This window comes from Saccharopolyspora antiqui (assembly GCF_052246905.1).
GTDB lineage: Bacteria > Actinomycetota > Actinomycetes > Mycobacteriales > Pseudonocardiaceae > Saccharopolyspora.
Window position 1 is genome coordinate 1 of the sequence record NZ_JBQQBO010000012.1, and the last position, 115343, is coordinate 115343.

General features: G+C 69.5%; 103 protein-coding genes, 1 pseudogene and 1 riboswitch (1 of these 105 running past the window's edge). Of the genes and pseudogenes, 37 read left to right on the forward strand and 67 right to left on the reverse strand.

Annotated features, from left to right (window positions below; translation table 11 throughout):
* Positions 1-52 precede the first annotated feature (52 nt).
* Positions 53-730 (reverse strand): DUF2848 domain-containing protein, encoded by a 678-nt coding sequence (locus ACTWQN_RS19535; protein WP_443204946.1) that lies wholly within the window; start codon positions 728-730, stop codon positions 53-55.
* Positions 731-844: 114 nt separating this feature from the next.
* On the opposite strand from ACTWQN_RS19535, the gene ACTWQN_RS19540 reads away from it, so the two are divergent.
* Positions 845-2134: an MFS transporter gene (locus ACTWQN_RS19540; protein ID WP_443204947.1), complete on the forward strand. Its 1290-nt coding sequence runs from the start codon at positions 845-847 to the stop codon at positions 2132-2134.
* Between the two features lie 29 nt (positions 2135-2163).
* Here the strand turns inward: ACTWQN_RS19540 and ACTWQN_RS19545 are convergent, their stop codons facing one another.
* Complete coding sequence (locus ACTWQN_RS19545) at positions 2164-2790, reverse strand: GntR family transcriptional regulator (protein ID WP_443204948.1); 627 nt, start codon at positions 2788-2790, stop codon at positions 2164-2166.
* Positions 2791-2925: 135 nt separating this feature from the next.
* Between ACTWQN_RS19545 and ACTWQN_RS19550 the strand changes: the two genes are divergently transcribed.
* The gene (locus ACTWQN_RS19550; RefSeq protein ID WP_443204949.1) at positions 2926-3717 is read left to right on the forward strand and encodes a carbon-nitrogen hydrolase family protein; all 792 of its coding nucleotides are present in this window, start codon (positions 2926-2928) and stop codon (positions 3715-3717) included.
* Between the two features lie 81 nt (positions 3718-3798).
* The gene (locus ACTWQN_RS19555) at positions 3799-4086 is read left to right on the forward strand and encodes an antibiotic biosynthesis monooxygenase (protein WP_443204950.1); all 288 of its coding nucleotides are present in this window, start codon (positions 3799-3801) and stop codon (positions 4084-4086) included.
* Between the two features lie 71 nt (positions 4087-4157).
* Here the strand turns inward: ACTWQN_RS19555 and ACTWQN_RS19560 are convergent, their stop codons facing one another.
* The 4 genes from ACTWQN_RS19560 to nadA form a co-directional block, all read right to left on the reverse strand.
* Positions 4158-5084, reverse strand: coding sequence for a CPBP family intramembrane glutamic endopeptidase (locus ACTWQN_RS19560; protein WP_443204951.1), 927 nt, complete (start codon positions 5082-5084; stop codon positions 4158-4160).
* A gap of 154 nt (positions 5085-5238) precedes the next feature.
* The gene (gene nadC / locus ACTWQN_RS19565; RefSeq protein ID WP_443204952.1) at positions 5239-6087 is read right to left on the reverse strand and encodes a carboxylating nicotinate-nucleotide diphosphorylase; all 849 of its coding nucleotides are present in this window, start codon (positions 6085-6087) and stop codon (positions 5239-5241) included.
* Positions 6084-7688: an L-aspartate oxidase gene (locus ACTWQN_RS19570; RefSeq protein WP_443204953.1), complete on the reverse strand. Its 1605-nt coding sequence runs from the start codon at positions 7686-7688 to the stop codon at positions 6084-6086. Before ACTWQN_RS19570 ends, nadC begins: the two co-directional genes overlap by 4 nt.
* Positions 7685-8701 carry a quinolinate synthase NadA gene (gene nadA / locus ACTWQN_RS19575; RefSeq protein ID WP_443205140.1) on the reverse strand — a complete coding sequence of 339 codons (1017 nt, stop codon included), beginning with the start codon at positions 8699-8701 and terminating at the stop codon, positions 7685-7687. The genes ACTWQN_RS19570 and nadA overlap by 4 nt, the downstream gene beginning before the upstream one ends.
* Positions 8702-8853: 152 nt before the next feature.
* Here nadA and ACTWQN_RS19580 point away from each other — a divergent pair, with 152 nt between their 5' ends.
* From ACTWQN_RS19580 to ACTWQN_RS19590, 3 genes are all read left to right on the forward strand, one after another.
* Complete coding sequence (locus ACTWQN_RS19580) at positions 8854-9504, forward strand: NUDIX hydrolase (RefSeq protein WP_443205141.1); 651 nt, start codon at positions 8854-8856, stop codon at positions 9502-9504.
* 63 nt (positions 9505-9567) lie between these two features.
* Positions 9568-10245 (forward strand): LON peptidase substrate-binding domain-containing protein, encoded by a 678-nt coding sequence (locus tag ACTWQN_RS19585; protein WP_443205142.1) that lies wholly within the window; start codon positions 9568-9570, stop codon positions 10243-10245.
* 226 nt (positions 10246-10471) lie between these two features.
* Entirely contained in the window at positions 10472-11437 is a 966-nt protein-coding gene (locus tag ACTWQN_RS19590) for a DUF8017 domain-containing protein (protein WP_443204954.1), read from the forward strand.
* A gap of 177 nt (positions 11438-11614) precedes the next feature.
* Here the strand turns inward: ACTWQN_RS19590 and ACTWQN_RS19595 are convergent, their stop codons facing one another.
* Positions 11615-12229, reverse strand: coding sequence for a DUF2567 domain-containing protein (locus tag ACTWQN_RS19595; RefSeq protein ID WP_443204955.1), 615 nt, complete (start codon positions 12227-12229; stop codon positions 11615-11617).
* A 153-nt stretch (positions 12230-12382) separates the two neighbouring features.
* On the opposite strand from ACTWQN_RS19595, the gene ACTWQN_RS19600 reads away from it, so the two are divergent.
* Positions 12383-14374 (forward strand): arabinofuranosyltransferase, encoded by a 1992-nt coding sequence (locus tag ACTWQN_RS19600; RefSeq protein WP_443204956.1) that lies wholly within the window; start codon positions 12383-12385, stop codon positions 14372-14374.
* A gap of 85 nt (positions 14375-14459) precedes the next feature.
* Here the strand turns inward: ACTWQN_RS19600 and ACTWQN_RS19605 are convergent, their stop codons facing one another.
* Together ACTWQN_RS19605 and dnaE are read right to left on the reverse strand one after the other, a co-directional pair.
* Positions 14460-15686 (reverse strand): cytochrome P450 family protein, encoded by a 1227-nt coding sequence (locus ACTWQN_RS19605; RefSeq protein ID WP_443204957.1) that lies wholly within the window; start codon positions 15684-15686, stop codon positions 14460-14462.
* A gap of 271 nt (positions 15687-15957) precedes the next feature.
* Positions 15958-19542, reverse strand: a complete 3585-nt coding sequence (gene dnaE, locus ACTWQN_RS19610; protein WP_443204958.1) for a DNA polymerase III subunit alpha — start codon at positions 19540-19542, stop codon at positions 15958-15960.
* A gap of 289 nt (positions 19543-19831) precedes the next feature.
* Between dnaE and ACTWQN_RS19615 the strand changes: the two genes are divergently transcribed.
* The 4 genes from ACTWQN_RS19615 (at position 19832) to ACTWQN_RS19630 (ending at position 23781) form a co-directional block, all read left to right on the forward strand.
* Positions 19832-20812: an Lrp/AsnC family transcriptional regulator gene (locus tag ACTWQN_RS19615; RefSeq protein ID WP_443204959.1), complete on the forward strand. Its 981-nt coding sequence runs from the start codon at positions 19832-19834 to the stop codon at positions 20810-20812.
* 102 nt (positions 20813-20914) lie between these two features.
* Positions 20915-22045, forward strand: a complete 1131-nt coding sequence (locus ACTWQN_RS19620) for an NAD(P) transhydrogenase subunit alpha (protein ID WP_443204960.1) — start codon at positions 20915-20917, stop codon at positions 22043-22045.
* Between the two features lie 63 nt (positions 22046-22108).
* Positions 22109-22405: an NAD(P) transhydrogenase subunit alpha part 2 gene (locus tag ACTWQN_RS19625; protein ID WP_443204961.1), complete on the forward strand. Its 297-nt coding sequence runs from the start codon at positions 22109-22111 to the stop codon at positions 22403-22405.
* Positions 22402-23781, forward strand: coding sequence for an NAD(P)(+) transhydrogenase (Re/Si-specific) subunit beta (locus ACTWQN_RS19630; RefSeq protein WP_443204962.1), 1380 nt, complete (start codon positions 22402-22404; stop codon positions 23779-23781). The genes ACTWQN_RS19625 and ACTWQN_RS19630 overlap by 4 nt, the downstream gene beginning before the upstream one ends.
* 279 nt (positions 23782-24060) lie before the next feature.
* Here ACTWQN_RS19630 and ACTWQN_RS19635 read toward each other — a convergent pair whose 3' ends face one another.
* From ACTWQN_RS19635 to ftsZ, 12 genes are all read right to left on the reverse strand, one after another.
* Positions 24061-24357 (reverse strand): hypothetical protein, encoded by a 297-nt coding sequence (locus ACTWQN_RS19635; protein WP_443204963.1) that lies wholly within the window; start codon positions 24355-24357, stop codon positions 24061-24063.
* Positions 24358-24402: 45 nt separating this feature from the next.
* Entirely contained in the window at positions 24403-25287 is an 885-nt protein-coding gene (locus tag ACTWQN_RS19640) for an RluA family pseudouridine synthase (protein ID WP_443205143.1), read from the reverse strand.
* Between the two features lie 41 nt (positions 25288-25328).
* Positions 25329-25985: a signal peptidase II gene (gene lspA / locus ACTWQN_RS19645; protein WP_443204964.1), complete on the reverse strand. Its 657-nt coding sequence runs from the start codon at positions 25983-25985 to the stop codon at positions 25329-25331.
* A 216-nt stretch (positions 25986-26201) separates the two neighbouring features.
* On the reverse strand, positions 26202-27539 hold the full coding sequence (locus ACTWQN_RS19650; protein ID WP_443204965.1) for an aminotransferase class V-fold PLP-dependent enzyme: 1338 nt from the start codon (positions 27537-27539) through the stop codon (positions 26202-26204).
* Between the two features lie 38 nt (positions 27540-27577).
* Positions 27578-27693: riboswitch (SAM riboswitch) on the reverse strand.
* Positions 27694-27838: 145 nt separating this feature from the next.
* Positions 27839-30991, reverse strand: coding sequence for an isoleucine--tRNA ligase (ileS, locus tag ACTWQN_RS19655; RefSeq protein WP_443204966.1), 3153 nt, complete (start codon positions 30989-30991; stop codon positions 27839-27841).
* A 326-nt stretch (positions 30992-31317) separates the two neighbouring features.
* Positions 31318-31746, reverse strand: coding sequence for a hypothetical protein (locus ACTWQN_RS19660; RefSeq protein WP_443204967.1), 429 nt, complete (start codon positions 31744-31746; stop codon positions 31318-31320).
* A gap of 92 nt (positions 31747-31838) precedes the next feature.
* Positions 31839-32669 (reverse strand): DivIVA-like cell division protein Wag31, encoded by an 831-nt coding sequence (gene wag31 / locus ACTWQN_RS19665; protein ID WP_443204968.1) that lies wholly within the window; start codon positions 32667-32669, stop codon positions 31839-31841.
* A gap of 47 nt (positions 32670-32716) precedes the next feature.
* Positions 32717-33001 carry a YggT family protein gene (locus tag ACTWQN_RS19670; RefSeq protein ID WP_093160639.1) on the reverse strand — a complete coding sequence of 95 codons (285 nt, stop codon included), beginning with the start codon at positions 32999-33001 and terminating at the stop codon, positions 32717-32719.
* A 19-nt stretch (positions 33002-33020) separates the two neighbouring features.
* Positions 33021-33656: a cell division protein SepF gene (locus tag ACTWQN_RS19675; protein ID WP_443204969.1), complete on the reverse strand. Its 636-nt coding sequence runs from the start codon at positions 33654-33656 to the stop codon at positions 33021-33023.
* A gap of 72 nt (positions 33657-33728) precedes the next feature.
* Positions 33729-34559: a YggS family pyridoxal phosphate-dependent enzyme gene (locus tag ACTWQN_RS19680; protein WP_443204970.1), complete on the reverse strand. Its 831-nt coding sequence runs from the start codon at positions 34557-34559 to the stop codon at positions 33729-33731.
* Positions 34556-35275: a peptidoglycan editing factor PgeF gene (gene pgeF / locus ACTWQN_RS19685; protein ID WP_443204971.1), complete on the reverse strand. Its 720-nt coding sequence runs from the start codon at positions 35273-35275 to the stop codon at positions 34556-34558. Before pgeF ends, ACTWQN_RS19680 begins: the two co-directional genes overlap by 4 nt.
* 117 nt (positions 35276-35392) lie before the next feature.
* Entirely contained in the window at positions 35393-36772 is a 1380-nt protein-coding gene (ftsZ, locus tag ACTWQN_RS19690) for a cell division protein FtsZ (RefSeq protein WP_443204972.1), read from the reverse strand.
* A gap of 452 nt (positions 36773-37224) precedes the next feature.
* Here ftsZ and ACTWQN_RS19695 point away from each other — a divergent pair, with 452 nt between their 5' ends.
* Positions 37225-38142, forward strand: coding sequence for an SDR family oxidoreductase (locus ACTWQN_RS19695; protein WP_443204973.1), 918 nt, complete (start codon positions 37225-37227; stop codon positions 38140-38142).
* Positions 38143-38198: 56 nt separating this feature from the next.
* Here the strand turns inward: ACTWQN_RS19695 and ACTWQN_RS19700 are convergent, their stop codons facing one another.
* From ACTWQN_RS19700 to ACTWQN_RS19745, 10 genes are all read right to left on the reverse strand, one after another.
* Positions 38199-39191 (reverse strand): helix-turn-helix transcriptional regulator, encoded by a 993-nt coding sequence (locus tag ACTWQN_RS19700; RefSeq protein WP_443204974.1) that lies wholly within the window; start codon positions 39189-39191, stop codon positions 38199-38201.
* A 283-nt stretch (positions 39192-39474) separates the two neighbouring features.
* Positions 39475-40707 carry a nitric oxide synthase oxygenase gene (locus tag ACTWQN_RS19705; RefSeq protein WP_443204975.1) on the reverse strand — a complete coding sequence of 411 codons (1233 nt, stop codon included), beginning with the start codon at positions 40705-40707 and terminating at the stop codon, positions 39475-39477.
* 98 nt (positions 40708-40805) lie between these two features.
* The gene (locus tag ACTWQN_RS19710) at positions 40806-41552 is read right to left on the reverse strand and encodes a cell division protein FtsQ/DivIB (protein WP_443204976.1); all 747 of its coding nucleotides are present in this window, start codon (positions 41550-41552) and stop codon (positions 40806-40808) included.
* Positions 41549-42994, reverse strand: a complete 1446-nt coding sequence (gene murC / locus ACTWQN_RS19715; RefSeq protein ID WP_443204977.1) for a UDP-N-acetylmuramate--L-alanine ligase — start codon at positions 42992-42994, stop codon at positions 41549-41551. Before murC ends, ACTWQN_RS19710 begins: the two co-directional genes overlap by 4 nt.
* The gene (gene murG / locus ACTWQN_RS19720; protein WP_443205144.1) at positions 42991-44106 is read right to left on the reverse strand and encodes an undecaprenyldiphospho-muramoylpentapeptide beta-N-acetylglucosaminyltransferase; all 1116 of its coding nucleotides are present in this window, start codon (positions 44104-44106) and stop codon (positions 42991-42993) included. Before murG ends, murC begins: the two co-directional genes overlap by 4 nt.
* A gap of 35 nt (positions 44107-44141) precedes the next feature.
* Complete coding sequence (gene ftsW / locus ACTWQN_RS19725) at positions 44142-45560, reverse strand: putative lipid II flippase FtsW (RefSeq protein WP_443204978.1); 1419 nt, start codon at positions 45558-45560, stop codon at positions 44142-44144.
* Between the two features lie 6 nt (positions 45561-45566).
* A complete protein-coding gene (gene murD / locus ACTWQN_RS19730; protein ID WP_443204979.1) occupies positions 45567-46970 on the reverse strand; it encodes a UDP-N-acetylmuramoyl-L-alanine--D-glutamate ligase in 1404 nt (467 codons plus the stop codon).
* 170 nt (positions 46971-47140) lie between these two features.
* Complete coding sequence (gene mraY / locus ACTWQN_RS19735) at positions 47141-48220, reverse strand: phospho-N-acetylmuramoyl-pentapeptide-transferase (protein ID WP_443205145.1); 1080 nt, start codon at positions 48218-48220, stop codon at positions 47141-47143.
* Entirely contained in the window at positions 48217-49686 is a 1470-nt protein-coding gene (locus tag ACTWQN_RS19740; RefSeq protein ID WP_443204980.1) for a UDP-N-acetylmuramoyl-tripeptide--D-alanyl-D-alanine ligase, read from the reverse strand. Before ACTWQN_RS19740 ends, mraY begins: the two co-directional genes overlap by 4 nt.
* Positions 49683-51338 carry a UDP-N-acetylmuramoyl-L-alanyl-D-glutamate--2,6-diaminopimelate ligase gene (locus ACTWQN_RS19745; protein WP_443205146.1) on the reverse strand — a complete coding sequence of 552 codons (1656 nt, stop codon included), beginning with the start codon at positions 51336-51338 and terminating at the stop codon, positions 49683-49685. The genes ACTWQN_RS19740 and ACTWQN_RS19745 overlap by 4 nt, the downstream gene beginning before the upstream one ends.
* A 133-nt stretch (positions 51339-51471) precedes the next feature.
* Here ACTWQN_RS19745 and ACTWQN_RS19750 point away from each other — a divergent pair, with 133 nt between their 5' ends.
* The 3 genes and pseudogenes from ACTWQN_RS19750 to ACTWQN_RS19760 all read left to right on the forward strand — a co-directional run.
* Positions 51472-51819 (forward strand): hypothetical protein, encoded by a 348-nt coding sequence (locus ACTWQN_RS19750; RefSeq protein ID WP_443204981.1) that lies wholly within the window; start codon positions 51472-51474, stop codon positions 51817-51819.
* Complete coding sequence (locus tag ACTWQN_RS19755) at positions 51770-52222, forward strand: hypothetical protein (RefSeq protein ID WP_443204982.1); 453 nt, start codon at positions 51770-51772, stop codon at positions 52220-52222. The genes ACTWQN_RS19750 and ACTWQN_RS19755 overlap by 50 nt, the downstream gene beginning before the upstream one ends.
* A 156-nt stretch (positions 52223-52378) precedes the next feature.
* Positions 52379-52693 (forward strand): annotated as a pseudogene (locus tag ACTWQN_RS19760) (pentapeptide repeat-containing protein); the annotation flags it as partial.
* Between the two features lie 144 nt (positions 52694-52837).
* Here ACTWQN_RS19760 and ACTWQN_RS19765 read toward each other — a convergent pair.
* Positions 52838-53458, reverse strand: coding sequence for a TIGR03086 family metal-binding protein (locus ACTWQN_RS19765; RefSeq protein ID WP_443204983.1), 621 nt, complete (start codon positions 53456-53458; stop codon positions 52838-52840).
* A gap of 203 nt (positions 53459-53661) precedes the next feature.
* Between ACTWQN_RS19765 and pdxR the strand changes: the two genes are divergently transcribed.
* Positions 53662-55071: a MocR-like pyridoxine biosynthesis transcription factor PdxR gene (gene pdxR / locus ACTWQN_RS19770; protein WP_443204984.1), complete on the forward strand. Its 1410-nt coding sequence runs from the start codon at positions 53662-53664 to the stop codon at positions 55069-55071.
* A 119-nt stretch (positions 55072-55190) separates the two neighbouring features.
* Complete coding sequence (locus ACTWQN_RS19775) at positions 55191-55679, forward strand: CHAP domain-containing protein (RefSeq protein WP_443204985.1); 489 nt, start codon at positions 55191-55193, stop codon at positions 55677-55679.
* 24 nt (positions 55680-55703) lie between these two features.
* Here the strand turns inward: ACTWQN_RS19775 and ACTWQN_RS19780 are convergent, their stop codons facing one another.
* Entirely contained in the window at positions 55704-57422 is a 1719-nt protein-coding gene (locus ACTWQN_RS19780) for an IlvD/Edd family dehydratase (protein ID WP_443204986.1), read from the reverse strand.
* A gap of 226 nt (positions 57423-57648) precedes the next feature.
* Here ACTWQN_RS19780 and ACTWQN_RS19785 point away from each other — a divergent pair, with 226 nt between their 5' ends.
* On the forward strand, positions 57649-58989 hold the full coding sequence (locus tag ACTWQN_RS19785; RefSeq protein ID WP_443204987.1) for an MFS transporter: 1341 nt from the start codon (positions 57649-57651) through the stop codon (positions 58987-58989).
* A 107-nt stretch (positions 58990-59096) separates the two neighbouring features.
* Here ACTWQN_RS19785 and ACTWQN_RS19790 read toward each other — a convergent pair whose 3' ends face one another.
* The 4 genes from ACTWQN_RS19790 to mraZ form a co-directional block, all read right to left on the reverse strand.
* Positions 59097-60947 (reverse strand): peptidoglycan D,D-transpeptidase FtsI family protein, encoded by a 1851-nt coding sequence (locus ACTWQN_RS19790; RefSeq protein WP_443204988.1) that lies wholly within the window; start codon positions 60945-60947, stop codon positions 59097-59099.
* Positions 60947-61687, reverse strand: a complete 741-nt coding sequence (gene ftsL, locus ACTWQN_RS19795) for a cell division protein FtsL (RefSeq protein WP_443204989.1) — start codon at positions 61685-61687, stop codon at positions 60947-60949. Before ftsL ends, ACTWQN_RS19790 begins: the two co-directional genes overlap by 1 nt.
* 22 nt (positions 61688-61709) lie before the next feature.
* Positions 61710-62696, reverse strand: a complete 987-nt coding sequence (gene rsmH / locus ACTWQN_RS19800) for a 16S rRNA (cytosine(1402)-N(4))-methyltransferase RsmH (RefSeq protein ID WP_443204990.1) — start codon at positions 62694-62696, stop codon at positions 61710-61712.
* 246 nt (positions 62697-62942) lie between these two features.
* Positions 62943-63374: a division/cell wall cluster transcriptional repressor MraZ gene (mraZ, locus tag ACTWQN_RS19805; RefSeq protein ID WP_443204991.1), complete on the reverse strand. Its 432-nt coding sequence runs from the start codon at positions 63372-63374 to the stop codon at positions 62943-62945.
* A gap of 670 nt (positions 63375-64044) precedes the next feature.
* On the opposite strand from mraZ, the gene ACTWQN_RS19810 reads away from it, so the two are divergent.
* From ACTWQN_RS19810 to ACTWQN_RS19820, 3 genes are read left to right on the forward strand one after another with little or no spacing between them, the layout of a single operon-like run.
* Positions 64045-65019 (forward strand): AAA family ATPase, encoded by a 975-nt coding sequence (locus ACTWQN_RS19810; RefSeq protein WP_443205147.1) that lies wholly within the window; start codon positions 64045-64047, stop codon positions 65017-65019.
* A 2-nt stretch (positions 65020-65021) separates the two neighbouring features.
* Positions 65022-66275, forward strand: coding sequence for a DUF58 domain-containing protein (locus ACTWQN_RS19815; RefSeq protein WP_443204992.1), 1254 nt, complete (start codon positions 65022-65024; stop codon positions 66273-66275).
* On the forward strand, positions 66272-68524 hold the full coding sequence (locus ACTWQN_RS19820; RefSeq protein WP_443204993.1) for a transglutaminase TgpA family protein: 2253 nt from the start codon (positions 66272-66274) through the stop codon (positions 68522-68524). The genes ACTWQN_RS19815 and ACTWQN_RS19820 overlap by 4 nt, the downstream gene beginning before the upstream one ends.
* A 131-nt stretch (positions 68525-68655) precedes the next feature.
* Here ACTWQN_RS19820 and ACTWQN_RS19825 read toward each other — a convergent pair whose 3' ends face one another.
* Positions 68656-69072, reverse strand: coding sequence for an SCO2097 family morphological protein (locus tag ACTWQN_RS19825; protein WP_443204994.1), 417 nt, complete (start codon positions 69070-69072; stop codon positions 68656-68658).
* A gap of 374 nt (positions 69073-69446) precedes the next feature.
* The gene (locus ACTWQN_RS19830) at positions 69447-70178 is read right to left on the reverse strand and encodes a class I SAM-dependent methyltransferase (RefSeq protein ID WP_443204995.1); all 732 of its coding nucleotides are present in this window, start codon (positions 70176-70178) and stop codon (positions 69447-69449) included.
* 408 nt (positions 70179-70586) lie between these two features.
* On the opposite strand from ACTWQN_RS19830, the gene ACTWQN_RS19835 reads away from it, so the two are divergent.
* Genes ACTWQN_RS19835 through ACTWQN_RS19845 form a run of 3 tightly spaced genes read left to right on the forward strand, consistent with a single transcriptional unit; the run spans position 70587 to position 72845 of the window.
* Positions 70587-71423: a ParA family protein gene (locus ACTWQN_RS19835; protein WP_443204996.1), complete on the forward strand. Its 837-nt coding sequence runs from the start codon at positions 70587-70589 to the stop codon at positions 71421-71423.
* Positions 71420-72058: a LysE family translocator gene (locus ACTWQN_RS19840; protein ID WP_443204997.1), complete on the forward strand. Its 639-nt coding sequence runs from the start codon at positions 71420-71422 to the stop codon at positions 72056-72058. The genes ACTWQN_RS19835 and ACTWQN_RS19840 overlap by 4 nt, the downstream gene beginning before the upstream one ends.
* 7 nt (positions 72059-72065) lie before the next feature.
* A complete protein-coding gene (locus ACTWQN_RS19845; RefSeq protein WP_443205148.1) occupies positions 72066-72845 on the forward strand; it encodes a DNA-formamidopyrimidine glycosylase family protein in 780 nt (259 codons plus the stop codon).
* Positions 72846-73004: 159 nt separating this feature from the next.
* Here ACTWQN_RS19845 and ACTWQN_RS19850 read toward each other — a convergent pair whose 3' ends face one another.
* The 7 genes from ACTWQN_RS19850 to rimO all read right to left on the reverse strand — a co-directional run bounded on the left by ACTWQN_RS19850 (position 73005) and on the right by rimO (position 79721).
* Complete coding sequence (locus ACTWQN_RS19850) at positions 73005-74282, reverse strand: uracil-xanthine permease family protein (RefSeq protein ID WP_443204998.1); 1278 nt, start codon at positions 74280-74282, stop codon at positions 73005-73007.
* 157 nt (positions 74283-74439) lie between these two features.
* Positions 74440-75297 (reverse strand): phage shock envelope stress response protein PspM, encoded by an 858-nt coding sequence (gene pspM / locus ACTWQN_RS19855; protein ID WP_443204999.1) that lies wholly within the window; start codon positions 75295-75297, stop codon positions 74440-74442.
* An 11-nt stretch (positions 75298-75308) separates the two neighbouring features.
* Positions 75309-76142: a PspA/IM30 family protein gene (locus tag ACTWQN_RS19860; RefSeq protein ID WP_443205000.1), complete on the reverse strand. Its 834-nt coding sequence runs from the start codon at positions 76140-76142 to the stop codon at positions 75309-75311.
* A gap of 381 nt (positions 76143-76523) precedes the next feature.
* A complete protein-coding gene (locus ACTWQN_RS19865) occupies positions 76524-76997 on the reverse strand; it encodes a helix-turn-helix domain-containing protein (protein WP_443205001.1) in 474 nt (157 codons plus the stop codon).
* A 182-nt stretch (positions 76998-77179) separates the two neighbouring features.
* Positions 77180-77671, reverse strand: a complete 492-nt coding sequence (locus tag ACTWQN_RS19870) for a CinA family protein (RefSeq protein WP_443205002.1) — start codon at positions 77669-77671, stop codon at positions 77180-77182.
* Positions 77668-78288 carry a CDP-diacylglycerol--glycerol-3-phosphate 3-phosphatidyltransferase gene (pgsA, locus tag ACTWQN_RS19875; RefSeq protein ID WP_443205003.1) on the reverse strand — a complete coding sequence of 207 codons (621 nt, stop codon included), beginning with the start codon at positions 78286-78288 and terminating at the stop codon, positions 77668-77670. Before pgsA ends, ACTWQN_RS19870 begins: the two co-directional genes overlap by 4 nt.
* The gene (gene rimO / locus ACTWQN_RS19880) at positions 78285-79721 is read right to left on the reverse strand and encodes a 30S ribosomal protein S12 methylthiotransferase RimO (protein WP_443205004.1); all 1437 of its coding nucleotides are present in this window, start codon (positions 79719-79721) and stop codon (positions 78285-78287) included. The genes pgsA and rimO overlap by 4 nt, the downstream gene beginning before the upstream one ends.
* A 128-nt stretch (positions 79722-79849) precedes the next feature.
* On the opposite strand from rimO, the gene ACTWQN_RS19885 reads away from it, so the two are divergent.
* The 3 genes from ACTWQN_RS19885 (at position 79850) to ACTWQN_RS19895 (ending at position 81655) form a co-directional block, all read left to right on the forward strand.
* Positions 79850-80356 (forward strand): amino-acid N-acetyltransferase, encoded by a 507-nt coding sequence (locus ACTWQN_RS19885; RefSeq protein WP_443205005.1) that lies wholly within the window; start codon positions 79850-79852, stop codon positions 80354-80356.
* A gap of 80 nt (positions 80357-80436) precedes the next feature.
* Positions 80437-80940 (forward strand): amino-acid N-acetyltransferase, encoded by a 504-nt coding sequence (locus tag ACTWQN_RS19890; protein ID WP_443205149.1) that lies wholly within the window; start codon positions 80437-80439, stop codon positions 80938-80940.
* A gap of 145 nt (positions 80941-81085) precedes the next feature.
* Complete coding sequence (locus ACTWQN_RS19895) at positions 81086-81655, forward strand: phospholipase (RefSeq protein ID WP_443205006.1); 570 nt, start codon at positions 81086-81088, stop codon at positions 81653-81655.
* Positions 81656-81731: 76 nt separating this feature from the next.
* Here ACTWQN_RS19895 and ACTWQN_RS19900 read toward each other — a convergent pair whose 3' ends face one another.
* Positions 81732-82961 (reverse strand): sialidase family protein, encoded by a 1230-nt coding sequence (locus tag ACTWQN_RS19900; protein WP_443205150.1) that lies wholly within the window; start codon positions 82959-82961, stop codon positions 81732-81734.
* A gap of 268 nt (positions 82962-83229) precedes the next feature.
* Entirely contained in the window at positions 83230-85704 is a 2475-nt protein-coding gene (locus ACTWQN_RS19905) for an FtsK/SpoIIIE family DNA translocase (RefSeq protein ID WP_443205007.1), read from the reverse strand.
* A 213-nt stretch (positions 85705-85917) separates the two neighbouring features.
* Here ACTWQN_RS19905 and ACTWQN_RS19910 point away from each other — a divergent pair, with 213 nt between their 5' ends.
* Positions 85918-86661, forward strand: a complete 744-nt coding sequence (locus tag ACTWQN_RS19910) for a lysophospholipid acyltransferase family protein (protein WP_443205151.1) — start codon at positions 85918-85920, stop codon at positions 86659-86661.
* 213 nt (positions 86662-86874) lie between these two features.
* On the opposite strand, the gene ACTWQN_RS19915 is transcribed toward ACTWQN_RS19910, so the two are convergent.
* The gene (locus tag ACTWQN_RS19915) at positions 86875-87117 is read right to left on the reverse strand and encodes a hypothetical protein (RefSeq protein WP_443205008.1); all 243 of its coding nucleotides are present in this window, start codon (positions 87115-87117) and stop codon (positions 86875-86877) included.
* A 359-nt stretch (positions 87118-87476) separates the two neighbouring features.
* Here ACTWQN_RS19915 and ACTWQN_RS19920 point away from each other — a divergent pair, with 359 nt between their 5' ends.
* From ACTWQN_RS19920 to ACTWQN_RS19935, 4 genes are all read left to right on the forward strand, one after another.
* A complete protein-coding gene (locus ACTWQN_RS19920) occupies positions 87477-88337 on the forward strand; it encodes a helix-turn-helix domain-containing protein (protein WP_443205009.1) in 861 nt (286 codons plus the stop codon).
* 15 nt (positions 88338-88352) lie between these two features.
* Positions 88353-88547 (forward strand): DUF397 domain-containing protein, encoded by a 195-nt coding sequence (locus ACTWQN_RS19925; protein ID WP_443205010.1) that lies wholly within the window; start codon positions 88353-88355, stop codon positions 88545-88547.
* A gap of 266 nt (positions 88548-88813) precedes the next feature.
* Positions 88814-89071, forward strand: coding sequence for a hypothetical protein (locus ACTWQN_RS19930; RefSeq protein WP_443205011.1), 258 nt, complete (start codon positions 88814-88816; stop codon positions 89069-89071).
* A 252-nt stretch (positions 89072-89323) separates the two neighbouring features.
* Positions 89324-90904, forward strand: coding sequence for an alpha/beta hydrolase (locus tag ACTWQN_RS19935; RefSeq protein ID WP_443205012.1), 1581 nt, complete (start codon positions 89324-89326; stop codon positions 90902-90904).
* 72 nt (positions 90905-90976) lie between these two features.
* Here ACTWQN_RS19935 and ACTWQN_RS19940 read toward each other — a convergent pair whose 3' ends face one another.
* From ACTWQN_RS19940 to thyX, 6 genes are all read right to left on the reverse strand, one after another.
* The gene (locus tag ACTWQN_RS19940; protein ID WP_443205013.1) at positions 90977-91216 is read right to left on the reverse strand and encodes a hypothetical protein; all 240 of its coding nucleotides are present in this window, start codon (positions 91214-91216) and stop codon (positions 90977-90979) included.
* A 225-nt stretch (positions 91217-91441) separates the two neighbouring features.
* Positions 91442-93166, reverse strand: coding sequence for a ribonuclease J (locus tag ACTWQN_RS19945; RefSeq protein WP_443205014.1), 1725 nt, complete (start codon positions 93164-93166; stop codon positions 91442-91444).
* 7 nt (positions 93167-93173) lie between these two features.
* Positions 93174-94106, reverse strand: a complete 933-nt coding sequence (gene dapA / locus ACTWQN_RS19950) for a 4-hydroxy-tetrahydrodipicolinate synthase (protein ID WP_443205015.1) — start codon at positions 94104-94106, stop codon at positions 93174-93176.
* 195 nt (positions 94107-94301) lie between these two features.
* Positions 94302-94928: a TIGR03085 family metal-binding protein gene (locus ACTWQN_RS19955; RefSeq protein ID WP_443205016.1), complete on the reverse strand. Its 627-nt coding sequence runs from the start codon at positions 94926-94928 to the stop codon at positions 94302-94304.
* A 44-nt stretch (positions 94929-94972) separates the two neighbouring features.
* The gene (locus ACTWQN_RS19960; RefSeq protein ID WP_443205017.1) at positions 94973-96463 is read right to left on the reverse strand and encodes a serine/threonine-protein kinase; all 1491 of its coding nucleotides are present in this window, start codon (positions 96461-96463) and stop codon (positions 94973-94975) included.
* A 186-nt stretch (positions 96464-96649) separates the two neighbouring features.
* Complete coding sequence (thyX, locus tag ACTWQN_RS19965) at positions 96650-97402, reverse strand: FAD-dependent thymidylate synthase (protein WP_443205018.1); 753 nt, start codon at positions 97400-97402, stop codon at positions 96650-96652.
* A 165-nt stretch (positions 97403-97567) separates the two neighbouring features.
* Between thyX and ACTWQN_RS19970 the strand changes: the two genes are divergently transcribed.
* Positions 97568-98131 (forward strand): toxin-antitoxin system HicB family antitoxin, encoded by a 564-nt coding sequence (locus ACTWQN_RS19970; RefSeq protein ID WP_443205019.1) that lies wholly within the window; start codon positions 97568-97570, stop codon positions 98129-98131.
* Positions 98132-98373: 242 nt separating this feature from the next.
* Positions 98374-99357 carry a DUF4097 family beta strand repeat-containing protein gene (locus ACTWQN_RS19975; protein WP_443205020.1) on the forward strand — a complete coding sequence of 328 codons (984 nt, stop codon included), beginning with the start codon at positions 98374-98376 and terminating at the stop codon, positions 99355-99357.
* An 85-nt stretch (positions 99358-99442) separates the two neighbouring features.
* On the opposite strand, the gene ACTWQN_RS19980 is transcribed toward ACTWQN_RS19975, so the two are convergent.
* Complete coding sequence (locus ACTWQN_RS19980) at positions 99443-100099, reverse strand: NADPH-dependent F420 reductase (RefSeq protein ID WP_443205021.1); 657 nt, start codon at positions 100097-100099, stop codon at positions 99443-99445.
* A gap of 373 nt (positions 100100-100472) precedes the next feature.
* On the opposite strand from ACTWQN_RS19980, the gene ACTWQN_RS19985 reads away from it, so the two are divergent.
* Positions 100473-100847: a winged helix-turn-helix transcriptional regulator gene (locus ACTWQN_RS19985; RefSeq protein ID WP_443205022.1), complete on the forward strand. Its 375-nt coding sequence runs from the start codon at positions 100473-100475 to the stop codon at positions 100845-100847.
* A 57-nt stretch (positions 100848-100904) separates the two neighbouring features.
* On the opposite strand, the gene ACTWQN_RS19990 is transcribed toward ACTWQN_RS19985, so the two are convergent.
* Entirely contained in the window at positions 100905-102116 is a 1212-nt protein-coding gene (locus ACTWQN_RS19990; RefSeq protein ID WP_443205023.1) for a winged helix-turn-helix domain-containing protein, read from the reverse strand.
* 167 nt (positions 102117-102283) lie between these two features.
* Here ACTWQN_RS19990 and ACTWQN_RS19995 point away from each other — a divergent pair, with 167 nt between their 5' ends.
* On the forward strand, positions 102284-102844 hold the full coding sequence (locus ACTWQN_RS19995) for a GNAT family N-acetyltransferase (protein ID WP_443205024.1): 561 nt from the start codon (positions 102284-102286) through the stop codon (positions 102842-102844).
* An 83-nt stretch (positions 102845-102927) separates the two neighbouring features.
* Complete coding sequence (locus tag ACTWQN_RS20000; protein ID WP_443205025.1) at positions 102928-103416, forward strand: VTT domain-containing protein; 489 nt, start codon at positions 102928-102930, stop codon at positions 103414-103416.
* Positions 103417-103857: 441 nt separating this feature from the next.
* Here the strand turns inward: ACTWQN_RS20000 and ACTWQN_RS20005 are convergent, their stop codons facing one another.
* The 10 genes from ACTWQN_RS20005 to rpsO form a co-directional block, all read right to left on the reverse strand.
* Positions 103858-104091 carry a hypothetical protein gene (locus ACTWQN_RS20005; RefSeq protein ID WP_443205026.1) on the reverse strand — a complete coding sequence of 78 codons (234 nt, stop codon included), beginning with the start codon at positions 104089-104091 and terminating at the stop codon, positions 103858-103860.
* Positions 104092-104174: 83 nt separating this feature from the next.
* Positions 104175-104366 carry a hypothetical protein gene (locus tag ACTWQN_RS20010; protein ID WP_443205027.1) on the reverse strand — a complete coding sequence of 64 codons (192 nt, stop codon included), beginning with the start codon at positions 104364-104366 and terminating at the stop codon, positions 104175-104177.
* 46 nt (positions 104367-104412) lie between these two features.
* On the reverse strand, positions 104413-105648 hold the full coding sequence (locus tag ACTWQN_RS20015) for a YeeE/YedE family protein (protein ID WP_443205028.1): 1236 nt from the start codon (positions 105646-105648) through the stop codon (positions 104413-104415).
* A 37-nt stretch (positions 105649-105685) separates the two neighbouring features.
* Positions 105686-107374: a hypothetical protein gene (locus ACTWQN_RS20020; protein ID WP_443205029.1), complete on the reverse strand. Its 1689-nt coding sequence runs from the start codon at positions 107372-107374 to the stop codon at positions 105686-105688.
* Positions 107375-107469: 95 nt separating this feature from the next.
* The gene (locus ACTWQN_RS20025; RefSeq protein ID WP_443205030.1) at positions 107470-109290 is read right to left on the reverse strand and encodes a hypothetical protein; all 1821 of its coding nucleotides are present in this window, start codon (positions 109288-109290) and stop codon (positions 107470-107472) included.
* Positions 109291-109739: 449 nt separating this feature from the next.
* Entirely contained in the window at positions 109740-110213 is a 474-nt protein-coding gene (locus ACTWQN_RS20030; RefSeq protein ID WP_443205031.1) for a hypothetical protein, read from the reverse strand.
* On the reverse strand, positions 110214-110966 hold the full coding sequence (dapB, locus tag ACTWQN_RS20035; RefSeq protein ID WP_443205032.1) for a 4-hydroxy-tetrahydrodipicolinate reductase: 753 nt from the start codon (positions 110964-110966) through the stop codon (positions 110214-110216). It abuts the gene before it with no gap.
* A gap of 139 nt (positions 110967-111105) precedes the next feature.
* Positions 111106-112455 carry a M16 family metallopeptidase gene (locus tag ACTWQN_RS20040; RefSeq protein ID WP_443205033.1) on the reverse strand — a complete coding sequence of 450 codons (1350 nt, stop codon included), beginning with the start codon at positions 112453-112455 and terminating at the stop codon, positions 111106-111108.
* Between the two features lie 327 nt (positions 112456-112782).
* Positions 112783-115047: a polyribonucleotide nucleotidyltransferase gene (locus ACTWQN_RS20045; RefSeq protein ID WP_443205034.1), complete on the reverse strand. Its 2265-nt coding sequence runs from the start codon at positions 115045-115047 to the stop codon at positions 112783-112785.
* 252 nt (positions 115048-115299) lie between these two features.
* Positions 115300-115343, reverse strand: partial view of a 30S ribosomal protein S15 gene (gene rpsO, locus ACTWQN_RS20050; protein ID WP_443205035.1) — the end only. Its footprint extends 226 nt past the window's final position; the window shows 44 of its 270 coding nt (coding positions 227-270); its start codon lies beyond the right edge, outside the window — the gene reads right to left on this strand; the stop codon is at positions 115300-115302.

The window sequence follows — 115343 nt, forward strand, 5'->3', positions numbered from 1 at the left end:
AACAGCTCCGCCAGCTGGAAGCCGTTCGGACCCCCCCCCCCCCCACCCCGCATCACTCCACGGGTTCGGGCATGCGGTGGACCTGGTACTCGCAGGCGATGACATCGCCGGTCTTCGGGTCGCCGAGCTCGACCCGCCAGGAGTCGGCGAACTGGTCGACCGCGGCGTCCATCGGGATCGTCCCGGAAAGCAGCACGGTGCCCGGCTGCAGCAGGCCGCGTTCGCGCAGGTCGTCGAGCCAGTACCGCGGGGCGAGCAGCTCACCGAGGGTGCCCTGCTGGATCTGCTTGCCACCGGCCCAGGCGGTCAGGGTCAGCTCGTCGAGGCGGTCGGCGACGTCGACCAGCCGCCAGGCCTTGCGACCCAGCACATCCGGCCCGGCCTGCTTGCTCCACGCCACGCCGTGCACCTCCAGGGCCCGGTCGGTGTGGTCGCAGGCCACCGTCAGCAGCACGTCCCGCTCGTCCGGCCCGGCGACGATCAGCGCCCACTCCGCCTCGCCGGAGGTGCGCCCGTGCTGCACCTGGACCTCGTCGGGCTGCATCGCCAGGTACGGGGCGACCGGGTAGAGGCACGGTGTCTTGGTCGGCGCGGGCACCCCGAGTTCGGCGAGCTCGGCGACGTGCGCGGCGACGTCCTGCTGGCTGCGACCGGCGTAACCGCCGTTGAGCAGCGTCGTCACGCGCACCTCGACGACCTCCCCGTTGACATCGAAACGCAGTGGAAACACAATGCCCTCCCATATCCGCATACGTGTTGTATACATTTGGTATCACAGTAACCTGGGTTCGGCATCCACGGCCGACCCCGCCCGGGAACCAGAATCCGGAGACAAGGACCCCCGATGACCCACGCGCCCCCGACCACCACCCGCCCGGACCGCAAGGCCCTGGTGAAGGCCTTCGTCGCAAGCCTCAGCGGCACCTCCCTGGAGTGGTACGACTTCGCCGCGTACTCGGTGGCGTCGGCCCTGGTGTTCGGCCAGCTGTTCTTCCCCAGCCACGATCCGCTGTCCGGCACGCTGCTGGCGTTCTCCACCTACGCCGTCGGCTACGTCTCCCGACCGCTGGGCGGCTTCGTGTTCGGCCGCCTCGGCGATGTGCTGGGCCGCAAGAAGGTCCTGGTCATCACGCTGCTGGTCACCGGTATCGCCACCGTCCTCATCGGCCTGCTGCCGACGCACAGCCAGGTCGGCTCGCTCGGCGCGGTGCTGCTGGTGATCCTGCGGTTCGCGCAGGGCGTCGGCATCGGCGGCGAGTGGGGCGGCGCGGTCCTGCTGTCCAGCGAGTTCGGCAGCGACAAGCACCGCGGCTTCTGGGCCTCGGCGGCCCAGGTCGGCCCGCCCGCGGGCAACCTGCTGGCCAACGGTGTGCTGGCGGTGCTGGCCGCGGCGCTCACCCAGGAGCAGTTCATGTCCTGGGGATGGCGGGTCGCGTTCCTGCTCTCCGCCGTGCTGGTGCTCTTCGGCCTGTGGATCCGGGTGAAGCTGGAGGAGACCCCGGTCTTCAAGGAGTTGCAGGAAAAGGGTGAGCGGGCCGGTGCGCCGGTGCGCGAGGTCTTCACCCGCGAGCCGCGCGCCCTGGTGTCGGGCATCCTCTCGCGCGTCGGCCCGGACGTGCTCTACGCGCTGTTCACGGTCTTCGTGCTCACCTACGCCACCCAGCAGCTGAAGGTTCCGCAGAGCTGGGCGGTCACCGGCGTCATGCTCGGCTCGACGCTGCAGCTCGCGCTGATGCCGCTGGCGGGAGCGCTCTCCGACCGGTTCGGTCGGCGCAAGGTCTACCTGGTGGGTGCGATCGGCGCTGGTGTGTGGCCGTTCGTGTTCTTCCCGATGGTCGGCGGCGGATCGGCGCCGCTGCTGATCGTCGGCGTGATCGTCGGGCTGATCTGGCACGCGCTGATGTACGGGCCGCAGGCGGCCTTCGTGTCCGAGCAGTTCAGCACCGCGCTGCGCTCCACCGGCTCCTCGCTGGCCTACACGCTGGCGGGCGTCATCGGCGGCGCGCTGGCTCCGCTGCTGTTCACGTCGTTGTTCGCCTACTTCGACACCTGGGTAGCCCCGGCGATCTACCTCGCGGCGACCTGCGTGGTCACCCTGATCGGCCTGTCGCTGAGCCGCCCGAGCACGCGGTGACCTCCCGCTCACGCACCCCGGAAAGCCGTTCAGCCGGTGAGCAGGACCTGTTGCGTCGCGGACAGGTGGGCGGTGATCGCCGACTCGGCGGCCGCCGAGTCGCCCGCGGCGAGCGCGGCGAGGATCGCCTCGTGCTCGGCGAGCACCGCCTTCCGCCGCCCCGCGACGCTGAACAGGGCCACCATGCCCGCGCGGATCTGGCGCGCCCGCAGCGCGTCGTAGGTCTTGCTGAGCATGTCGTTGCCGACCGCGCACACCAGCGCTGCGTGGAAGCTGTGGTCGCGGTCGATGAACGCGCGGGCCTGGTCGTCGCCGCGGAGCTCGCGCTGACCCACCAACTCGGCGCGCATCTGCTCCAGCGGAACGGCGTCCAGTTCGATGACGCGCCGGGCCGCGTAGCACTCGATCATGGCGCGGATCTCGAACAGCTCGCGGATCTCCCGCCCGCCGACCGGCGCGATGTAGGCCCCGCGCTTGGGCACCAGCTGCACCAGTTCCTCGGCGGCGAGCAGCAGCAGGGCCTCCCGGATGGGAGTCCGGGACACGCCGATCTCGTCGGCCAGCGCCTGTTCGTTGACGAACTGCCCCTGCATGGCGGGGTCGCTGAGGACCGTGTCCTTGAGATGGTCGTAAGCGAGTTCGCGTCCGGACGGCACCAATATCCCCCTTGCATATCGCTCGTATACAAACATCATAGCTGGTAGGAACCGGTTGAACTCGCTGTGCGTGGGTTGAGCGCCGCTTCAGGGACAAGAACGAAGACGAGCACGTAGCGAAGGATGGTTGTGGTCATGCGGATTGCCTTGTGCCAGATCGTGTCCGGCCCGGACCCCAAGGCGAACTTGGAACTGGTGGCCGATGGTGTGCGACGGGCCGCCGAGGCGGGGGCAGAGCTGGCGGTCTTCCCGGAGGCGACGATGGCGTGCTTCGGGATCAAGCTCGGGCCGCTGGCCGAGCCGTTGGACGGGCCGTGGGCCACCGAGGTGCGGCGGCTGGCCGACGAGGCCGGGATCGCCGTGGTGGCGGGCATGTTCACGCCAACCGAGGACGGCCGGGTCACCAACACGCTGCTGGTCACCGGCCGCGGCCTGGACACCAGCTACGACAAGATCCACCTGTTCGACGCGTTCGGCTTCGCCGAGTCGCGGACCGTCGCGCCGGGTTCGCAGCCCGTCGTGGTGGACCTCGGCGGCACCAAGGTCGGCATGACGACCTGCTACGACGTGCGCTTCCCCGGCCTGTACACGACGCTGGCCGACCAGGGTGCGTCGGTGATCGTCACCTCGGCGTCCTGGGGTTCCGGCGAGGGCAAGCGCGAGCAGTGGGAACTGCTGGTGCGCGCCCGCGCGCTGGACTCGACGTCGTGGGTGGTGGCCTGCGGCCAGGCCGACCCGCGCAGCGTCGGCCGGGAGCCCAGCGGCAAGGCGCCGACCGGCATCGGCTACAGCCTGGTGGCCACCCCGCTGGGCCAGGTGCACGCGCAGCTCGCCGACGCCCCGGACGTTCTGGTCGTCGACCTCGACCCGGCCGAGGTCGAGCAGGCCCGGCAAGCCGTTCCGGTGCTCGCCAACCGCCGTTTCTGAGGTCTTCGGGCTGCCCGGCGGACGTGCGATGGCTCCCGGGCGGGCGCATCCTGGCCGCACCTGGCGATTGGAGGGGCCAGCATGCATGCGCGAGTGGGCACTTACACCGGCCCGTCCGACGCGCTCGACCAGCTCGCCCGGGGCGTCGACCGGCTGCAGCCGGAACTGCAGCAGCTGGGCGGCTTCCGCGGTGCCTACGTCCTGGTCGACCGCGACAGCGGCAAGGCCATGACCGTGACGTTCTGGGCGGACGAGCAGGCCGCGAAGGACAGCGCCGAGGCGGCGAACCGGATGCGCCGCAGGGCCGCCATCGCCAGCGGCCAAACCATCCAGAACGTGGAAACCTACGAAGTCGCCCTCCAGATCTGAACCCCGCCGTTCCCCGTTCAGGGGAGAGGTGAAGGGCACCTTTCGCCAACTAACTTGGTAAAAGGTGCCCTTCACCTCGCCCGCATCGTGGTGAGCCTGCGGCGGAAGGCGATGGCGGCCAGGGCTGTGGCGAGGGCGAGGACCGCGGTGGTGAGGAGGCTGCCCTCGATGCCGAAGCCGCCGCCGGTGAGGAGGTTGGCGCTTCCCGGCGTGCCGCTGATGTCCAGCATCGTCGTCTGGATGTCCATTCCGGACACTTCGATGCCGTACACGTTGCCCTGGCACCAGTTCCACACCACGTGGAAGGCGCACACCCCCCACAGGCCGCCCTCGGCCAGCGCCCAGAACGCCAGCACCAGGGCGATCAGCAGGATGTTGACCAGGCCGATCAGGCTGACGTTCATGTTGACGCCGTGCAGCACGGTGAACACCACGGCCTGGAAGGCGATCGCGGCCGTCAGACCCCACTTCCGGTAGGTGACCTGCATCAGGTAGCCGCGGGTGAGGATCTCCTCGGTGCTGGCCTGCGCGATGAACCCGACCAGCGCGACGAGCGCGGCACCCACCTGCGCGGTGCGCAGCGCACCGGCGTCGAACTGTCCACTGAGGATGTTCACGACCACCGGCACGGACAGCAGCACCACGGCGACGACAGCGCCGAGCACCAGGTGGATGCCGACGCGCGAGGCCGGGAAGAACCCGACGGTGCCGAACGGGCGGCGTTCCTTCCCCCAGATCCACAGCGCCAGCAAACCGGTCGCGCCGAGGAAGCTGAGCATCAGCGCGAGCTGATCGACCAGCCCCATGCTGGCGCCCATCAGCACCTCCGGCGAAACCCCGAGCAGCGGGAACAGCACCAACGCCACCACGGACTGCCCCACCAGCAGGCACGCCACCACCACGACCAACCCGACCACCGGCCCGGTGGGCCGCCGAGCCCGGTAGATCCCGCCCAACAGCGGCGAAGGGAACACCCGCTCCGGCTGCACAGTGTCCACAGCTCTCCTAACCCCAGATCAGTCGAAGCCGCCGACGACGACTCGCCGACACGAAGGGTAATCTCCACCGAACTCCGAGTCACAAGACCCACCAGGGCCCACTCAAGATCGTCCCGACGCGGACCTCTTCGACGAGCCGGTCGCCACTGGGTGACTACATGTCCAGGCCGAGGTCGAGGGCTGGGGAGGAGTGGGTCAGGCCGCCGACCGCGAGGTACTGGACACCGGTTTCGGCGTAGGCGCGGGCCACGTCGAGGGTCAGTCCGCCCGAGGCTTCCAGCTCCGTGTTCGGCGACACCGCCGCGGTGCGGCGCACCGCTTCGGCGCACTGCGCCGGGGTGAAGTTGTCCAGCAGGACCAGTTCCACGTCTTCCGCCAGCACCGCATCGAGTTCGTCCAGTGTGGACACCTCGACCTCCATCGGCAGTTGCGGTGCATGGGCGCGGCAGGCGCGCACCGCCGCGACCACCGAGCCCGCCGCCACCACGTGGTTGTCCTTGATCAGCACCGCGTCGCCCAGACCCATCCGGTGGTTGACGCCGCCACCGCAGCGCACCGCGTACTTCTGCAGCACCCGCATGCCGGGCAACGTCTTGCGGCTGTCCCGGATCCGGCACCCGGTCCCGGCCACCGCCGCGACCCACTGCGCGGTCGCGGTGGCGATGCCCGAGAGGTGGCACAGCAGGTTCAACGCCGTGCGTTCCGCCGTGAGCAGCCCCCGGACCGGCGCTTTCACCCGCAGCACGCAGTCACCGGGCGCCAGCACATCGCCGTCCGCGCGCTCGGCGAGCACCGTGTAGGAGTCCGCGCCCAGCACTTCGTCGAGCACCAGCCGCACCAGCGGCAGACCCGCGAGCACCCCGGCCCGGCGGGTGTTGAACCCGGCCTCGGCGATCGCGTCCGCCGGGACCGTCGCCTCGGTGGTCGCATCCGGCCCGTAGCGCAGATCCTCGGCCAATGCCGTGCGCACCACTTCGCGGGCCACCTCGTGGTCGAGCGTCATGCCGCTGTCCTCCCAATCCCGGCCGCGGTGTGGATCAGCCACCCCGAGGCGTCCAGCCGGAGCACGGTGCTGCGACGCCACCGCAGGTCGTCGGTCTCCGGGAAGTCGGTCCGGCGGTGGCAGCCCCGGGACTCGGCCCGCTGCCGGGCCGCCGCGAGCAGCGCCTGCGCGGTCAGCGCCAACGACGAGTCCTCCACCGCCTGCCGGGTCAGCAGCGGGCGGACGACGGCGGCCCGATCGAGCGTCCTGGTGGCGGTCGCGAGACCTTCGTCGTCGCGCCCGATGCCGACGTGGCGGCTCATGGTGCGCTGCAGCAGGTCCCGGTCGACCACCGCCATCGCGGGCTGGACGACCTCACCGGCGCCCCGGCGGCTCAACAGCCCGCAGCACAGGTCCTTCGCCACCGCCTCGGCCGCGCGCCCGCCGACCACCAGCCCCTCCAGCAGGCTGTTGGAAGCCAACCGGTTCGCGCCGTGCAGCCCGGTGCAGGCGACCTCGCCAGCGGCGTAGAGCCCGGTGACCGCAGTACGTCCGTCCACACTGGACACCACGCCACCGCAGGAGTAGTGCGCGGCGCTGGCCACCGGAATCGGTTCCCGGACCGGATCGATCCCGGCGGCCCGACAGGCGGCGTAGACCGTCGGGAAGCGCTCGGCGAACCCGGCGCCGATGCTCGTCGCGTCGAGGAACACGTGCTCCGCGCCGGTTTCGGCGGCGCGCTGGTTGATCGCCGCCGACACGACGTCGCGCGGCGCCAGATCGGCCAGCGGGTGCGCGCCTTCCATGACGCGCCGACCGCGCACGTCCACCAGCACCGCGCCTTCACCGCGCACCGCCTCGGTGATCAGCGGACGGCGGCCGCGCGCCCCGCCCGGCGTGTACAGCACCGTCGGGTGGAACTGCACGAACTCCAGATCCGCCACGGACGCACCGGCCCGCAGCGCGAGCGCCACACCGTCCGCGGTGGACACATCGGGATTCGTGGTGCTGGCGTAGAGCTGACCGAGCCCACCGGTGGCCAGCAGCACCGCCGGGGCGTGCAGCACGCCCGGCCTGCTCTCCGCGTCCATCGCCAGCGCACCCACCACGGCTCCGGTGTCGCCGCGCAGCAGTTCGACCACGCAATGCTGCTCCAGCACCGGAATTCCACCGCCGCGCACCGCATCCGACAGCGCGCGCTGGACCTCCGCTCCGGTGGCGTCGCCGCCCGAGTGGATCACCCGGAACGCGCTGTGCCCGCCCTCCCGGGTCCGCGCCAACGCGCCGTCGGAGCCGGTGTCGAAGCGCGCACCGGCCGTGCGTAACCGGGTGATCGCCGCGGCGCCGTCCGCGAGGATGTCCCGCACCGCGGAGCGGGAGCACAAGCCCGCCCCGGCGGTGAGCGTGTCCTCGACGTGCCTGCGCAGGCTGTCGCCCGGGTCGAGCTCGTCGGAGCGGACCACGGCGATACCGCCCTGCGCCCAGCCGGTGTTGCCCGCCGAGGCGGCGTCCTTGCTGACCACCAGCACCCGCAGGCCCAGCTCCCTGGCCCGCAGCGCCGCCGTCAGACCCGCGACGCCGGTACCGACGACGAGCAGATCCGCGCCCGCTTCCCAGCTCATTCGCCGCCTCCCGGCTTGCCGATCGCGATCATCCGCTCGACCGAGGCCCGCGCGCGCTCGGCGACGTCCAGCGGTACGTGCACCTCGTCGGCGCCCTCGCGCAGGCAGCGCAGCAGGGCGGCCGGGGTGATCATCTTCATGTACCGGCAGGACGCCCGGTCGTTGACCGCCCGGAAGTCGATCTCCGGTGCGGCGCGGCGCAGCTGGTGCAGCATCCCGACCTCGGTGGCCACCAGCACCGAACGCGCCCCGGTCTGCCGCGCCGCGTCGAGCATGTCGCCGGTGGACAGGATCTTCACCCGCTCCTTGGCCACGGTGCCCTCCCCGGCCAGGTAGAGCGCGGAGGTCGCGCAGCCGCACTCGGGGTGGATGAACAGGTCGGCGTCCGGGTTGGCGGCCGCCCGCTCGGCCAGCTCCGGACCGTTGATCCCGGCGTGCACGTGGCACTCACCGGCCCAGACGTGCAGGTTCTCCCGGCCGGTCTCGCGCCGGACGTGCGCGCCGAGGAACTGGTCGGGGCAGAACAGCACCTCGCGGTCGGCCGGGACGGAGCGCACCACGTCCACCGCGTTCGACGAGGTGCAGCAGATGTCGGTCTCCGCCTTCACCTCGGCCGTGGTGTTCACGTAGGACACCACGACAGCGCCCGGGTGCTCGGCCTTCCAGGCGCGCAGCTGTTCGGCGGTGATCGAGTCGGCCAGCGAGCAACCGGCGCGCGCGTCCGGGATGAGCACGGTCTTGTCCGGGCCGAGGATCTTCGCGGTTTCGGCCATGAAGTGCACGCCGCAGAAGACGATCGTGCTCGCGGCGCTGTTCGCCGCGAGCCGGCTCAACGCCAGCGAGTCGCCGGTGTGGTCGGCGACGTCCTGGATCTCGGGCAACTGGTAGTTGTGCGCGAGCAGCACGGCATCCCGCTCGTCGGCCAGCCTGCGGACCTCGCGCGCCCAGTCCGCCGTCGGCTGCACACCCGTGTAACCGGCGTCGGTGCGCTCCCAAGTCGCGGTCGTGGCCATCTCGTCCTCCTCGCCGGATCCTCCGGAACGGCTCACCCGGAAGCTCCGCTAGCACCCCGGATCAACCGCTCCGAGGTTTTCGCCTTAGAATCGAAAACGTGCCATATCGTAACACTGGGAGTTGTCCGAACAAGAGCGACGTTGGTCACGAGGTGTTGGCCGGGGTGCTCCAGGTGCGCGACGACCGGCTGGAAGTGCTGCTCTGGCAGCGCGCCCAGGAACCCCATCTGCACCGCTGGTCGCTGCCCGGCGGGCGGCTGGCCGCCACCGAAGACGTGGAGAGCTCCATCCGGCGGCAGCTGGCCGAGAAGGTCGACGTGCACAAGCTCTCCCACGTCGAGCAGCTCTCGGTGTTCAGCGCCCCGGACCGGGTGCCCGGCCGTCGGGTGGTGGCCACCGCGTTCCTCGGGCTCGTCCCGTCCGACACCGACCCCGAAGTGCCCGCCGACACCCGATGGCATCCGGTGGACGCCCTGCCCGCCACCGCCTTCGACCACCAGCGGATCGTGCTGGCCGCACGGGATCGGCTGCGCGCCAAGCTGTCCTACACCAACATCGGCTTCGCGCTGGCCCCCGCCGAGTTCACCGTCTCGGAGCTGCGCCGGATCTACTCCGCCGCACTCGGCTACCAGGTCGCGGCGACCAACCTGCAACGCGTGCTGTCCCGGCGCGGCGTGCTGGAACCCACCGGTCGCACGGTGCCCGCCGGGCCTGCGGGCGGCCGCCCACCCGCGCTGTTCCAGTTCACCTCACGCGACCTGCAGGTCACGGATCCCTTCGCGGTGTTCCGGCCGCCGGTCTGAGCGGGCTCCCGCAACATCGGCAATGCTGCTCCGCCGACGCTGGGGAAGTAGGTTGGGCACGTGATGGACATGCTGCCGCTGTTCCCGCTGGGCACCGTGCTGCTCCCGGGCGGTCACCTGCCGCTGCACATCTTCGAGCCGCGCTACCGGCAGCTGGTCACCGACCTGGTGCACGAGGACCTGCCGGACCGCCTGTTCGGCGTGGTGGCGATCAGGCAGGGTTGGGAAGTCGGCGAGGACAACGTGGACTCGATGTACGACGTGGGCTGCTCGGCGCGGCTGGACCAGGTGCGGCAGTTGCCCGGCGGGCGCTACGACGTCAGCGCCGCTGGTGAACGGCGGTTCCGCCTGCTGCAGATCGATCGCAGCGCCGCGCCGTACCTGATGGCCAACATCCAGTGGCTGCCGGACACCACCCCGGAAGACGACTCGCCAGCGCGCCGCGAGCACCTCACCACCGCCGCCCGCTCCGCCTACCAGCGCTACCACGCCACCGGATTGCGCGGCGGGCCACGCGAAATGCCCGGCGCCGACGCCGACGCACCAGAGCTCTCCTACCTGCTGGCCGACGACTGCGTGCTGACCGTGGAAGACCGCCAGGAACTCCTCACCGAAACCGATCCACTGGTACGCCTGCGCAACATCCGGCGCCTACTACTGCGCGAAGCGGAATTCCTCCGCGAACTCCGCGCCGTCCCAGCCCCGCTCACCGAATTCGCCCAACAAACCAGCGTCAACTAACCCACCCGCGCGAATTTTTCGAGGTGAAGGGCACCTTTGACCGACTATGCCGGTAAAAGGTGCCCTTCACTCATCACTCAGCTGAGTGATCGCGAGGTCGGTGCCCAACGTGCTGCCGTCTGGTGTCGGGATCGGCTTGTGAGTGAGTGCGCCGGGTTCTTACCGGAAAACCACTCACGACCTCAGCTCGCAAAGGGAGTTCTGGGGCAGGCATTAAGATCGCCGCATGTCTTCACCGGGCAATTGGGGTTCCAGCGAGTACCGGCAGCCGTACGATCCGCGCACCGGGCAGCCGGTGGCCGGTGGTCCCGGGGCATCGGGACCGCAGCCCGGCAGGCAGTACCAGGGTTTCGGGGCGTTCTCCCAACCCCAGCAGCCGCCACCCGCCTACCCGAACATGCCCGGTGGCTATCCGCCGCCACCGACGCCGCCGGGCAAGCGCCGCGGGCCGTTGATCGCCGCGATCGCGCTCGCCGCCGTCGCGGTGATCGCCATCGTCACCACGGTCGTCGTGCTCAGCGCCAGCGGCGGGGACCAGGCCGCGCCGACCGCACCCCCCACCAGCACCAGCACACCGACCCAGCCCACCAGCAGCGCGACATCGCCGACGTCGGTGGCCAACCCCAACCTGACACCGGTCGTAGCCGGTTGGCAGGTGGTGACCGTGCCCAAGCGAGGTGCCGTCTACGACGTGCCACCGGGCTGGGAGCTGGACCCCAATCCGGACAACATCCACGGCATCGGCCCGCCCGACGACCCGGTGACGATGACCGGGGTGGCCGACTACCAGCTCGGCTTCTGCCCCGGCGACGCCAACAGCTACCGCGCGACCTCGGGCGCGACCGCGCGCAAGGGCCCGGACGACACCGCAGTCGCCAGCGAAACCCTGCAGAAGTTCGCCACGCTCGCCTACACGCGGGACGGTCAGGCGCCGATGATCGTGCCGGGCCCGGTGGAGCAGCTGCGGCTCGCCGGGGGCACCACGCCCGCCGTTCGGGTCACCGCGCTGGTCACGCTGCCCACCCCCGGCCCCTGCGACGCCGCGTCGGTCGCGGTCAGCGTGCTCGCGACCAACAGCGACGGGGAGAGCTCGGTGGTGTTCATCGCGGCCGCCGACCAGAACGTGCCGGACGCGGTTTCCGTCGACACGCTGAAGCAGATCACCGAAACCTTCCGCGGCGCCCCGAACTGACCCCTCCCGCACACCATTTCGCGAGAGAGCGGCGGTCATTTCTCGCTTGATCGCGAGGGGTCAACGCAACACAACCCGAGAAGGCTTGACCTGGGAACCCTCACTAGGGCTCCCAATCGGGCTTTTGCCGGTCAGGTCAAGCCGGGTGTCGAATCCAAGCGCGAAATCGCCGCGTTCTCAGCCGAGGCGGCGGCCGAGGTCGTCCAGGCCGTTCCAGGAGGCGGCGAGGCCGTAGCCGAGAGCGACACCCAGCGGTTGGGTCAGCAGCACCCAGTGCGTGTTGATCTCCGGGGCGATCGCGATCAGGTCGCCGAGCCGCGGGTTCGACGGCATCGCGTACAGCCCGGCGGCGAACGAGGCGCCCAGCTGGATGCCCAGCCAAGATGCGACCAGCGACCCGAGCGCACCGGCGATGAGCAGCACCGGGCCGCGCCGACCGCGCAGCAGCCACAACACCGCCGCGGTCAGCAGCCCGGCGGCGAAGGCGAGCAGCGCGAAGATCGCGATCGCGTCGAAGTCGTGGTAGCTCTCCACCAACAGCGGCGTCAGCGTGCCCTGTTCGCCGAGCACGCTCTCCTGCGGCGGCGCCAGCCGCGACCACACCCAGCCGATCGGCAGACCAAGCAGCGCGACCAGGGACAACGCACTCACCGCGGGCAACAGGTCGGCCTTGACGACCACGCGGGGTGCTGGCGCGACGAGTCGGACGAACAGGTTCTCGGACCCGGTCGCAGACGCGATCCGCTCCGGGGCGGCGCGCGTGCCGCTGGACTCCACCGGGCTGTCCGCCACCCGCCGACCTCCTCCTACCAGCCACCACGATTGGTTGCTTCGCCACCCTAGCGCTCCACCTCGTCATCCCCGCATCACCCGATGGCGGGGTGCGCGGCGCGCATCAACTATTCTGCGCGAGCCCCCACGTCAGCTACGCCGAAGGACGCGTGAATGGCGGGAATCCTGCCGAGTCCGCTGTTGACCGGACCGAGCCCGATCGACGAACCGCAGCAGAACTCGGCCGTCCGGCTGCCGCTGCGCGGCACCGTGGTCGAACTGCTGCTGAGCGCGATCGTGGCGGCGGTGGTGAGCCTGCTGCTGCAGTTCGCCGTCGTGCACTTTGGCATCAGCGAACCCAGCTACGCGCCGGAAGCGCTCGCCGTGGTGGGCAGCGCGCTGGTGCTGGCCGTGCTGTTCCTGTTGCTGGCGTTCGGACATCGCCGTTCGCCGCGTTGGGCGCGGCTGCTGGGCGTCTGGGCAGCGCTGAGCGCGTTCAGCACGCTCGCGTTGGCCATTCCCTTGCAGTCCACCAGGTTCTACTACGGTGGGTCCTCTGTGGACAACGGGTTCCGCATGCAGTACATGACGCGGATGGCCGCCACCCCTGGCCTGGCGGACATGAACTACGCCGACACCTCGCCCTACTACCCGGGCGGCTGGTTCTGGCTGGGCGGCCGGTTCGCGAACCTCATCGGCTGGGAGGGCTGGGCGGCGTACAAGCCCTATGCGCTGGCCTGGGTCGCGGTGACCGCTGTCGTCACCTTCACGCTGTGGAGCGTCGTGGTGCGACGTCGGCTCGCGCTGCTGGCCGCGGTGGTGACGGCGCTGGCCGGGATGCTGCACGGCATCGAAGAGCCCTACGCGTGGCCGTCGGCGGCGTGGCTGGCCCCGGTCGCGGTGCTGGCCTGGCACGCGCTGCGCAGGCAGGAGAGCACGCCGCGGTGGACGTTGGTGTGCATCGGCGGCTACGTGGGTTTCGCGGCCATCACCTACACCCTGCACTTCGCGTTCGCGGTGCTGATGGTCGTGCTGATGGCGGTCCTCATCGGCGCGTTCCGGGTGCACCAGGGGCAGGCGCTCCGGCCGACGGTGCGGCAGTTGTTCCTGCGGTTGCTGCCGATCGGCATCGTCAGCCTGGTCATAGCGCTGCTGGTTTGGTTGCCGTACCTGCTCGCGACGCACTTCCTGCTGGCCAACCCGCGCAGCGCCGCACAGCACTACCTGCCGTCGGACGGCGCGTTCCTGCCGGTGCCGATGTTGCAGGGCACCGCATTCGGGGTGCTGTGCCTGGCGGGTCTGGTGTGGTTGCTGTTGCGGTGTCGACGCAGCGAAGTGGCTGCCGCGATGCTCACCATCGTGATCGCGGTCTACGGCTGGTTCGTGCTGTCGACGCTGGCGCTGATCGCCAAGACGACGCTGCTGGCGTTCCGCCTCAACGTGATCCTCGACGTGACGTTGGCCGTCGGCGGTGTCTTCGGGCTGCTCGAACTGATCGGTTATCTGCGGCGCAAGCTCGACGCCCGGTACGCGTTGCGGATCAGCATGGTCGGCTGCGCGCTGGGGCTGCTCGGCGCGATCACCATCAACCAGGGCGCGATCGGCCTGGCGTTGCAGGATTCGGTCGAGCGCGCCTACCAGGACTACTACCCCACCGGTGACAACGCGATGGGGCAGCGGGACCCGGCCCAACTCGGCTCGTGGACCGATGACGAGATCCGCGCGATCGCCGAGCTGACCGGGCGCGAGCCAACGCAGAACCTGCTGCTGAGCACCGACTACAAGCTGATGTCCTTCAAGCCGTACTGGGGTTTCCAGCAGGAGACGCCGCACTACGCCAACCCGCTGGCGGACTACGCCGAGCGGGCCGCCGAGATCCAGCGGTGGACCACGGCGAAGACCAGCGACGAACTGCTGGACATGCTGCACAGCAGCCGGTTCAAGACGCCCAACGTCTTCATCCTGAACAACCCGGCGAACCGGTATTCCACTGTGGACTTTCCGGAGGACCAGGCCGGGAAGCTGGTGCTGCAGTTGAAGGACGACGCTTTCCCGCAGCTGCCGAACGTCCGGGACTACGACGTCTACTTCGATCCGGCGGTGTTCGACTCCCCGGCCTTCACCAAGCGCGAGGTCGGCCCGTACACCATCATCGCCCTGCGCTGATCCGCTCGATCGCCGGTGCGGCGGCGATGGTTCGCCGCCGCACGAAGGCGATCGACCGGCGTGACCAGAGGTCGTCGCTGGGAGGTCAGTCCGCTGCGGGGTGGACGGGCAGTTCGCGCAGGCCGTGGATCAGCGTGCTGAAGCGCCACTGCACGTCGTCCAGCGCGCTGGTGCCGTGCAAGTCCGGAAAACGCTCGACGAGTTGGCGCAGCGCGACCTGCGCTTCCAAGCGGGCCAACTGCGCGCCGAGGCAGAAGTGAATGCCGTGGCCGAAGGCGAGGTGCCCCTGCGTGTCGCGGGTGATGTCGAAGCGCTCCGGCTCCGGGAAGCGCTCCGGGTCGTTGTTCGCCGCGGTCAGCCCCACCCAGACGATCTCACCCTCCGGGATCAGCACGCCGCCGACGTCCACCGGCTCGGTGGTGTGCCGGAACGTCCCGTGGATCACCGGACCGTCGAAGCGCAGCGCCTCCTCGACCGCACCGGTCACCAGCTCCGGGTTCGCCCGCAGCGCCGCCCACTGCTCGGGGCTGCGCAGCAGGGCCAGCACACCGTTGCCGATGAGGTTGACCGTCGTCTCGTGCCCGGCGACCAGTAGCAGGAAGACCATCGAGATCAGTTCCGGCTCGCTGAGCCGGTCTTCGTCCTCGGTGGCTTCGATCAGCGCGGTGAGCAGGTCATCGGCCGGTTCCCGGCGCTTGGTCTCGATGAGTTCGACCAGGTACTGGGCCATCGCCCCGCCAGCGGCGTGGGCCGCTTCCTGGTCCGAGGCGTCCAGCAGGGTGTTGGTCCAGGCCCGGAAGTCGTCGCGGCGGGTCTCGTCCACCCCGAGCAGCTCGCAGATCACCCGGATCGGCAGCGGGAACGCGAACGCGTCCAGCAGGTCCACTTCGGACTTCCCGACCATCTCGTCGAGCAGTTCCTCGGAGATCTGCTCGACGCGCGGTCGCATGCTTTCCACCCGGCGCGCGGTGAATGCCTTGACCACCAGCTTGCGCAGCCTGGTGTGGTCCGGCGGGTCCATGTTCAGCATGTGCTCGGTGAGCTCACTGGTGAACTCCCGACGGTCGGCATCCGGCGGCAGCTTCGCGCTGATCACCTCTTGGGTGCGGGTGGCCTGCTTGCTGAACCGGGGATCGGCCAGCGCGGCGCGCGCCTCGGCGTATCGCAGGATCACCCAGACCGGCAGGCCGTGCTGGGTGACCATCCGCTGTGCCGGTGCGGCAGCCCGCATGTGCTCGAACCGGGCGTGCAGGTCCCGCACGAACTCGGCATCGAAAACGGGTAGTTCGGTGAGCGCCTCGGTGGTGGACATCGGCTTCCTTCGCGTTCGGCAGCGTTGACCCGGAATTCCAGTGAACACCGTTCACGTCCGGCTGTCACATGGCCCTGAGAGACCCCTCAGCAGTACGCCCGTTCCGCCGCATCGACCTCGACCGAACGGCGCAACACCGAGCGCGGCGGGTTTCCGCCTGAGCAGCGGCAACGCGCCGGGGTTCGAAACGACCTGACAACCACCAAGGCCCTGCTTCCGCTGGTCAGATGCCGTAATCACAGCTGGCCACCAGCCGTGGTTACCGCCCTCGTCAGTACGCCTCGAAGCAGCCCGCGCCCAGCAGGCCCTTCAGTTCGCCCTGGAGGCCGTTTTCGGTGGACACGAAGAAGTCGCTGGACAGGGCCAGGCGGGTGGTGCCGCGCGGGGTTTGCAGCTTGAGGTGCACCGGGGTGGCGCCGGAATGGGCCCGCAGCGTGCGCTTGAGCTCCGCCACCAGGGACTGGTCGACCCGCCCCACCGGCACCTTGATCACGAACGCCGGGCTGGTGCCCGGATCGGTCTCGGCCGCCGAGATGTCCACCGGCACCGCGTCCGAGGCGAACACGCTGATCGTGCCCTCCCGCTCGTTGATGCGGCCCTTGACCGCCAGCGCGGTGTCCTCCACCAGGCAGTCGGAGTACATCTCGTAGGACTTCGGGAAGAACAGCACCTCAACGCTGGCGTCCAGGTCCTCCAGCGTGACGATCGCCCACGGGTGGCCGTTCTTGTTGATGCGGCGCTGGATTCCCGAGATCATCCCGGCGATCTTGAGCTGCTCCTTGCCGCCGCCGAACTCCCGCTCGCCACCGACCAACTCGGCGATCCCGGTGTCCTGGTAGGGCGCGAGCAGCCGCTCCGCCCCGTCCAGCGGGTGCGCCGAGACGTACAGGCCCAGCATCTCCCGCTCGTAGGAGAGCAGCTGCTTGCGCGGCCATTCCTCCACGGTGAACGTCAGGTGCGCCAGCGGCGAGGCCTCCGCGCTGGCCTCCGAAGGATCCGCCCCGAACAGGTCGAACTGGCCCATCGCCTGCTGCCGCTTGAGCCCGATCACCGCGTCCACCGCGGCTTCGTGGTGCTGGACCAGCGACATCCGGGTGTGCCCCAGCGAGTCGAACGCACCGGCCTTGATCAGCGATTCGATGACCCGCTTGTTGCAGGCCAGGATCTCCGACTTGTCCAGGAAATCGGTGAACGAGCTGTAGCGGCCCTTCTCGGTGCGGGTCTTGACGATCGTGGCCACCACGTTGGAGCCGACGTTGCGGATCGCGCTCATCCCGAAGCGGATGTCGGAGCCGACGGCGGCGAAGGTGTCCTTGGAGTCGTTGACGTCCGGGGACAGCACCTTGACGCCCATCCGGCGGCATTCGGCGAGGTAGACCGCCATCTTGTCCTTGTTGTCGCCGTTGGAGGTCAGCAGCGCGGCCATGTACTCGGCCGGGTAGTTGGCCTTCAGGTACGCCGTCCAGTACGCCACCAGGGCGTAACCGGCCGCGTGCGACTTGTTGAACGCGTAACCGGCGAAGGGCAGCACCGTCTCCCAGAGCTTGGTGATGGCCTCGTCGCGGTAGCCGTTGGCCTGCATACCGGCGTGGAAGCCCTCGAATTCCTGGTCCAGGACCGACTTCTTCTTCTTGCCCATCGCGCGGCGCAGGATGTCCGCTCGACCGAGGCTGTAACCGGCCACCTTCTGCGCGATCGCCATGATCTGCTCTTGGTAAACGATCAGGCCGTACGTTTCGTCGAGGATGTCGCGCAGATCCTTCTCCAGATCGGGATGGATCGGCTCGATCTCCTTGCGACCGTTCTTGCGGTCGGCGTAGTCGAGGTGCGCGTTGACATCCATCGGCCCCGGCCGGTACAGCGCGTTGGCCGCCACCAGGTCGCCGAACGCGGTCGGTTGCAGGCGTTTGAGCAGCTCGCGCATGCCGCCACCTTCGAACTGGAACACTCCCAGGCTCTCCCCGCGGGCGAGCATCTCGTAGGTGGTCTTGTCGTCCAGCCCCAGCGTCGACAGGTCGATGTCGACGCCGTGGTTCTCCTGCACCATCTTCAGCGCGTCACCGAGGATGGTGAGGTTGGACAGCCCCAGGAAGTCCATCTTCAGCAGGCCGATGGCCTCGCACGACGGGTAGTCCCAGCCGGTGATGATCGAACCGTCGTCCCTGGCCCACAGCGGCACCGTGCCCAGCAGCGGCTGCGAGGACAGGATCACCGCGCACGCGTGCACCCCGGCGTTGCGGATCAGACCTTCCAGGCCACGCGCGGTGTCGAAGATCTGCGACACCGTCTGGTCGGTCTCGATCAGGCTGCGGACCTCGGCGGCCTCGGTGTAGCGCTCGTGCTGCGGGTCCACGATGCCCGACAGCGGGATGTCCTTGGCCGCGATCGGCGGCGGCAGCGCCTTGGAGATCTTGTCGGCGATGGCGAAGCCGGGCTGGCCGTGGTGCACCCGCGCCGCGTCCTTGATCGCCGCCTTGGTCTTGATCTTGCCGAAGGTGATGACCTGGGCCACCTTGTCCCGGCCGTACTTGTTGATGGCGTACTGCAGCACTTCGTCGCGGCGCCGGTCGTCGAAGTCGAGGTCGATGTCCGGCGGGGAGTCGCGCTCCGGGTTCAGGAACCGCTCGAAGATCAGCCCGTGTTCCAGCGGGTCGAGGTTGGTGATGTGCAGGATGTAGGCCAGCAGCGAGCCCGCCGCCGAGCCACGGCCCGGACCGACGTGGATGCCCTGCGACTTGGCCCACCGGGTGAGGTCACCGACGACCAGGAAGTACGCGCAGTAGCCCTTGGTGTCGAGCACGTCCAGCTCGATCCGGATCCGCTCCCGGCACTCCTCGGTCGGGCCGTCCGGGTAGCGGGTGGGCAGGTACTGCTCGATCTCGGCGGCCAGCAGATCGCGCTCGGTCTTGCCGGTGCCGTCGGTCACCCGCGGCATCCGGTCCTGGAACTTCCAGACGTCCTCGTAGGACTCGACGCGCTCGGCGATCAGCAGCGTGTTGTCCGCCGCGCCCGGCACCTCCTTGTCCCAGTACTCGCGCATCTCCGCGGCGGATTTCAGGTAGTAGCCGTCGCCGTCGAACTTGAACCGGCTCTCGTCGCTGAGCGTCTTGCCGGACTGCACGCACAGCAGCGCGCCGTGCGACTCGGCCTGGTCTGCGGTGACGTAGTGGCTGTCGTTGGTCGCCAGCGGCTTGAGGTCCAGTTCCTTGGCGATCCTGAGCAGGCCCTCGCGCACCGAGCGCTCGATCGGCAGGCCGTGGTCCATCAGCTCCAGGAAGAAGTTGTCCTTGCCGAAGATGTCCCGGTAGTCGGCCGCCGCCTGCAGCGCCTCGTCGAACTGCCGCAGCCGCAGCCGGGTCTGGACCTCGCCGGACGGGCAGCCGGTGGTGGCGATGATGCCTTCGGAGAGCTCGCTGATCAGCTCGCGGTCCATGCGCGGCTTGCGGTAGTAGCCCTCGAAACTGGCCCGGCTGGACAGCGTGAACAGGTTGCGCAGGCCGGTGGCGTTGGCCGCCAGCATCGTCATGTGCGTGTACGCGCCCGCGCCGGAAACGTCGCCGCCCTCACCGAACTCGTCGGCGCCGCGCTGCTTGGCCTCGCCCCAGAACACCGGCTTCTTGTGGAACCGGTTGCTCGGCGCCAGGTAGGCCTCGATGCCGATGATCGGCTTGATGCCGGTTTTCTTCGCCTGCTGGTAGAACTCGTCCGCGGCGAACATGTTGCCGTGGTCGGTCATGCCGACCGCGGGCATGCCCAGCCGTTGCGCTTCGGCGAACAGCGCCCCCACTTTCGCCGCACCGTCGAGCATCGAGTACTCGGTGTGCACGTGCAGGTGGACGAAGGGGTCGACAGGCACTGGGAAGTCCTCCTTCGCGGCGGCTCTGGGAAGAGCTGCCAGCCTAGCTCCCGCCCCCGACGCGATCGGAGATTCCCCCGGCGTTGCGCGATGTTGCCTCGTGACCACGAGCACTCGGCGCACCCAACGCGCCCGGCGAGCTGGCAGGCGACCGGCTCTGCGGGGTCCGCCTTCGATCCCGGTGGGCCGGGCGATTTCGCGCGAAATCGCCCGCGCAGCCGCACACGCCGCGCGCGAAAGGCCGTGCCGTTGACGCGGTGCGCGGGCGGAGCGGGTAGCGTGGCACGACGTGGCTGGCCCTGATCCCGTGGACGTACGTCTGCTGAGCGTCGTCGCCGAGATGGGCCGTGCGGCGGTTCCCGAGATCGCCGGTCGGCTCGGCATGGATGTGCGTGAGGTAGCCGCGCGCCTCGCGGCCCTGTCCACGACCGGTCTACCGCTGATCGTCGGTGTCGAATGCGATGCCCAGGGGATCCGCAACGCGGTCGCGGCCGCGCAGCAGTGGGCCGCGCAGAACATGGCCAGCGGGCCGTACCAGGTCTCCGGGTCGGGCAGCGGCGGCCACCAGGTGCAGCACTCCGGTCCTTACCCGCAGCCCTCCGGCAACTACCCGATGCCTTCCGGCAGCTATCCGACGCCCACCGGCGGCTACCCGACGCCCGCCTACGGCGGACCGAGCGGCCCGCAGCGGTTCGTCCCGACAGGCCCGCCACCAGCTTCGTTCCAACCGCAGCCGCCCCCGCCCGGCCCGCAGGACCCGATGAACGTCTGGGGACCGCCGGGATCGGCCTCGTGGGCGCGCGGTGACCAGCAGTGGCCAGGCCAGCCCGCGCCCCAGCCGCCGGTGCGCATCGGCAAGGTCGGCAGCAAGCTCGACGTCGAGGGCCTGGAGGGCGAGCGGATCACCATCATGCTCGTCGAGGTCGTGGATCCGGCCGATTTCCTTTTCACCGCAGCCGGTTACGAACTGCAGGACGGCGAGCGCTCGGTCGTCGTGCACACCGAGTTGACCAATCGCGGGGCGACGCCGTTCGCCTCGCTGCCCGACCTGTACCTGGAGCTGATCGCCAAGGACGGCTCCGCGGTGTCGAAGGCTCCGGTGTCGCTGTCCTCCCGCCCGCCGCACCGCATCGGCGTGGCGCCCGGCGAGACCGCGGGCGGCCACACGGTGTACGTGCTCCCGGAGCCCACCGAACTCACCGCGGTCCGCTGGACCCCCCGCCCCGGCGACGACCAGCGCACCCTGACCTGGGACATCACCGACCTCTGAGGCCGGTCGTCGAACCCGTCGCGCGTGGCGGTGCGGGTGATCGCGGCGGCCGAACGGGCGTGTGCTCTTGCGGTTTGCGGTCTGCTGTGGACACCTGGGTACATGACCTCTCCTGAGGACGGTCGCACCAGCGTCGGTGTGCCGCGCGAGACGGTGCCGGGTGAACGCCGGGTCGCGCTGGTCCCCGGCGTGGTGCAGCGGTTGTGCGCGCAGGGCCTCCGGGTCGTCGTCGAGGCCGGTGCCGGGCGGGCCGCGCTGATCCCGGACGACGCCTTCGCCGAGGCGGGGGCGAGCATCGGCGATCCGTGGTCGGCCGATGTGGTGGTGAAGGTCGCCGCGCCGAGTGCCGCGGAGATCGGTCGGTTGTCGGCCGGATCGGTGCTGATCGGGTTCCTGGCGCCGCCCGACGACCCGGACCTCGGTCGGCGGCTGCGCGCGGCCGGGGTGCGGGGTTTCGCGCTGGAGTCGGTGCCGCGCATCTCCCGAGCCCAGTCGATGGATGCGCTGTCGTCGCAGGCCAACGTCGCCGGATACCGGGCCGTGCTGCTGGCGGCCAGCGAATGCACCCGGTTCTTCCCGATGCTGACCACCGCGGCGGGCACCGTGAAGCCCGCATCGGTGCTGGTGCTCGGGGTGGGGGTCGCCGGGCTGCAGGCGTTGGCGACCGCGAAGCGGCTCGGTGCCCGCACCACCGGCTACGACGTGCGCCCGGAGGTCGCCGACCAGGTGCGTTCGGTGGGCGCGAAGTGGCTGGACCTGGGCGTGGCGGCGGTCGGCGAGGGCGGCTACGCCCGCGAGCTGACCCCGGCGGAACGCGCCGAGCAGACCCATCGCCTGAACGCGGCGATCAGCGGTTTCGACGTGGTGATCACCACCGCTTCGGTGCCGGGCCGCCCGGCCCCGAAGCTGGTTCCGGCCGACGCGGTGCGCCGGATGCGACCGGGCAGCGTGATCGTCGACCTGGCGGGCCCGGCGGGCGGCAACTGCGAGCTGAGCGAGCCGGGGCGAACCGTGGTGGACCACGAGATCACCATCGCCACCCCGCTGAACCTCGCGGCGACCATGCCGGAACACGCCAGCGAGCTCTACGCCCGAAACGTCCAGGCACTACTGGAACTGATGCTCGTCAACGACCACCTCGCCCCCGACTTCGAAGACGAAATCCTGGCCGCCACCTGCATAACGTCGCCCGACCAGACACAAGCACCAAAACCAGGTGAAGGGCACCTTTGACCGGCTTACTCGGTCAAAGGTGCCCTTCGCTCATACACGATCGGCTGAACGGGAGGAGGAGCGATGTTCCTGGCTGATCTGGCGATCCTGGTGTTGGCGGGGTTCGTCGGCTTCGCGGTGATCTCGAAGGTGCCGAACACGCTGCACACCCCGCTGATGTCCGGCACCAACGCCATCCACGGCATCGTGCTGCTCGGCGGCGTGCTGGTGCTGGGGTCCGGTGTGGACGATCTCGGGTCGCGGCTCCTGGCGCTGGTGGCGATCGTGTTCGGCACCATCAACGTCGTCGGCGGATTCCTGGTCACCGACCGGATGTTGGGCATGTTCAAGCGCAAGCCGGACAGGGGTGCCGAGAAGTGATCACGCTTCGGTCGGTGCTCTACATCCTGGCGTTCGCGCTGTTCATCTACGGCCTGATGGGCCTGACCGGTCCGCGCACCGCGGTCCGGGGCAATGCGATCGCGGCGGCCGGGATGGTGGTAGCCGTCGTCGCCACGCTGCTCACCCCGGGGCTGGGCAACTGGTGGCTGATCGTGGCGGGCCTGGTGCTCGGCACGGTCATCGGGGTGCCTGCCGCGCGGCGGGTGAAGATGACCGCGATGCCGCAGATGGTGGCGCTGTTCAACGGCGTCGGCGGCGGTGCGGTGGCGCTCACGGCCTGGGTGGAGTTCCGCGAAACCGCCGGGTTCTCCGGCGAACCCGCCTTCGTGCCGGTCGCGACGCTGTTCGCCGCGATCATCGGATCGATCTCGTTCTGGGGTTCCCTGGTGGCCTTCGGCAAGTTGCAGGAGATCGTGCCGGGCCGCCCGATCACGGTCGGCCGCCTGCAACTGCCGCTGAACGCCCTGCTGTTGGTCGGGGCGGTCGGCTGCGCGGTGGCGATCGGGCTGGGCGCGGGCACCGAGCTGGTGTTCGTCGCGCTGCTGGTGCTGGCCGGGATAGCCGGGATCGCGGTGGTGCTGCCGATCGGCGGCGCCGACATGCCGGTGGTCGTGTCGCTGCTCAACGCGTTCACCGGGCTGTCGGCGGCAGCGGCCGGGCTGGCGTTGGGCAACACCGCGATGATCGTGGCGGGCATGCTGGTGGGCGCGTCCGGTTCGATCCTCACCGACCAGATGGCCAAGGCGATGAACCGGTCGATCCCGTCGATCATCGCGGGCGGGTTCGGTAGTGGCGGGACGACGGCTGCGGTGGCCGCGGGCGGTTCGGTGCGCGCCGCGAGCGCGGCCGACGTGGCGATCCAACTCGCCTACGCCGGGCAGGTGATCGTCGTGCCCGGCTACGGCATGGCGGTGGCGCAGGCCCAGCACGCCGTGCAGGACATGGCGAAGTTGTTGGCGGAGCGGGGAGTTGCCGTCGACTACGCGATCCACCCGGTGGCGGGCCGGATGCCCGGTCACATGAACGTGCTGCTCGCCGAGGCCGACGTGCCCTACGAGCAGCTCAAGGAGATGGACGAGATCAACGACGAGTTCGCCCGCACCGATGTCGCGCTGGTGATCGGCGCCAATGACGTCACCAACCCGGCGGCCCGCAGCGACCCGAACTCCCCGATCTACGGCATGCCGATCCTCAACGTCGACCAGGCCAAGGCGGTCGTCGTGCTGAAGCGCTCGATGCGAGCGGGTTTCGCGGGCGTGGACAACCCGCTCTACACCGACCCGAAGACGACGATGCTCTTCGGCGACGCCAAGTCCTCGGTCCGCGCGGTGGTCGAAGAGCTCAAAGCGCTCTGACCACGACGGCAGCAGCTCATCCGGTGCACGCGCGAAGCCGCTTGCCCACTCCGCAACTTGCACCGCCGCGGGTTCTCAGACGCTGCCCACTGACGTTCGCTGCGAGACCCGCCACGACCGGAACGCACGATGTCGGGGATCCCGCAGCCGAGACGGCGTCTGGGTGCCTGTCTTCCAGTGGCCGGGTCGACCACCTCGGCTGAGGTGGGCGATTTCGCGCGAAATCGCCGGGTTCGCCACCCGCACCGCAAACCGAGTCCAGCGGAGGAGCTCTGGTGATCACTGCTTGTCGCGGCGGAAGAAGTCCAGCGGGTTGTTGCGCCTGGCCCTCTCGGGTTTGTCGCGGCTGCGGTACTGCAGCGTCGGCCACTCGCCCGCGTTGTCGGGCGAGCGCTCCGGTTCCGGGGCGCCGAACACCGACGGCGGCGCACTGCCGACGTCCTCGGCGCTGATCACGTCACCGAGGCTGCTGAAACCGGCCGGTGGGGTTTCCGAGTCGGAACCGGGGTCGATCACCGGCATGCCGCTGGGCGGCGTTGGTGCGTCCGATCCCTCGAACGATCGCGACTGTGCCATCAAGCCCCCTTTGTCGTCGCAGGCTTGCCCGCCACCGTACCCAAATCAGCCGTCCTGATCGCGCAGCGCGTCCAGCGCGTGCTGAAGATCGGCCGGGTACTCGCTTTCGAAGCTCACCCATCCGCCGGACGGGTGCTCGAAGGAGAGGCCGCGTGCGTGCAACCACTGCCTGGTAATAGCGAGACGTCGGGCCAGCACCGGGTCCGCGCCGTAGGTGAGATCGCCGACGCAGGGGTGCTTGATCGCCGCGAAGTGCACCCGGATCTGGTGGGTGCGGCCGGTTTCCAGCTTCACGTCCACCAGCGACGCCGCCCGGAAGGCCTCCACCGTCTCGTAGTGGGTGATGCTGGGCTTGCCGCCGGTGACGACCGCGAACTTGTAGTCGTGGCGCGGATGCCGGTCGATCGGCGCGTCGATGGTGCCGCGGCTCGGATCGGGATGGCCCTGCACCACGGCGCGGTAGCGCTTGTCGACGGTGCGTTCCTTGAACGCCCGCTTGAGCACCGAGTAGGCGTGCTCGCTCTTGGCGACGACCATGACCCCGGTGGTGCCCGCGTCGAGCCGGTGCACGACGCCCTGCCGTTCGGCGGCACCGGAGGTCGCGATGCGCACGCCCGCCGCGGCGAGCCCGCCGACCACCGTCGGCCCTTCCCAGCCGGGGCTGGGGTGCACCGCGACACCGACCGGCTTGTCCACCACCACGATGTCGTCGTCCTGGTGCAGGATCCGCAGCCCCTCCACCGGCACCGCGACGATCTGCAGCGGTTGTTCGGCCGGGGGCAGCGACACCTCCAGCCACGCCCCGGCGACCAGCCGGTCCGACTTGCCCGCCGGGTTGCCGTCGAGCAGCACATCACCGGACTCCGCCAGCGACGCGACCGCGCTGCGGGACAGCCCCAGCAGCTTCGAGAGGCCCGAGTCCACCCGCATGCCGTCCAGCCCTTCGGGCACCGGCAGGGTTCGGAGATCGCTCACTTCTCCGCAGCCTTCTTCCGGCGGTGCACGGTGCCGTCGTAGTCCCGGCCCAGCAGCGACAGCAGCACGACCAGGATGCCGCCGCAGACGATGCAGCTGTCGGCGACGTTGAACACCGGCCACACCGCCCCGCCCGGCGCGAACAACGACAGGAAGTCCACCACGTGCCCCTGCAGCGGGCCGGGGGCGCGGAAGATGCGGTCGACCAGGTTGCCGCAGGCGCCGCCGAGCACCAGGCCGAGGCCCACCGCCCAACCCGGCGACCGCAGTTTCGGCGCCAGCCAGATGATCACCACGACGACCGCGATCGCGAGCAGTGCCAGCAGCCATGTCATGCCGGTGGCCAGCGAGAACGCGGCACCGGGATTGCGCAGCACGTCGAGGTAGAGCAGGCCGCCGAGCACCCGGACCGGCGCCTGGCCTTCGAGGTTGGCCACCACGGCGATCTTGGTGAGGATGTCGATGCACAGGGCGACTGCGGCCACCCCGAACAGCAGCCCGAGCAGCCGCCGGGACCCGACGCGCGGCGACTTGCCGGTGTCCGCCGCGTCGGTTCGCGTCTCGGGGTCCTGCGCTGCGACGGTCTGCTCGCCGTCCGCCCGCTCTGCGGGGGACTGCCCGGAGGAAGACTGCTCGGTGCTCACAACGGCCATTGTCCCTGAACCGGACCGAACGCATCGCGGCAGTACCACCTCCGTCCGCAGGCGGCCGATCACCATCCGACCTACCACCACCCGGCGGGTGCCGCCGCCACCCGAAACCGCCGCCGCAAAACCCACCGCCAACTGAGAGGTGAAGGGCACCTTTTACCAACTAACTTGGCGAAAGGTGCCCTTCACCCCACCCCCAGCTTCCGGATCGCGGAACGATCAGTCGAGGAAGCCCGGGGCCGGGCGGGGGTCGTCGATGGGGACCCATTGGCCGTCGGCCTGCTCGTAGTGCCAGGTGGGGCCGTCGATCACCAGGTTCCGCAGGGCGCTGACGACGCGGTCGACGTGCTCGTGCGTGGTTCCCAGGCCGACGCTGATCCGCACCGCGCGGTCGGCGTCCGAGCCAGCCCGCGAGAGCAGCCGACGGGTGGCCAGGTGTGCGCAGAACAACCCGTCGCGAACGCCGATGCCGTGCTCCGCCGACAGCGCCGCAGCCAGCAGACCGGGATCCTGACCGTCAACCGTGAAGCTCACCACGCCGACCCGGTCGTGGTCGGCGTCGAACAGGCGGAGCTCCCGGAGCCCCGGCACGCCGCGCAGCCCGGCCCGCAGCCTGGTCAGCAGCGCCTGCTCGTGCTCGACGATGTTCGCCCAGTTCGCCGCGAGCGCCTGGCAGGCCACCGCCAGCGCGTGCACGCCGACGGTGTTCGGCGAACCGGCCTCCTGCCGCTGCGGCCCGGTCGTCCAGCTCACGGACCGTTCCCGCACCGACCGGGTGGCGCCGCCACCGGCGAGGTACGGCTCGGCGGCGTTGAGCCAGTCCGCGCGGCCGATCAGCGCACCGGCGCCGAACGGCGCGTACAACTTGTGCCCGGACAGCGCCACGTAGTCGACGTCGAGCTCGGTGATCCGCACCGGCCGGTGCGGGGCGAGTTGGGCGGCGTCCAGCACGGTGCGCGCGCCGCGACGGCGAGCCACCCGTGCGAGCTCGGCTATCGGCCACAGCTCGCCGGTGACGTTGGAGGCGCCGGTGAGCACCGCCAGCCGCGGCCCCTCCGGGCAGTCGGCCAGCGCCGCGTCCAACGCGGCGACCGCGTCCGCAGGCGTCTCCGGCGCGGCGATGCGGCGCACCCGCGGACCCGTCCACGGCAGCAGCGCGGCGTGGTGCTCGGTATCGAAGACGACCACGGACGTGCCGCGCGGCAGTGCGCGGGCCAGCAGGTTCAGCGCGTCGGTGGTGTTGCGGGTGAAGACCACCGAGTCGGTGCGCCGGGCGCCGACGAAATCCAGCAGCTTGCCGCGAGCGCTTTCGTAGACCCGGGTGCACACCTGGGAGGCGAAACCGGCGCCGCGGTGCACGCTGGCGTACCAGGGCAGCAGTTCGTCCACCGCCGTCCGCACGGCCCGCAGGCACGGCGCGCTGGCCGCGTGATCGAGATTGGCGTAGCCGACGCTTTCCCCGGTGACCAGCGGAACCCGCAGCGCGCCACCCACCACGGCGGGAATCCGATACTCCACATTGGACTGAACTGGTATGTCGATGACGGCGGACGACATGGTGCCCCTCCTCGGGCCTCACCGGACCCGCCAGGAAGGGTCCGCGCTTGCCGAGTCGCCCCACGCGACCGGCCAGGTCCTCACCCGGGGCACCCCACCGCGGTAGGAGGGTTGCCGGCCAGCAAGCCGGGGCTTGACGCTGGCACTCATGACCTTCGACCCAGCACCTTAGGAAAACCGCCGCACCAGAGCAACAAGGTTCCCAGCACGTGGGAACAGCCGTCGTCACACCGGATCCAGTGAAGGGTGAAGGGCACCTTTCGCCAAGTAACTTGGTAAAAGGTGCCCTTCACCTGGGGCTACGCCTTGGTGACGGCGACCTTGATCTCGGTGCCTTCGCCAACGGTGCCGGTGAAGCCGTCCGAAACGGCGCCGGGTTCAACCGCGTTCGCGAGGGTTTCGCCCGCGATGAATTCGCGGTGCGCGGCGAGGGCGTCCAACACGTCGGCGGGCGCCGACACGGTGGCCGTGATCCGGTCCGACACCTCGAAGTCCGCCTCGCGGCGGGCCTGCTGGACGACGCGGACCACGTCGCGGGCCAGGCCTTCGGCGGCCAGCTCCGGGGTCACCTCGATGTCCAGCACCACCAGCCCGTTGCCGTTCGGCAGAGCCGAGGCCGCTCCGGTGTCGGTGGACACCAGCCGCTCGGTGAACTCGCCATCCCGCAGCTCGATACCCGCCGCGACCACGGTGTCGCCGGTGCGCCGCCACTCGCCGGACTTCACCGCCTTGATCACCTTCTGCACGTCGCGACCCAGCCGCGGACCGGCGGCCCGCGCGTTGACCGCGATCTCGAAGCGGCCGTGCGCGGCGACGTCGGTGCTCAGTTCGAGCTCCTTGACGTTGACCTCGTCGCGGATCAGATCCGTGAACGGTCGCAACACCTCCGCCTGCGGGGTGGCGACCACGAGCTTGGCCAGCGGCAACCGCACCCGCAGCTTGTTGGCCTTGCGCAGCGCCAACGCCGACGAGCACACCTGCCGCACCTGGTCCATCGCGGTCACCAGCGCGGCGTCCGCGGGCAGTTCGTCGACCAGCGGCCAGTCCGCCAGGTGCACCGACCGGCCACCGGTCAGCCCCCGCCAGACCGCCTCGGCGGTCAGCGGCAGCAGCGGCGCCACCACCCGGCAGGTCACCTCCAGCACGGTGTGCAGCGTGTTGATCGCGTCCCGGTCACCGGCCCAGAACCGGTCGCGGGAGCGGCGCACGTACCAGTTCGTCAGCACTTCGAGGAAATCGCGCACGTGCGCGCAGGCACCGGCCAGGTCGAAGGCGTCCATCGCCGACTGCACGTCGCCGACCAGCTCGTTGGTCTTGGCCAGCGCGTAGCGGTCCAGCACGTGCTTGCTGTCCACACTGGACTCACCGGGGACGCCCGCGGCGTTGGCGTACAGCGCCAGGAAGTACCAGGAGTTCCACAGCGGCAGCACCGCCTGCCGCACCGCGTCGCGGATACCGCGCTCGGTGACCACCAGGTCGCCGCCCCGCAGGATGGGGCTGGACATCAGGAACCAGCGCATCGCATCCGAGCCGTCGCGGTCGAAGACCTCGTTGACGTCCGGGTAGTTGCGCTTGGACTTCGACATCTTCAGCCCGTCGTGGCCCAGCACGATGCCGTGCGCCATCACGTTCGAGAACGCCGGGCGGTCGAACAGCGCCGTCGCCAACACGTGCAGCAAGTAGAACCAACCGCGCGTCTGACCGTTGTACTCGACGATGAAATCGCCGGGGTAGTGGTGCTCGAACCACCCCGCGTTGTCGAACGGGTAGTGCACCTGGGCGAACGGCATCGATCCGGAGTCGAACCAGCAGTCCAGCACCTCCGGCACCCGGCGCATCGTCGACCGGCCCGTCGGGTCGTCCGGGTTCGGCCGGGTCAGCTCGTCGATCTCCGGGCGGTGCAGGTCCGTCGGCCGCACCCCGAAGTCGCGCTCCAACTCGTCCAGCGACCCGTAGACGTCGGTGCGCGGATGGGCCGGATCGTCGGAAACCCACACCGGGATCGGCGAACCCCAGTAGCGGTTGCGGGAGATGTTCCAGTCGCGGGCGTTGTCCAGCCACTTGCCGAACTGCCCGTCCCTGATGTGCCCCGGCACCCAGTTGATCTGCTGGTTCAGCTCGACCATCCGGTCTTTGAACTGGCTGACCGCCACGAACCAGGACGACACCGCCCGCTGGATCAGCGCGTTGTCGCAGCGCCAGCAGTGCGGGTAGGCGTGGTCGTAGGTCTCGTGCCGCAGCAGCAGACCGTTTTCCTTGAGGTCGCGGATGATCTGCTTGTTCGCTTCGAAGACCTGCAGGCCCGCGTACGGCGGCACCTCGGTGGTGAACCTGCCGTGCGCGTCGACCGGCACCACGGGCTCGATGTTCGCGGCGTCGGTGACGACCTTGTCCTCTTCACCGAAGGCGGGGGCGATGTGCACCATGCCGGTGCCGTCGTCGGTCGTGACGTAGTCGGCGGACAGCACCTGGTGTGCGTTCTCCCGCCCCACGAAGAAGTCGAACGGCGGCGTGTACGCGGCGCCGAGCAGTTCCGTCCCGCGGAACCGGGCGACGATGTGATCGGTGACGTCCTCGCCGAGTTCCCGCGTGTAAGCGCTCAGCCGGGCCTCGGCCAGCAGGTAGCGCTCGGTGCTGTTGCTCGGCGCGACGAGCACGTATTCGACGTCGGGGTGCACGGCGGCGGCGAGGTTCGACGGCAGCGTCCACGGCGTGGTCGTCCACACCAGGGCCAGGGCGCCGTCGAAGGCCTTGCCGGGCGCCTTCAGCCGCAGCCCCACGGTCACCGCCGGGTCCTGCCGCTGGCGGTAGACGTCGTCCATCCGTGTCTCGGTGTTGGACAGCGGCGTCTCGCAGCGCCAGCAGTACCAGAGCACCCGGAAGCCCTCGTAGACCAGACCCTTGTCCCACAGGGTCTTGAAGGCCCACATGACGCTTTCCATGTAGTCCAGGTCGAGCGTCTTGTAGTCGTTGTCGAAGTCGACCCACCGGGCCTGCCGGGTGACGTAGTCCTCCCAGTCGGCGGTGTAGCGCAGCACCGAGGTCCGGCACGCGTCGTTGAACGCGGCGACACCCATCTGCTCGATCTCGGACTTCGAGTTGATGCCGAGCTGCTTCTCCGCCTCGAACTCGGCGGGCAGCCCGTGGCAGTCCCAGCCGAACCGGCGCTCCACCCGGCGACCGCGCATCGTCTGGTAGCGCGGCACCGCGTCCTTGACGTAGCCGGTCAGCAGGTGCCCGTAGTGCGGCAGGCCGTTGGCGAACGGCGGGCCGTCGTAGAAGACGAACTCGTTGGAACCGTTGACACCGGGCTCGCGGGCCTGCACCGACGCCTGGAACGTCTTGTCGTCGGCCCAGAAATCCAGCACCCCGCGCTCGATGTCGGGGAACGCGGGCTGGGAAGCCACGCCGCGCTCACCGGCGGCGCCGAACTGAACCTTGGGGTAAGCCATCGCGGATGCGCTCCTCGCGGTGTGTGTCGTGTCCGCACGGACACCGAAGGTTCGGTGCCCACCCGGGGACGACACTTCGTGCGCGTGCTCGCACGAGTTCCGCGGTACCACCCCGCTTGCCGCCGACGAACGCCGACGACCTCTCGTTACCGGCTATGACGGGCCGGACCCGTCCGGTTCTACTGAGGCAACCACTGCTGCCCGTTCTTCCGGAGGCTCCCCGGTGATTGCCGGATCATCGCCTGGCCACACCAGCGTACCGGGCGTTCGCCACCAGGTTTCACGGGTCCGCGGATCCAGCGCCCACCGCCAGATCTGGGGTGGGGTCACGGCCTGCGGATCTCGGAGGCCAACGTCGCGTTCGGGGCGCAGTAGGCGCAGGGTGTGAAGCCGAGCTCCCGCGCCTCGCGCAGCACCAGCGCCATCGTCTTGCGATCACCGACCCAATCGCAGGTGCGCACGTGGTAGCGCGGCCGCTCGTCGATGACCAGCACCTCGGCGTCCGGGTCCGCCAAGGCCGCCGCGTTGCTGCGCTCCTCGCCCGGCTCCGCGCGGATCACGACCAATCCCGGTTCGGGCTTCGGCTTCGCCAATGCCGGAACTGCCCGAATCCGAAACCGATCTACCGCCAGCAACGCCATGCCGAGGACGCTGGCCAGCACCGATAACCACGCCAGGTCGGGTTGGCTGGAGTTGACCGCACCGGCCAGCGCACCACCGCCCGCCAAGATCAGCACCAACACGACCAACCGCACGTGATCTCACGCCCCTTGCCGAAACTGCCCCCGAACACAGCTCGGCGGCAACGGGCGGTTCGGCCCGTCGCCGCCGATGCGAGCGAACGCGATCAGCCTGCTTCGGCTGCGCGCGCCCCGAAGCTGTAGCTGGCCTGCTGCCCGGAGGACCGGCCGCCGCTGCTGTCGGCGGGCGCCGCCGAGCCGCGGTCCTGCAGTTCGCGCAGTTGCGACTCCAGGTAGGTCTGCAGTCGAGTGCGGTACTCGCGCTCGAACGTGCGCAGCGTCTCGATCTTCTTCTCCAGCGCGTTCTTCTCCTGGGTGATGTTGCCCATCACCTCGGCGTGCTTGCGCTGTGCGTCGCGCTCCAGGCTGGAGGCCTTCTCGCGGGCCTGCCGTTCCAGAGTCTCGGCCCGGGTGCGGGCGTCGTTGAGCAGGGTTTCGGCGCGGGTCCGCGACTCGTTGACCATGCTGTCGGACTTCGAGCGCGCTTCGGACAGCAGCTGCTCGGACCTCGTCCGCGCTTCGGACAACATGCCGTCGGCCTCGGCCTTGGCTTCGCCGGTCAGCCGGTCGGCCATTTCCTGTGCCAGGCCCAGCACCTTGGCGGCCTGCACGTGGTGATCGCCGCCAGGGGAAGTCTGCTCGACGGCGGTCGGCGCCGGGACCGGGGTGAGCCGGCGCGGTTCCTCCGGTGGGGGGGCCGGGGTCGAGGGAACCGACGCCTGGCTGCGGGCGTCGTCCAAGTCGACCTGCGCGGACTGCAGCTGGGACTCCAGTTGCTCCACCTGGCTACGCAGGTCGTTGTTCTCCTCCACCAGCCGGGCAAGCTCGGCTTCAACCAGGTCGAGGAATGCGTCCACCTCGTCCTCGTTGTAGCCCCGCTTACCGATCGGAGGTTTGCTGAACGCGACGTTATGCACGTCGGCGGGGGTCAAGCCCACAAGATCACCTCACGCACTCCTCGGCTGCGGGTAGCCCGGGTTCCCCGTCACCCGGGCTGCACCAGTCGCATCAGTATGAACACGACCAGCAGCAGCACCATAATCGATAGGTCCAGTCCGACGCCGCCGATCCGGACCGTCGGGATCACCCGACGCACCAACTTTACGGGTGGGTCGGTCACTGTGTAGATGCTCTCCAACGCGATTGCAACCCCCCCGACAGGCCGCCAATCGCGAGCGAACACCCGAACGAGTTCGATCACAATACGGGCCGTGAGCAGCAGCCAGAAGAAGAACAGAACGTAGAACAGGACGATCTGCACCGGGTTCACGCTTCAACTGTGCCATCACTCACCCGTAGTTGAAAAAGGCACCCTCGGCGAGCCGCCGCTTGTCCTCCGCCGCGACATCGACGTTCGGCGGTGAGAGCAAGAACACGCGGTTGGTGACCTTCTCTATCGAACCCCGCAACGCGAACGCCAGACCAGCGGCGAAGTCGACCAGCCGCTTGGCGTCGGCCTCCTCCATCTCGGTCAGGTTCATGATCACCGGCGTGCCGTCCCGGTACTGCTCGCCGATCGTGCGGGCCTCGCTGTAGCTGCGCGGATGCAGTGTTGTGATCTTGCTCAAGTTGAACTGGGTGCCGGTGTCGGTGACCGCCCGCAGCCGCGAGACCGATTCCCGCGGCGAATCGGCGGGCAGGCTGCTGCGCACCACTGGTGGGTCCGGTGTCCACTGCCGACGCGATCGCGGTGCCGGTTCGCGGTATTCCTCGACGTAGCCCTCCGATTCGGCGTCGGCCTCCGCCTGATATCCCCCGCGGGTGCCGATCCGGCGCCGTCCGCCAACCCGGTCGGACGGGCTGTCGTAGGGCTCGCGGTCGGAGTCGGCATATCGGTCTCGGTACTCGGCTTCGTCGTCGTATTCGTCGACCTCATCGGCCGGGACCATGCCGAAGTAGGCCTTCAACTTGTGCAAAGCGCTCATCGGCATGCCCTTCCTCTGCGACTCCTTAGCACCGAGCACGAGGCGGCCGACCTTCGACCCCCATGTTCACGGCTACGGCGAGGTTAACCGCCGCCCACCGAGCAGCGCGGTTCCGACACGCACCCGGGTCGAGCCGTGGGCAACGGCACTTTCCAGGTCACCGGACATTCCCGCCGACACTTCGACAGCTTCGGGGTGATCTCCGCGCAGCCGCTCGGAGATCATGGAAAGTGTGGCAAAGGCCACACCCGGTTCGCCACCCAACGGGGCGACGGCCATCACACCCCGCAACCTAAGATCACCCGTTAGCGTGATCTTGTCGGCCAGTGCGGGCACATCCGCTGGGTCACACCCCCCACGGCCGGTGGCCTCATCCAGGCTGACCTGCAACAACACGTCCAACGGCTGCTGCCGCTCACCTGCGTCCAGCGCGTTGGCGGTGGCGCGGTGCAACGCATCGACGAGCCGCTCGCTGTCCACCGACTCGACGATGTCGGCCCAGCGGACCACCGCCCGGGCCTTGTTGCGCTGCAACTGACCGACCATGTGCCAGCGCACCGCGGCGGCCGGGCGCAGCGCGGCGAACTCGGCGACCTTGTCGCGAGCCTCCTGTTCCCGGTTCTCGGCGAACTGCGCCAGCCCGAGATCGGCCAGCAGGGCAACGTCCGAGGCGGGGAAGGTCTTGGTCACCGCGAGCAGCTCGACCTCCTCCGGTTGCCGACCGGCCGCGCGGCACGCCCGGTCGACCCGGTCTCGAACCTCGCGCAGCGACTCCGCCAGCTCCGCGCGCCGCGCCTGCTCCCGCACCGGATTTCCGGTGCCTTCCGGGACACCCGCGCCAGCGCCCTGCGGGGCACCCGCGCCCGGGCGGTCCCGCGAGCGCGACGAAGGGCTGTCGCTCATGCGGTCTCCTCCGGATCGGCCCAGATCACCGCGGCGAACCGGCCGGTGCGCCCGCCATCCCGGCGGTGGCTGTAGAGCTCCGGAGATTCCATCGTGCAGCGCGGATCGACGCCGATCCGGGCGATCCCGGCGGCGGCCAACTGCTCCCAGAGCCCGGCGCGCAGATCGAGCCCGGCGGTGCCCTTGCGGGTCTTGCAGGCGCTGCCGGGCAGGTGCTTCTCGACGTCCGCCTGCATTTCGGGCGGCACTTCGTAGCACTCACCGCAAGCGGCCGGGCCCAGCAGCGCTTCGATGCGGTCCAGCCGAGCCCCGGCCTCCTGCATCGCCTTCAGCGCCGAGACCAGCACACCTACCCGGGCACCCACCCGACCTGCGTGCACCGCCGAAACCACCCCGGATTCCGGATCGCCGAGCAACACCGGCACGCAGTCCGCGCTCAGCGCGACCAGCGCCAGCCCCGGTTCGGCGGTCACCAGCGCATCGGTCGCCTCAACCGAAGCGGGCTGCGGCCCGTCGACGATGGTGGCGGTGCGCCCGTGGATCTGCTCCATCCAAACCAGCCGCTGTTCGGGCAGGCCGATGCCGTCGGCCAACTTGCGCTGGTTCGCCGCCAACGCAGCTGGGTCGTCGCCGACCCTGCCACCGAGGTTGAAGGAATCGAACGGCGGCCGGGAACTGCCGCCCTCCCGCGTGGTGATCACGCGCCGAATCCGCACTGCTGCTCAGCCTCCCACCAGCGGCCCGATCGGGCCCGCACAAAGATCGACACCGGAAACAGGTGGTTTCCGGTGTCGATTCTCGCTCATGTGCCGCGCGGTGCGGCGCACCGCGGCTCAGCGCCGCATGAACGGCGGGATGTCGACGTCGTCGTCGGTGTCGTCGTTGACCGGGACGGCGCGGTTGGGCAGCGCGCCGGGGCGGTTGGAAGTTCCGCTGTGCGTCGGGTATCCGCCGCTGGCCCGGGTGGGCACCGACACGCTCTGCTGACCGGTGGCCGGACCATCGGTGCCGAAGAGCCCCGTGCGCTGGCCGAGCCCGGGACGCTGCGGCGGGGCCTCCGGAGCGGGCGTCGGCGGCGGCTGCACGGCCTGCGGCGCGACGGGCTGCTCCACCTGCGGCATCGGCGGCGTCGGAGCGGGTTGCGGCGGCACCGGCCGCGGTTCGCTCTCGACGACCGGCGGTGCGGTCTTCTCAGCGCTCGGGGCGGGTTCGGCGTCCTCGGTCCGCGAACCGACCCGGGTCGGGTCGAGCTTCTTGTGGGTGGGCGTGCCCGCGTCGAATCCGGCGGCGATCACGGTCACCCGCACCTCGTCGCCCAGCGAGTCGTCGATGACCGTACCGAAGATGATGTTGGCCTCGGGGTGCGCGGACTCCTGCACCAGCGACGCCGATTCGTTGATCTCGAACAGGCCGAGGTCGGAGCCACCGGCGATGGCCAGCAGCACGCCGTGCGCGCCCTCCATGGACGCCTCCAGCAGCGGCGAGTTGATCGCCTTCTGCGCGGCCTGCACCGCCCGGCCCTCGCCGCGCGCCGAGCCGATGCCCATCAACGCGCTGCCCGCGCCGGACATGACGCTCTTGACGTCGGCGAAGTCCAGGTTGATCAAACCCGGCGTGGTGATCAGGTCGGTGATGCCCTGGACACCGGAGAGCAGCACCTCGTCGGCGGACCGGAAGGCGTCCATCAGGCTCACCCCGATGTCGCCGAGCTGCAGCAGCCGGTCGTTAGGGATGACTATGAGCGTGTCGCAGCATTCGCGGAGCTCCTTGATGCCCTGTTCGGCCTGGGCCGCGCGGCGCTTGCCCTCGAAGGAGAACGGCCGGGTGACCACGCCGATGGTCAACGCGCCGAGCTTGCGCGCGATCGACGCGACGACGGGCGCGCCACCGGTACCGGTGCCACCGCCCTCACCGGCGGTCACGAACACCATGTCGGCGCCCTTGAGGACCTCTTCGATCTCTTCCTTGTGGTCCTCGGCCGCCTTGTGGCCGACCTCCGGCGCGGCACCGGCTCCGAGACCACGGGTCAGCTCGCGGCCGATGTCCAGCTTCACGTCGGCATCGGACATCAGCAGGGCCTGCGCGTCGGTGTTCACTGCGATGAACTCGACACCTTTGAGCCCGACCTCGATCATGCGGTTCACGGCGTTGACGCCGCCGCCGCCGATGCCGACGACCTTGATCACCGCGAGATAGTTGTGCGGGGGCGTCATCGGATCCGCCTTCCTGATCGTGGCTCTGCGCTCGCTGCGTCGGCCGCTGGTCCAGCCATCGCCGACGCGGTTCCGCCTGGTCGATGCCAGCGCGGGATCCGAGGTGCAGCCGATCCCGTGCCCGGTCCGGACGGTAGGCACCCAACTGCCCCCGCGTCCAGCAGCCACGCCGGGATCGGTGGCAGGTGTGTTGTGCCGTGCACCTTCGTCGCTTCCGCCTCGACCGTTTTTGTTGCCAGCGGCCCGCGCACCGCGGCGAGCCCAGTCTTGTTCCTCCCCTGGTGCGGTGGCCACGTCGCGGACGTGATCACCACCAACACCGTACCTCTACCCCTGCTCACCCGGTCGAGGCAGGCAGTTTCCGACCTGCCCGGCAAATCCCGACCGGAGGTGTCCGGATTCGCTGTCATGGTCGCTGCCCGACGGAATTTTGAACAGGAGGAATCCCAGGCATGACTGGACAACTGCACGGCAAGGTCGCGTTGGTGGCCGGGGCGACCCGGGGCGCGGGGCGCGGCATCGCCGTGGAGCTGGGGGCAGCCGGTGCGACGGTCTACGGCACCGGCCGCAGCACCCGGGCGCAGCGCTCGGACTACGACCGACCGGAAACCATTGAGGACACTGCCGAACTGGTGACGCGGGCGGGCGGCCAGGGCATCGCGGTCCGGGTCGACCACACCGACCCGGAGCAGGTCCGCGAGCTGGTGCAGCGGATCGAGGCGGAGCAGGGCCGACTGGACATCCTGGTCAACGACCTCGGCGGCGAGCACCTGATGCATTGGCACAAGCCGATCTGGGAGCAGGACTTGGCCAAGGGCCTGCAGCGGCTGCGCATCGGCATCGAAGCGCACCTGATCACCAGCCACTTCGCGCTGGCGCTGCTGAGCGAACGGCCGGGCGGGCTGGTCGTGGAGCTCACCGACGGCACCGCGGAGGTGCACGAGCAGTACTACCGCAGCGAGGGCGGCGCGTTCTTCGACATCGTCAAGGTCGCCGCGCACCGCCTGGCCCGAGCTCAGGGCGAGGAGCTGAAGCCGTTCGGCGGCACGGCTGTTTCGCTGACGCCGGGCTGGCTGCGGTCGGAGATGATGCTGGAGCACTTCGGCGTCACGGAGCAGAACTGGCGCGAGTCCACCACCGCCCCACCGGGCTTCGCGATCGCCGAGTCGCCGCACTTCGTCGGACGCGCGGTGGTCGCCCTGGCCGCGGACCCGGAGGTCGCCCGCTGGAACACCGACTCGCTGTCCAGCGGATACCTCGCGAAGGTCTACGACTTCACCGACACCGACGGCTCCCAACCAGACGCCTGGCGCTACGTCCTGGAAGTCGAATGGCCAGGCAACCCAGGCAACCCCAACGACTACCGCTGACACGCACTAACGCTGACGGGTGATGAGTGAAGGGCACCTTCGACCGACTATGCCGGTCAAAGGTGCCCTTCACTCCGATCAACATCACCGTAAAGGGTGGCTAGGCGGGTGGCGGCGGTTGCTAGTTGGTGGCGGAGTTGTGGTGGGTTCAGGACTTCGGCTTCTGGGCCGAGGTTGAGTATTTGGTCGTAGGCGACTTGGAGGGATTCGACGGGGAGGGTGGTGGTGACCCAGCCCGCGTCGTCGGGCTGGGTCGCGGCCGCTTCGGCTTCGCGGGCGGCGGTTCCGTCGGTCGTCGCGTGCAGTTTTCGCAGGCCCAGTGGGCTGATCCGGATTTCGACTTGGTCGGTGAGCAGGGAGTGGGTGAACTCCTCGGCTTTGTCCTCCCAGAACGTGGCGAGGTCGAAGGTGTCGTCGCGGGTGAAGATCTCGTCGCCGACTTCGACGTGGCGGAAGCGGTCCACGCGGTAGGTCAGGAACCGCTGCTCGCGGCGGGCCGCCAGGTACCAGACACCGGCTTTGAGCACCAGCCCGTAGGGCTCGATCTCGCGCCGCACCTGCTGCTCACCGCGCTGGTACTGGGCGGTGACCTTGCGGTCGCGCCACACCGCGCGGCTCAGTTCCGGTAGCACGGCCGGGGTTTCGACGGCGCGGAACCAGCGCGGCGCATCCAGGTGGAACCGCTGCCCCACCCGCTGCGGCGCGTCGCGGAACGGCGGTGCCAGCGCCGCCGACGCCTTCAGCCGCGCCGCGGCGGCGGCTTCGCCCAGCCCCATGTCGGTCGCCGGGCCGGGCACGCCGGAGAGGAACAGCGCTTCGGCTTCGGCCTGGTGCAGCCCGGTGAGCTTGGCCCGGTATCCACCGAGCAGCCGGTATCCGCCGCTCCGGCCGCGCTCGGCGTACACCGGCACCCCGGCCTCGGCCAGCGCGAGCACGTCCCGCGCCACGGTCCGCTCGGAAACCTCCAGCTCACGGGCGAGTTCCGGGCCCGTCATCGAACCGCGCACCTGCAACAGGCACAGTAGCGTTATCAACCTCGACGCCCGCATGCACCGAGCCTAGGGCGCACCCCCGACACCGTCGGGCCCCGTCCCGCCCAACGATCTGCCAGCTCATTCCCGGCTTTACCAGCTTCCCCGATCCGTCCGAAGTGGACTCGTCCGAGCGCCGATCTTTCGCGCCGCGCAGGTATTCGCCGGTCAACGCGTAGTCCTCGGCGATCAACGCGGTCGGCACCCCGGCCACCGAAAGCGCCAGCGAGCCGCGTGAACGGGGTGTGACCGGCAGCCGAGCACCGGCGGTCGGACCCGCAAGCGTTCGCGTACGACCGGGTCAGGCGAAGCGGGGTGGGCCGCCGCGCAGCCCCCGGTCGGTGGCGTCCTCGTCGAGGTAGAAGTTCGGGCGCTGGTGGTCTTCGTCGTAGTAGCGGTGGAAGACCGGGGTTTGCGAGGCCGACATCGGCGGCACGATCCAGGACCAGTCCACCGGGCACTTGCGGCCCGCCGCCTCCTCCTTGGCCAGGTGCGTCAGGAAGCGCTGGGATTCGGTGTGGTGGTCGGTGATGGTCACCCCGGCCTGCCCGTAGGAGTGCAGCACCGCGCGGTTGAGCTCGACCAGCGCGCGATCCCGCCACAGGGTGTCCTCGCGCGAGGTGTCCAAGCCCAACCGCTCGGCGACCAGCGGGACGAGGTTGTAGCGATCGGCGTCGCCGAAGTTGCGGGCGCCGATCTCGGTGCCCATGTACCAGCCGTTGAACGGCGCAGCCGGGTACGGCACGCCGCCGATGTTCAGCCGCATGTGGCTGATCACCGGAACCGCGTGCCAGCGCAGCCCGAGCTCGGCGAACCACGGGAGGTCGGGGTGGGTCAGCTGAACCTCTTCGATGGCGTCCGGCGGCAGCGCGAACATGTGCGGGCCTTCGTCAGCCGTCTCCACCACCAGCGGGAGCGCGTCGAACGCGGTGCGCCGGGCCGGTGCCTGCCAGCCGAAGGTGGTCACCGCCTCGGTGAAGCGCACATAGCGCGGATCGCCGAGCACCGTGCCGTCCGGCCGCTGGTACCCGGCGTAGCGGATGAGCTGCTCGTTCCAGATCCGCGGTGCCGGGCGCTGCGGTGTCTCGGGCGGGAACACGCTGATGACCGGGCGGATCTTGCCTTTGTTGGTGGCCATCCGCAGGTGCTGCACGCAGTGCGCGGCGACGCCGGCGGCGGTGTGCACGTCGCGCAGGTCGCGAACCTTCAGGCTGCGCCAGTAGAGCCGTCCGATGCAGCGGGCGCTGTTGCGCCAGGCCACTTGCGCGCCGAAGGCCAGTTCCTGCTGGGTGTGGCGGTAGGTGCCGATGGTGTCGACTTCGTAGCGCATCCGGTCCAACCGCTGCTGCAGCGATCCGGAGTCGCGGTTCTCGGCGTGGAAAAGCCGCAGGAACTCCTCGGCCTCGGCCATGTCCACCGGCGGCGCGGAGCGGTTCGAAGACCGCCGCACGACGTGCAACCGCCTGGTCGGCTGCGATGCGGTGGCACGCCCGGAGAACACCGACTCCGGCGCATCGCCACTAACCCTGAACACATTTCACACCGTAGCGCCACGCAAATGATCTTGATCACCGCCACGGACATCCGCCGCTCGGAAGTGGTCGTTCCGGCAGGAACCGGGACTCAGGGCGGTCACGCCACCGTCGGCAGAGCGGGGGTGGTGACGTCGTAGATCTTGCCCGGGCGGGTCAGCAGCGGCGGGAGGATCGCCGCCTTCCTCGCGGTTTCCTCCAGCGACCCCCAGTGAACTTCCCGGTCTCCCTTGAGGAGCAGGCGGACGTCGCCCGGCTGCTCCGCGATCACCGCCGTGACCTCGGTGCGCAGCGGCTGCGGCAGGGCCATCAGGACCGTCAACGCCGCTCGGGTCGCCACGTCGTCCTGGGACGCCGTCCGCACCCGCAGTTCCGGCAGGTTGACCGGACGTTGCGCGACCGCCTCGAACGGCACGCCGTCGGCGTCCACCAGCTGGATCCCGTTGCGGGCCACCAGGAACGCCACCGGGGTCCGTTCGGTGATCTTTACCCGCACGGTCGATGGCCAGGCCAGCGACACCTCGGCCGCCGCGATCTTCTGCAGCGCCATCAGCCGGGTGCGGGTCTCGTCGACGTCGACCTGCAGCATCGGTGTGCCGGGCTGGATGCCCGCCGCCTGCACCACCTGGTCCTGGCCGAGCGTCGCGTTGCCGACCACCGCTACCGACCGGACACCCAGCAGCGGCGTGAAGTACAGCACCAACGCCAGCACCGTCACCGCCGCCAGCAGCACCGGCAGCGCCCAGCGGCGCCACTTCGCGCGCGTCGCCGCGCCGCCGCGCACCGGGCGGCCCCGGGTGCTGCGCAGCCCGGGACGGGCCGTCGCACGACGACGCGTGGTGGTCAACCCCGTTCCTCCCCGGCGGCGCAGCGCCGTCCGGCGTCCCGGTCGATCTCGGCGAGGATCTCCGGGCCGAGCATGGTCACGTCCCCGGCCCCCATGGTCAGCACCAGATCACCTGGCCGGGCCCGACCGGCCACCAGCGGCGCGGCCGCCGCGAAAGACGGCTCGTAGTGCACCTTCTCGGCCGACAGCGGCACTTCGTCGGCGATCAGCCTGCCGGTGACACCGGGCTGCGGATCCTCGCGCGCGCCGTAGACGTCCAGCACGACGACCTCGTCGGCCAGCCCCAGCGCGGTCGCGAACTCGCCGGAAAACGCCGCGGTGCGGGAGAACAGGTGCGGTTGGAACACCACGATCAGCCGACCGTCGCCGACCACTGGCCGGGCCGCGCGCAGCTGCGCGTCCACTTCGGTCGGGTGGTGCGCGTAGTCGTCGTAGACCCGGATGCCGTCGGCGCGGCCCTTGAACTCGAACCGCCGCCGAACCCCGCCGAAGGCGGCGAGCCCGTCGAGCAGCCCGGCCAGCGGGGCGCCGAGTTCCAGCCCGGCCAGCAACGCCGCGACCGCGTTGCCCGCCATGTGCTCCCCTGGCACCGACACCTGCACGTCGAGGCGTTCGCCGTCGAGCTCCACGGTCGCCACCCCGGTGCCGTGCTCGGGCCGGTAACCGACCAGCCGCGCGTCACCTTCGGCGGTCACCGACGTCCCGTAGCGCCGCACCCGGATCCCGTCCGCCGCGGCCCGGTCGGCCAGCTCGGCGGCACCCGGATCGTCGGCGCAGGCGATCAGCACCCCGCCCGGCTCGATCCGCTGCACGAACTCCTCGAAGACCTTGGTGTAGGCCTCGGCGGTGCCGTGGTGGTCCAGGTGGTCGGGTTCGACGTTGGTCACCACCGCCACCGACGGCGCGAACACCAGGAACGAGCCGTCGCTCTCGTCGGCCTCGGCGACGAAGATGCTGCCGTCGCCGTGGTGCGCGTTCGCACCCGACTCGTTGAGGTCGCCGCCGATGGCGAAGGACGGGTCGAACCGGCATTGCTGCAACGCCACGGTCAGCATCGACGTGGTCGAGGTCTTGCCGTGGGTGCCCGCCACGCAGGCCACCCGGTGCCCGGCCATCAGCGCGGCCAGCGCCTCGGCCCGGCGCAGCACGGTGATGCCGCGCCGCTGCGCCTCGACCAGCTCCACGTTGTCCGGCTTGATCGCCGTGGACACCACGACCGCCGTCGGGTCGGCGTCGAACTGGTCGAGGTTCGCCGCCAGGTGTCCGATGCCGATGTGCGCGCCCTGCGCCCGCAGCGCGAGCACGGTGCGCGAGTCGCGGGCGTCCGAGCCGGACACCTGCTGCCCGCGGGCCAGCAGGATCCGGGCGATGCCGCTCATCCCGGCGCCGCCGATGCCGACCAGGTGCACCCGCGCGAGGTCCGAAGTGGACGGTTCGATCACTGTCCGGCCACCTCCAGCACGATCTGCGCCAGCACGTGGTCGGCCTCGCGGTGCCCGGTGCCCAGCGTGGCGCGGCTCATCTCCTGCAGCCGCTGGGCGTCGCGCGCCAGCGGCAGCACCTCGGCTATCACCCGCTGCGTGGTCAGTTCCTCGTCCGCCACCAGCCGCGCGCCGCCCGCGGTCACCACCGGCTGCGCGTTGAGCGCCTGCTCACCGTTGCCGTGCGGCAGCGGCACGAACACCGCGGGCAGCCCAACGGCCGAGACCTCCGCGACGGTCATCGCGCCGGAGCGGCACACCACCAGGTCCGCCGCCGCGTACGCCAGGTCCATCCGCTCCAGGTAGGGCACCGCGGTGTAGCCGGGTGTGCCGGGGACCTGTTGCACCGCGATGGTGTTCTTCGGGCCGTGCGCGTGCAGCACGGCGATTCCCGCGCGCCCCAACGCTTCCGCCGCACCGGAGAACGCGGTGTTCAGCGTGCGCGCGCCCTGCGAACCGCCGAACACCAGGATCACCGGCGCGTGCGGGTGCAGCCCGAAGTGCGCGCGGGCCTGCGCCCGCAGGCGCACGCGGTCCAGTCTGGTGATGGACTCGCGCAGCGGGATCCCGATGGTCTGCGCCCCGGGCAGCCCGCTGTCCGGGGTCGCCGCCAGCACTCGTTCCGCGAACTTGGCGCCCACCTTGTTGGCCAGCCCGGCCCGCGCGTTCGCCTCGTGCACCACGATCGGCACCCGACCGCGCGCGGCCAGGTAGGCGGGCAGCGAGACGTAGCCGCCGAACCCGACCACCACGTGCGCGCCGACGCGGTCCAGCACGTCGCGGGTCTGCTTCACCGACTCCCGGACCTTCAACGGCAGCTTCAGCAGTTCCGGGCTGGCCTTGCGCGGCATCGGCACCGGCGGGATGAGCTCCAGCGGATAGCCGCGGGCTGGCACCAACCGGTTCTCCAGGCCGCGCTCGGTGCCCAGCGCGGTCACCCGGGCATCGGGCCGCAGCCGACGCACCGCGTCGGCCAGCGCCATCGCGGGCTCGATGTGCCCGGCGGTGCCGCCACCGGCGACCACTATCGACAGCACCTGCCGTCCCAGGGCGGCGCTCTGCGGGTCGCCCACGGCACCCTGGTCGACGCGGACCGTTTGCTCCCCGCTCAACGGTGTCCTCCTCGTGTCTGCGCCCGGGATCCGGGCCCGCTGCGCGCGCCGCGCGCGCGGGTGTCCCCGCCTCCCCGGCGAGTTGCCGCCGCCCCGGAGCTCTTCGCGCCGGGTCGGCTTCGTGGGGTCGTGGGTCGTGTCGGACGCCGCTTGGCCGGTGGCCGGTACGGCGCCGGGGTGGGCAGCCGCAACAGCTTGCCGACCCGACCCGGACCCAGAGACCGTAGCGCGGCGATCGCCTCGGGTTCGTGCCGGGCGAAGTTCGCGAGCAGCCCGAACACCAGCATGCTGGTGACCACCGACGATCCGCCGGAGGAGATCAGCGGCAACGGCAGCCCGGTGGTGGGCAGCAGGCCCACCACGTAACCGACGTTGATGACCGCCTGCCCCACCAGCCAGGTGGTCAGCGTCGCCGACACCAGCCGGATGTACGGGTCGGTGTTGCGGAACGCGATGCGCAGGCCCACGTAGGCGGTGGTGCCGTAGAGCACCAGCACGATCGCGCAGCCGACGAAACCGAGCTCCTCGCCGATCACCGCGAAGATGAAGTCGTTGTGCACGTTGGGCAGGTACTGCCACTTCGACCAGCCCCGCCCCAGGCCGCGGCCGAACAACCCGCCGTCGGCCAGCGCGTACTGCGCCTGCATCATCTGGTAGCCCTGGCCGGTCGGGTCGGCCTGCGGATCCAGGAAGTTGGTCAACCGCGCCAACCGGTATTCGGCGACCATCGCCAGCGCCACGCCCGCGGTCACCGCACCCAGCAGCGCCGTCAGGAACAGCCGCAGCGGCGCCCCGGCGAACCACAGCAGCGCCAGCAGCACCACGAACAGCGTGATCGTGGAACCCAGGTCGGGCTGCAGCATCACCAGCGTGAACATCAGCAACGCCGCTGGGACCACCGGCACCAGCAGATGCCGGTACTGCGCCATCAGGCCGCGCTTGGTGACCAGCACGTGCGCGCCCCACACCGCGAACGCGACCTTGGCGAACTCCACCGGCTGGAACGACACCCCGGCCACCACGAACCAACTGCGCGCGTTGTTGAGCTCGGTGCCCAGCGGGGTCAGCACCAGCACCAGCAGCACCAGGCAGATCGTCAGCAGGATCAGGCTGTACCGGCGCAGCAACCGCACCGGCACCCGAAGCGCGACGTAGAACAGCACCAACCCGGCCAGGCAGTACATCACCTGCTTGCTGAACACGCTGTAGGACGAGCCGTCCTTGGTGAACGAGTCGACGCTGGAGGCCGAAAGCACCATCACCAGGCCGAAAACCGTCAGCAGGCCGAAAACCGCCAGCAGCAGGTGGAACGACGCCAGCGGGCGGGTCAGCCACGCGGTCAACGGCGAAAGCACGGTCAGCCCGGCGCGCTTCTTGGCGCTACGAGCGGCAGCGGGCTTCGTCGCAGTGGTCACGGCGGATCACCCGCCGTGCGTCGACGCCGCCGGAGTATCGGCCAACACGGCTCGCACCGCGTCGGCGAAAGCCCGGCCCCGATGGGCGTAGTCGGTGAACATGTCCATCGAGGCGGCGGCCGGGGCGAGCAGCACCACCGATCCCGGTCGCGCGAACTCGTTGGCCATGCGAACAGCATCCTGCATGCCCGCATCGTCCCCTGTGGTCACCTCGCGGACCGGCACATCCGGGGCGTGTCGGGCCAGAGCGGTGGCGAACTGGTCCCGATCCCGGCCGATGAGCACCACGGCCTGCAGCCGAGCGGCGTTGGCCGCCACCAGTTCCTCGACCTCGGCGCCCTTGAGCAGGCCGCCCGCGATCCACACCACCCGCGAATGCGCGCGCAGCGCGGCGGCCGCGGCATGCGGGTTCGTCGCCTTTGAATCGTCCACATAGGACACTCCGGCGGCCTCGGCCACCGGCACCGACCGGTGCGCCCCGGGCTGGAACGCCCGCAGCCCATCGGCCACCGCCGTCGGCCGGACGCCGATGGCGCGCGCCAGGGCCGCCGCGGCCAGCGCGTTCGCCACGTTGTGCGGCCCCGCCGGGTGCACGTCGGCGAGCGTCGCGAGCACCACCCGGTCGCCGAAGGCGCGATCGACCAGCGCGGCGTCGTCGACACCGAGCTGGCCGTCCTGCGGCTCGTCGAGCGTGATCGAGACCCGCTCGGCATCCGCGGCGGCGGCGGCGGCCAACCGCACCGACCACTCGTCGTCGGCGTTGGCGACGACGACCGAGTTGCCGGTGTAGACCTTCGCCTTGGCGGCGCCGTAGGCGGTGAGTGAGCCGTGCCAGTCCAGGTGATCGGCGGCGAGGTTGAGGACGACGGCGGCGAACGCCGCGACGGAATCCGACCAGTGCAGCTGGAAGCTGGACAGCTCCACCGCCAGCACCCGGTGTCCGGCGCGCACCGCATCCACCACCGGCAGTCCGACGTTGCCGCAGGCCACCGCATCGACCCCGGCGGCGTGCAGGACGGACGCCAGCATGCTCACCGTCGTGGTCTTGCCGTTGGTCCCGGTGACCGCCAGCCAGGTGGCCGGAGTGCCGCTGTCCTGGTCCAGCCGCCAGGCGAGCTCGACCTCGCCGATCACCTCGACACCCGCCGCGACCGCCGCCGCCAGCAGCGGCGCGTCCGGGCGCCAGCCGGGGCTGGTGACCACCAGATCCGTACCGGTCGGCGGTTCGGCCAGCCCATCGACCAGTTCCGCGCCCTGCGCCTGCAACGACGCCAGCGCGGCGAGCCGGTCGGCGGAGGCGTCCGTGACGGTCACCGCCGCGCCCACCTCCAGCAGCGCCTCGGCGGCCGAGCGGCCGGACACCCCGGCCCCGGCCACCAGCACGTTCAACCCCTCGAACCGCCCTGCCACCGACTCGTCTCCCTAACAGCTCGCACGAATCCCGACGCACCAACCCGCACCACGATGAGGTCGGGGTGAAGGGCACCTTTCACCAAGTTAGTTGGCGAAAGGTGCCCTTCACCTCTCACCCGAACGGCGAACGGCGCCGCTGGCGCCGCGCAGACCGGGTTCGACAACGCTCAGTCCAGGATTACCGCCAGGTTCAGCCAGTCCGCGTAGAACAGGCCCACGCCGAACATGCAGCTGATCCCGGCCAGCACCCAGAACCGGATGATCACCGTGGTTTCCGCCCACCCGGCCAACTCGAAGTGGTGGTGGAACGGCGCCATCCGGAACAGCCGTCGTCGGGTGGTCCGGAACACCGCGATCTGCAACACCACCGACAGCGCCTCGACGACGAACACCCCGCCGATGATGATCATCAGCAGTTCGGTGCGGGTGACCATCGAGAGCCCGGCCAGCAGGCCGCCCAGCGCCAGCGAGCCGGTGTCGCCCATGAAGATCTTCGCGGGTGCGGCGTTCCACCACAGGAACCCGACGCAGGCCGCCATCGCCGCCGCCGCGACCACCGCGATGTCCAGCGGGTCGCGCACCGTGTAGCAGCCCGCCGTCGGGCCGCTCGATGCGAAGCAGTCGTTGCGCAGCTGCCAGAACGAGATCAGCACGTAGGTCGCCAGCACCATCGCCGCGGTGCCTCCGGCCAAGCCGTCCATGCCGTCGGTGAAGTTGACCGCGTTGGACCAGCCGCTGATCGCCACGTAGGCGAAGATCACGAATCCGATCGTCCCGAAGGAGATCACCGCGATGTCCCGCAGGAACGACAGCTCCACCGACGCCGGGGTGACGTTGTTGGCGTTGGGGAACTGGATCGCCAAGATCGCGAACAGCACCGAGGCGACCAGCTGGCCGACCAGCTTCGCGGTCTTGTTCAACCCGAGGTTGCGCTGCTTGCGGATCTTGATGAAGTCGTCCAGGAACCCGACGATCCCCAGCGCCGTCGTGAGGCCCAGCACCAGCAGCCCGGACGCGGTCATCTGATCGCCGACCGTGAAGTGGGCGACCAGGTAGCCGACCCACATGGCCACCAGGATCGCCACGCCGCCCATGGTCGGGGTGCCGCGCTTGGCGGCGTGCTGGCTCTGCACCTCCTCGCGAATCTCCTGGCCGAAGCCCTGCCTGGAGAACACCCTGATCAGGTATGGCGTGAACAGGATCGAGACCACCAAGGCCACCGCGGCGGCCACCAGAATGGGTTTCACGTCCTCCGCCACCCCGCATCTCCTTCGAGCAGAGCATCGGCGACTCGCCACAAACCGGCGAAGTTCGACGCCTTGGTCAGCACCACATCACCGGAACGCAGCTCGGCGCGCAGCAGCGCGACGGCCGCATCGACGTCCGGCACCAGAACCGACTCCTCTCCCCACGACCCTTCCAGCGATGCAGCCTGGTGCATCACCCGGGCCTGCTCGCCGACCACCACCAGTCGGTCGATGTTCAGCCGGACGGCCAGCCGCCCGATCTCGTCGTGCGCTTCGGTGTCCGCGTCGCCGAGCTCACCCATCGGCCCGAGCACCGCCCACGCCCGACCCGGTCGTCCGCGCGTCATCGCCGCCAGCGTCTTCAACGCGGCGCGCACCGACTCCGGGTTGGCGTTGTAGGCGTCGTTGACGACCGTGACGCCAGCCGGGGTCTCGGTGACCTCCATGCGCCGCGCCGACACCCGGCGCACCGCGCCGAGCCGTTCGGCCACCTGCTCGACGGTCGCACCGAGCTCCATCGCCACCGCGGCCGCGGTCAGCGCGTTGCCCACGTGGTGCTCGCCGAACAGCGGCAACGTCACCTGCGCCTTGCCCAGCTCGGTGACCAGCGTGAAGGTCGGCCGCGCCTGGTCGTCGACCTCGATGTCCTCGGCGCGCACCTGCGCGTCCGGGTGTTCCCCGACCAGCACCACGCGGGCCCGGGTGCGGTCCGCCATCGCCGCGACCAGCGGATCATCGGCGTTGAGCACCGCCACACCATCCGCGGGCAACGCCTCGACCAGTTCGCCCTTGGCCTGCGCCACCGCCTCCTGCGAGCCGAACTCGCCGACGTGCGCGTGGCCGACGTTGAGCACCGCGCCGATGCGCGGCGGCGCCACCTCGCAGAGGTTCGCGATGTGCCCGACGCCGCGCGCGGACAGCTCCAGCACCAGGTGCCGGGTGTCCTCGTCGGCGCGCAGCACGGTCCACGGGTGGCCGAGCTCGTTGTTGAACGAGCCGGGCGGTGCGACCGTCGGGCCCATCGGCTCCAGCAGTTGCGCGATCAGATCCTTCGTGGACGTCTTGCCGGACGAGCCGGTGACGCCGACCACGGTGAGTCGCGGCAGCCGGTCGACCACGTGGCGGGCCAGCTTCGCCAGCCCGGCCAGCACGGCGGCACCAGAACCGTCGATGTCACCGGCCAACGCCATCACCCCGGACCGGTCCGCGACCGGCACCGGCGGCACGACCACCGCCGGGACTTCCACCTCCCGCGCGGCGAGCACGCCCACCGCACCATCCGCCACGGCTTGCGCGGCGAAGTCGTGCCCGTCGACTCGTTCGCCCGGTACGGCCACGAACAGCCCACCGGGTTCGATCTTGCGGGAGTCGAACTCGACACCCGCGCTGACGATCTCCGAGCCTTCCGCACGATTGAGCCTGCCGTCCACCGCATCCGCGATGTCGGCGAGGCTGAGCCGGATCAACTTGCCTCCTCGTCGCCCTGCCCCCGACGAACATCGGTTTTCTGTGGATCCCCGGGCCGCTGGCCCAGAACCAGGCGCAGCGCGGCGGCGAGTTCTTCCCGGTCGGAGAAGGGGTGCACCACGCCCGCCACCTCCTGTCCCGTCTCGTGACCCTTACCCGCGACGACGACGATGTCGCCGGGCTCGGCACGCTCCACGGCCGCGGCGATGGCCGCGCGCCGGTCGCCGATCTCGATCACTTCGCCGCGCTGGTCGGCGGGCACCTCCCGCGCACCGGCCAGCATGGCCGCCCGGATGTCGGCCGGGTCTTCGCGGCGCGGATTGTCGTCGGTGACGATCAGCAGTTCGGCGCGGCGGGTGGCCGCCTCGCCCATCAACGGCCGTTTCGCCACGTCCCGGTCGCCTCCGCAACCGAGCACGACGATCACGTTGCCGTCGACCTGCGCGCGAGCCGCGTCGAGCACTGCGGCCACCGCACCGGGCTTGTGCGAGTAGTCCACCACAGCGGTGAAGTCCTGCCCGAGTGCGACACGCTCCATGCGGCCCGGCACGTCGACTTCCGCCAGGCCGCGCTCGATCGCCCAGGTGGGCACGTCCGCCGCGTGCAGGACACCGATCGCGAGCAGGGCGTTGGCGACGTTGAAGGGGCCGGGCAACCGCAGCCGGATGTGCAGCTTGAGGTCGTCGGGGCCATGCGCGGTGAAGGTCTGCTCGCCGGTTGGGAACGCCTGCACATCGGTGGCCGACCAGGTCGCGTCGCCCTCGGTGGACACCGTGATGGTGTCCGATCCGACCAGCCGCCGACCCCAGTCGGTGTCCACGCAGACGACCTCGTGCTCGGCCCGGCCGTCGAACAGCAGCGCCTTGGCCTGGAAGTAATCCTCAAGATCGCGGTGGAAGTCCAGGTGGTCCTGGGACAGGTTGGTGAACGCGCCGACGGCGAACCGGGTGCCCGACACCCGTCCCATGGCCAGCGCGTGGCTGGAGACCTCCATCGGCACGTAGGTCACCCGGTGCTCGACCATCACGGCCAGCAGCGCCTGCAGGTCCGGGGCTTCGGGTGTGGTGAACGCGCTGTCCAGCCGGTCACCGGCGATGCGGGTCTCCACGGTGCCGACCAGCCCGGTGCCGAATCCAGCGGCCTGCAGCGCGGATTCCAGCAGGTAGGTGGTGGTGGTCTTGCCGGAGGTGCCGGTCACCCCGAGAACCTTCAACCGGCGCGACGGATCTCCGTAGATCAACGCCGACGCCGCCCCCAGCACGCCGCGCGGATCGTCGTGCACCAGCAGCGACACGTTGCCGTCGCGCACCGCGGGGTGTTCGACGAGTGCGGCCCGTTCGATCCCAGCCCGGTCGGTGAGCACCGCGACGGCACCGGACTCCAGCGCGTGCTGGGCGAAGTCGGCGCCGTGCACGCGGGTGCCCGGCAGGGCGGCGAAGAGATCGCCGGGGCGCACGTGTTGAGCGCGCAGGGTCGCCCCGGTCACCGGCGCTGCTGCAGCGCTTGGACCAGGGGCGCGAAGCACGCGCGCGCCGATTTCATCGGCGAGCTGATCGATGTCCACCGGCTCGACGTGAGACGGGCGAGGCGGAGCTGTCGCGACCGCGGAAGGCACGTCGCGACAGGCTACCGGTAGCACTCGGATAAGCATCCTCATGGTCGGTCACCCATTCGGCTCAGTGCCGCCTGGATCGTTCGGCGCAACTGCTGTTCAGCCGCTCGATCGCGGCTCGCCGGTGCAGTAGAACTCCCCTGTCTCGATCTTTCGCGGAGGGGGAGGACGTATGGCGCCGGATTTCGACGGAGATCCCGAGCAGGCCGAGCGCGCGGTCCAGCAGCGGCCCGAGGGCCTGCGGCAGAAGGTGGCCCAGTTGACCGCGATGCGGCAGCACATCGACGCCATCCGCATCACCGAGCGCGGTCAGTCGGTCGCGGTGACGGTGAACTCCGAGGGCGTACCGGTCGACGTCCGGTTCGACGAGTCGTCGCGGGCGATGACCGGTGCCGAGCTCAGCCGCGAGTTCATGGCCGTGCTGCACCGCGCGCAGTCGAAGATCGGCGACCGGGTGGCCGAGGCCACCCGTGGCACCGTCGGCGAGCAGCCCTCGACCGGCGGCGATCGAAACCGGTGACTGGACGGACCTCGGCTTCGCCGTGGTGGGCGGCGGTCTGGAAGCCCTGTCGGTCGTCACCGACCCACTGGGCAGCGTGTTCTCCGCGGCGCCGTCGTCGCTGATCGAACACTTCCAGCCGCTCACCGGCGCGCTGAACTGGCTGGCAGGTGATGCCGACGCGGTGCTGGCGCACGCGCAAACCTGGCGCAACGTAGCGGATTCGCCGCAGCAGACGCCTACCGGTCCCGCCGCCGCCCAACTCATCCGCGCTCAATCCGAAGCCGCCAGCGGTCTCAGTTCGGCAACGGAAACGGCGGGCACCCCGGAGAAATTCCGCGATTCCTTGACCAAGGAGTTCAACTCCGGAAACAACGTTATCGTCGTTACGAGCAACGTCGATGCGGATGCCTTAAATTCATGACTGAGATGGTTCGACATAACGGGTCAGAAGTTCGTTTCCTCGGGTACCCATGATCGGCAACCACGTCAGTGGCCACATAATCCCTCAGTCGCCGAAGACCTCCGCAAATAACTCGCAAGCGAGGCGCAGGACCGCTTTTGCGCGATCAACGCAGATTTGCGCGACGCGGATTCTACCGGCGGAGACCTCACCGGTGCATGGCTCATGGGAAGCGATCTCGCGGACACCGTGTTGCGCGACACCATCCTAATCGATGCGGAGTGCACTGAAGCTCGCTTCACCAGAGCAGATTTGACCGTGGCAAATCTAGCGGAATCAAGTTTCGACCGTGCGAACTTCGCCATGTCATCGCTCTCCGGAACGAATCTGACAATGGTCTCAGCGGCCGGGGCAAAATTCCACGGCGCAAACCTGACTGGAGCAAGTCTCACAGCTTCTCTGCTCGCTGAAGCAGACTTCGGCAATGCCACTCTGACGGGCTGCCACCCGGCAGGCCAACAACGCCCCGCTGCACATCGGATTGATCGATGTCTCCACCGACAAAGCCGATTCGATCGTCGCCGAGCCGCGCAACGCACCGGCAGCGGGCGTCGAAGAGCCGATCACCGTCTTCGACTACCCCGCCATGCCGTAGGAAGCGGCCCGGGCCGGGCCGGGCGCCTCGGCTGGCCAGGTGGGGTTGCGGCCGAGGTAGGCGACGAGTTTGTCCAGCGCGGACGCCGATTCCGGGACCTCCACCATCGGGGCGAACACCCCGGTGCCGTCTTGGGCCGGTGGGTTCGCGCGCATGATCTCCAACGCGGTGGCCGGTAGTTCTTCGTCCGGTTCGTAGCGGGATCCGATGGTCCTGGCCACGTCCCAGCCGTGCACCACCATGTCGACGAAGTGGAAGACCAGCGCCACCCGGCCGGGGAACACGCCGAACTCCCGAACCCGGACTTGCCGGTCCAGCACGCCTTCGGCAGCGAACGCGGTGCTGAACTCGGCAGCCGAACGCCGGTAGTCCTCGGCTGGTGCGGCACCCAACCGCCCGGCATCCCAGTCCACATCGGACCCTTCCGGATCGGCCGTGGTGGCGCGGGCGAAGGCCAGGTTCTCGCTCACCATGTGCCGCAGCAGCCCGTGCAGCGTCCAGTCCGCGCACGGTGTCGGCAGGCGCAACTGCTCTGGTCCGACCTCGGCGATGACCTGGCCAGTGCCCTGCATGGCCCGTCGGTGCAAGTTCTCGATATCCACGTACCGAGGGTATGGACCCGAACCGGCCCAACGGCAGAGCCAAAAACGGCGAAGTCCACTGGGCCGATTCGGCATTAAGAGCTCGCGCGGATTGGACGTAGCAGCGGTGGCCGTCAGGCAAGCGGCGTCAGCCGCTTCCCACCACCCTCGCAGCCCGCACCGCCACGCGAACCAACCCGCACACTCTCTTAAACTCGGTGTTCGTGGAGTTCCACGTGAGCCTGGTCGGTAGGACCGATCTGACCGGGCAGATCTACCGGCAGATCAAGGCCGCCGTGTTGGACGGCAGGCTCCGCACCGGCGAGGCGCTACCGCCCACCCGCGAACTCGCCCGGCGCCTGTCGGTGTCCCGGAACACCGTCAGCGCCGCCTACGACCGGCTGGCCGCCGAGGGCTTCGTCGGCGGTCGCACCGGTTCGGGCACCTATGTGCGGCCGGGCGGTTTCGACCGACCACCGGACGTGGCGGACGCCCAGCAGATCCGGTCCACCGGGACCTGGGAGGGGATTCGGGTGCCCCGGCTGGATCCGGCCGTCCCGGATTTCGACTTCCGGCCCGGAATTCCCGACGTCCGACTGTTCCCGTACGCGGCTTGGCGCCGCCTGCTAGCCAGCTGGTTCCGCACGTCGAGCGTCGGGTCACCGATGTACGGCGACCCGGCCGGGCACCCGGACCTCCGCGCGGCGCTGGCCCGGCACGTCGGGGTTTCCCGGGCCGTTCGGGCGAACGCCGACGATGTGCTGGTCACCAGCGGCGCGCAACAGGCCTTCGACCTGATCGGCCGAGTGCTCATCGAGCCGGGAACCTGCGTCGCGGTGGAGGATCCCGGTTACCCGCCACCACGCCAGCTGTTCCGCGCGTTGGGCGCGAAGGTCGTCGGAGTGCCGGTGGACGCCGAAGGCATCCTGGTGGACCGGATACCCGACACTGCCCGAATCGTTTACGTGACGCCGTCGCACCAGTTCCCGCTGGGCATGCCGATGTCGCTGCCGCGCCGCACAGCGCTGCTCGAATGGGCCGAACGCGCCGGTGCCGTTGTGGTGGAGGACGACTACGACAGCGAATTCCGGTTCTCCGGCAGACCGATCGAGCCGTTGCAGAACCTCGATCGCGCTGGCCGGGTGATCTACGTGGGCTCGATGTCCAAGGTGCTGCTGCCCACGCTGCGGGTCGGTTTCCTGATCGCACCGCGCAGTCTGCGCACCGCGCTGCGGGCCGCCAAGTACGTCGTGGACCTGCACACTTCCCTGCCGCTGCAAGCCGCTCTCGCGGCGTTCATCGAAGAAGGGTTGCTGGCCAGGCACATTCGCCGGGCCCGCACCGAATACGCCGCGCGGTACGCGCAGCTCTCCGCGACGCTGCACCGGGATTTCGCCGACCTGCTGGAACCGGTGGCGGTCACGGCGGGCTTGCACCTGGCGGCGGTGCTGCACCCGGGCGCCGACGACGAGTCGATCTGCGAACGAGCCGCTGCCGAGGGTGTGGCGGTCCTGCCGCTGAGCCCGTTCCGGAAGTCGAAGACCGGTCGTCCGGGGCTCGTGCTCGGCTACGGCGCAATCGCGGTGCCGGACATCGCCGAGGGGCTGCGCAGACTGCGCTCCTGCCTCGTTTGACGGCCTTGGCGAGAAATCGCCCGGCCATCGGCTGTTCAGGTCATCTTGATGGTGTTCGGCGTTGGTGGTCGATAGCGTTCTCCCGATCGTTGGAGATTTTTGCGTTCCGGGAGGACTTCGTGAACAAGCATCATCTCGCTCGATTAGCCGGTGCCTGCGGTGTTGCCGCGGCCTTGGTGCTCACCCCGCTCGCCGCGCCGAGCGCGATCGCCCAGCCCGCCCCGCAGGCGGCCCAACTCGACCCCGCCGACGGCACCGCGCAGGGCGCCGTCGAGTGGTTCCAACAGCACATCGGCGACACCTCCTACCAGGGCCTCTGCGAGAAGGCCGTGGAAAACGCCTGGGGCACAACGGGAGTGTGGCCGTCAGCGATCGCGCACTGGGAAGGCGCGGTGCGGGCGGGCAAGGCGCACACCGACGGCTCCACCCCACCGGTTGGCGCGTTCGTGTACTGGAACATCAGCCAGTACGGGCACGTCGGGATCGCCGATGGCGAAGGCGGCTTCTACGCCAGCAGCGTCGCCGGTGCGATCGGGCACGCCGACGACCTCTCGTACTTCAACAACTACCTCGGCTGGAGCGACCCGCAGGTCCCCGCCGGTCGCTGACCACAGCCACCCAAGGCAGCGGCGTCAGTGCCCGTCGCGGGGGACGTAGCTGCCGGACTTGCCGACCAGGAAGTCCAGGTCCGCACCGTCCGAGGCCTGCAGCACGTGGTCGTAGTACAACCGCTGGTAGCCGCGCGGGTACGGGTTGTCGGGGTCCTTCCACTCCGCGCGGCGCCGGTTCATCTCCTCCTCCGGCACCTCCAGGTCGAGGCGGCGGCCGGGCACGTCGATGCTGACGATGTCGCCGGTGCGCACGAATGCCAGCGGACCGCCCGCAGCGGCCTCGGGCGTGACGTGCAGGATCACCGTGCCGTAGGCGGTGCCGCTCATCCGGCCGTCGGAGATCCGCACGATGTCGTCGAATCCGCTGTCCTGCACCTTCTTCGGCACCGGCACGTTGGCCACCTCCGGCATGCCCGGATAGCCCTTCGGCCCGGCGTTGCGGATGATCAGCACCGTGTTCTCGTCGACGTCCAGGTCGTCGTCCTTGCAGACCGCGTAGTAGTCGTCGACGTCTTCGAAGACCATCGCCGGGCCGCGGTGCTGCAACAGCCGGGGCGAGGCCGCGGACTGCTTGACCACCGCGCCGCCCGGCGCCAGCGAGCCGCGCAGCACGGCGGTACCGGTGCCGACGGCCTGGAAGGGCTCGTCGAAGGTGGTGATCACCTCGCGGTTGTGCACCTCCGCGTCGGCGATGTTCTCGCCCATCGAACGGCCGTTGACGGTGACCGCGGAGCGTTCGACGAGGTCGCCGAGCTCCTTGAGCACGGCGGGCAGGCCACCCGCGTAGCAGAAGTCCTCCATCAGGAACTTGCCGCTGGGCTGCAGGTTGACCAGCGTCGGCACGTCGCGGGTGTCGTGGTCGAAGTCGTCGACCGTCAGCTCCACGCCGACGCGCTTGGCGATGGCGATCAGGTGCACGACCGCGTTCGTGGATCCGCCGATCGCCGCGTTGGCCCGGATCGCGTTGCGGAACGCGTCGCGGGTGAGCACATCGGAGGGCTTCAGGTCCTCCTGCACCATCTCGACGATGCGCCGCCCCGTCTGCTGCGCCGTGGCGTAGCGGCGGGCGTCGACGGCGGGCCAGGACGCCGCGTACGGCAGCTGCATGCCCAGCGCCTCGACGATGCAGGCCATGGTGGAGGCGGTGCCCATCGTCATGCAGTGCCCGTTGGAGCGGGACATGCAGCCCTCGATGAAGAAGCACTCCTCCTGCGTGATCTTGCCCGCGACGAGGTCGGCCTCGGCCTGCCACACGGCGGTGCCGGAGCCGATGTCGGTGCCCTTGTACTTGCCGTTGAGCATCGGCCCGCCGGTGAGCATCACCGCGGGCAGGTCGACGCTGGCCGCCGCCATCAGCAGGCCGGGCGTCGTCTTGTCGCAGCCGGAGAGCAGCACGACGCCGTCGAGCGGGTTGGCGCGGATGGTCTCCTCGGCCTGCATCGCCAGCAGGTTGCGGTAGAGCATCGTGGTCGGCCGCATGAGCGTCTCGCCCAGCGCCATGTTCGGGAATTCCAGCGGAAAGCCGCCCGCCTGCCACACCCCGCGCTTGACCGCCTCGGCGATCCGCTGCTGGTGGGCGTTGCAGGGAGCCAGCTCGGACCAGGTGGTGCCGATGCCGATCACCGGCCGCCCGTCGAACACCTCGTCGCTGTAGCCCTGGTTCTTGACCCAGGACCGGGCGGTCATCCCGGCCCGGCCGTGTGCACCGAACCAACTCGCACTGCGCCGCGGCGCGCTCATTCGTCCTCCTCGCTGAGTCCCTGGTCGGACGCATGCGACGTAACCAGCTCGACGGCCGGTGCGCAATAGGCCCAGCCAGGCGATCCGCTATCTCGAACGCTGGTTGTGATACCGAACGCGCCAGCTCCAGGCCATTGACGCGCGCGAGCACCGGCTTTAGGCTCGTGACCCATATCACGAACTAGGTTCGATATTTCGAACAACACCACCTCAGCGAGGAGGCAGGTTGCAAACCGGCGAGCGGGCGCCCGACGAGGCGCTCACGACCGCGATCCGGCGGGTAATGGTGCGGCTGATGCCGTTCCTGTTGTTCATGTACGTGGTCGCCTTCCTGGACCGCGTCAACATCGGGTTCGCCAAGGAGGAATTCCAGGCGCACGCCGGGATCTCGGAGGCCGCCTACGCCCTCGGGGCCGGGCTGTTCTTCATCGGCTACGCGCTGTTCGAGGTGCCGAGCAACCTGATCATGACGCGGGTCGGCGCCCGCTGGTGGATGTGCCGGATCATGGTGACCTGGGGCATCATCTCGGCCGCGATGGCGCTGGTGAGCAACGAGTTCTGGTTCTACCTGCTGCGCTTCCTGCTCGGGGTGGCCGAAGCGGGCTTCTTCCCCGGCATCATCCTGTTCATCACCTACTGGGTGCCGCACGCGTACCGGGCGCGGTGCAACGCGCTGTTCTACTTCGGCATCCCGCTCGCCTCGGTGCTCGGCGGGCCGCTTTCCGGACTGCTGCTGGAACTCGATGGCGCGGGCGGAATCCTCGGCTGGCAGTGGATGTTCGCGGTGGAGGGCCTGTTCGCCTGCGTGGTCGGCGTGTGGGCGTTCTTCTACCTGGACAACAAGCCCGCCGACGCCAAGTGGTTGTCGACGCAGCAGCGCGCCGCGCTGCAGACCGCGCTCGACCGGGAAGCCGAGGCCAAGCAGGCGCACGGCCCGCACCGGCTTTGGTCGGCCATGCTGGACCGGCGGGTGCTGTTCTTCTGCCTGATCTACTTCCTGATCCAGTGCAGCGTCTACGGCATGACCTTCTACCTGCCGACGCAGGTGTCCGAGGCCGTGGGCAGCAAGGCCGGGCTGCTGGTCGGGCTGGTGACGGCGATTCCGTGGACGGTGGCCCTGCTGGTGAACTTCGCGGTGTCCAGCGGCGCCGACCGACTGGCGCAGGCCAAGAAGCGCTTCGTGGCCGCGGCCTGCGTCGCGGGCGGTTCGATCGGCATCGCGGCATCGGCGTACTTCAGCAGCCCGGTGATGGCGATCGCGGGCCTGGCGGTGGCGGCGGCCGGGTACATCGCGGTGCAGCCGGTGTTCTGGACGTTCCCGGCGGCCTACCTGACCGGCACGGCCGCGGCAGCGGGCATCGGCCTGATCAACTCGCTGGGCAACCTGGGCGGTTTCGTGGCCCCGGTCGCGAAGACCTGGATCGAGGAGACCCTCGACTCCAACACCGCAGGCCTGTACCTGCTGGCCCTGTGCGGCCTCGCGGCAGCGGCGCTCTTCCTGCTGCTGTCCAAGTTCCGCGCCCCAGCAGAGGAAATCCCCACCCGAGCAACCGAAACCGCAGCCTGACCCAACACCGCGTCGTTCACACGATCAGGACTGGGTGAAGGGCACCTTGGACCGAGTAAGCCGGTCAAAGGTGCCCTTCACCCCGATAGGTCTCCGCGCCGAGCGGGTCAGTTCGGTTGGAGGATTTGGATTGGGGCTTGTTCTTTGGACAGCGGGATTTGGTAGCGCTGGGTTATGAAGGCCGCGATGTTGTGGAACAGTGGCGCTGCTGAAGCGGCCTCGCGGGTGCCGGAGCTTGGGCCGTCGAGCATCAGGCCCACCACGAAGCGCGGGTTGTCCGCGGGCAGGATCCCGGCGAAGGTGATCCAGTACTTCGAATTGCTGTAGCAGCGGCACGCCGGGTTGATCTGCTGCGCCGTTCCGGTCTTGCCGGAGATCTGGAAGCCGGTCAGCGCCGCGTCCGGGCCGGTGCCGTTCTGGCGGGTGTCCTTGTCCTTCTGCACCACCGAACGCAGCATGTCCTTCACGGTGTGGGCCGTCTGCGGGCTGACCACCCGCACGCCCTCCGGTCGGGGCCGCTCCACCCGCGTGCCGTCCGGCCGGATCTCCGCGGCGATGACGCGCGGCGGCACCCGCACCCCGTCGTTGGCGATCGCCTGGTACATCCCGGCCATCTGCAGCACCGTCATCGAAAGGCCCTGGCCGATCGGCAGGTTCGCGAAGGTCGACCCGGACCACGACTCGCGCGGCGGCAGGCTGCCCGCGCTCTCACCGGCCAGCCCCACCCCGGTCCGCTGGCCGAGCCCGAAGCCGCGGGCCAGATCGTAGAACCGCTGCTCGCCGAGCTGCTGCGCGACCATCAGGGTTCCGACGTTGGACGACTTGCCCAGCACCCCGGTGAACGTCAGCGGCATCGTGCCGTGCGGCCAGGCATCCTCGACGGTCCGGTCGGCGACCGAGATCGACCCCGGCACCTGCAACACGGTGTCCGGCTTGACGATGCCGTTCTCGATCGCGCCAGCCGCGGTGATCACCTTGTTCACCGAACCAGGCTCGTACGGCGTGGTCACCGCCGGGTTGCCGGAGTTCTCCGCCCAGGAGCCGCGCGGGTCGAAGGTCTTGTCGTTGGCCAGCGCGTAGACCTCGCCGGTCTTCGCGTCCAGCACGACCGCGCTGGCGCTGGACGCCCCGGCCTTCCGGGCGTAGTCGGCGAGCTCGCGCTGCACCGTGAACTGCAGGTCCGAGTCGATGGTCAGCTGCACGTCCGAGCCCGCGACGGCGGGTTCCAACTCCCGCTCGGTGCCGGGGATGACCAGACTCGACCCCATCGCGGTGTCCGAGACCTTCACGCCGTCGGTCCCGGCCAGCACCGGGTCCAGCGAATACTCCAGCCCGATCTGGCCTCGCACCCGCTTCTCGTCCATCCGCCAGTTGGCCGCGCCGATGATGTTCGCCCCCAGGTCCCCGGCCGGGTACTCGCGGGTCGCCCGGTACTCGGCGCCGATCTGCGGGTACTTCTCGTGGATCACCTGTGCCTGGCTCGGATCGATCTCCGCGCCGAAATAGGTGAACTGGACGTCCTCGAACAGCGCGTCGAGCACTTCCTGCTCGGTGATCTTCCCCTGCACCACCTGCGGGATGAACCGGGCGATCTCCTGCTTGTACTGCACCGCGGTGGGTTTCGAGGGGTCCTTGGCGTGCTCCTCGTCGAACGTCTCGGTCAGCATCCGGGGGTTGGCGTACAGCTGCCGCGCTTCGTTGCTGAACGCCAGCACGTTTTGGTTGCGGTCCAGGACGGACCCCCGCTCGGCGCGAATGGGCTGCCTGGTCAGCCGCTGCTGCTGCGCCTTCTCGGACAGCGCGCTGGCCTCGAAGCCCTGCACCTGGATCAGCTTGCCGCAGGTCAGCAGCAACGCGATCACCAGCAGCAACCTGCCGACTCGCAGCCGCCGGTTGCTCCCGGCCACGTTGGTCCGCGCGGTGCGTCCCTGGATGGTCCGGCGCGCCCCGCGAGCCATCAATGGCCCGCGGGCGCGTCAGGCGGCGGCTGGACCTGGTTCTGCTCGGCCACCGGCGGCGCTGCGAGGGCGCCCGGCGGCGGCTGGACCGGCGGCGCAGCCGGGGGCGGCGGGGCGGTGGCCTTCTTCGGTTCACCGACGACGAGCACCGACCCGTCCGGCTGCGGGACGAGGTGCGCTGGGGCGGGTGCGGGCCGCATGCCCAATTCCTCCGCGCGACGCTGTATCTCCGGCGTCGAGCTCATCGTGCTGACGTCGCTGAGCAGCTTCTCCTTGCGCTCGTTCAACTCGTTGATCCGGTTCTCGCCGTCCTGCAACCGGTAGCTGCCGCTGACCGCCGCGATGGACAGCCACAGCGTCGCAGCCAGTCCGGTGGCCAGCACCGACATCACGACGACCACCAGCGGCAACCGCGAGAGCGAGACCCGCTCCTGCAGCTGCTTCGCCTTCGGCCGCGGCTTCGCCGTCGCCGGCCGCCGTTCCTCGACGCCCTGCCGCAGCTGGCGCGGCCGCCGATCGGCGGGCTCCCGCACCGACCGCTCCCGCCGCTCCTCGCGGCGCGCATACGCGCGTTCGGCCGCGGCGGAACGCGCCCGCGGCTTCTCCGGCCCGGACTTCTGCGCGCTCTTCTGCGCCGTCTTCTGGGCCGTCTTCTGCGCCGTCTTCTGGGCGGCCTGCTGCGTCCGCTCGGTGGAACCCGTGCGCGACGCAGCGTTCTTGGCGCGTGCAGGTGCCGTCATGTCGCCTCCCTCGCCTTGCCGCTCATGCGTCCCCCCGGCTGATCCGCTGCGCAGCGCGCAGCCGCACGGACGCCGCCCGCGGGTTCACTTCGATCTCCTGCTCACCGGCGAGCTCGGCGCCCCTGGTGAGCAATCGGAATTCCGGCCCGTGGCCGGGCAGTTCCACCGGCAGGTCGACCGGGGTGCGCGATTTCGAGCGGTCGGCGAAAGCGCGCTTGACCATCCGGTCCTCCAGCGAGTGGTATGACAGCACCACGATCCGGCCCCCGGTGGCCAACGAGTCCAGCGCCGCCGGTAGCGCCTGCTCCAGCACGTCGAGCTCAGCGTTGACCTCGATGCGCAGCGCCTGGAAGGTGCGCTTGGCCGGATGCCCGCCGGTGCGCCGACTGGCCGCCGGAACCGTGTCGTAGAGCAGCTGCACCAGCCGCGCGCTGTTGGTGAACGGTTCCTTGTGCCGCGCCCGGACGATCGCGGCCGCGATCTTGGCCGCGAACTTCTCCTCGCCGTAGGTCCGCAGCACCCGGGTCAGCTCGTCCGCGGGGTAGGTGTTGAGCACATCGGCGGCGGTGCGCGACGCACCGGGATCCATCCGCATGTCCAGCGGCGCATCGTGCGCGTAGGCGAAACCGCGGCCGACCTCGTCCAGCTGCAACGAGGACACCCCGAGGTCGAACAGCACACCATCCACTTCGGACAGTCCGAGCTGGGCGAGCACCTCGGTCCACTCGTCGTACACCGCGTGCACCAGGTGGATCCGCGAGGCATAGGGCGCCAGCCGGGCACCGGCCAGCCGCAGGGCTTCCGGATCGCGGTCCAACCCGACTAGCGTCAGACCTGGGTGGGCGGCGAGCATCGCCTCGGAGTGCCCGCCCATGCCGAGTGTGGCGTCGACGACCACCGCACCGTCGCGGGACAGCACCGGCGCGAGCAGTTCCAGCGTGCGGTCGAGCAACACCGGCACATGTCGATCGCGGGCGGATCCGCCCTGATCATGCCGTTGTCCGGCCACGGCGGCGCCTCCCTCCCGCGTGCCGTTTCGTCAAAACCCGCCAGCCGCGCGCGCGGACCCGTGGGGTCCGCGCGCGGCGGCTGTTCGGTGGTCCCCCTGGATTCCCGGATCCCGTCAGGTCCCCGCCCGCCCGTCGCGTCCTGGTGCCGGGGAAGATGCACCAGGCATGCGATAGCCGAGCGGACCGAGGCCTCACGAAACCCGGATACCCGCCGTCAACAACCGTCTCGTCGGTCGGCGGGAGACTCAGAACACGCCCGGCAACACCTCCTCACGTGCCTGCGCATAACCCTCCTCGTGTTCGTCGAGGTAGCTCTGCCACCTCTCCGCGTGCCAGATCTCCAGGCGGTTGATCGCGCCGATGACCACGCACTCCTTGGTCAGCCCGGCATAGCGCCGCAGCTCCGCCGCGATCGAGATCCGCCCTTGGCCATCGGGTTGCTGCTCGTCGGTTCCGGCGAACAGGTACCGCTGGTAGGCGCGGACCGCCTCGTTGGTGAACGGTGCCTCGGCGACCTTGCGCGCCATCTGCTCGAACTCGTCGCGCGGGAACACGTAGAGGCAGTGGTCCTGGCCTTTGGTGACCATCAGACCCTCCGCCAGTGCTTCCCGGAACTTCGCCGGCAGCGTCAAGCGCCCCTTGTCGTCGAGCTTCGGGTGGTGGGTGCCGAGAAACATCCCGGTCCACCTCCCCCGGCCCAGGCCGCCCGCATGACGACCCCGGACCACGTCCCGGTCCCGATCGACTGCCGGACCGCGATCCGGCCGACCAACCACCGAGCCGATACTTCTGGTGGTCTCGATGATCGGTGGCCACCGGAAGCGGCAGGACCCCCGTTTGCCCCACCTTCCCCCACAGTACCCCACTTCGCTCCACCGTCAACACGAGTTGCCCCGGTTCCCCCGGCAGTAGTGACGCCGTTTGCGCAGGTGGCAAGACGTGGGGGCGAAGTGGGGGGATTCCGCGCCCCGACCTTGATCAACCCACCGGTGGGCGCCGTTATGCTCGTGGCCCGCTCGATCCGGCCGCCGACGGCGTTCGCGGTGGGGCGGAGTGGGGCGGCCGATCCACTTGAGGTTGGTGAGGGTGTCCCGCCGAGCACCACCGGTTTGGCACACTGCACGTGCACGCTGGAGCTGATTCGGATGATCTTCGGCGGGTCCGGAGGACGCTGGCGCGGACCGCCGCAGCCGCTCACCGGCCGCAGACTTTGGAGGCTTGCATGCGCGATCGCTCCAGCGAGCCGACTTCCCCGAGCCGAGCGCTCGTGTGCCGAAACGTGCAGGAGGTGGCGTGACGCCCAAGGTTCAGCTGTCCGGCCCGGCGACCGACGACGCTGCGGATGCCCTGGAGGCACCCGGCATCGACCGGTTGCACGGCACGATCCAACGCATCGCCGCCAACGTCGAACAGGTCCTGGTCGGCAAGCCCGAGGTGGTGCGGGTCGCGTTGGTCACCATGCTGGCCGAGGGCCACCTGCTGGTCGAAGACGTGCCGGGGGTCGGCAAGACCTCGCTCGCCAAGGCGCTGGCCCGGTCCATCGACTGCACGGTCAGCCGCATCCAGTTCACCCCCGACCTGCTGCCCAGCGACATCACCGGGGTGTCCATCTACAACCGGCAGACCGAGAACTTCGAGTTCCGGCCCGGCCCGGTGTTCGCCAACATCGTGGTCGGCGACGAGATCAACCGGGCCTCGCCGAAAACCCAGTCGGCGCTGCTGGAGTGCATGGAGGAGAACCAGGTCACCGTCGACGGGGAGACCTACCCGCTGAACGCGCCGTTCATGGTGATCGCCACCCAGAACCCGATCGAGATGGAAGGCACCTACGCGCTGCCGGAGGCGCAGCGCGACCGCTTCACCACCCGCGTGTCGATCGGCTACCCGGACGCGAAGGCCGAGTTGGCGATGGTCGACGAGCACGCCGGACACGATCCGCTGCGCGACCTGCGCCCGGTCGCCGACAGCAGCGAGGTGCAGGCGATGCTGCGCGCCGTGCGGCGGGTGCACCTGTCCACCGAGATCCGGCGCTACGTGATCGACCTGGTGACCGCGACGCGCCAGCTGCCGGAACTGCGGCTGGGCGCCTCGCCGAGGTCGACCCTGCAACTGGTCCGCGCCGCCCGCGCGCAGGCCGCGCTGGCGGGCCGCGAGTTCGTCATCCCGGACGACGTGCAGGCGATCGCCATCCCGGTGCTCGCCCACCGGCTGATGCTGACCAGCGAGGCCCGCGCCGCCCGCCGCTCGGCCACGGATCTGGTGCGGCAGCTGCTGAACCGGATCCCGGTGCCGCGCGGCGATACCGACGGCGAACGAAGGTAGTCGTGCTGTCGGGGCTGACCATCCGCGGGCGCTGCCTGTTGGCGGCGGGCGTGGCCGCCGGGGCGTGCGCGCTGGTGCTGGACGAGCGGGATCTGCTGCGGGTGTCGGCATTCGTGGTCGCGTTACCGCTGCTGGCCCTGCTGCTGTCCAGCCGCGTCCGGTTCGGCATCGGGGCCCGGCGGCAGGTGTTTCCGCCGCGGATCCCGGTTGGTGCCAATGCGACCGTGCAGCTGCACATCATCGGTGCCGGACGGCTCCCGGTGGGTGGGCTGGTGCTGGAGGACAACACCCCGCACGCGCTCGGCGGGCGGCCGAGATTCCGGCTGGACTCGGTGCCGCGGCACGGCGGCACGGTCCTGGAGTACTCGGTGGCGCCGACCTTGCGCGGCATCCACTACATCGGGCCGCTGCGCACCCGGATCGGCGATCCGTTCGGGCTCTCCGAATTCGAGCGGGAGCTGGCCGAGAGCAGCCGGTTGGTCGCGGTGCCGAAGGTCTTCCAGCTCTCCGGGCTGCCCGCCGGTTCGGGGCTGGGAACCGGCGATGACGGCACCACCCGGCTGCGGGCCGGGCACGGCGAGGACGACGCCATGGTGCGGCAGTACCGGCACGGCGACGACATCCGCCGGGTGCACTGGAAGTCCAGCGCACGCCGCGACGAGCTGATGGTTCGCGTCGAAGAACGCCCCTGGCACGGTGGTGTCACGGTGCTGCTCGACCGGCGGTCGGCCGCACACCGGGGCAGCGGCGCGCGCAGCAGCGTCGAGTGGGCGATCTCCGCGGCGGCCAGCATCTGCCTGCACCTGCACCGCAACGGCCAGCAGGTTCGGCTGGTCACCGAGGACGGGCAGGTGTTGGCGGGAGGTGCTGGACCGTCCGAGGGCGCGCACGACGACGACGCGGTGCTGGACGCGCTGGCCGCGGTGCGCACCTCGCCGCAGCGCGATCTGGTGGCCACCCGCGATCCGGGCAGCGGGCACGAGTTGATCGCGGTGCTCGGCGAAACGACCACCGCCGCGGTCACCGAGCTGACCAAGCTCCGTCCACAAGAGACCCGAAGTCTCGCGTTGCTGCTCGACGTCCGCGCCTGGCACGGCGAAGCGGGCGGCGGCTTCGACCCGAAGCAGGCCGCCCGGCGGCTGCGCGCGGCCGGTTGGACCGTGGTCATCGCGGCCGAGCCGAACACCTCGGTCGCCGATGTCTGGCAGCGGCTGTGCCGGGAGACCACCGCGCCGGAATCGGAGGTCGGGACGTGACCGAGAACCGGATGACCACCGCGATCGACACGTCGCTGGTGGCCACCGCCGCCGGTGCCCTGTCGGTGCTGTGCGCGGCGACGGCGTTCTCCGGTGTGTTCGCCGACGGCCGCTGGTTGTTCCCGGCCGCGTTCACCGTGGTGGCCGTCGCGGCGGTGGGGGTGCTCGGGCGACGGGTCCGCTGGCCGCTGGCGCTGACCGTGCTCGCCCAGCTCGTGGGCCTGCTGGTGGTTCTGACGGCGTTGTTCGGCGATCGGGCGGTGCTGGGTGTGCTGCCTGGTCCGGCCGCCATCGGCGAGCTGGGCGACCTGCTGGCCAGGGCCGGTGAGCTGGTGCGCACCGGGGTGCCGCCGGTACCCGCCGAACCCGCGCTGCAAACCCTGGTCTGCCTGGGCTTGGGGCTGGTGGCGGTGGTCGCGGACGTCATCGTGGTGACCTACCGCAGCCCAGCGGTGACCGGGCTGGTGCTGCTGTGCGTGTTCGCCATCCCCGCGTCGTTGGCCGACGACATGCTCCCGTGGTGGACCTTCGCCGCCGGGGCGTTCGGCTACGCCCTGCTGCTGGCCTCGGGTGGACAGCACCGCAAGTGGCGGCGGCACGAAGACCGCAGCCAGGTCGCGCACACCCTCTTCGGCCGCACCACCGCGGCGGTCGCCGGGACAGCCGGGGTGATCGCCCTGCTCACCGGCGCGGCGTTCACCGGGGTCGGCACCGAGGGCCGGTTACCCGGTGCCGTGCCGGAGCAGTTCGGCGGCACCGACGGCATCGGCCTGCAACCGTTCACCTCGCTGCGCGGCCAGCTCAACCGGGACCGGGTCGTCGAGCTGTTCCGGGTCCGCGGCTTGCGGGCGGACTCCTACCTGCGGGCGATGACGCTGCGGAAGTTCGACCCGCAGCGCGGCTGGGAACTCGAAGGCCTCACCCAGGGCGTCGACGCCGGGGTCAACCTGCCGTTGCCGGAGGGCACCACGATCGACCGCGGCACCCCGGAGCGGCTGGAGATCCAGCCGACCGGCTACCGGGATCCGTGGCTGCCGGTGTTCGGCATCCCGGTAGCGGTCTCCGGGATGGGGCCGAACTGGCGTTACGACCCGGCCGCCGGAATCGTGTTCACCCAGACCAACCAGGAAAGCCGCCCCTACGTCCAGCGGGCGATCATCGCCGATCCGACCCCGGACGAGCTGCGGGGTGCCAACGGCCCGATGCCGATCGCGCCCGCCTACCTCAACACCGCGGGCATCCCGCCGCAGGTGGCCGAGCTGGCCCGGCAGCTGACCGCGAACGCGCCGACCGAGTTCGACAAGGCCGTCGCGCTCAACCGGTACTTCACCGACCCGGCCAACGGTTTCCGCTACGACCTGCGGACCGCCCCGGCGACCGGCGGAGACGCCCTGTCGGACTTCCTGTTCCGCGGCAAGCGCGGCTTCTGCGAGCAGTACGCATCGTCGATGGCGGTCCTGCTGCGCGCCGTCGGCATCCCGTCCCGGGTGGCCATCGGTTTCACCCCGGGATACCGCGACGGCGACGAGCGGGTGATCACCACCGAGGACGCGCACGCCTGGGTGGAGGCGTACTTCCCCGGCTGGGGCTGGCAGACCTTCGACCCGACCCCGCTGGACGACGGACGCACCGCGCTGCCGGAATTCCTCAACAGCGAGCTGCACCCCGCGCAGCCGCTGGCCCCGCTGCCTGGCCAGGCCGTGCCGAGCGCGCCACCGACGGATGGTTCGGCGCAAGGAGCGGACCGCCCGGACGGCGCCGACGTCGGCGGCACGACGGGCTCGCCGAGCGAGGCCGGGGCCGCGAACCCGTGGCCGATCAGCATCGGCGTCCTCGTGCTCGGACTCGCGCTGCTCGCGACGCCCGCAGTGGTCCGGGAGGTGCGCCGGAGGCGACGACTGCACGCGGTCGCCGAAGGCTCCGAGGGCGCGGCCGGGCTCGCGTGGCAGGAGGTGCTGGACGAGTTCCAAGATCGCGGAACCCGCCCGGCGGACACCGACACGGCGCGCCGGGTCGCGACCGGTCTAATCGATCGCCACGGCTTGGACGAATCCGGTGCGAAGGCGATGCGAGCGCTGGTGGTGGCGGTGGAGCGGGAGTGGTACGCGCCGCCGGGGCAGCAGCCGGACGCGGGCCTACCGGATGCGCTGCACAGCGTGCTGACCAGCCTGCGCCGCGCCACGCCGCTGGATTGGCGCTCGCGACTGTTCCCCCGCTCGGTGCTGCAACTGCGCCAAGCCAACCCGTAAACCCGACGCCCTGCAAACCCGACGCAAGGCGCCGCACGTTCACCGGAGGACCCGGATCGACGAGGGTGCGAACAGTGAAGATCGCCGCACCGATCAGTCAGATCAGGCGGCGATCATCAGGCCATGAACCGTTATTGCTCGAAGCGTTTGCGGAAACGCTCCTCCATGCGCTGCGCGAAGGAGCTGCGTCCAGCACTGCGGTTCGGGCCCCGCTTCGGCCGCCCACCACCGCCGTTGTCCGGCACCGATTCCACGTCGTCCCCGCCACCGCGCAACGCGGACAGGACGATCACTGCTCCGCCGAACATCACGAGGAAGCCGACCACGCTCAACACGGGGATGTCGGCCGGTCTGAGGGCCGGGATCACCGCACCGATTACCAGCAGCGCCAACCCCAGCACGAAGACGGCAATGCCCTGCAGCCTCCGACGTCGGGATGGGCGATGCAGCCGTCCTCCGCGCACGGTGGAGGCGAACTTCGGGTCCTCGGCGTAGAGCGCGCGCTCGATTTGTTCGAGCTGTCGCTGCTCGTGCTCGGAGAGTGGCATGACTCCTCCTCCGGCACAGGTCTCTCAGTGGCGCCGGAGACCCGGTGGGCTGTTGCCCACCCAGGTTTGGGGACCGGCGAACGCTTGGGGGCGTCAACACCGAGGATACGGTTCCCACGACGTGACGACTACCCGGTCCTGGCACTGTAACGGTGCGAGGTTGCCGACATCATCCCCTCGGGGCAGTGATCGATCCGCGTTCTGCCCCAAGCGCGCCCCCGACAGCACTGCTGCACTCGGCCGAAGCCCGGTCTTGATGGGTACAGACGCGGCGTCGTCCGCCGGATGCCCGACCCATGTATATCCGATGCATCGCGCCGGGGCCCTCCGGCATCGCCCGGGTGTGTCCGCCGCAACCACCGACCGAATCGAGCTCAGGCGGGGGCGCGGCCGATCGCGTGCAGGCGGGTCGCGATGTCGCGCAGCGGTGGGCGCAGTGCCGCCGCTCGTTCCAGCTCGACCATCGCGTTCGCCGCTCTGGGGTTGTTGTCCAGCGCCGATCCGGGCACCAGATCGCTGAGCACCGCTTGGCCCTGGATGAGCTCCACGGTCAATCCGGCCGCCGTCAGGAGCTGTCGCAGACCATCGGTGTCGAACCGCCGCTGCAACGTGTCCGAGGACTCGTCGAGCCGCCCGTCCTCGGCCTGGATCAGTTGCAGCGCCTCGGCAACCCGACCGGCCAACGCCCAGCCGAGCACGGCCGCGTATCGGTTGGCGACCAGCACCGACACCGCACCGCCTGGTTTGGTGGCGGCCACCAGCGCCGAGACCGCGGTGTCGACGTCGTCGACGACCTCCAGCAAGCCGTGCGCGAGCACCAGATCGGCGCCGCCTGCCGGGCTGATCGCCGACAGCGCGTCGGTATCGCCCTGCAACGGGGTGATCTTCTCGGCCACCCCGGCCTCGACGGCCCGGCGCTGGAGCATGGCCAGCGCGTTGGGGCTCGGATCGACGACCGTCACCGAACAGCCCGCCTTGGCCAACGGCACTGCCCACACCCCGCTGCCGCCACCGACGTCGAGCACCCGCGGCGAGCGCCCACCGCCGCGCCGCCGGGCTTCGACGAGTTCGGTTTCCAGCACCTGGTAGACGGCGTCGGATCTCATGGTTAGCAGCGTAATGCGGGCAGGTGGACGGGTTTCACCGGCGTGCGGACAACATTCCGAAGAGCCTCCGAAGCGGCGCCGCCTGACCCACCCCTCGCGACCGCACGGCTGCGGGTTCTCCGACGCTGCCGACTGCGTTCTCCGCGAGGCCTGCCCCGACGTACACATGGTGTCGGGGATCGGCGTAGTCGAGACCGCGTCTGAGTGCCCGTCTTCGAAGTGGCCGGGCCGGGCCGACCACCTCGGGTGGGGTGGTCGATTTCGCGCGAAATCGCCAGGTTCCGCCACCGCACCGCCACGCAGAACGAGTCCGGGGACAGGCTCTGAAGTTCCGTCATCCACACGGCTACGCGAGTCAAGTTTCAGGGAGAAGTTCTGGGACGGCTGTCGGTTCCGTAGGCTACGTCCGTGCAGACGGTGGCAGTGCTGAGTCTCAAGGGTGGCGTGGGCAAAACGACCGTGGTGCTCGGCCTCGCCTCGGCCGCGATGCGCCGAGGAGTTCGGACGCTGGTCGTCGACCTCGACCCGCAGTGCAACGCGACGGCGTGCCTGGAGCCGGAGAGGACCACCAAGGGCCTCAGCGACGTACTCGCCGATCCGAGCCCGGAGGTGCTGCGGGCGGCGGTGACCGGCAGTTCCTGGGGTGCCGAGGTCGATGTCCTGGTGGGTTCCGAAGACGCCGAGAGCCACAACGGCCACCACCCCGACGACAAGCACCTGTCCCGGCTCACCGAGGCGCTGTCCGAATTGGACGGCCTGGTCGCCGAGGGCCAACTGCCGTACCAGCTGGTGCTGCTGGACTGCCCGCCGTCCCTGGGGCGGTTGACCCGCTCGGCGTTGGTCGCCGCCGACCGCGCCCTGCTGGTCACCGAGCCGACGATCTTCGCGGTCTCCGGCGTGCAGCGGGCGTTCGAAGCCGTGCAGGCCGAGCGGCAGTCGAACAACCCTGGCCTGCAACCGCTCGGCGTGATCGTCAACCGGGTGCGGCCGCGCTCCCACGAGCACCAGTTCCGGATCGAGGAGCTGCGGGAGATCTTCGGCCCGCTGGTGATGCCGGTCGCGCTGCCCGACCGGCTGGCCGTGCAGCAGGCGCAGGGCGCGTGCATGCCGATCCACCAGTGGGGCACGCCGGGTGCGCGGGAGGTCGCGCTCGCGTTCAACCTGGTGCTGGCCCGCACCCTGCGCGCTGGTCGGCCGCGCCGCCAGGAGCAGGACGAAGACGAGCTGTTGGAAGAGGCCGAATGAGCACTGCGGCGTTCGCCACCTTCGTCCTCGTGGCCGTGATCGGCGTGCTGACGCCCGGCCTGGACACCATGTTGATCCTGCGGCACTCCCTGCTCGGCGGACGCCGCGCCGGGGTGGCGACGTACCTCGGCATCAACCTCGGCTGCGTGGTCTGGGGCACGGCGAGCGTCGCGGGCTTGACCGCGCTGCTGACCGCCTCCCAGCTGGCCTACGACATCGTGCGGGTGGCGGGCGCGGTCTACCTGCTCTGGCTGGGCGGCTCGGCGCTGTGGAAGTCGTTGCCCCGCAACAGGGTTCAGCACGACTCGGAGCTTCCGGGCACATCTGTCGGGTTGACCGGCCCGGCGGCGTTGCGGGCCGGGCTGGCCACGAACCTGCTCAACCCCAAGGTGGGTGTGTTCTACATCAGCCTGCTGCCCCAGTTCCTGCCGACCGGCCCGGCGGCGTTCGTCTGGGGGCCGCTGCTGGTGGCGGCGCACATTTCGATCGGCCTGCTGTGGTCGACTGCGCTGGTGTGGGTCGCCGGTCGCGCTCGCGCGCTGTTGCAGCGGCAGCGGGTGCGCGCCTGGCTGGACCGGCTCACCGCGACGGTGCTGGTCGGTTTGGGGCTCAAGTTGGCGGTCGAGGGGCGGTGAATCGGCCCTGCCCGAAGGCGACACCGTCTTCCTAACCTGCCACCGGCTGCACGAGGCGCTGGCCGGGCAGGTCCTGACCCGCGGCGAGCTGCGCCACCCCCGGCTGTCCACGATGGACCTCGCCGGTCGTGGGGTGCGCGAGGTGCGGCCGGTCGGCAAGCACCTGTTGATCCGCTTCGACGACGACCACACCCTGCACAGCCACCTGCGGATGGACGGCGCCTGGCACCTCTACTCCCCCGGCGCTCGATGGCGGCGGCCCGCGCACCAGGTCCGGGCCCTGCTGAGCACCTCCGAACGCGTCGCGGTCGGGTTCAACCTGCACGATCTGCGCTGGTTGCCGACCTCGGCGGAGTCTCGGCTGATCGGCCACCTGGGGCCGGACCTGCTCGATCCGGACTGGGACGACGCGCACGCGGCCGAGGCGATCCGACGGCTGACCGCCGATCCCGGCCGGGAACTCGGTCGCGCCCTGCTGGACCAGACGGTCGTGGCCGGGGTCGGGAACCTCTACAAGGCGGAAGTGTGCTTCCTGCTGGGCCGCTCGCCGTGGACGCCGGTCGCGGAGGTCGACGCGGCCCGCGCGGTGCGGCTGTGCCGGGAGCTCCTGCTGCGCAACGCCTGGCATCCCGAGCAGTCCACGACCAACAGCCTGCGGCGCGGCAGCCAGCACTGGGTCTACGGCCGACGCACCTGCCTGCGCTGCGGTGGCCCGGTCCGCCGCGGCTCCCAAGGCGATGGCGTCGAAGCCCGCGTCAGCTACCACTGCCCCCGCTGCCAGCCCTGATGCGGGCGCGATTTCACGAGAAATTGACCAACACCGGCGTGATCGTGTCTTTCTCGCGAAATCGTGCGACGTCTGACCTTTCGATCACGCGATCAGTACCTCGGGCGGACAGCAAGACAACACAAGTGTCCACAATGGATGGTTTGGTGGGTTTCGGGGTCAACGGTCGCGGGCGTTGTTGCGGGCATCGGCGATGCGGCGCAGCAGCGGGTAGACCAGCACGATGCCGACCGAGCCCCACACCATGCCGGTGACCCGGAGCTCACCGACCTGCACCGTCAGATCACCGACTCCGGCGATCACCGCCGTGCCCAGCACCACCAGGTTCACCGGATCGGCCAGGTTCACCCGGGCATCCAGCCAGATCCGCGCGCCGACAAGCGCGAGCAACCCGAACAGCACCAGCGTCGCACCGCCGAGCACCCCGAGCGGAATGGTGTTGATCAGCGCCCCGAGCTTCGGCGAGAACGAGAGCACGATCGCGGCCAACGCGGCGACCAGGCACGCGGCCGTCGAATAGACCCGGGTCGCCGCCATGACCCCGATGTTCGCCGCGTAGCTGCTCAACGCCGAGCCACCCGCCGAGCCGGACAACGTGGTCGCCAGCCCACCGCCGATCAGCGCGTCCCCGACGTGAGGATCGAGGTCGCGGCCGCTCATCGCGGCGACCGCCTTCAGATGTGCGACGTGCTCCGCCACCAGCACCACCACCAGCGGCAGCACGAACGGCATCACCGAGATGTGCACCTGCGGGGTGATCAGCTGGGGCAGCCCGAACCAGGGCGCGGCGGCCAACTCGTCGACCCGTTCCTGCACCAGATCGCCCGCCAACGCGGAATATCCCCAGCCGACCAACACCCCGACCAGGACGGCGGCCCGTCCGGCCATGCCCCGGCTGATGACGGTGAGCAGCACGACCGTGCCCAACGTCAGCGCCGCGGGCACCCGCTGCTGGTCGAACGAGGAGACCGACTGCGGCGCGAGGCTCAGACCGATCATCAGCACGATCGCCCCGGTCACCACGGGCGGCATCGCCGACTCCAGCAGCCGCACGCCCAGCGCTTTGACCGCGACGCCGACGGCGATCACCACCAGGCCGACCACCATGACGCCGCCGAGCAGCGCGGACGGACTCGCACCGGCCTCGTCCGCCGCCGCGCCCAGCGGCACCACGAAGGCCACCGACGCACCCAGGTAGCTGGGCACCCGATTGCGGGTGAGCAGCAGGAACAGCAGGGTGCCGAGGCCGGACAGCAGCAGGGTGGTCGTCACCGGGAAGCCGGTCAGCAGCGGCACGAGAGTCGTGGTGCCGAACATCGCCAGCAGGTGCTGCAATCCGAAACCGATGGTCAGCGGCCAGCTCAGCCGTTCCTCGGAGGCCACGACGGCATCGCCCACCAGGCGTCGACCGTTGCCGTGCACGGTCCACAACGCCACATCGTCCTCCCCCGAGCCGCTCGGTCAGGTGAATCTCCTGCCACGGCATGTGATGACTGGGGGAAGATTACTATTTCGCATCACACAATCAAGCCAAACCGCCGCTGATCCAGCGAAACGTTGACTACCAGCAGTGATGACGGCGCGGCGTGTCGCGTCAGGCCGGATCGGATCGGTGCTGCCGCTCCGGCGGTTCCGGCGTCGGCCCATCCGCGCCGGACAACTCCCGCAGCCCAGCCGCGAGCCCGGCCAGCCGATCCGTCGCATCCTGCAGCAGGTGCTTCTGCTCCGGCGCGCCGCTGGCGGCCACCGCCCGCCCCGCCGCGGCCACCAACCCGCCGTACCCTTCGACACCTTCGTCCAGCTCCGCCCGCAGGCGCTGCACATCGGCCCGCAGCTCGGACCGCTCCGCCGCTGGCGCGTGCCGGGTCGCCGCCTCCACCGCGAGCAGCCGCTGCGCGACCCGCCGCAGCTCGTCGGCGGCGTTGTCCGCGGTACCGCGAGCATCGGCTGCGGCGCTGCCCGCGCCCGCCGAGGTCAGCTGCGACAACGAACCGTGCAGGCTCTGCTCCGCGTCCCGCAGCCACTGCATCGGCTCCCGCGCAGCCGACCCCTGCGGGGGCAGCGCCACGGGCTCCGGTAGTGGTTCGGGCAGCGGCGTCCGCTTCAGCCGCCGGTACTTCAGCCCCGCGCCGACCGCGCCAACCCCGCTGATCACGGCGAGCCCGCCGAGTCCGAAGGTCGTCGTGTCCTGGACCAACCACCCCAGCTCACCCAGCGCGTTCCAAGCCGCGGTTGTGGACGCGGAGACGACCGAACCGGCGCCGAACACCCCGGCGGTAACCGCACTGCCGGTGGCTGTTCGCTTGGCGCGCTTGCGCTGCCGGAGCAGCCGGGACCGCGGATCACGCCAGGTGGCGAACTTGCGGCGCACCTCGTTGAGGACGGGGCCGCGCAACTGCTCCAAGGCGGCCTCGCCCAGCTGCTGCGCCAGCTCGTGCTTGCGGGGCTTCACACCGCGCTCGCTCAGGCTTGACCGGCTTGCGGGTTCTGCTGCTGCTGGGGCTTGGTGGCCGGTTCAGCGGTCTCCGAACCACTGGTGACCTGCTGCTGCCCTCCGCCGGTCACCTGCGACTGGCTGGTGCCCATCGAGGCGCGCAGCTGAGCGAGCCGACTGGCACCGGCCGCGTCGACGGACGCCTGCTGCACTTCGAGCATCCGGCCCTGCACGCTGTTCTGCGCCAACTCCGCCTCGCCCAGCGCGGTGGTGTAGCGGCGCTCGATCTTGTCCCGGACCTCTTCCAACGTGGGCGTGTTGCCAGGTGCGGCGATCTCGGTCATCTGCCGCATCGACGCGGAGACCTGCTCCTGCATCTTGGCCTGCTCCAGCTGGCTGAGCAGCTTGGTGCGCTCGGCGATCTTCTGCTGCAGGATCTGGGCGTTGCGCTCCACCGCCTGCTTGGCCTGCTCGGCCGCCCCCAGCGACTGGTCGTGCAGCGTCTTTAGGTCCTCGACACCCTGCTCCGCGGTGACCAGTTGGCTGGCGAGCTGGGTGGCGGTCTCCTCGTACCGCTGGGCGGTGGCCTCATCACCGCCCGCGCGGGCCTGATCGGCCATCACCAGCGCCTGCTTCGCCGAAGCCTGCAACTTCTCGACCTCGCCGAGCTGCCGGTTCAGCTTCATCTCCAGCTGCCGCTGGTTGCCGATCACCGAAGCGGCCTGCTGGGAGAGTGACTGGTGCTGCCGCTGGGCTTCCTCGATGGCCTGCTGGATCTGCACCTTCGGGTCGGCGTGCTCGTCGACCTTCGACGAGAACGACGCCATCAGGTACTTCCAGGCCTTAACGAACGGATTGGCCATCTCCTCCGCCTGCCTTCTTCTGCTGCTCGGCTGCCCCGTGCAGGCACCGCCGCACCCGGCGTGCCCGCTGGTTCCATCGTGTCAGGTAGTCGTGTCGGCTTCCACCAAACACGGTAGATCTCCAGGATTTACCCGGAGTCACCACCCGAGATCGAACCAGCAACGCCCGCCCCACCCGACACCGGGGCCCGGAAATCCGGAAACCGAACAGCGGACCCAGAGCCGCCGGGTGGGAACACCACTGGAGCTGAGAAGGCACAAAAGTTGGCAGCACCTGCGCGTGAGTGGAAATCCCGGTTCGGAACAACCACTCACGCGCACACCCACGGCACCCACGAACAAGGCTTGCGGACGAAGAGACCGGCTTCGCGTCCGTAGCCGTCAGGCAGCGACCACCACGCCGCCGGGCTTGCGCACCGGCGGGCTGATGCGCTGGCTGAGCATCGGCTGCAGCCGCTCCGCGCAGGCGCGCGGCTCGGCGTCCGCGCCTGCTTCGGCGGTGGCCATCTGCTGCTGGGCCAGGTCGGTTTCGGACAGCTCGGTGCCGATCAGGCTGGGCACCAGGTGACCGCCGTCGATCTCCGACGCCGTCGACTGCTCGACCACCGACGGCACCACCAGGGTCCCGTCGAGGTCACCGGCCACGGTCACCAGCAGTTCCGGCAGCGGTAGGTCCAGGGCGTCGCAGATCGAGGCGAGCAGCTCGCTGGACGCCTCCTTCCGGCCCCGTTCCACCTCGGAGAGATATCCGAGGCTCACCCGGGCAGCGCGCGAAACGTCCCGCAAGGTCCGAGACTGTGCGGTCCGGGCGCGGCGCAGCCGTTCACCGACCGCCTCCCGCAACAATACGGTCATCGCGCGCCTCCCTTCCTTCGTCGCCTACCGCGTGCACTACGCGTGAACGCCCCCTACGTTACTCATCCGAAGGCCGGAACGAGAACGATCGCCGTCAAGTCCGCCCAGGGCGAACGTCCGATGATCAATCGGCCCAGCCGGGCGCCGCGCGCCCTTCACCCAGCGCACAACGCCCGCACGCATCAACGCAGCAGGTCGGCGAAGTGTTCCAGCGCCACCCGAACGGCCGCAGCCCGCACCTCGTGCCGATTCCCGTCCAGCCGCACCGAGCGCACCGTCGTGCCACCGGGACCGGCGAACCCGAGGTGCACCGTGCCCGGCGCCACCCCATCCTGCGGGTCCGGTCCGGCGACTCCGGTGAGCCCGATCCCCCAGTCCGCCGCGCAGCGCTGGCGCGCGCCTTCGGCGAGCATCTCCGCGACCCTCGGGTGCACGGCTCCGTGGGTGTTCAGCAGTTCGCGATCGACCCCGGCCAGCTCCGCCTTCAGGTCGGTCGCGTAGACGATCAGCCCGCCGCGGACGACGTCGCTGGAACCGGGCACATCGGTCAGCACCGCGGCAACCAGTCCGGCGGTCAGCGATTCCGCGGTCGCCACCGTTTCGCCGCGCCGCCGCAGCACGTCGAGCAGCGCCGCCACCCGGGACAACGGCAGTCCGACCTGTTCGACGATCACGCGTTCGCCTTCGCCCGTCCGGCGGCGCGCAGCCGCACGGCGCGCACCACGTAGTCGAGCCCGGTGCCGACGGTGGCGATCAGCGCCGCCCCCGTCACCACCCAGCGCGGCAGATCGGCCCAGCCGCCCAACGGCAGCAGGTACAGCCCGATCGCGATGGCCTGCAACAACGTCTTGATCTTGCCGCCGTGGCTGGCCGGGATCACGCCGTGCCGGATCACCCAGAAGCGCAGCAGCGTGACGGCCACTTCGCGGCCGATGATCACCCAGGTGACCCACCAGCCCAGATCGCCGAGCAGGCTCAGCCCGACCAGCGCGGCGCCGGTCAGCGCCTTGTCCGCGATCGGATCGGCGACCTTGCCGAAGTCGGTGACCAGGCCGCGCTTGCGGGCCAGGTCGCCGTCGATGCGGTCGGTGATCGAGGCGATCGCGAAAACCCCGGTGGCGATCCAGCGCCACAGCGTGTCGTGGCCGTCTGCCCAGAACAGCGCCACCAGGAACACCGGCACCAGCAACAACCGGGAAACGGTCAGGATGTTGGCGATGTTGACCAGCGGCACGGTCGCGGGCTCGGGCCGCTCCGCCGCGGAATCCGATGCCGCGCCATCGGCCGTCATGGTTGCTCCCCGGGCCTGTTCGGTGCGGGCGTGCCGTCGATCGGACGCACCACGAGGTCGACGCCTTCGCTGTCGACCACCTGGCAGCGCAGCACGTCGCCCACCCTGACCTCTCCAGGATCAACGACGAGGCATTCGCCGTCCACCTCCGGTCCCTGGTGGTCGGCCCGACCGGCGCACTCCTCGTCGTCGAGGCGCTCGACGAGCACCCGCACCTCGGTGCCGATGCGGTCCTCGGCGCGCTGCGCGATCAACTCGTCTGCCAGGTCGGAGAGCTTTTCGACCCGTTCGTCGATGGTGTCCGAGTCGATCTTGCCGTCGAAGGCGGCGGCCTCGGTGCCGTCTTCGTCGGAGTAGCCGAACACACCGATGGCGTCCAGCCGGGCGCGGGTGAGGAAGTCCTGCAGTTCGGCGAAGTCCTCCTCGGTCTCGCCGGGGAAGCCGACGATGACGTTGCTGCGGATACCCGCCTCCGGGGCCAGCTCGCGGATCTGCTCGATCAGCTCCAAGAAGGATTCGGTGGAACCGAACCGGCGCATCCGGCGCAGCACCGGCTCGCTGGAGTGCTGGAAGGAGAGGTCGAAGTAGGGCGCGACACCGGGCGTGGTGGCGATGGCCCGCACCAGGCCCGGCCGGGTCTCCGCAGGCTGTAGGTAGGACACCCGCACCCGGTCGACGCCCTCGACGGCGGCGAGCTTGGGCAGCAGCGTCTCCAGCGCCCGCGGGTCGGCCAGATCCTTGCCGTAGGAGGTGGAGTTCTCGCTGACCAGGAACAGTTCCTTGGCACCGTGCTCGGCCAGCCACGCGGCCTCGCCCAGCACCTCTTCGGGCGGGCGGGACAGGAAGGAGCCGCGGAACGACGGGATGGCGCAGAACGAGCAGCGCCGGTCGCAGCCGGAGGCCAGCTTCAGCGCGGCCACCGGCGAGTCGTCGAGTCGCCGGCGCGCCACCGCGCGGGCGGCCGGAACCCAGCCGTGGCCCGGCACCGCGACGTCCACCGCCGCGGCGGGCCGGGCGACCGGGGCGATCGGCAGCATCTTGCGCCGGTCCTGCGGCTGGTGCGGCTGGATGGCGCGGCCCGCGACCACGTCGTCGAGCCGGTCGGCGAGCTGCGCGTAGTGGTCGAAGCCGAGCACCGCGTCGGCCTCCGGCAGGTGCTCGGCGAGTTCGGCGCCGTAGCGCTCGGCCATGCAACCCACCGCGACGACCTTGGCGCCGGTGTCGGCGGCGGCGAGCAGCGTGTCAACGGAATCCTTCTTGGCGGATTCGACGAAACCGCAGGTGTTGACCACCACGACATCGGCCGAGTCGGCGTCGACGAGGTCCCAGCCGCGGCCGTGCAGGCTACCGGCGAGTTCTTCGGAATCGACCTCGTTGCGGGCGCAACCGAGCGTGACCATGGCGACTCGGCGGAGACTCTGCTCGGTTGACATGCGTCGAGCCTAACGTTCCAGTTCCCGGGCCCTGCGCACGAGCCCGCCGGGCCGAGTTCGTTGACCGTGGCCAAGATTACGGCCGGGCAGCCACCATTTCGATCACATGTTGGTTAGGCTTACCTAACGTGACAGATCTCGTGCAGGTACGCCCGGCCCGCGTCCGCGACGCTCGCGCGATCAAGGCGCTGATCGATCACTACGCGGGAAAGGTGGTGCTGGGCAAGGAACTCGTCACGCTGTACGAGGACATCCAGGAGTTCTGGGTCGCCGAGCAGGACAACCGGATCCTCGGCTGCGGCGCCCTGCACGTGCTCTGGGAAGACCTCGCCGAGATCCGCACCGTCGCGGTCGATCCGATCGCCAAGGGTCGCGGCATCGGCCACGCGCTCGTGGCGCGCCTGATCGCCACCGCGGCCGACCTTGGCCTGTCGCGGATCTTCGTGCTCACCTTCGAGACCGAGTTCTTCGGCCGCCACGGCTTCCGGCCGATCGCCGACACCCCGGTGCCGCCCGACGTCTACGCGGAGATCCGCCGCTCACCGGACGAAGGCGTGGCCCAGTTCCTCGACCTCGCCCACGTCAAGCCGAACACCCTCGGCAACACCCGCATGCTGCTGAGGCTGGGCGCCTGACCCGACGCGGTTATGCGCATGCCGCTATCGGATCGCGGCGCTACGATGACGTTATGCATGACTATACGTCATCCGAAATAATGATTCGGCGGGCGCGGATCGCCGATGTGCGGACGATCAAGTCCCTGGTCGACACCTACGCGGGCGAGGTGCTGCTGGCCAAGGAACTCGTCACGCTCTTCGAGGACATCCAGGAGTTCTGGGTCGCCGAACTGGCCGAACCGAACCACCCCGGCCGCGTCGTCGGCTGCGGCGCCCTGCACGTGCTCTGGGAAGACCTCGCCGAAATCCGCACGGTGGCAGTGGACCCGACGGTCAAGGGCCGCGGCGTCGGCCACCGCCTGGTGCACCAACTGATCGACCTGGCTCGCGAACTCGGCCTCTCCCGGCTGTTCGTGCTGACCTTCGAAACCGAGTTCTTCGGCCGCCACGGCTTCCAAACGGTCAACGGAGCCCCGGTGGGCCCGGAGATCTACGAGGAAATGCGCCGCTCGGTCGACGCGGGCGTAGCCGAATTCCTAGACCTCGCCAACATCAAACCAAACACCCTCGGCAACACCCGAATGCTCCTCAACCTCAACTGATCGCGGCGCCGAACGCGTCTTCCCACCCCGTCTGGTGGGAATCGTTGTCCGCCGTTCTCGTGCTTGTCGCGCAACGGCCCCACGGGCACCACGGGTACCGGCTATAACACGGTGAGTGATCCGTTCGGATTCGAGGAGACTCGCCGTGGAACGTTCCCCTGCTCGTCGTGGGTTCTTCGTCACCGCCGCCGCCACCGGGGCGCTGTTGCTCACCGCCGGCATCGCGCACGCCGACCTCAGTCAAGGTGAGCTGCGGTCCGTCACTGACCAGTACCTCTTCGAGCTCTCCCTCGACTCGTTCACCGAGACCCGCGGCGAGCAGCCCTACGCCGACCAGCTCGACTGGTCCTCCGACGGCTGTTCGATGTCGCCGGACGAGCCGCTGGGCTACGAGTTCCGCACCAGCTGCGACCGGCACGACTTCGGTTACCGCAACTACAAGAAGCAGGAGCGGTTCACCGAGGCCAACCGCGAGGAGATCGACGACAACTTCCGCGACGACATGTACTCCGTGTGCGGGAGCGACCTGGGCTGCAAGGGCACCGCGAACATCTACTACTACGCGGTGCGGGAGTTCGGCGGCGCCAGCATCTCGACTTCGGACGCCCTGGACTCGGCGCAGATCGAGCCGATCCACGCCGACGACGGCTCGCTGCTGTCCTATCGCGCGGTCAACGCCCGAGGTGAAGTCGTGGAGTTCGGCGCCAAGGGCTGAGCACCGGCGGCGCGGGGTGCGCCCGACCCGGGCGCACCCCGCGATCCCGCTTGCCGAACCCAGTGTTCGGAAAATCTCAGCGGCCGGGGCGGGGATCCATGGGTTGGACGTCGTGGCTGGTGGCCGTGGTCGACGGGTCGATCGGTCCGGTGGCGTAGTACGCCTCGCACGGCCCACCGATGTACTTCTCGAAGTCGGTGGTGACGTGGATGACCGACTGCCCGTCCAGCGTCGGCAGCAGCGTCGGGCTGAAGTTGCGGCACACGCTGCCCTGGTTGTAGCTGATCTGCACCGGGGACGGGATCTCCCGCCAGCCCTCGGCCAGGTTGGACGGGTCGTCGTTGACCATCAGCGTGCGCCCGTTGCCCGGCGCCCAACCGCCGTTGTCACCCGCCAGCATCTGGTACGCCAGCAGCAGTCGGCCGTTCGGACCCGGTCCCGGCGCCCAGGCGATCGTCGGAGTGCCCAGCGGCTGCCCGCCGGTATCCGACAGGATCTCGGTTCCCAGGTCGTAGGGGTCGCCGAAATCCCAGCCGTCCGGCGAGGTGCGCATCCACACCGTGCAAATGTGCACCGGGTCGTAGTTGCAGAGCTCGTAAACCATCACATACGTGCCGTCCGGCAACTTCCGGACTCCGGACATTCCGGGGCGCACCGTGAACTCGTCGTTCTTCAGCGTTTCCCGCAGGTCGGTCCAATTGCGGCCGTCCGAGGAACGGACCTGCACCATCTTCTGGTCGTGCTGCGGGTCGCCATCATCGGAATAGAACGCGACCAGCTCGCCCTGCGCGGAAACGGTGAATTCCGGCTCCCACACACCGGGTCCGACCGGCGCCTGCACGATCGTGGACAGGAAGCTCCAGGTGCGCCCCTGGTCGTCGCTGCGCCACACCCGGATGCTGCTGTGCCGCTGCTCCGGGTCCGCGCCGACCCCGGCTGTCCCGGCCCACAGCAGGGTGCCCGCTGGCATGTCACCGATCTGCTGCGGCAGTTCGTACAGCGTCGAGCAGCACATGCCCTTCTCGTCCGCGCCCTCCGGATCGCGGATTTCGCTGATCGGCTGGAATGTTGCGCCGTCATCGCGGCTTTCGTAGATCACCGCGAATCCGGCTCGGTCCACATAGGTCGTCATGCTGGCCAGCACCCGGCCGTTGGCCGCACCGGAATGCTGCAACCGCACCAGGCGCGGATAGCTGCTGCCGCCGATGCGCATCAGCTCACCTTGGTCCACATCGGACGGAGTGGGATCCGGTCCGGATACCGGGACACCCGAGGCGAACTGCTGGAATCCCACCAGTAACAGCACGGACAACAGGACCAGCAACCAAGCGTGAATTTTCCGGACGACCATGCGATAGCCCTTCGAAATCGCGGCGGACAAATGCCTCCAGCGGGCGGGAGAATATCGCACAAAACAGGCGGGTCGACCCGCCTCAACAATTCCATTCAGCGCAATTGAGAGGACGCAAACGGAGTAATGCGAACGCAGCGAAAACCTATTGGGGAAATGCTGGTGAAAATGCGGAAAACAGTAACGTCCCCGCATCCTTCAGCGGATGCGGGGACGCCCACGTTCACTCCCCGTCCGGCGGCGGACCACCCCGGATCGAGTACAGCGTGCCCTCCAGCTCGTCCGGCTTGACCAGCACGTCGCGGGCCTTCGAGCCCTCCGATGGCCCGACCACGCCGCGCGACTCCAGCAGGTCCATCAGCCGACCGGCCTTGGCGAACCCGACCCGCAACTTGCGCTGCAACATCGAGGTGGACCCGAACTGGCTGGTCACCACGAGTTCGGTGGCTTGCAGCAGGACGTCGAGGTCGTCGCCGATGTCGGAGTCGACTTCCTTCTTCTCCCCGGCCTTGGCCGCCGTGACGCCGTCGGTGTACTCCGGGTCGGCCTGGCCCTTGCTGAACGTGACGATGCGCTGGATCTCGTCGTCGCCGACGAACGAGCCCTGCACCCGCACCGGTCGGGACGCGCCCATCGGCAGGTACAGCGCATCGCCCATGCCGATCAGCTTCTCCGCCCCCGGCTGGTCCAGGATGACCCGCGAGTCGGTCAGCGACGAGGTGGCGAACGCCAGCCGGGACGGCACGTTGGTCTTGATCAGACCGGTCACCACGTCCACCGACGGGCGCTGGGTGGCCAGCACCAGGTGAATACCGGCGGCCCGAGCCTTCTGGGTGATCCGCACGATGGCGTCCTCGACGTCGCGCGGCGCGGTCATCATCAGGTCCGCGAGCTCGTCGACGATGGCCAGGATGTACGGGTACGGCCGGTACTCGCGCTCGCTGCCCAGCGGGGTGGTGATCTCGCCGGAGTTGACCTTCCGGTTGAAGTCGTCGATGTGGCGCACCCGGTTGGCCTGCATGTCCTGGTAGCGCTGCTCCATCTCCTCCACCAGCCAGGCCAGCGCGGCGGCGGCCTTCTTCGGCTGCGTGATGATGGGCGTGATCAGGTGCGGGATGCCCTCGTACGGGGTCAGTTCCACCATTTTCGGGTCGATCAGGATCATCCTGACCTCCTGCGGGGTGGCCCGCGCCAGCAGCGACACCAGCATCGAGTTGACGAAGCTGGACTTACCGGACCCGGTCGAACCGGCCACCAGCAGGTGCGGCATCTTCGCCAGGTTGGCGGTGACCATGTGGCCTTCGATGTCCTTGCCCAGGCCCATCACCAGCGGGTGGGTGTCCTTGGTCGCCTCGGTGGAGCGCAGCACGTCGCCGAGCCGCACCATCTCGCGGTCGCTGTTGGGCACCTCGATGCCGACCGCGGACTTGCCGGGAATCGGCGCCAGCAGCCGGACGTTGTCGGTCGCCGCGGCGTAGGCGATGTTCTTGGTCAGCGCGGTGATCTTCTCGACCTTCACGCCCGGGCCGAGCTCCACCTCGTAGCGGGTCACCGTCGGACCGCGGGTGAAACCGGTGACCTGGGCGTCGATGTTGAACTGCTCCAACACCGCGGTGATCGCCTCGATCATGGCGTCGTTGGCGCGGCTGCGGCTCTTCGGCGGGTCGCCGTCGGTGAGCACGTCCAGCGGCGGCAGCTGGTAGTCGCCCTCGACGCTGCGGCTGATCCGCGGTTTCTCGCTGCTCTTCTTCGGCTTCTCCGCGGCGACCGGATTGGCGGGCACCGCGGCCGCCTTCGGCCGCGAGGGCGGCTGCTCGGGCGCGTCGTCCAACGAGAGCTGCCGGTCCTCGTCGGCCATCGCCGCTTGGCGGCGTCGGGACGGGCGGCGGAGCTTGACCGCGGCCGGATCCGCCTCGATCTCCGCGGGCTCCGGCGTCGGCTCCGCGTCCTCGCGCCCGAGACCGCGCAGTCGCGCACCCACCTCGCGCACCGGTGTGCCGGTGAGCACCAGCAGGCCGAACAGCCCGATCAACACCAGCACCGGGACGGCGACCCAACCGGTGAGGCCGTGCGCCAGCGGCCCGCCAGCGACGAATCCGAGAGCGCCGCCCGCGTTCGGCCACTCCTCCGGGTCCAACGGGGAACCCAACAGGATGTGCAGAACGCCAAGCGAGGTGAGGATCACCAGCAGCGCCCCGATCACCATCCGGGGCCGCGCCTCAGCACTGGTCTCGGTGCGCATCAGCAGCACGGCAACGCCCAGCAGCACCACCGGCAGCACCCAGGCGGCCATGCCGATGACCGAGCGCAGCGTCAAGTCGAACCAGTGCCCGACGGGACCACCGGCCCGCCACCAGACACCGGCGGCGGCGATCACAGCGGTCGCGAGGAAGATCAGCGCCAACCCGTCGCGCCGGTGCGCGGGGTCGAGATCTTTGGTCTTGCCGATCGCTCGGACGAGACCGCCGATCCCGCGAGCAAGGCCCCCACCGCCGCTGGAACGCGTCTTCGCCGATCGCTTCGGCCCTGGTCTGCGGGGCGCGTGAGTCGATCCGGGGCGCGGCTTGGCGCTCCCGGTGGTCTTGCGAGTGGTGCTCGACTTGCCCGATCCACCACTCCTGGCAGCGGAGCCGCTACTCTTGGTCGCGCTTTTGCCGCGCGTCGAGCCGCGTCCCCCATTCGATGTCCGGCTCGCCATGCCCCACACGGTATCCTCACCCGCCTCTCCCGTCACACCAGCCACGGGAGATCGCTGGTCAGACGTTATTTGGGGCGATCCGCTCCAGCCGGGCCAGCATGCGTGAGATCCTCGAACATCATGGTTGCTCTTCCATCCGGTCCGCACGAGCCGACACGCCGGAATGATCGCGAGAACCTGTTCCGGGACGCGCCGTTGTTCTGGCGCGCGCTGATGCGGGTGGACCGGGCGATCGTCGGGCTCACCGGACGGCTGGAAGTCACCGGCGACGTGCCCGATGCGCTGCGCGGCAAGCCGCTGCTGCTGGCGGCCAACCACATCGGCAACATCGATGCGCTGGTGCTGATCGCGGCGTGCCGGACGAGGCGGCTAGCGCCGCGCTTCCTCGCCACCGGCGGCCTGTTCGACACGCCCGTGCTGGGCAGGATGCTCCGCAGCTGCCGACACGTCCGCGTCGACCGGGGCAAGACCACCGCTGGCGAGGCGTTGGGGCGCGTGGTGGCGGCGCTGACCAGCGATCCCCACCCGGTGCTGATGTACCCGGAAGGCCGCATCACGCTCGAACCCGACATGTGGCCGGAACATGGCAAGACCGGCGTGGCCCGGATGGCGTTGGCATCCGGCGCCACGGTGGTGCCGATCAGCCAGTGGGGCGCCCACGAGGCGATGTGCTACGGCATGGTCCGGGTTGAGAGCGCCCACGACGTGTGGATCCTGTTGGCCTCGTGGCTGCGGGCACTGGTGCGCCGCCCGAAGCTGAAAGTCCACTTCGGAGCGGCGCTGGAGCTCGGCGACCTGTCCGCTGATCGGGTCGGCGACGCCGCCCGCGCCCGCGACCGCATCATGCGCGCCATCACGGCAGGCCTGGTCCCGCTGCGCGCGGACGAACCCGGCGCACCGAAGCACCACGACCCGACCCGACCCGCCACCGACAAACCGAGCCCCTGGCGCCCCTGACCGAAAATCGAAGAACGCAGGCGCGCGCGGATTGGGCTGGGCAGTTCGTTCGCGATCTTGAAATACGTACCCGTGAACACCGGTCCTCTCGGATCGAGATCTGCCGGTAGAAGTGGGGTGCGGCCGGTCAGCGCACTGGGAGGGGGAGAGTGCGCCGACCGGCCGCGCGGTTCAATGCCGCGTCGGGGGCAGCAGCGGCATCGAACCGGGTCTTCATGGCTCGCCGCGAACCTGCTGCTCCTCGCGCAGAACCCCGTTGCAGTCCTGGCAGGTCGGCGCGGTGCACCAGTCCAGCTCGCTCGGCTTCGCCATCGCCACGTCCGTGCCGCACACCGTCGTGTCGGTGGACTGGCTTTCCCAACGACGGCCGCGAAAGGCGTGCCGGACGAACGCGCCGGTATCCGGATTCGGAGTCGGCAGCCAGTAATGGCGCGGCGTCTCGCCCAACTCGGTCACCGCAGTCCGCGGCCTTGCTGGCGGTGAATCTCGCGCGTCGTCCGCCGAGCCCGACTTCGTGCCTGCCACGACTGCACGGCCGGAAGATCCCGCACGACCACCACCCACGGCAACACCGCCGCAAACACCATGAGCAGCAACAACATGGTGGGTTGCAGCCCGGCATGTGAATCCATCGCTACACTCCGCTCTCCATTCAAGGGCTCTCTGATCAATTCCGCAGGCGCTCACGTGATCGCTTCCGTTGATCAGCTTAAACTTGCGATCGCAGATTAAGGAATTGCCGAATCGGGTGATGTTCTTGTGGCCACAGGATGCGGAACACTCGCGAGTGGCGGAGACCCAACCGGAGGCGATCGATGGCAACACCCACCGTGCGACGGCTTCAACTCGGCAACGAACTGCGCCACGTACGCCAGAAAGCAGGCCGGGAACAGTCCGAAGCAGCAGCCGCGCTGGACTGCGGCATCGGCAAGATCAGCCGCTTGGAACTCGGCCAAGGTGGCATCAGCAAAGGAGATTTGAAACTCCTGCTGGAGTTCTACGGCGTCGACCCGAACGAGATGCAGTGGATGTTCGAGCTCGCGCGGACCCGCAGCAGTCGAGGTCGTTGGGGCGGCTATCGTTCCGTCTTCCCCGAGTGGTTCCGGATGTACGTCGACCTGGAGACCGACGCTGACGACATCCGCCAGGTCCAAGGCGAGATCATCCCAGGAATTCTGCAAACCGAGGCGTACATCCGTGCCATGGACACGGCATCGGCACGTCGCGAAAGCGAGGACATCGATTCCAACGTCGCCGCTCGTCAGGAACGGCAGACGATCCTCACCCAGGCCAAACCCGCCACAGCGTCGTTCATCCTCTCCGAGTCGTGCCTGCGTCGGCAGGTCGGCACGGTCTGGGTCATGCGGGAGCAGCTGGATCGCCTGTCAGAGGTGGCGTTGCAGCAGAACGCCAACCTCCAGGTACTGCCGTTCGACGTGGAGACTCCTGGCGGTGGGATCTCGTTCGACTTCACGATGCTGCGCATCCCGTCCAACGGCATCGCGGCCGATTTGGAGTTCGTCTACGTCGAATGCCTCGATGACGCCCGTTACCTGGACGACAAGGACGCGGTGGCGACCTACGCCAGGCTGTGGAACCAACTTCAGGCAGCTGCGCTCTCCCCTAAGGAGTCGCTGAAGGTCATACGATCGGTGCGCAAGCAGTACTCGGAGTGAACGCGAGGTCGCACCATGATCGAACGACGTGTCCTGGCGGATGCGGCGTGGTTCAAGAGCAGCTACAGCGCTACGCAGAACGCCTGCGTCGAGGTGGCAATGGTCCCCGGCGTCGTCGGCGTACGCGACACCAAGGACCGCGACAGCGCCACGCTCATCTTCGCCAGCACCACCTGGACCACCTTCCTGACCCACATCAAGAGGAGCTGAAGTCTCGGTGAGGGGCACCCGTGACCCAGTTACTTGGTCACGGGTGCCCCTCACCCCTCACCCGACCGGTTTGGGATCCGCACAACCTGAGATCCAACGGGGCATCCGGGTCCGGTCTGCGCCGCAGCCGCTGCTTCGCAACAGAAGCGAAACGTGTTCGGCAGGAGCAATTCTCGCCAAGACCTCGATTCCATCGGGACCAATCCCCTTAACTGTCCGCACTGATCGCCACCCGAGGCGAACACAATTGGATAGACGGGACAATCGTGAGAAAAACAGTCTCCGTCGGACTGACGGTCGGCCTCCTGGTCGGCCTGTCACCGGTCGCCAGTGCCGCGGCCACCGAGCCAGCGTCGACCCAATCGAGCCCGTACGCAGGCCAAGACCTGCGGAAAGCCGGGGCGGAACACGGGACGCCGACCGTCCCGGCACTGGTCAACCCGGACGAATCCGGAGTCGTGCTGTCGCCGCTGGGCACGTACATGCCCATGTGGTCGCCGTTCGGTCCGTACATGCCGATGTGAACGGCTGATCCGACCGGTTCCGAAAACCGCGGGTACGGCATGCAAAGGGCCGATCTCCCGAGGGAGACCGGCCCTGCCACGCGGCCACCAGCAAACCCCATCCGCTGGCGGCCCGCGTAACGCGAAGGTAAGCGGAATGCGCTCGGTAGGAGCAATTTTCGCCAATGGCTCGGTCTCGGGCGGGCGAATCCCGTTAACTGTCCACACTGATCGTCGCTGACAGCGAACACAATTGGACAGACGGGGACAATCGTGAGAAAAGTAGTCACTGCCGGGCTGGCGGTCGGCCTCCTGGTCGGCCTGTCGCCGGTTGTCGGCGCCGCAACCGCCGACCCGGCACCGGAATTCGACCCAACGCCGATCCAATGGGGACAGTGCGCCGACGAGGACCTGCAGAAGGCCGGGGCGGAATGCGCGATGCTGACCGTTCCGATGGATTACGCGGACCCGGCGGGTGAGCAGATCTCGCTGGCGGTCTCCCGGATCAAGCACACCGTGCCCGAAGACCAGTACCAGGGTGTGATGCTGGTCAATCCGGGCGGACCCGGCGGATCCGGGCTGGCCCTGTCGACGCTGGGCGCGGCGGTGCCCAAGAACGCCGGTGCCGCCTACGACTGGATCGGCTTCGACCCGCGCGGGGTGGGCGCCAGCCAACCCGCGATCTCCTGCGACCCGAACTACTTCTCCTACGACCGCCCGCACTACGTGCCGACCACCACGGATCTGGAGCAGATCTGGCTGGACCGGTCCGAGGGTTACGCCAAGGCGTGCGGGAACACCGGCAAGCTGCTGGAACACATCAAGACCACGGATGTCGTCGAAGACGTGGACAGCATCCGGAAGGCGCTGGGCGCCGAGCAGATCAACTACTACGGCTTCTCCTACGGCACCTACCTCGGCCAGGTCTACGCCACGCTGCACCCCGAGCGGATGCGCCGGGTCGTGCTGGACGGCGTGGTGAACGCGAACGACGTCTGGTACCAGGCCAACCTGAACCAGGACCTGGCGTTCGACCGCAACATCAAGATCTTCTTCGACTGGATCGCCAAGTACGACTCCACCTACCACCTGGGCACCACCGGCGCCGACGTGGAAAAGCTGTACTACGAACAGCTCGCGAAACTGGACCAGCAGCCAGCGGGCGGTGTGATCGGCTCCGACGAGTGGACCGATCTGTTCCTCACCGCGGGCTACGCCCAGTCGGTTTGGGACCAGCGCGCCAAGGCCTTCTCCGGCTGGGTGCACAACGGCGACTGGCAGACGCTGCAGACGATCTACGACGGAACCAACACCCCGGGCGACGACAACAACTTCTCCGTCTACCTCTCGGTGCAGTGCACCGACGTCCAGTGGCCGAAGAGCTGGGCGAGGTGGAGCAAGGACAACTGGGCCGTCCACGGACAGGCGCCGTTCGAGACCTGGGCCAACGCCTGGTACAACGCGCCGTGCCTGTTCTGGCCCGCGAAGCCGGGCAAGCCGGTCGACATCGACGGCAGCAAAGTCGGCGGTGCGCTGCTGATCAGCGAAGAGCTGGACGCCGCGACTCCGTTCCCCGGCGCCATCGAGGCGCGCAAGCGCTTCCCGGGCGCCAGCCTGATCAGCCTGCCCGGCGGCACCACGCACTCGGGATCGCTGAGCGGCGACACCTGCCTGGACGACCAGATCGCCGACTACCTGACCACCGGCAAGCTGCCCGCCCGGCAGCCCGGCGACGGCCCGGACACCACGTGCGAGCCGCTGCCGCAGCCGGTTCCGGAAACCGTGGCGGCGGCAAGCACCCGACCGCAGCAGCCAGCCGCTCTGCAGAGGGCACTGCAGGCCAACTGGCACTGACCCGCGAACAGCAAGGTGCCGGTCTCCCGAGGGAGACCGGCACTTTTGTGCAGTCGACGAGATCTTCGTGCGTCAGTCGTCGAAGATCGGCGCGTTGACGCAGTGGCTGAGCTGCGGCGATGCGATCGGCACCACGACTGCCAGCACGCCGATGTTGTTGCCGCACAACTGGACCGGCAACACGCTGACGTTGTTGTCGTTCAGCAGGTTGATCCCGTCGTTGTCCCAACTGTCGGCGAACGCGGGGGAGCCGATCGCCATCATGGCTGCCGCTGCAGCGGCAGCGCCGAAGAGTCGAGCAGAAGTACGCACCTGAGACCCCAATCTCCCGTGTAGGTGGTTCCTCCGATCCGGGAGTCCCCATGTCGGAGTGGTGCTCTCCGAACCGGCGTTTTCACCATGACCGCGGATCTCCGAGCAGGCCTGCCGAGTCCCTCCAACGAGATTCGTAGATCACCCCGTGGAGATCACCCCTACTGGCAGTGATCAGCAATTTGGACAAAGCAGGCCAACTTACCACTCGGATGAGTGATCAACTCAGGATCCGACCGGCAGCACGTTCGGCACGATCATCGGCCGCCGCCGGTAGGTTTCGGCCACCCAGCGGCCCACCACCCGGCGCACCGCCTGGGCGATCCGGTGGGTGTCGGTGATGCCCTCGGCCTCGGTGCGGGCCAGCTCCATCTCCACCAGCGGCACCACGTCGTCCAGCGCCTTCGGGTCGTCCGAGAAGCCGCGCCCGGAGATCGTCGGGGACGACACCGCCCGACCCGTCGACGCCTCCACCGCCACCGTGATCGCGATGAAACCGCCCTCGCCCAACACCAACCGATCCGACAGCGTGGACTCGCCGACATCGCCCACCGACAGACCATCGACGTATACGTGGCCGACCTCGACCCGGCCCGCGATGCTGGCGATCCCGTCCAGCAGGTCCACCACGACCCCGTCCTCGGCGATCACCACCCGATCCGCCGGAACGCCGGTCAGCCGCGCCAGCTCGGCGTTGGCCCGCAGGTGCCGCCACTCGCCGTGCACCGGCATCACGTTGCTCGGCCGCACCGCGTTGTAGAGGTAGAGCAGCTCACCGGCCGAAGCGTGCCCCGACACGTGCACCTTCGCGTGCCCCTGGTGCACCACGTCGGCACCCAACCGGACCAGGCCGTTGACCACGCCGAACACCGCGGTCTCGTTGCCGGGGATCAGCGAACTCGCCAGCACCACCGTGTCCCCGGCGCGAATCCGGATCTGCTTGTGCTCGCCGCGCGCCATCCGGGACAGCGCCGACAGCGGCTCGCCCTGCGAACCGGTGGAGACGAACGCAACCATGTGCTCGGGCATCGCCAGCGCCTCGTCGAGATCCACCAACAGCCCGTCCGGCACCCGCAACATGCCCAGCTCGGTGGCGATGCCCATGTTGCGCACCATCGAACGGCCCACGAAGCACACCTTGCGGCCGTGCGACTCGGCCACTTCGAGCACCTGCTGCACGCGGTGCACGTGGCTGGCGAAGCACGCGACGATCACCCGCTGGGTGGCCTTGCCGATCACCCGGTCCAGCACCGGACCGATCTCGCGCTCCGGCGTGACGAAACCCGGCACCTCGGCGTTCGTGGAGTCGACCAGGAACAGGTCCACGCCCTCGTCGCCGAGCCGGGAGAACCCGGCGAGATCGGTCAACCGGCTGTCCAGCGGCAACTGGTCGAGCTTGATGTCACCGGTGTGCAGCACAACCCCGGCCGAAGTCCGGATGGCGACCGCCAGCGCGTCCGGGATGGAGTGGTTGACCGCGAAGAACTCCAGGTCGAAGCCGCCGTGCGTGCTGCGCTCGCCCTCGGTCACCTCGACCAGCACCGGGTCCAACCGGTGTTCGCGGCACTTCGCGGCCAGCAGCGCGAGGGTGAACTTCGAACCCACCACCGGCAGGTCCGGCCGCAGCCGCAGCAGGAAAGGGACCGCGCCGATGTGGTCCTCGTGCCCGTGCGTGAGCACCAGCGCCTCGATGTCGTCCAACCGGTTCTCGATCGCGGCGAAGTCCGGCAGGATCAGATCCACACCGGGCGCGTCGTCCTCCGGGAACAGCACACCGCAGTCGACGATCAGGAATCGGCCGTCGTACTCGAACACGGTCATGTTGCGGCCGACCTCGCCGATGCCGCCGAGCGCGACCACGCGCAGTCCACCTTCGGCCAACGGGGGCGGTGGTGCCGATGAAATCGGCGTCACCGGGTGGTACTCGGTGGCTGTCGCCTTTGCGCTCAACGCTGTTTCACCTCTGTGCGGCGTCCGGATTGACCAGTACGAGGCCAGCATCCCACAGGTCGCTGGTGATCAACCGCACCTGTTCCTCGGTAGCGGCGGGCAGCGGCAGTCGGGGCTGGCCGGTCTCGTAGCCGCACAACCGCATCGCCGTCTTCGAGAAGATCACCCCGCCGACGAAGTTCATCGACCGGTACACCGGCAACAGTCCATTGTGGATGTTCCGGGCACCGGCCACGTCGCCCGCCTCGTGAGCGTCCAACATCCTGCGCAACCGGTCCCCCACCACGTGACCGATCACGCTGACGAAACCGACCGCACCGACCGACAGCCAAGGCAGGTTCAGCGGGTCCTCGCCCGAGTAGTACGCGAGATCGGTGCTGGCCATCACCTCACTACCGGCCAACAGGTCGTGCTTGGAGTCCTTGACCGCCTTGATCCGCGGGTGCTCGGCGAGCCGCTTCAGCGTGTCGACCTGGATCGGGACCACCGAGCGCGGCGGGATGTCGTAGAGCATCACCGGCAATTCGGTGCCGTCGGCGACCGTCCAGAAGTGTTGGAACAGTCCCTCTTGCGGTGGGCGCGAGTAGTACGGCGTGACGACCAGCAGGCCGTGCGCGCCGGCCTTCTCCGCGGCGCGGGCCAGCTCGACCGAGTGCTCGGTGTTGTTGGTGCCCGCTCCGGCGACCACGGTCGCGCGGTCGCCGACCGCGTCGACCACGGCGCGGATCAACTGCTCCTTCTCGTGGTCGCTGGTCGTGGGGCTCTCACCGGTGGTGCCGTTGACGACCAACCCGTCGTTGCCGACGGTGTCGACGAGGTAGGTGGCGAGTTCCTGCACCAGCTTCAGGTCGAGCTTTCCGTCTTCGTCGAACGGCGTGACCATGGCGGTCAGGACGCGGCCGAACGGGCGGCCCGGAGTGGCAGTGGGGCAGACGGTCATGGTCCTGACGCTACCCGGTGAGTTCGCTGCTGAACGCGGCCGGACCGACCTCGCGCAGCATTCCGGAAACCCCGCGTTCGCACTCCGGGAACACCGCGTTTCTTCCGGTTCACCAAGCGGCTCGCAAGCGAGTTTCCGCGCCCGCGTCCGGGGTTTAACCCGTTGATCTCGTCGCGGTACCGCCCCGGCCCGAGGCTAGAAGGACCGGCGCAGGTCCTCGACCGCGAGCACGTCCGCGTCGTTGCCCTCGAAGATGACCTTCGCGGCGCGACGGCTGAAAGCGTGCAGGATCAGTTCACTGGGCTCGCCGATGATGCGCACGGTGCGCGGGCCGCGCTTGGCCGCGATCTCGGTTCCGTCCGCGCGGCGCAGCACGACGCCCACCGGGCTGCGCCCGTAGAACATCTTCGCCACCCGGGTCAACGACTTCCACAGCGCGTCTTCGCGCTCCGGGTCGGACGGGCGCGGCTGCCAGTCCGGCTGGGCCCGCCGAACGTCCTCGTGGTGCACGTAGAACTCGGCGGCGTTCACCGCCTCGTCCACGCCGGAGAACCCGAGCGGGTTCCACTTCGGCGGACCCTGCCGGATCTGGTCGATCAGCTCCGGCCAGGACAGCGCCCGCAACTCGCTCTGGATGCGCTCACTGCGATCGGCCAACGCCTTCACGAACTTGCCGGCCACCGCATCTGGGCGCCGTTCGCGCACCACGAGGTGCACCGCGAGATCCTTGGTATTCCACCCGTCGCACAGCGTCGGCGCGTCCGGGCCGAGCCGCTCGAACAGGTCGCACAACTGCTGGCGCTCATCGCTGGCCACACCCATGCGTCCACTCTAGTCACGGCGGATCCGCGACGTGCGGCAGCCGATCACTTCGTGGCGGACGTCTGCAGCTTGCTCCCGTCCGCGCCGTACAGGATGCAGTAGATGTCCTGCGAACCAGCGTCGGTTTCGTTGTTGCCGTCGGTGGAGGTGCGCCGTTTCTCGTTCCAGGACTCCTCGGAGGGGATGAGCGTGACGAAGCGCAAGACGGCCTCCTTGCTCAGCGTGACGACCTCGTCGGAGGCGAAGTAGATCGAGCAGTACCCCTCGCCGTAGCGGGTCAGCGCGGCCCTGCCGGGATAGGCCATGTCGTAGTCACCGGAACCGAACGGCGCTCCGTAGGTGTAGATCTCGAAGTCGTGCGCATCGGAGCAGGAGGTGCCTTGGCGCAGCTGCGCACCGGCCTCGATCTTGCCGTCGCCGCAGCGATCACTGCCCAGGTCGAAGACCTCGACTTCGCCGCCCTTGCCGTAGCCCACGGTCGGCTCCATCGCGGCGGGCGCACCGCCGCCGACCAGCAGGAATCGTCCGATCACGGCGCCGACGACGAACAGCACCACGGCCGCGATCGCCGTGGCGATCAGCCACGGGCGAAGGGATCTCGTCGGTCGCGCATCCTGGGCGACCCGGGTGGGTGCCCCTACCGGCAGCGTCTGCTCGGGCGCACCGCCCGCGGGCACGCTGTCCAGCAGCGCGCGGACCTGCGGGCCGGTGAACCGCGCTCGTGGGTCGGTGATCAGCAGGCCGGTGATCACCGAACCGATCACGCCGTGCGGCCGGGACAACCGGGGTGTCTCGTTGAGCACCGCGTTCAGCGTCGCGGCCGTCGTCTGCCGGTCGAACGGCATCCAGCCTTCGACCGCGAAGAACAGCGTCGCGCCCAGCGACCACAGATCGCTGGCCGGGGACGCGTCGGCGCCCTGGATGCGCTCCGGCGCCATGAACGACGGCGAGCCGACGATCGCACCGCTGGTGGTCAGCCGCGGATCGTCCAGGGTCTGGGCGATGCCGAAATCGGCCAACTTGACCCGTCCGTCCGCCACCATGATGTTGCTCGGTTTGACGTCGCGGTGCACGATCCCGGCCGCGTGCGCGGACTCCAGCGCGGACAGCACCTGGCGGGTCAGGTCGGCGGCCTGGTCCGGGCGCAGCGGTCCCCACTGCGCGATGTGCTGACTGAGCGTGATTGCCTGCACCAGCTCCATCACGATGTAGGTAGTGCCGGATTCCGCCAGCACGTCGTGCACCGTGACCACGGCCGGATCGTTGAGCCGTCCCGCGGTGCGCGCCTCGCGGAGCACCCGCTCCTCGTAGACCTGCCGCTCGGCTGGGGGCACGCCGTCCGGCAGGTGCAGTTCCTTGATCGCGACCTCACGGCCGATGACCTGGTCCCAGGCCCGCCAGACAATCCCCATGCCGCCGCGGCCGATCTCCTGCACCACCTGGTACCGGCCGCCGATGATCCTCGCCTGCGAACCGGGCCCGAGCTGCTCCACCACCGCGCCGTCCTCCACCGCATCCCGTGCGCGATCACGCAACGCACACGCCTTTACCTCGCCGATCATCCAATCAGATGAGTTGGACCAGCACTTGGACTACAGGGCAGCTCGATCGGTTCCAGCCTGAAACCCCGACCGCCGGAGGCGACGTCTGAGAGCCGGTCTTCGCAGCGGGCTCCGCAGTTGCGGGAGGTGCGAGGCGGTTGCGGGAGGTGCGCCGTCGAATCAGCCCTCGGTGACGAACGGGCTGGACGCCACTTCGGTGCCGTCCTTCAGCACGGTGATCTCGAAGTCGCTGAAGACGTTCGGCGCGGCCTTCTGCAACTGCCGGAGGCACTCGATGGCGAGGCCGCGGATCTCGACGTCGGCGTGCTCGGAGGCGCGCATCGCGATGAAGTGCCGCCACGCCCGGTAGTTGCCGGTGACCACGATCCGGGTCTCGGTCGCGTTGGGCAGCACCGACCGGGCCGCCTGCCGGGCCTGCTTGCGGCGCAGCGTCGCTTTCGGCTCGTCGGCGAACTTCTCCTCCAGCGCGGCCAGCAGTTCGGTGTATGCGGCGACGCTCGCCTCGGCCGCCTTGACGAACTTCTCGTGCAGTTCCGGGTCCTCGGCGATGACGTCCGGCTCGACCATCGCGGCATTGCGCTCGGGCACGTACCGCTGCGAGAGCTGCGAGTAGGAGAAGTGCCGGTGCCGGATCAGCTCGTGGGTCAGCGAGCGGGACATCCCGGACAGGTAGAACGACACCGTGCCGTGCTCCAGCACGGACAGGTGACCGACCTCCAGGATGTTCCGCAGGTACCCGGCGTTGGTGGCGGTGGCCGGGTTCGGCTTGCGCCAGGACTGGTAGCACGCGCGACCGGCGAATTCGGCCAGCGCCTGCCCGCCGTCGGTGTCGGTCGACCAGTCCACGTCCTCCGGTGGGAAGAACTCGGTCTTGCCGATCAGCTGCACTTTCGGCCGCACGATCTCGGTCACGACGGGCGAACCCCTTTCCTGCTCCGCACGGCGGTCGGCGAACTGCCGCGCGCGCCTCCCCGGTGTGTGCATCGAGCGTAACCGGCGGGCCCGACAAGATCCCGTGACGCCAGATGACACCATCGGGTCATTGCATGACGTCATCGCTAGCGTCATAGTGGTGTCATGGATCTGAACCCGTACATCGACCAACTTCGCGAGGACCTCACCTCCGCCGCCTCCGCCGGGGATGACCAGACCCGGCAGACCGCGGCGGTGCTGTCCGGCGCGATCGAGCCGGCCGCGCGGCTGGCGATCATGAACGCACTCTCCGACCTGGCGGCGGAGGTGACGACCCAGCTGGACGGCCAGGTCGTCGACATCCGACTCGACGGACGCGACGTCCGGGTGGTGGTCAGCGGTGGCTCCACGCCATCCGCGGTGGAGGACGACGCGGAGCCACTACCGCCCCCGCCGAGCGGCGAGAGCGGCGACATCAGCCGCATCACGCTGCGCCTGCTCGAAGAGATCAAGACGCAGGCCGAACAGGCCGCGTCCACCCAGGGCGTCTCGTTGAACACCTGGGTCGCCCAGGCGGTGCAGGGCGCGCTGCACACCGGCCGACCGCGCGGCCCGTGGGACTACCCGCGGCAACGGCACGGCGGCCGACCATGGGGACCGCCCGGCGGCCAGCGTGGCCGGTGGCGCGGCGAACCCGGCTCGCGCGTGCGCGGCTGGGTTCAAGGCTGAGGCCCTGCCGTGGAGTGGCGTCAGCCGCTCGCGGTCCGGGACTCGTTCGCACCGCGGTTCTCAGATGTCGTCTCGCAAGGCCCGCCCGTTCTTGAAAGCGCCCTTCGCGAACGTGCTCGGGCCCGCCGGGCCGAGACGGCGTCTGAAGTTCCGCTACCCGCCGAGCAACAGGAGCTCAACGGCGGGTTCCGCCACCGGCGTTACGCAAATCAGGTACAGGGAACGAGTTTGAGGGGAACGCGATGACGAACGACGAGACCACGGGCCCGGACCCAACCGAGCCCGAGGACTGGCAGGGCGCGGAGGAACAGCTCGCCGAACTGGTGCGCAGCCAAGACTTCGACACCGCTGGGCCGATCCGCATCGACATCGGCAACAGCCTGGGGCCGGTCGTGGTCGAGTTGGCCGAGACCGCGATCACCCACGTCGAGGTCCGGCACGACCCGGCCGCTGGCGGGCCGGACTGGCGCGGCGGGTTGACCGGACTGCTGAGCTGGGTCACCGAGCAGTTCGGCGAGTCCGGGATCCGCACCGGTGGCGACGTAGAGCGCGGTCGCTGGCCGCGCGAGCCGATCGCCGAGGCCGTGCGGCGGACGCGGATCGATCTGACCGGCAACCGGCTTGCCATCCGGACCCCGGCGAACGCACCGCTGCGCAACGTCCCACTCGCCGTCAAGGTGCGCGCTCCGCGGGACTCGGAGGTGGGCGTGCACACCAGCTCTGGCGAGGTGAACGTCACCGGGGCGGCCGGGCGGGTCAACGTCCAAGCCGGTTCCGGTGCGGTGTCCATCGATCGGGCTGAGGATCGCGCCACGGTCCGGTCCGGCTCCGGGCAGCTCCGGCTCGGCACGATGGTCGGTGGTGTGCATGCGCGCAGCGGCACCGGCGACATCGAGATCGGGGCGATCGACGCGGCGTCGTCGGTGGCCACTGGCAGCGGCAACGTCTGGCTCGGCGCCGTCTCCGGCGATGTGCTGGTGCGGTCCGGCAGCGGTGACCTGACGGTCGCGGACGCATCGGCCGGGCAGGTCGAGTTGATCACCGGGTCCGGTGAGTTGCAGGTGTCGATCCACCGCGGAACGTCCGCCGAGGTCGATCTCACCTCGTCCACCGGCACCGCGAGCAGCGACCTGGTGGTGTCGGACGAAGCCCCGGACAAGGAGCCGAAGCTGCGAATCTTCGGCCGAACAGGAACTGGTGATGCCGTATTGACGACAGCTACCTGAACACCGACGAGCACCGGGTGCACGCCGGTACCGACCGGAGAAGTGACCGATCCGTCGACGCAACCCGGCACTTCGCCGTGACCAGTCAGGATCCGTTGGCGAACTCGTGTGGCGGCACCATTGCCTGCGCGTCGACTCCTTTGGACCACAGGCTGATCATGAAGGCCGTGGTGGCTTCCAGCAGTGCCGCACGTTCCAACGAGCCTCCGTCGGCGGGTTCGCAGCCAATATCGGTCACCAACGACCGAACGGTCGCAACGGCGTCGCGATTGTCACCGCACAGCGGCACCACGAGTGGTCGGCCGTCGAAAACCGGTGGTGTCAGCCGCCAAATCGATTCGTGGCAGGTGTTGAAGGCCTTCACCACGTGCGCTCCGGGCGCCAGTTCGGCGATCCGTTTCGCCATCGACGAACCGCCACCCGGGATGTCCAAGGTGAACCGGTCGAAAGCGATCGGATTGGTGCAGTCGATCAGCACCTTGTCCCGGAGCGCTGCGGACTCGGCACCGGCAGCCGACAACACCTCGGGAACCGCCGGGGCGTGCACGGCGACCAGAACCACCTCTCCGAACTCGGCGACCTCCGCCCAGGTTCCGGCACGCGCGGTCGGCCCGATCCGTTCCGCGAGCGCTCGGGTCTTCGCCGGGGTGCGGCCGCTCGCCATCACTTCGTGACCGGCACGAGTCCACTGTGTACCAAATGCCTCGGCCATGTTGCCCGCACCGAGAATTCCGATCCGCATCGAGTTCTCCTAGCTGTCATCGGGGGTGCTTGTTTTGTTCTTTGGGGCGGCGAAGCCGCTTGGCCCACCTACGGCGCTCGCACCGCCGCTGGTTCTCAGACTCTGCCCACTGGAGTTCTCTGGGAGGCATGCCACGACGTGGTGTATCGGACATGCATGAGTCGGGGACTCCAGAGCGAGATCGCCCGGGGTGCGGAGTCCCCGGCCCAGGCACTGCCCGAGGTTCCGTCACCCCCACCGCAACGCAAAACGAGTTCAGGGACAGGTTCTGGGTACCCAAGTGGGTTGTCACCGGATGTTAGGGAGGTCGATAGGTACCGAACGGTGCCTGACCGCACGGCAGAATGGGATGCGCGCAGGTGAGGAGGAGCCGATGACCGAGATGTTCCCCGCGAACGGCGACTATCTGGCCGACTGCCGGGCCCGGCTGGCGTTTGACCTGGTCGCCAACACGTGGAACCCGGTGGTGCTCTGGGCACTGCGCGGCGGGCCGCTGCGACCCGTCGACCTGCGGCAGCGCATCGGCGGGATCCGCACGAAGGTGCTCGCCGAGACGCTGCGGAGACTCCAGTACAACGGCCTGATCGCCAGGTGCAGCTACCGGGAGGCACCGCCTCGGGTCGAGTACCGGCTGACCGAGCTCGGCGAAAGCCTGCTGGGACCGATCGGGGCGCTCGGCGAGTGGGGATTTCGCCACGGCGACGCGGTCATGGCAGCCCAAGAAGCAGAAGACGCCCGCGCGAGCTGACGCCCACCGCCGCCAGCGGCAGGACTGCCCAGCAACCGGCAGTACTACCGAGTCCCATCACCGCCGCATAGCGCTGCTTAGTGCCGGAGCGAGACCACCCTTGCCGCCGACTACGACGTCATCGAGGCCGAGCCAGGACGCCATTTCGCGCAACGCGGCGGAGAGTTCGAGCACCACCCTGGCCGGATCGCGGCCGGGTTCGACGAAAGCCCCGGGGACCCGGAGCACACCAGCGGCACGGTCGGCTTTCAGGTCAACGCGGGCCACGAGTTCACCGTCCAGGAGGAAGGGAAAGACGTAGTAGCCGTACTGCCGCTTGGCTTCGGGCACGTAGATCTCGATGCGGTAGCGGAAGTCGAAAAGCCGTTCGGCACGGGAACGTTCCCAGATCAGCGGGTCAAACGGGCAGAGCAGCGCGCGACCGGTGATCTTCCTCGGAATGCGCGTCGCAGCGTGGCGGTATGCGGGCTGCCGCCAGCCCTGCACCGCGACAGGCTCCAGCACGCCGTCCTCGACGAGTTCGGCCACCGCCTGCTGGGACTGCGCGGGTGAAAGCCGGTAGTAGTCCCGCAGGTCCGGTTCGGTGGCGACGCCGAGCGCATGCGCGGAGCGTTCCACCAATGCGCGGATCGCCTCGTCGTCGTCCGGTTCGTGTGCGAGCACCTGCGCGGGCAGCACTCGTTCGGGCAAGTCGTAGAGGCGTTCGAAGCTGCGGCGGGTACCGGTGGTCAGCTCCCCCATCGCGAACAGCAGTTCGCAGACCCGTTTCGTGTCGCTGCGGTTCCACCACGCTCCGCGCCCACGGGCTGCACCCCCACCGAGTTCGCGTTCCAGGCTGCCCGCGCCGATCGGCCCGAGTTCCTTGACCGCGGTCAGCACGTCGTCGATGAGCTCGGGCGCGCGTTCCAGCAGTTCGCGGCTTCGCCGCCGCCAGCTGCCGCCGTACTCCCGCATGCGCCAGCGCAGCAGCGGCCAGTCCTCGACCGGGATGAGCGACGCTTCGTGCGCCCAGTACTCGACCAGCAGCCGCGGTTGCCGTGCCCGCTGCGACCAGGCCGCCGTGTCGACGAGATCCGCCGAGTAGGCGCCGAGTCGGCTGAACAGCGGCATGTAGTGGGCGCGGACGGCGACGTTGACCGAATCCAACTGCAGGAGCTTGGTGCGCGACAGCGCGCGCTGCAGGTGTCGGCGGGTCACCTCACCGCGCGGTGCTGGGTCGGCGAAGCCCTGGGCGGCCAGGGCGAGTCGGCGCGCGGAGTCACGGCTCATGGTCTGCACCCGTCCGATCGTGCCAGCCGCCCCTGACAAACCAGTGCAGCGCCGGATCAAAGCGACGCGACCGGTGATTTCACCCGAACCTGGCACTGCGGGACCGGGCATCGCGGGCGGGCTCGGGCGCCGGTTCGGTGACTGGTCGGGCACGTTAGGTTGTCGCCATGGCTGAAGCCCACGTGCGGGTCGCGGCGCCTCCCGATGCCGCCGAGATCGCTCGCATCCAGCTGACGACTTGGCGCACCGCGTTCACCGAACTGTTGCCGCCCGCCGTGCTGGAGGGCTTGGACAACGCGGAGACCGAACGGGAGTGGCAGCAGACCCTGACGAGCGGTCCGGCTGCGGTGTTGGTCGCGACGGAAGGTCCCTGGATCGTGGGTTTCTGCGCGGCGGGCCCGGCGCCGGAGGCCGAAACCGCGGCGGCCGACGGCACGGTGCCGCCGGATGCACCAACAGTCGCGCTGGTCAGCACGCTGCTGGTGGAGCCGCGCTGGGGACGCCGCGGCCACGGAGGTCGGTTGCTCGGTGCCATGGCGCAGCGGCTGGCCGCCGAGGGCGCCACCCGGGGCATCGCGTGGATTCCGGAGGCCGACACGGCGTCAATGGCCTTTTTCCGCAGTGCGGGCTGGGCTCCGGACGGTACGGTACGGACATTGGACGCTGGTGGTCGGCCGCTGCGCGAGTTGCGGCTGTCGGGCCCAATGGAATTGCAGTTCGAGAACTGATGAACGTCGGCTACGTCCGCCCGAGCAGGGCGTGCGTGGGTTGCTAGCCTTTCCGCCAACTGGTCCGAACGCTGGGAGCGATCGTGCTGACCGTGATCGGGTTGCTGTCCACCACTTTCGGGGTGTCGGTGGCTTCCGCGCTGCTCCCGTTGATCAGTATCGAACTGTTCGCGATCGGTCTGGTGCTCAAGGGACCGGACATCCCGTGGTGGTTGTTGGCGGTGGTCATCGCCACCGGCCAGATCGGCGGGAAGCTGCTGCACTACTACGCGGCGCGGGGCGTGATCCGATTGCCCCGGATGCTCCGGCGCAAGAGCGAAGGCGGAGGCAAGGGCCGGTGGCGCGGTTGGCTGGAGAAGTTCCGGGAAAACTGCCACCGACGCCCGGTTTGGACCGGCGCGGTGTTGCTGATCAGCGCACTCGCGAGCCTGCCGCCGTTCGCCGCGGTCGCGGTGATCGCGGGCTGGGCCAAGGTTCCGGTGGCCACGTTCCTGATAACCGGCTTCGTCGGCCGCTTCGTCCGCTTCGGTGCCCTCGCGATCGCCCCAGGAGTGGTCATCGCCTGGCTCTGACCCACCTGCCAACAACCAATTCCACCAAACCGGTCCACGCCCACTCGGTTCACCCGCCTCGCGGCGGCAAGCGAAACCCCAACGCCAGTCCCTGAAACAGCGGCACGGCACTCACGCACCGCGGTCGGGCAGGCGACTTCACGCCGACCTCCCCAACCAGCAGCACCATCTCGTTCGCAGCAACGACCCGTCCAGCACCACCACACAACCAACACCGCCGCACCCCACAACAACGAGAACGAGGTGAAGGGCACCTTTCACCAAGTAACTTGGCAAAAGGTGCCCTTCACCCACCACTCGATCAGTGAGCACGAACGCCAAGCGAAGCCGCGATCGCGCGGGCTACTTGGACGGGTAATGAGTGAAGGGCCAGACGTGCCGCTGGGCGAAACTTGTGCAGCTTGGCTGGCCGCTTGGGGTTTTCGACGGAGGTGTCGGGCGTTAGATCAGGCCTAGGCGGCCTGGTACGCCGGTTATCGAGTCGATCAGGCCGAAGACCGGGACGCCCAGCGGCGCGAAGGTCCACTTGTTGTTCAGGTCGCCGGTGTCCGGCTCGTCGACGATCGCGACCCCGTCTTGCTGAGGAGCGTCGGCGAGGGCCGCCGGGCCGGTGCTCAACAAGGCGGCCCCGGCCAGCAGCGAGGCGGTGAGGGCACGGCATGCGATCCGGTTCATGGAAACATCCTTTCGGTTGATCTTGAAGAGGCAAGTTCCGCCTGCGCTCGCCGAACCGCGCAGGGCGATGCGCACCGAACCGGCTAGCCGCCCAGCAAGCCGACGATCGGCTGCAGCAGTTGGGTGGGCAACTGGACCGTCGGACCCAGCAGCGCGCCCAGGTCGACGCCGGGTGCGACCCAGATCGGCTCGGCGGCAGCGACTCCGCCGGTCAGCAGGCAGGCCGCGAGCGCGGCCACGGCCGCGGCGGCGAACCGGTAGCTCGTTTTCGACAAGGTTCCTCCCTTTTTCCGGTGCTCCAGCTGGTTTCAGCGTGGAAGATCAGCAAACCGAGTCGGACGGTTTGGGATTGGTGAGGCCGAACAGCGGTCGCAGCGTGATCCCGGCGTAGGTGCCGATGATGGCCATCGCGCCCCACAACCAGCCGTGCAGGCTGAACGAGGCCACGCCCGAGAAGTAGGCGCCGATGTTGCAGCCACCGGCGAGCCTGGCGCCGAAACCCATGAGGATGCCGCCGAGCACCGCGCCGACCGCGAGCCGCCACGGGATGTGGCGGTGCAGGGTGAACGCTCCGGCGAGCGCGGCGGCGATGAGCGCGCCGATCATGATGCCGAAGTCCATCACCGAAACCCGGTCGGTGAGCACCGAGGCCGACAGCTTCGCGGTGTTCTCCGGCACGCTCCAGAACTGGGCGCCCGAGATGTCGATCCCGACCCAGGCCAGGATCTTCGCGCCCCACAAGCCGAATGCCGAGGTGATGCCCCAGGCCTGCCCGGACACGAACAGGGTCAGTGCGTTGAACCCGGCGAGCAGCAGCGCCCCGACCCACAACGGCCACGATCCGCGCAGCACGCGAAGCACACCCCGCTCGGTCGGCGGTTGTTCGATCGGCGGCGGTGTTCGGCGACGCTCGATGAGCAGTGACACGGCGAAGACGGCACCGATGATCAGCAACGAGATGACGACAGCGCCGACGTAGCCGAGCGGGGTGTTGGCCAGCGAGACGGTGGGCCCGGTGTTCTGGACCGCCCTGATCCAGTCGGCGACGAACGCGCTCGCGACCGAACCGGCGATGAAACCGCCGAGGGTGAACAGGATCGCGGTTTGCCCGCTGCCCACCGCGAACAGCGTCCCGGACGCGCACGAGCCGCCGACCTGCATGCCGACGCCGAACAGGAAGGCGCCGAGCACCACGCCGAGCCCGGCGGGTGCCACGGTTCCCGCCGGCGTCCCGGACAGGCTCACCCCGCTGCCGAGGATCACGGCGAACAGCAGGCAAGCGGCGCCCAGCATCAGCATGTGGGCGCGGATCGCGCGGCCCTGACCGACGGTCACCAACTGCCGCCAAGCCGAGGTGAACCCGAACCGCGAGTGGAACAGCACGAGCCCCAGCGCGAGGCCGAGCGCGTACAGCACGGTGAGCTTCCACCCGGCGGCATTGTTGACGGCGAAGCCCACCACGACGGCGACCGCGATCCCGATCGCGACCACGCCGCGCTGGGCGGGTGGGGCCTGCACCGGCGCGGCGACCGGACGCGATATGTCCACAACAGACATGAGCACTCCTGGTTCTGGATTGCGGCGCGATTTCGCGTCAGCTCGATGAGAGGGGGCCGGAGATCGCGACGATGGTGCCTTGCCGAATCCACTGGCCAGCGGCGGAACCGCCGTGCTCGTGGTTGGCCATCTGCATCACGTCCACCTGGGCAGACGCGTAGATCGCGACCTCGCCGGTCAGGTTCTCCTGGCGCGCTGCCAGCCAGCGGCGAAATCCGGCCAGCGAGGGCGGTTCGCCACCGAATGCGCTGGCCACCGTCATGCCGTAGGTGAGCGAACGCTGATCGCGCGGGTCGAAGCGCAGCGGGATCGACGATCCAGCCACCGAGTTCACCACCGGACCGTGCAGCAGCCACGGGGCGAGGTGAACGCCGTAGATGTAGCCCGGCCCGTCGGCTACGGCTTCGAGCGTCTCGGCGGCACGGGACCACCCGGACACCACGACCAGCGCGCCGCCTGGATCGTCGCGCACCGCCAGGCCCCGTTGCCGGGCTTGGGCGGTCACGATCTCAGCCGCTGCTCGTGCCCGCGGCGAATCGTCTCCGACGACGTTGATCGACGGCACCGCGGCGGAGGCCAGGTACCCGACCTGTTTGCGCAGCGCATCGTCGTCCTCCGCGGACAGCTCGTCGGCCGGGCAGCGGTCGAGCTCGGTGGTGGATCCGGCGACGATCCCGCCCAGGGCGGCGCTCGCGCACTCCGGTCCGTCCGCGCCGAAAGCGGCTGGCAGGGCCGGGAGCTCACCGGTGTCGACGTCCACCGAGTCCTGTTCGGCGCCGTGGCGCACCACGATGTCGCTGCGCCCGGCGGGCAGTTCGATCTCGGCCCAGGTGCCCGAACTGCCCGGTCGGGGCACGGCGCGGGCGAGGACACTGCCGGATTCCACGGCTACGTCCAATCCCGCGCTCGCCGGGAAGTGCACCAGGTTGCGGCCCGGCCGATGCGGACTGACCAGCACCGGGGTCCCGGCGGCCGAGGCGAGCCGCGGGACGCCTGGCACCGGTAGGTCGTGCGGCAGCGGAATGCCGGGCAGCGCGGTCCACGCGACGACCGCGCCCAGCACACCCACCGCGCCCAGCCGATAAACCCGCCGGAGGTCGCGGAGCACCGCGGTCAGCACCAGAACGCCCAACGACGCTACGACGAGCCCGACCAGCACCAGACCGTAGGCGCTGTCCACCAAGCGCCGGTCGAGCAGGCCCGACAGCAGCAACTGCCCGATACCGGCGGCGGCCAGCGCCAACGCCGCGGTCAAGGCCACCGGCCCCGGCCGCAGTCCGCTGTCGTCCCGCCAGGATCCGGCGGCGAAACCGAACCAGACCACCGCGACGGCCGCGAACACGGTGTCGAAGAAGAACGCGAGGGACGAATGTCCGAGACCGGCCTCGGCGATCAGCAGCAGGGTCAACCCGAACCCGAGGTAGGTGGCCGCGGACCGCCACCGCAAGCAGATCGGCACCGCCAGCGCGAGAACGGCGTGCGCCACGGCGAAACCGATGTTGATGTCGAGCACGACGGCCGACCACGCGCTGATCAGGGCGGCGACACCACCGGCGACCCAGGCCAGCCGGGGCGGCACCGCCACGACCGTGCGCAGCAGGCCGATTCCGGCGACCAGTGCGGTGCTCGTCAGCAGGAGCACCCGCAGCGCCAAAGCCAACAGGTCCACACTGGACACTCCGGTGTGGGCGTGCATGTCATCCATCGCCACTCGCGTTCTCGTCATTGCCGCAGCCGCTGGAGCGGATGTCGGGTGTTCTGCTGGTGGAAAGGAGTTGCGCCGGTGGCGCCGGGCGTGCGGGACGGCGCCACCGGCGCGGTCTACTTGACGTCGGAGTCAGCGACCACGAACAGCTCCGAGTGCGGCTTGGCGTTGCCGAACTCCCCGTGCGGCCAGGACCGCCGGTTGAAGTTGACGCCGACCTCGCCGGTCACCTCGTCGCGGAACGCGTCGTCGACCGACACCGAGCCGTCGGGCCCGAGGTGCAGGACGTTGACCTTGTGGTCACCGTCCAAACCGGACCGGGCGACGAAGTAGTTCGACACCGCCAACCGCTGCGGCTGCGACGTTTCGTGGTAGAAGCCGTCCTGGCCGAGCACGAAGTTGTCGTACGCGCCCCAGTGCGGTCCGGCTCCCGGCTGCCCCGGGTTGATCGGGGCGGCTCCGGCCAGCGTCGGGCAGTCGGCCTCGGCGCCGCCGTACTCGGCTTCCTGCTTGGTGTCGATCGAGCACTGGTAGCCGTCACCCGCACCGACGAGCTTGGCGATGTCCAGCACGTAGACGCCGCCGGTGGTGCCGGGGTCGTCCGCGCCGAGCGTGCCGGGCTGGCGTCCCACGATCGCCCGGTACAGGAACCGGTCGTCCGGGCTGGTCTGGATCCACCCACCGTTGGAGCTGCCACCGTTGCGGTCGTTGGCCGCGTCGAAGCCGGGGTTTGCGGTGCCGTCGTCGAACACCTGCCGCCAGTGCGGCTCGGCCGCGGTGATGTCCGGCGTGTAGAAGACCGCGCCGCCCTGCATGGTCTGGGCGAAAGCGCCCTTGTGGCCGGGCAGGTTGGTGACGGTCGTCTCCATCACGGCACGGCTTTCCTGGTGCAGCGGATCGGCCGGATCACCGCGCGGCCCGTCCGGCAGGTAGGACACCGCCTTCAGCTTCGGGTGGTTGCGGTCGGAGATGTCCCAGGTGCGCACCGTGGGCCGACGCAGGTACGGCGAAGGCGCCTTCACCGGGTCGAGGATGATGTTGCGGGGTTCGACGTAGTCGGCGGTCACCAGCGTGTTCAGGTCCTCGCGGGCCTGGATGCCGTGCGGGTTGGCGCAGGTCGGCTCGCCGATCGTCGGCAGGTTCGCGCACAGCTTCGGGTTGTCGCCGCCCGGGGTCGCCGCCGGGGACTGCGAGAGCACCTTGGCGTTCTCGTCGAACCGCACGACTTCACCGGGGCTTCCGGCGAATCCGTTGCCGATGTGCACCGAGCCGTCGTCGTACCGGTACGGCCCCGGTGCGACCGGGCCGCCCATGTAGGTCGCGTACGCCGTGCCGTCCCGCAGTACCCAGTACGCGTCCGGCACCGAGCCGCCGAGGGTTTGCGACGGCAGGCTGATGCCTTTGAGCTTCACGTTCGGCAATGCCGTCACATCGAAGGCGTAGGTGGCCGCGCCGAACAACGCGCCCGCGTAAATGGTGTCGCCCTTGTGCCACACGTATTGCATGTGGTGCGGCTCGTTTTCCACCAGCGGCCCGACGGTGATGGTGTTGACCACCTGGCCGTAACCGGCCGATCCGGGGGTCGCGTCGATGACCGCGAGGAAGTCCGGGCCGGGCGCGGCATTGGCGACCTTGCCGAGTCCACCGCCGAGCGATCCCGGCAGGTTCCGCACGTCGGGCACCACGGTGTCGGCGATGTTCTCGTCACCGGCCCAGACCAGCAACCATTCCTTGCGCTTGCCGTCGGACTGCGACTTCTCCAGCGCGCTTTTCACCAGGTGGTTGGTGACCGTGTAATCCTTGCCGTCGGCGCCTTTGATGGATTGGGTGGAAACTTCGACGTCCGCGTAGGCATCCTGCACCGGTAGCGTGACAGCACCGACGGCCAGCGCCAAAGCTGCCAGACCGGTTGGCACTCTTCGAAAACGTATCTTCATTTGTGCTCCGAGATTCCGTGGAAATACCCGACTGACGGCACGCCGGAACACCACCGACCGCGGCTTGAGAACGCGGTGCTAGCGAAGAAAAAGGCCGTGCCGTGGGGAACACATCGGACCGGGCAAAACCCGCCTTGGCGCGCCGAACCCGGTTCCGCGAAAGGCGAGTTCTAACGAACGCAACAGAGAGCGCTGGCCTGCTGCACCAAATCGACGTGCAGGCGAGCCACCAGAGTGGCGGACCTAGACATGGCAGAAATGATCGGGATCACCGGCCGCGCTGTCAATGGACCAACCACTTGGTGAGATCGGCAAGGATTCGTTACCCGGAAAAGCGCAGTACGGGAACGCGTTCACCCGGAAAGCGGTAGAGGAGTTAACACAACACGCTTACCTTGCCGCGCTCATCGCGCGATTTTTCGAAAACCCCGGCGCGGCGGACAATCGCGTTACCGCGCCGGGTCTTCGCGCGCCAGCTCGATCGCGTGGCGCATCGCCTTGCGGCCGCGATTGCGGTCACCGGCCAAGTCGTAGGCCTGCGCCAGCGCGAACCACCGGCGCCAATCCTGCGGTGCGGCTTCGAGTTCGGCCTGCTTCTCGTCGAACCACGCGTCGGCCGCGTCCCGTTCGACGCGGCCCGAGGGCCGCCGCGGCAGGTGCGAAACATCGGGCAGGGCGTCCTCGTCGTGGAGCCGTCGCGCGAGCCGTTCGGTGGCCACCCCGAACCGCAGCTGATCGACGACCAGCACGGCCCCGAGTATCGGCAGCACCAGGATCGCCAATCCGAGCGCGATGAACACCGGCTGCCCGCTGACGATCATGGTGATCGCGCGGTCGCCCATCAGCACCAGGTAGCCGAGCAGCACGATGGCGACCACGAACGCGGACGTCCGCGGGTTCACCAGTCGGCGCTGCTCAGCCACTCAGAGCCCCATCAATGCGTCGAGACCGACGGTGAGGCCAGGCCGGGCGCCCACCTCGCGGACCGCCAGCAGCACGCCCGGCATGAACGAGCTCCGGTCGTAGGAGTCGTGCCGGATCGTCAGGGTTTCGTCCTCGGTGCCGAAGAGCACCTCCTGGTGCGCGACGAGACCGGTCATCCGCACCGAGTGCACCCGAACCCCGTCGACCTGGGCGCCGCGGGCACCGTCGAGTTCCTTGGTCGTCGCGTCCGGCACGGCGCCCAACTCGGCGGCGGCGCGTGCCTGCGCGATCACCTGCGCGGTGCGCGCGGCCGTCCCGGACGGGGCGTCGGCCTTCTTCGGGTGGTGCAGTTCGATGATCTCCACGGACTCGAAGAACTTCGCGGCCAGCTCGGCGAAGCGCATCGACAATACCGCGCCGATGGCGAAGTTCGGCGCGACCAGCACCGCGACCTCCGGGCGTTCGGCCAGCCACGACCGCACGGCGTCCAGCTCCGGGGTCCCCAGTCCGCTGGTGCCGACCACCACGTGGATGCCGTTTTCGACGCAGAACCGGATGTTGTCCAGCACCGCGTCGGGATGGGTGAAGTCGACGGCGACCTGCGCGCCGCCCTCGACCAGCTCGGTCAGGTCGTCTTCACGGTCGATCGCGGCCACCAGTTCGGTGTCGGATGCCTCGCCGACCGCGCGAACCGCCTCGGATCCCATCCGCCCTTGGGCGCCCAACACACCGACCTTGATCGGGCTGTTCACGTGACGACTACCTCTCCACCTCGACGCCGAAGCCACCCCGAGTCTAGGTAGCTCGGCCACCCACCCCGCCCCCGGGTGAGGCCTCGTGAGTGCTGGTTCCGGTAAGCACCAGAATATTCGCCCACGAGGCCTGACGTGCTCAAACCCCGTCGGGGAGGTCTTCGGGCGAGTCGTAGGGGCCGACCACGGCGGTGGTGAGCGGGCGGCGCAGGAGCTCGGCTGCGAGCTGCGCCACGTCTTCGGCGGTTACCGCGTCGATGCGTGCCAGCGTCTGCTCGACGGTGTAGTGCCTGCCGTAGTTCAGCTCGGTCTTGCCGATCCGGCTCATCCGCGAGGCGCTGTCCTCCAAACCGAGCACCAGCCCACCGCGCAGCTGCCCACGACCGCGCGCCACCTCGTCCTCGGTCAGCCCGCCGGCCGCGACCTCGGCGAGCACGCCGCGGATCACCGCCGAGACCTCACCGAGGCGATCCGGGGCGCAGCCCGCGTACACCGAGAACGTTCCGGCGTCGGAGTACGCCGTGGTGGCCGAATACACCGAGTAGGCCAGCCCGCGCCGCTCGCGGACCTCCTGGAACAGCCGCGAGCTCATGCCGCCACCCAGGGCCGCGTTGAGCACTCCGAGCGCGAACCGGCGCTCGTCGTGGCGGTCGAAGCCGCGGCAGCCCAGCAGCAGGTGGACCTGTTCGGTGTCGTCGGTGTGCAGCACCAACGACTGCTGCTGTGGTAGCCGGGCCCGCCCCATCCGCGGCGGCGCGGGCCGCACGTCGCCGTCCAACCGGTCGCCGAGCGCCTTGCGCATCAGCCGCAGCACCTGGCCGTGCGCCACGTTCCCGGCCGCTGCGACGACCATCTTCGGCATCTCGTAGCTGCGGCGGTAGAAGCCGTGCACCCGCGCGCGGGTCATGTTGGTGATGGAGTCCTCGGTGCCGAGCACCGAGCGGCCGAGCGGGTGGTCACCCAGCACGGCCGAGGTGAACAGCTCGTGCAGCAGGTCCTCGGGATCGTCGTCGCGCATCGCGATCTCCTCCAGGACCACGCTGCGCTCGACGTCCACATCGGACTTCGCGTTCACCGCGCCGAAGACGACGTCGCAGAGCATGTCGATGGCCAGCGGCAGATCCCGGTCCAGCACGTGCGCGTAGTAGCAGGTGTGCTCTTTGGTCGTGAAGGCGTTCAGCTCGCCGCCGACCGCGTCGATCTGCTGCGCGATGTCCACGGCGGTGCGCTTGGCGGTGCCCTTGAACAGGAGGTGTTCCAGGTAGTGCGCGGCCCCGGCCTGCGGGCGCGCCTCGTCGCGGGAGCCCACCGCGACCCAGATCCCGACGGAGGCCGAACGGACGCCGGGCACCGGTTCGGTGACCACCCGAAGCCCACCGGGCAGCACCGTCCGCCGCACCGCCACGTCGCCACTACGACCGAGCACCCGGGTGGTTCCGGGCCGCTGCAGGTGCCCGCTCCCACTACGCATCTGGTTCTGCTGCTTCATGTCCCTAGAAAAAGTGTGTGGGGTCAATTTTCGTAGCGGTGCGGGTAGCGGAACCTCAGACGCCCCCTCGGTCCGGGATCCCCGACATCATGTATGTCCGATACACCACGTCGTGGCTGTCCTCCCGAGGAGACGCCTGAGAACCCGCGGCGGTGCAAGTTGCGGGCATGGCGAAAGAGAAAGCGGCTTCGCCGCTTACCTGACGCGAATGCCGAGTTGAATGCATCGCACACCCCTGCTCCGGACGAACTCAAGCCAATCATGACAATACGGCCCGCCCCGGCGCGAACCGGGACGGGCCGTATTGGACAGTGCGTCACGCTCTGGTCACTGCACCGAATTCTCGACCTCCGGCTGGGCTTCGCCCTCGGCCTTCTCGGCGTCGTCGCTGACCAGCACCAGGCTGATCTTGCCACGGCTGTCGATGTCGGCGATCTCCACGCGCAGCTTGTCGCCGACGTTGACCACGTCTTCGACCTTGCCGATGCGCTTGCCGTTGCCCAGCTTGGAGATGTGCACCAGGCCGTCCTTGCCCGGCAGCAGCGAGACGAACGCGCCGAAGGCCGCGGTCTTGACCACGGTTCCCAGGAAGCGCTCGCCGACCTTCGGCAGCTGCGGGTTGGCGATCGCGTTGATCTTGTCGATGGCGGCCTCGGCGGACGGGCCGTCGGCGGCGCCGACGTAGATCGTGCCGTCGTCCTCGATGGTGATCTCCGCGCCGGTCTCCTCGGTGATCGAGTTGATCATCTTGCCCTTCGGGCCGATGACCTCGCCGATCTTGTCCACCGGGATGCTGATGGCGGTCACCCGCGGGGCGTGCGGGCTCATCTCGTCGGGCTTGCCGATCGCCTCGGCCATCACTTCGAGGATGGTGAACCGGGCGTCGCGGGCCTGGCCGAGCGCCTGGGCCAGCACCTCGGACGGGATGCCGTCGAGCTTCGTGTCCAGCTGCAACGCGGTCACGAAGTCCTTGGTCCCGGCGACCTTGAAGTCCATGTCACCGAACGCGTCCTCGGCACCGAGGATGTCGGTCAGCGCCACGTAGTGAACTTTGGCCCCGTCCGCGGTGTCTCCCAGCGTGTCGGACACCAGGCCCATCGCGATACCGGCCACCGGAGCCTTCAGCGGCACACCCGCGTTGAGCAGCGACAGCGTCGACGCGCACACCGAGCCCATCGAGGTGGAGCCGTTGGAGCCCAGTGCCTCCGAGACCTGCCGGATCGCGTACGGGAACTCCTCGCGCGACGGCAGCACCGGCATCAGCGCCCGCTCGGCCAGCGCACCGTGGCCGATCTCGCGCCGCTTCGGGCTGCCGACCCGGCCGGTCTCACCGGTCGAGTAGGGCGGGAAGTTGTAGTGGTGCATGTACCGCTTCGTCGTCTCCGGCGACAACGAGTCGATGGTCTGCTCCAGCCGCAGCATGTTCAGCGTCGAAACACCCAGGATCTGGGTCTCGCCGCGCTCGAACAGCGCCGAGCCGTGCGCCCGCGGGATAACCCCGATCTCGGCGGACAGGCTGCGGATGTCGGTCAGGCCCCGACCGTCGATGCGGACCTGGTCGCGGATGATCCGCTGCCGCACCAGCTTCTTGGTCAGCGACCGGAACGCGGCACCGATCTCCTTCTCGCGGCCCTCGAACTGCTGGCCCTCGCCGATGCCGACCTTTTCCAGCACCGAGGCCTTGATCTCGTCGAGGCGGTTCTCCCGCTCCTGCTTGCCCGCGATCTTCAGCGCCTCGGCCAGCTCGCTGGAGACGGACTGCTCGACGGCGGTGAAGGCGTCCTCGGCGTAGGCCGGGAACACCGGGAACTCCTGGGCCGCCTTGGCAGCGGCCTGCGCGAGCTGCTGCTGCGCGTGGCACAGGGTCCGGATGAACGGCTTGGCGGCCTCCAGACCGGCGGCCACGACCTCCTCGGTGGGCGCCTGGGCGCCACCGGCGACCAGCGCGACGGTCTTGTCGGTGGCCTCGGCCTCCACCATCATGATCGCCACGTCGTCACCGACGATGCGACCCGCGACGACCATGTCGAACACGGCCCGCTCCAACTGCTCGTGGGTGGGGAAGGCCACCCACTGGCCGTCGATCAGCGCCATCCTGGTGCCGCCGATCGGGCCGGAGAACGGCAGCCCGGACAGCTGGGTGGACGCCGACGCGGCGTTGATCGCCAGCACGTCGTAGAGGTCGCCGGGCGCCAGGCTCATCACCGTGACGACGACCTGGACCTCGTTGCGCAGGCCGTCCACGAAGGACGGGCGCAGCGGCCGGTCGATCAGCCGGCAGGTCAGGATGGCGTCGGTGGAGGGACGGCCCTCGCGGCGGAAGAACGAGCCGGGGATGCGGCCCGCGGCGTACATCCGCTCCTCGACGTCGACGGTCAGCGGGAAGAAGTCGAAGTGCTCCTTCGGCTGCTTGGACGCCGTGGTCGCGGACAGCAGCATGGTCTCGTCATCGAGGTAGGCGACGATGCTTCCGGCGGCCTGCTTGGCCAGCCTGCCGGTCTCGAACCGGATGGTGCGGGTCCCGAACGCGCCGTTGTCCAGCACGGCGGTTGCTTCGTAAACGCCCTCGTCGATCGACTGGGGTTCAGTCAAGGTTGACTCCTCATGTTCACGAGGCCCACGGCAGGAGCATCCGGATCGTGGTCCGACGAGGCCGGCCATCGATCGAAGCTCCCGGGGAGCGTCTGCTGCGACGCATTGCCCGGCAGCCACTACCGAGGACCGGCGGACGCCTGCCCGGTGCGTGCCACCGTGAGCACTCTCTTCAGTTGCGACGGCGCCGGACGCCGTCCGTCTTCAATGCACCGGGGGGAGCGGCCCGCTGGCCACTCCCCCCGGTGTCCGTCAACGACGCAGACCGAGTCGCTGGATCAGCGAACGGTAGCGTT

What these genes read in the sequence shown, in the direction of transcription:
- ACTWQN_RS19540 (WP_443204947.1), top strand. Translation starts at nt 845, where the DNA reads ATGACCCACGCGCCCCCGACCACCACCCGCCCGGACCGCAAGGCCCTG.
- ACTWQN_RS19550 (WP_443204949.1), top strand. Translation starts at nt 2,926, where the DNA reads ATGCGGATTGCCTTGTGCCAGATCGTGTCCGGCCCGGACCCCAAGGCG.
- ACTWQN_RS19555 (WP_443204950.1), top strand. Translation starts at nt 3,799, where the DNA reads ATGCATGCGCGAGTGGGCACTTACACCGGCCCGTCCGACGCGCTCGAC.
- nadC (WP_443204952.1), bottom strand. Translation starts at nt 6,087, where the DNA reads ATGACGCTCGACCACGAGGTGGCCCGCGAAGTGGTGCGCACGGCATTG.
- ACTWQN_RS19570 (WP_443204953.1), bottom strand. Translation starts at nt 7,688, where the DNA reads ATGAGCTGGGAAGCGGGCGCGGATCTGCTCGTCGTCGGTACCGGCGTC.
- nadA (WP_443205140.1), bottom strand. Translation starts at nt 8,701, where the DNA reads ATGGCCACGACCGCGACTTGGGAGCGCACCGACGCCGGTTACACGGGT.
- ACTWQN_RS19585 (WP_443205142.1), top strand. Translation starts at nt 9,568, where the DNA reads ATGGACATGCTGCCGCTGTTCCCGCTGGGCACCGTGCTGCTCCCGGGC.
- ACTWQN_RS19590 (WP_443204954.1), top strand. Translation starts at nt 10,472, where the DNA reads ATGTCTTCACCGGGCAATTGGGGTTCCAGCGAGTACCGGCAGCCGTAC.
- ACTWQN_RS19600 (WP_443204956.1), top strand. Translation starts at nt 12,383, where the DNA reads ATGGCGGGAATCCTGCCGAGTCCGCTGTTGACCGGACCGAGCCCGATC.
- ACTWQN_RS19605 (WP_443204957.1), bottom strand. Translation starts at nt 15,686, where the DNA reads ATGTCCACCACCGAGGCGCTCACCGAACTACCCGTTTTCGATGCCGAG.
- ACTWQN_RS19620 (WP_443204960.1), top strand. Translation starts at nt 20,915, where the DNA reads ATGACCTCTCCTGAGGACGGTCGCACCAGCGTCGGTGTGCCGCGCGAG.
- ACTWQN_RS19625 (WP_443204961.1), top strand. Translation starts at nt 22,109, where the DNA reads ATGTTCCTGGCTGATCTGGCGATCCTGGTGTTGGCGGGGTTCGTCGGC.
- ACTWQN_RS19635 (WP_443204963.1), bottom strand. Translation starts at nt 24,357, where the DNA reads ATGGCACAGTCGCGATCGTTCGAGGGATCGGACGCACCAACGCCGCCC.
- ACTWQN_RS19640 (WP_443205143.1), bottom strand. Translation starts at nt 25,287, where the DNA reads ATGCGGGTGGACTCGGGCCTCTCGAAGCTGCTGGGGCTGTCCCGCAGC.
- lspA (WP_443204964.1), bottom strand. Translation starts at nt 25,985, where the DNA reads ATGGCCGTTGTGAGCACCGAGCAGTCTTCCTCCGGGCAGTCCCCCGCA.
- ACTWQN_RS19650 (WP_443204965.1), bottom strand. Translation starts at nt 27,539, where the DNA reads ATGTCGTCCGCCGTCATCGACATACCAGTTCAGTCCAATGTGGAGTAT.
- ileS (WP_443204966.1), bottom strand. Translation starts at nt 30,991, where the DNA reads ATGGCTTACCCCAAGGTTCAGTTCGGCGCCGCCGGTGAGCGCGGCGTG.
- ACTWQN_RS19675 (WP_443204969.1), bottom strand. Translation starts at nt 33,656, where the DNA reads ATGAGCGCTTTGCACAAGTTGAAGGCCTACTTCGGCATGGTCCCGGCC.
- ACTWQN_RS19680 (WP_443204970.1), bottom strand. Translation starts at nt 34,559, where the DNA reads ATGAGCGACAGCCCTTCGTCGCGCTCGCGGGACCGCCCGGGCGCGGGT.
- ftsZ (WP_443204972.1), bottom strand. Translation starts at nt 36,772, where the DNA reads ATGACGCCCCCGCACAACTATCTCGCGGTGATCAAGGTCGTCGGCATC.
- ACTWQN_RS19695 (WP_443204973.1), top strand. Translation starts at nt 37,225, where the DNA reads ATGACTGGACAACTGCACGGCAAGGTCGCGTTGGTGGCCGGGGCGACC.
- ACTWQN_RS19700 (WP_443204974.1), bottom strand. Translation starts at nt 39,191, where the DNA reads ATGCGGGCGTCGAGGTTGATAACGCTACTGTGCCTGTTGCAGGTGCGC.
- ACTWQN_RS19745 (WP_443205146.1), bottom strand. Translation starts at nt 51,338, where the DNA reads ATGCTTATCCGAGTGCTACCGGTAGCCTGTCGCGACGTGCCTTCCGCG.
- ACTWQN_RS19750 (WP_443204981.1), top strand. Translation starts at nt 51,472, where the DNA reads ATGGCGCCGGATTTCGACGGAGATCCCGAGCAGGCCGAGCGCGCGGTC.
- ACTWQN_RS19780 (WP_443204986.1), bottom strand. Translation starts at nt 57,422, where the DNA reads ATGAGCGCGCCGCGGCGCAGTGCGAGTTGGTTCGGTGCACACGGCCGG.
- ACTWQN_RS19790 (WP_443204988.1), bottom strand. Translation starts at nt 60,947, where the DNA reads ATGGCTCGCGGGGCGCGCCGGACCATCCAGGGACGCACCGCGCGGACC.
- ftsL (WP_443204989.1), bottom strand. Translation starts at nt 61,687, where the DNA reads ATGACGGCACCTGCACGCGCCAAGAACGCTGCGTCGCGCACGGGTTCC.
- mraZ (WP_443204991.1), bottom strand. Translation starts at nt 63,374, where the DNA reads ATGTTTCTCGGCACCCACCACCCGAAGCTCGACGACAAGGGGCGCTTG.
- ACTWQN_RS19825 (WP_443204994.1), bottom strand. Translation starts at nt 69,072, where the DNA reads ATGCCACTCTCCGAGCACGAGCAGCGACAGCTCGAACAAATCGAGCGC.
- ACTWQN_RS19830 (WP_443204995.1), bottom strand. Translation starts at nt 70,178, where the DNA reads ATGAGATCCGACGCCGTCTACCAGGTGCTGGAAACCGAACTCGTCGAA.
- ACTWQN_RS19840 (WP_443204997.1), top strand. Translation starts at nt 71,420, where the DNA reads ATGAGCACTGCGGCGTTCGCCACCTTCGTCCTCGTGGCCGTGATCGGC.
- ACTWQN_RS19860 (WP_443205000.1), bottom strand. Translation starts at nt 76,142, where the DNA reads ATGGCCAATCCGTTCGTTAAGGCCTGGAAGTACCTGATGGCGTCGTTC.
- ACTWQN_RS19865 (WP_443205001.1), bottom strand. Translation starts at nt 76,997, where the DNA reads ATGACCGTATTGTTGCGGGAGGCGGTCGGTGAACGGCTGCGCCGCGCC.
- pgsA (WP_443205003.1), bottom strand. Translation starts at nt 78,288, where the DNA reads ATGACGGCCGATGGCGCGGCATCGGATTCCGCGGCGGAGCGGCCCGAG.
- rimO (WP_443205004.1), bottom strand. Translation starts at nt 79,721, where the DNA reads ATGTCAACCGAGCAGAGTCTCCGCCGAGTCGCCATGGTCACGCTCGGT.
- ACTWQN_RS19890 (WP_443205149.1), top strand. Translation starts at nt 80,437, where the DNA reads ATGATTCGGCGGGCGCGGATCGCCGATGTGCGGACGATCAAGTCCCTG.
- ACTWQN_RS19905 (WP_443205007.1), bottom strand. Translation starts at nt 85,704, where the DNA reads ATGGCGAGCCGGACATCGAATGGGGGACGCGGCTCGACGCGCGGCAAA.
- ACTWQN_RS19910 (WP_443205151.1), top strand. Translation starts at nt 85,918, where the DNA reads ATGCGGGTGGACCGGGCGATCGTCGGGCTCACCGGACGGCTGGAAGTC.
- ACTWQN_RS19920 (WP_443205009.1), top strand. Translation starts at nt 87,477, where the DNA reads ATGGCAACACCCACCGTGCGACGGCTTCAACTCGGCAACGAACTGCGC.
- ACTWQN_RS19925 (WP_443205010.1), top strand. Translation starts at nt 88,353, where the DNA reads ATGATCGAACGACGTGTCCTGGCGGATGCGGCGTGGTTCAAGAGCAGC.
- dapA (WP_443205015.1), bottom strand. Translation starts at nt 94,106, where the DNA reads ATGACCGTCTGCCCCACTGCCACTCCGGGCCGCCCGTTCGGCCGCGTC.
- ACTWQN_RS19955 (WP_443205016.1), bottom strand. Translation starts at nt 94,928, where the DNA reads ATGGGTGTGGCCAGCGATGAGCGCCAGCAGTTGTGCGACCTGTTCGAG.
- ACTWQN_RS19970 (WP_443205019.1), top strand. Translation starts at nt 97,568, where the DNA reads ATGGATCTGAACCCGTACATCGACCAACTTCGCGAGGACCTCACCTCC.
- ACTWQN_RS19975 (WP_443205020.1), top strand. Translation starts at nt 98,374, where the DNA reads ATGACGAACGACGAGACCACGGGCCCGGACCCAACCGAGCCCGAGGAC.
- ACTWQN_RS19980 (WP_443205021.1), bottom strand. Translation starts at nt 100,099, where the DNA reads ATGCGGATCGGAATTCTCGGTGCGGGCAACATGGCCGAGGCATTTGGT.
- ACTWQN_RS19985 (WP_443205022.1), top strand. Translation starts at nt 100,473, where the DNA reads ATGACCGAGATGTTCCCCGCGAACGGCGACTATCTGGCCGACTGCCGG.
- ACTWQN_RS19990 (WP_443205023.1), bottom strand. Translation starts at nt 102,116, where the DNA reads ATGAGCCGTGACTCCGCGCGCCGACTCGCCCTGGCCGCCCAGGGCTTC.
- ACTWQN_RS19995 (WP_443205024.1), top strand. Translation starts at nt 102,284, where the DNA reads ATGGCTGAAGCCCACGTGCGGGTCGCGGCGCCTCCCGATGCCGCCGAG.
- ACTWQN_RS20005 (WP_443205026.1), bottom strand. Translation starts at nt 104,091, where the DNA reads ATGAACCGGATCGCATGCCGTGCCCTCACCGCCTCGCTGCTGGCCGGG.
- ACTWQN_RS20015 (WP_443205028.1), bottom strand. Translation starts at nt 105,648, where the DNA reads ATGTCTGTTGTGGACATATCGCGTCCGGTCGCCGCGCCGGTGCAGGCC.
- ACTWQN_RS20020 (WP_443205029.1), bottom strand. Translation starts at nt 107,374, where the DNA reads ATGACGAGAACGCGAGTGGCGATGGATGACATGCACGCCCACACCGGA.
- ACTWQN_RS20025 (WP_443205030.1), bottom strand. Translation starts at nt 109,290, where the DNA reads ATGAAGATACGTTTTCGAAGAGTGCCAACCGGTCTGGCAGCTTTGGCG.
- ACTWQN_RS20040 (WP_443205033.1), bottom strand. Translation starts at nt 112,455, where the DNA reads ATGAAGCAGCAGAACCAGATGCGTAGTGGGAGCGGGCACCTGCAGCGG.